A 115343-nucleotide genomic window follows, 5' to 3' on the forward strand; every position below is an offset into this window, starting at 1 on the left:
TGACCGCAACAGAGCAGTCTACCACGCCCGCCTCTCCATATAAAGCAACAAGAAAAAAGAAAAAACGGGGCCGTCATGCTATTGACAGTCCTCGTTCATATCAGTGAAGCTGAAATTCCCCGCCATTTTTTCCTAAGCTGGGTCGGGCTCCAGAGGCGCTTGGACTGGAAATGCGCTTCTTCTACGTAGCTTTTGTTTCCACTCTTGAGAGTGAACTCATAAAGTCTTCCTGAAATACTTACCAAACGTTGTAAATGCTCCTACTACACATAAGCTGTACGAAAGCACTGTCACATGTCTGGAAGGAGACCGCCCGAACGAAGAGAGGATACAGGAGACTGGAAGACATGTGGCAGGGCTTCCCCCGATCCCAACCGTTGGAGGACAGCAATATTTTTAGTTTTCCCCCAAAAAACACTTCATCCCTTGCTAACAATAATGAAAATCATTATCATTTTAATAAAGAAGAACTGCCTTATCCTTTTTTACATAAGAAAACGCTTGATAACGAGGAGGATGCGAGATGGAATTTAGAATTGAAAAGGACACGATTGGAGAAATCAAGGTTCCGGCGGATAAGCTGTGGGGCGCCCAAACACAACGCAGCTTCCAAAACTTTGAAATCGGCGAAGAAAAAATGCCACTTCCACTGATTCGCATGTTTGCCATCCTGAAAAAAAGCGCTGCGCTGGCAAATCAAAAGCTGGGCAAGCTCGACAATGAAAAGGCAGAAGCGATTGTGGCGGCAGCAGATGAAGTGATTCAAGGAAAATGGGATGAGCATTTCCCTCTCGTTGTCTGGCAAACTGGCAGCGGCACGCAATCCAACATGAACGTCAATGAGGTCATTGCTCATCGCGCGAACCAATTGCTCGAAGCGAAAGGCAGCTCGGCTCGCATCCATGCCAACGATGATGTGAATAAATCGCAAAGCTCTAATGATACATTCCCGACAGCGATGCACATGGCTGGACTGGTCGCTATCGAGGAGCAAGTACTGCCTGCACTCCAGCTGTTAAAGGCAACGTTGAAAGAAAAAAGCGAAGCCTATCTGGATATCATCAAAATCGGTCGCACGCATTTGCAGGACGCGACTCCACTGACACTGGGCCAAGAATTCAGCGGTTGGGTACGCATGCTGGAAAAATCCGAAAAAATGATCAAGGAGAGCAACGAGTACCTGCGTGAGCTGGCGATTGGCGGTACGGCGGTAGGAACAGGAATCAATGCGCATCCTCGTTTTGGTGAAATGGTCGCGGCAGAAATCAGCACGGAAACCAACCATCAATTCGTGACCGCAGAAAACAAGTTCCACGCGCTGACCAGCCATGACGAGCTCGTTCATGTACATGGTGCCCTCAAAGCACTGGCAGCGGATCTGATGAAAATCGCCAATGACGTAAGATGGCTGGCGAGCGGCCCGCGTTGCGGAATCGGTGAACTTATCATTCCGGCGAACGAACCAGGCAGCTCGATCATGCCAGGCAAGGTGAATCCGACCCAAAGCGAAGCGATGACGATGGTCGTATGCCAAGTGATGGGCAACGATGCTGCGATTGGCTTTGCTGCAAGTCAGGGGAACTTCGAGCTGAACGTGTTTAAGCCAGTCATCATCTACAATTTCCTGCAATCCGCAAGATTGTTGGCAGACGTGATGAAGTCCTTCAACGACAATTGCGCAGTAGGTATCGAGCCTGATCTGACAGTGATCAAAGAAAATCTGAACAACTCGCTGATGCTGGTGACAGCGCTGAACCCGCATATCGGCTATGAAAATGCAGCAGCCGTAGCGAAGCTGGCTCACAAAGAAGGCATTACACTCAAGGAAGCGGCGATCAAGAGCAATCTGCTGACCGAAGAGCAATTCGATCAAGTTGTGCGCCCTGAACAAATGATTCATCCAAAAGAATAAGGGGCTTCATAAACAAAACCGATGGTTCCGTGTAGTGGCCATCGGTTATTCTTTTGAAGACAATTAAAGATGCGATCCGCCACTTGCATCAATCAATTGCCCGGTTACCCAACGGCTGTCCGAGGAAGCCAGAAAAGCGGCAATATCCGCTACATCATCAGGCTCTCCCCATCTGTTGAAGGTAGAAAGTCCAGCGGCATACCTCTGCCCATCCGGATTATTTTGCAACGTACCAGCATTCATCTCGGTGTTAATAATGCCAGGTAGGATCGCGTTTACCGTAATCTGACGGCTCCCCAGTTGCTTTGCCAAGGCTAGCGTCAGTGTGTTTACAGCCCCTTTCGATATACTGTAAGTGAACACACTTGGGGAAGCTGCACGAGTCACAAAGGATGAGAGATTGATGATACGGCCTTCCTCTCTTAGGCGGGGCAAAGCTTGTTGGATCATAAAAAATGGTGCTTTGACATTGATGTTCATGACCTCGTCAAACGATTCTTCGGTAGCTTCTTCCAACGTTAAGATTTGTCCGATCCCAGCGTTATTGACGAGAATGTCAAAACGATGATCTCCTGTACGCTTCTGCAGTGCTTCGTCCAATGTCGCATAAAAATTACGAATGCCGTCAAGGGTACGCAAGTCTGTGCCGATTGCGAATGCCTGGCCTCCAGCGCGTTCAATCTCACGTACGACTGCTTCTGCTTCTTCTTGTCTTCTTCCATAGTGTACGACGACGAATGCTCCGTCCTGTGCCAGACGTAATGCGATGCCACGACCAATCCCGGAGCTTGCTCCGGTTACCAACGCAATTTTTCCTTTCAAATTACTCATGGTTTCATCTCCCTTGATTGAAATTCAAGTTAGTTATAACACAAGGGGAGGTTTGAAATATTGCTCTCTCATTCGGCGGTTAGTCTTACTTGCTTTACCTTTTCTTTAACAATTCTTGTTATAGTGATGCTATCTATATCTACTACGCATGAGTTCGGAGGTGTTTGTCCGTGAGAATTTTGATTGTAGATGACGACAAAGAGATTGTAGAACTGATGGCGATATATTTGAGCAATGAAGGGTATGAGATCGAAAAGGCTTTTGACGGTTTGGAAGCGATGGAGAAGCTGGAGCAGAAGCCCATCGATCTCGTCATTCTGGATGTCATGATGCCCAATCTGGATGGGCTGGAAGTTACCAAGCGCATACGAAAAAACTCGACTATCCCCATCCTGATGGCGAGTGCCAAAACGAATGATATGGACAAAATCCTGGGCTTGATGACGGGTGCAGACGATTACGTGGCGAAGCCTTTTAATCCGCTGGAAGTAATTGCGCGGGTCAAGTCTCTCCTGCGACGGTCGAACTACACGCAGGCAAGCAAACAGGATCATGTGATTGAGGCGGGGCCATTGATTATCGACAAGCAAAGCCACTTCGTTCAGACAAAAGAAGGCACCCCGATCAAGCTGACGGCATTGGAATTTTCTGTCCTGCATCTTCTGGCAAGTCATCCAAATCGGGTATTCAGCTCGGAAGAAATTTTTGACCGCTGCTGGAAAATGGAGAATTTCGTTTCCTACAAAACGGTAATGGTTCACATCAGCAACTTGCGGGAAAAACTGGAGAAGGCGACCAATGGCGAGAAGGTGATACAGACGGTCTGGGGGGTCGGCTATAAAATTGAAGCTTAGAGCCAAGGATTTTATTCGCATCCTTTTCGATTTGCTGCTCGGCCTCATGATCATCTACGCTGTTTTTCAAATGGCCGATTTCTTTGCCAACAACTATTTATACACCATCCCGGAAATCAGAGAGTTCATCTGGAAGATGCGAGTCAATTTCGATATCAACTCTTTTAAAATCCCCATTATTTTGTTGGCAACCGGTATGTTTGCAGCGTGGTCGGTCGTTCGTATCCGCAAGTACCTGGAACAAAAGCAGATGGAACAAATCATAAGCGAACTGCATTTCATTGCAAAAGGCAACTATCATCACCAGATTTCTATTCGTCCAAACGGCAGCTTGGGCCAAGTCGTCGATAGCATCCATGCTCTGGTCAAAAGCGCCTTGGATGCGATGGAGGAGGAGCGGCGGCTGGAACAATCGAAGGATGAGCTGATCACCAACGTTTCTCACGATTTGCGAACGCCGTTGACCTCCATCATTGGCTACCTTGGGCTGATTGAACAGAACAAACAAAAGGACGAGGAGAAGCTCAAGCACTACGCTCATATCGCCTACGAAAAGGCCAAACAGATGAACGTGCTCGTCAATGATTTGTTTGAGTACACGAAGGTCCGCAATCGCGGAGCGTATTTGAAGCGAACGCAGTTTGACTTGGTAGAGCTGGTTGAGCAAGTATCAGTCGGCTTTCGGCTCGTGGCGAATGAGGCGGGGCTTCGTTTAATCGTAGATACGCCCGATCAAAAAATTGAAATGGCGGGAGATACTGACAAGCTCGTTCGCGTTTTGGAAAACCTCATTTCAAACGCAGTGAAATACGGACACGATGGTACAGAAATTATCATTCGCGTTTTTCAGCAAGAAGAAGGTGTCGCGATTTCCGTTGCCAATAACGGAGCGCCGATCCCGGCTGAATATGTATCGAGCTTGTTTGAACGCTTTTTTCGAGTGGAGGGCTCACGTTCGAAAGAGACAGGGGGCTCGGGTCTTGGGCTTGCTATCGCCAAAAGCATCATCGATCTGCACCAAGGCACCATTTCCGTTGAAAGCACAAATGAATGGACGACCTTTACCGTTTGGCTACCACGTACAATCTCAAGCATTTGAGAAAGCTTTACTTTTTCTTTACCTTTCGTTTCCGTTAATTTTAAACGAAAAGTCTATCCTGACTGCATGAGGTTATGACAAGCGGCTCATTTCCGTCGTGACGGGCCAAAAGAAGATGTCAAACGTTTTACAGTGACAAAAAAACTGATGGAGAGAGGGTTTGACAATGGATAACGTGCAAAAAGTGGAGAGACCGACAGAACTGCTTGTAATTGCAGGTTATGCAGTGTTTGCCCTTTACTTGTTTCTCGTCGTGAAGGTACTGCTGTTTAAATTCGGCAGTTTGGACAGCAGCTTGCTAGTGGATCAGTGTAAAATCATTTGGAAAGATCCCTCTGTGATTGTGGAGCGCTTACGCTACCAGAGTAATTTGGTGCCCTTTCACGAAATCGAGAACTATATCAAATTGATACGAAATAACCAAAGCTGGCACAGTGCAGTGAACTTCGTAGGCAACGTGATCGCCTTCATGCCATTTGGCTTCCTTCTGCCACTCTTGTTCCCGAAAAAAGCCGGCTCCCTATTCAGAGTCATCCAGCTATCTCTGATGCTAAGCCTCGGTGTGGAACTGACACAACTCGTAATGAACGTCGGAACATTCGATGTCGATGACCTGCTATTGAATACAGCGGGCGGTATAATTGGGTATGTGATCTACTTGTTCATTTGGCTTCTACAGAAAAAACGATTCATCTTGTCAGTCTCTTCCTAGGCTACTTATTAGGCACCCCTGTGGTGCTTATTTCTTTATTATTAAAAAAGGTGGGATGAACAAAAAAGCTGGCGAGAAGAAAAAGCACAGGGCTCGCAGACCTTGACAACGCCTACCCAGTCGGAACTTCAAAAAGGGGACCACGCTTGTCGAACACTTCTTCCCTGAGAAACGTCCGCCCGTAGGGTGGCTTTGGCTCGACGGTCCCCTTTTTGAAGTGGAGACGACCAGTCAATCCCCCATGCTGGCGTGTCAGAGTCGAAGAGAACTGTGCTTTTTCTTCCCCTCCACCATGTTGACCAAACGCAGCAGTCCCCCCTTGTTTTGTCACAATCCCTATGTTTACACTAGTAGAAACCCATTGAAAATCCGTCGAAAGAGAAGGTGATTCTCTTTGTTAAATAAAGCGCAAGAGATTCTGCGAAAGTACTTTGGCTACGAATCATTCCGAGAAGGCCAGAAGAAAATCATCACGAGCCTGTTGGCCGGACATGACACAGTAGGCATCATGCCAACCGGCGGCGGGAAATCCATCTGCTATCAAGTCCCTGCGATGCTCCAAGAAGGAGTAACCATCGTGATCTCCCCACTCATCTCGCTGATGAAGGATCAGGTCGACGTACTGGTCAGCATGGGCATTCCCGCCACCCAAATTAACAGCTCACTGGATTATAGCGAGGTTCGCGATCGACTCCGTATGGCGGCGCGGGGAGAGTACAAGCTGCTGTATATCGCCCCAGAGCGTTTGGAATCCGAAACGTTCCAAAATCTGATTCAGGATGTTCCGATCTCGTTTGTGGCAGTAGACGAAGCGCATTGCGTCTCGCAGTGGGGCCATGATTTCCGTCCGAGCTATTTGGCAATTGCCCGTTTTCTTCAATCCTTGCCACAGCGTCCGCTCGTCGCAGCCTTGACGGCAACAGCGACACCGGAGGTAACCGAGGACATCAAGCGACAGCTAGAATTACAGGACGAGCGCCTTTTTATCACAGGGTTTGGCAGAGACAATCTCATCTTGTCTGTACGCAAAGGGGAGAACCGTCGAGAATTCATCCAGGCGTACTTGCGGGCGAATAAGCAGCAGGCCGGTATTATTTATGCGGCAACGAGAAAAGACGTGGACGCTTTGCATGCAGATTTGGACAAGCGTGGCTTTGCTGTGACCAAATACCATGCAGGACTGACGGAAGAGGAACGTGCGGCCAACCAGGAAGCATTCCTGTTCGATGATGTCCGAACGATGATCGCGACCAACGCTTTTGGCATGGGCATCGACAAGTCCAATGTGCGCTACGTCATTCATTACAACATGCCGAAAAACCTGGAGGCGTATTACCAGGAAGCGGGCCGTGCTGGACGCGATGGGGAACCAAGTGAGTGTATTCTGCTGTTTCAGCCGCAGGATATCCAGACCCAAACGTTTTTCATCGAGCAAAATCAACTGCTGGACGAACGCAAGGAGCTGGAGTACAAAAAGCTGTACGCGATGATCGACTATTGCCGGACGCCGCGCTGCTTGCAGCAAAACATCGTGCAATACTTCGGTGAAACTGATGCTGCCGCGTGCGGACGCTGCGGGAACTGCACCGATGAGACCGAGCTGTCCGATATCACGCTCGAAGCACAGAAGATTTTCTCCTGCGTCAAACGTATGAGAGAGCGCTTCGGTGCCGCACTCGTCGCGCAGGTACTGAAAGGCTCCAAGAATAAAAAGGTCACCCAGTTTTCCTTCGACCAGTTGCCTACGTACGGATTGATGAAGGAATACAAGGAAAAAGAAATCGCAGATTTGATCCAGCTCCTCATTGCTGAAGGCTATTTACAAGTCACGGAGAGCCAATATCCAATCGTAAAGCTAGGGGAGCGGGCATTGCCTGTTCTGCGGGGTGAAGAGCGCGTCGTGCAAAAAATCTCGATTCGCCCTGTGCAGCTGACAGAGGATGACGAGTTGTTCGAGCACCTGCGAGCATTGCGCAAGGAAATCTCGACGCGACAAAAAGTACCGCCGTACGTGATTTTCCCAGACAGTACCTTGAAAGAAATGAGCAGTGTTTGCCCGACTGACAAACAGGCCATGCTCCAGATCAAAGGAGTTGGCGAGGCGAAATTTGAGAAGTACGGAGAACTCTTTCTGGAGTGTTTGCAGAACTATTCAACGATCAAGTCGTGACATGTACGTCACGGCTTTTTTGGCTATTTTTCCTTTCATATGCCTGCTATAGTTAAATAGCAACCCAGAATTTTCATACAAAATAGAACAGGAGGACAATTAGAGCAACACCATCGAGGGCATTGACAGATTAAGAGAGACAGAGGGGAAAACATGAAAAAACTAGCGAAGGGCTTATTCAGTGTAGCACTTACATCCATGATGCTAGGCAGTGCGATGATGGGGATCGCCGCACCGGTAAAGGCCGCAGAAACACCTACCAAAATTACGTTGCTGGGTACATCTGACATTCACGGACGATTCATGCCGTGGGATTATGCGCTGGATGGCCCGAATCCAAATGGCAGCATGACGCAATTGTTCACGATGATTAAAGAGATTCGCAAAGAAAATCCAAACACCGTGTTGCTGGATGCAGGCGATTCGATCCAAGACAACTCGGCAGAGCTTTTCAACGACCAACCGCAATCTCCTGTCATGGTCGCGATGAACGAAATGAATTATGACGCATGGGCTTTCGGCAATCATGAATTTAATTTTGGACTCGATGTATTGGACAAGGTAAGCAGCCAATACAAAGGCTCTGTGTTGGCAGGGAACATTTACAAGGAAAATGGCGAGCGTTTCTTGCCTGCGTACACGATCATTGAGCGTGGCGGTGTGAAAATCGGCGTCATTGGGATGAACACACCGATGATTACCGATTTCGAAAAAGGAACCGATCATCTGGATGGCCTCGTAATCAAAAATCCGGTAGAAGAAACCAAGAAAGCCGTAAAAGAGCTGGAAGGCAAAGTAGACGTCATGATTGGCCTCATGCACATGGGCATCGAGAATGAAAACGGAATCCCAGGTACGGGCGTAGCAGATATCGCAAACGCCGTTCCAGAACTGACTGCGATTTTTGCGGGTCACATGCACAAGCTTGTGAAAAAGGAAGAGATCAACGGGGTCCTGATCACGGAGCCGGACAAATACGGTACGCATCTCTCTCGCATTGACCTTACCTTCGAAAAGAAAGACGGCAAGCTTGTGCTGACTGACAAGGAAGCCACTGCGGTCCCTGTAAAAGGCGCAGATGGCACACCAGCAGTATCCGATGCAGCGCTGGAGACCAAGCTCAAGCCTTTCCATGAGTTCGCGCGTGCTGATGCCAACATCGTCGTAGCAGAGCTCAAAGGCATGAACCTTGTAGCGAAAAACGAGATCGAGGGCATCCCGACGGTCCAAATTCAGGAGACGCCACTATCCGACTTTTTCCATGAAGTGATGCTCTACTACAGCAAAGCAGACGTGGTTGCTCACCAGATCGACAACGACAAAGCCAAGCTGGATATCGGTCCGATCAAGAAAAAGGATATCGCCTACAACTACCAATACGCAGGTGGCGAAATTACCGTATACAAAGTAACCGGAAAAGACTTGAAGGACTATATGGAATGGGCTGTGGGCTACTTCAATTCCACGCGTCCGGGTGACGTGACCGTAAGCTTTGATCCAAAACGCCGCGCTTCCAAATACAGCACCAACGATTTCTTCGGTGGCGTGAAATACGAGATCGACCTGACCAAGCCATACGGCAGCCGCATCACGAACCTGCGCAAGCTCGATGAGACACCGATCAAGGCTACAGATACCTTGAAGCTCGGGATGAACTCATACCGGATGGAAGCTTTGCAGGCAAAAGGTGGCGCGTTGGAAGGACGCAAGTTCGAACAACTGTGGTCTTCCAAAGACAATACTGCGTTCGGTGAAACAGGTGGTACGATCCGCAACCGTGCTATTGCGTACCTAAAAGAAGTGAAAAAAGGCGTTTACGAGCCAAAAGTACAAAACAACTGGAAGATTACAGGCGTGGACACCGCTGCACCTGAACGCAAGGACGTAGTAGAGCTGATCAATGCAGGCATTCTGAGCGTTCCGAAAACGGCAGATGGCAAATACACCAATATCGCTTCCATCAACATCAAGGACGCGATAACCAAAGAAGAAATCACCGAGCTGACTGCAAAAGCAAAAATCAATGCAGCGAAGTTCGCGACAGTCAAAACAAAAGGTGAATTTTATCATCAACTGAACGAAGCGAGAAAGGCTGCGGAGAAATCGGGTACACCGACAACCAATACGCAGCAAAAGAAATAGCATAGATAGACGCAAAAAAGCCGTGACGCTAGTAGTCACGGCTTTTTCTTTTTCAACGATGCCAATCTGTCAACGCAAGATACGTCGGCGGTACTTCACCAGGTACAACAGGAACCCAAGCAACAGCAGCCCTTGACCAACAATCGCACCGGAGATGGAGATGCCGATATAGGTGATCAGGTAGTAAATGCCGGAGCCTACTGCCATCAGCAGATTCTCGATGAAATTCTGAATCGCAATCGTTTTTCCGGAACCGACCATCCGTTTGCCTTCATCCTGCAAAACGGTATTCATCGGGATAATGAACACGCCGCCCATAAACCCGACGAGAAGCAATAGACTGATGGCAACAAAGGTGATATTCGTCCAGGGAAATAGCACGATGATGAGAAACATTCCGAATCCGTATGTCAGCGATCGGGTGAAATGAGTCAAAGGAATGAGCTTGGGAGCGAGAAAAGCTCCCGCGATAATTCCGATGGATGTCGTTGCGAGAATCAGTGACACAGAGAAGCTCTCCGGGTTAATCCCAAGCGCGAGGGGAATCCAGGCCAGAACGGCCACGCGCAGGACAGCAGAGGACATCCAGAATGCTCCGGTTCCAATCAGGGCAAAGCTCGTTTCCGGACGATTCATCAGGTGCTGGAAGTCGATGAAAAAGCGTCGTGCTTCTGCTCCATAGCGAATGGATGCATTCCCTCTCAAGCGCGGAACGAAGAAAGTCATACCGAGCGACAGCAGATAGATCAGCAGACAAATTCCAGACGAGATAAGCGGTGCCGTCATGTTCGCGATGGCTCCACCACCACCGATTCCTGTCAAAATCGCAAAGATCGTATAGGCTTCGATACGTGCATTCGCATGAAACAGTTCATCTTCATTTCGAGTCAGCTCCGGCAAAATTCCGTACTTGGCTGGAGAATACACGACCGCTCCGACTCCTACTGTGAAGTAACACAACATCAGCATGATGATACTCGACTGGTCAATGAAAAACAGCAAGACGACACCAAACGCTTTAATCAGGTTGCCGATCACCAGCACGATAGACTTGGCGTGCTTGTCGGCAAAAGGCCCAACCAGTGGAGCGAGAAAAACGTAAGGGAGAAAGAATGAAATCGATACGAGTGCAAGCATCGCGGGAGAAAAACCGTTCTCCCGCAGCAGATTCGCGATGACAAACAAAATCATGTTGTCGGCAAAGGCCGATAGAAATTGAGTGAAGTAAAGGGCTTGTAGTGGCTTTAATCGTATGTTCACATCATTTTCCTCCCGTTTCGGCCAGTTGTTTCAGGCTGACGTAATCCGTTTTTCCACTACCGAGAAGTGGTAGAGCCTTGATGACTTGCATCGTACCTGGAATGAGCAGTGGCGAGTATTGTTTTTCCGTCAAATACGCGCGCAATTGGCTCAGTTGAACCGTTTCATCTGTGGTAAATAGCAGGACACGCTCACCTTTTCTCGCATCATTCACTGTGATCGCAGCAAAACCGGAGTGTCCAAAGCATTGCATAGCCAGTTCCTCAACCAGATTGAGCGAAACCATCTCGCCGCCGATTTTGGCGAAGCGCTTCAAGCGGGATTGAATACTGAGAAAGCCGTCCTTGTCAGCAGTAACCAAATCACCTGTGTGATACCATTCCTCAGCGGGAACAAAGCCTTTTCCGTGAATCATATAACCTTTCATGACGTTCGGACCCGTCACCAAAAGCTCTCCGCCAGCATCGATTCCTTCTACTGGTTCCAGCTTGGCGGACATCCCTGGCATCAAGCGCCCGACGGTTCCCGGTTTGTTAGCCAGCGGGGTGTTGAGCGCCAGGATCGGAGCTGTTTCCGTTGCCCCATAGCCTTCAAAAATCCGCACACCGAACTTTTCCATCCACAGCTTGCGCACATCATCCTTTAGCTTTTCCGCTCCTGCAAATACGTAGCGCAAGGTGTAGAAGTTGTAAGGATGGGCCATACGTCCGTAACCAGCCATAAAGGTCGAGGTTCCAAAGAGAATCGTTGCGTTTTGGTCGTAGACTAATTCGGAAATCGCTTTGTAATGCAACGGACTTGGATACAGATAGACCGGGATGCCTTTCACTACCGGTAAGAGTGTTCCCGCAGTAAGGCCGAAGCTGTGGAACATAGGCAGGGCATTGAAAAACTTGTCGCGACTCGTAATATCAATCACACTGGTCACTTGTTGAATATTCGCGTACAGATTCGTATGCGTCAGGATGACACCTTTTGGCTTGCTCTCGCTGCCGGAGGTAAAGAGGATCAGCTCGTTGCTAGCCGCAGAAGCCTTTTTCTTCCGCAAATAAGAGAAGAGTGCAGACACTTTATCAAAAGCAGTCGCGGATGCTTTCAAATCCTCGAGATAAATAATTTTCATGCTCGGTGAAAGACCTGCGATGATGTGCTCCAGCTTTCCTTTTTCAATGAATACACGCGATGTCAGGATCGTATCGATATGAGCAGTCTCGCAGCAATCCAGCAGGGAACGAATCCCGAGTGAAAAGTTCAGGATGGCTGGAGTGGCGCCGATGCGGAACAACGAGAGTAACGTTACGAGATGACCCACTGAATTGGGAAGGAAAACACCGACAACCGGTTTTCCAAAGAGCATCGGCTGCAATTTGTTGCCGAGTAAGTAGCTGCCGATTAACAAGGTCTTGTAGTTGATCGCGGACGTCAGGTCCTTGGCGATTTCCATTTTTGCACCATTCAGGCGAGCTGCTTCGAGAACTTCATCAAACAGATTCACGTTTTGCTTCATTCGGCTTTCGAACAAGCCTTCTTGGAGAGTACGCAGGATGCGATCATTGGCCGTGGCTTTTTGTTGGCGCATCGACAGGTTTGGATCGCGCTCGATGGTGAATGGAGTGCCTACTGTCATGGTCACATCTGGGAACCAGGAGAGCTTCAGCTTTCCTTTCAAATACGAGAAGATCGAACGTTCCAGGCCATTAATAATGATTGGGTAAACCGTTACACCAGTACGTAGCGCGAGATAGCCGACACCGCTGTAGATTTTCATGATGCCGCCCGTCGTCGTAATCCGACCTTCTGGAAAAATCACCAGCGTCTGCCCGTTTCGAAGGACGCGGAGCATGTGGCGGATGGAGTACGGGTTGAGCGGATCGATTGCGATATGCTTGCGGAAGCGGAGGAAAAACGCAAACCGCTTGGCGATCTCCGTGTTGACGACAAAGGTCGCTTCTTTTGGCAAGCAAAAGGATAGGAGTACCGCATCTAGCAAGGAGACGTGATTGGGAGTGATAAGAGATGGCTTCGACAAATCGATTTTGGAGAGTCCAAGCACACGAGGACGAAACCACAGCATCAAGATTGCTTTTAAAAAAGAATAAATAAGGGCCATGTGGACCACACCTTTACAAGGGATAATTGAGAGTTGCTCTATAGCTTTCATTGTAAAGAGTGGAGCATGTAAAAAAAGTACCAACATTCATTGGTACCTGGTAATAAGACCTAGAATAGCTTTTTTTGGCTGGCTTTTGCGGCCGCTTCCTTGCTTGTTTTGACGCCCATTTTTTTAAGGATTCGGTTGATGTGATTTTTGATCGTACGCTTCGTGATGTGGAGAGATTGTTCGATCTGCGTCTGCGTATGACCTTGGTGGATGAGTTGTAGGATGTCTCTTTCTGCGGGAGATAACAGCTTTTGGTTTTCATCGTTTTTCAAACGCAAAAATTCGTTGCGCAGTGCCGCAGCCGCCGTAGGGTGAATGGCAGATTGGCTGTTGTGAGCAGCACGGATGGCGTCGGGAATTTCCTTGAAGCTCGATTTGCTGATGTAGTTGACGGCACCTGCGGAAAATGATTCCACGATCACTGCCTCGTCTGTCAGAGAGGTGAGCATGATGATTTTGCTGTCAGCTTGAAGTGCCATGAATTCGATTGCCGTCTCGATCCCGTCCAAATTGTTCTCGGTCAAGTTAATGTCCATTAAGACGACATCCGCTTTGGCAGGCAAAAAGCGCTCGATTGCTTCTGCTTTGAACCCTGCTTCCCCTATTACAGTGAGATCCGGTTCTTTGTTCAGGAAGTCAATGAGACCTTTGCGCCAGACGGGATCGTCTTCTACTAAAAATACCCTGATTGGATTCATGTGTGTTTGCGTCCTTTCGCTATTCAGAGTAGGTTGTGATGACGCGCTTTTTCGGGAAGAACAGGAAAACGGTGGTTCCTTTGCCTTGCTCACTGTAGATTTCCAGTTGGCCCTGATGCTTTTGCATGACATTGTAGCAGTAGGAGAGCCCAAGACCAAAGTTTTGCCCTGTCCTTTTTGTAGAGAAAAAAGGATCGAGCACGTGAGGCAGGTTCTCTTTTGTGATGCCTGTGCCTGTGTCTGCGACAGTGATGATGAGATGCTTGTGGGACAAAAATAGCTGAAGATGAAGCTTGCCGCCCGACTTCATAGCTTCCAGCGCATTCATGCACAAGTTGGTAATGACTTCGCGCAGTTGTACGCCATCGCCATGCAAGCGAAGTGTTTCGTCCAATTCACTAACGACTTCTACCTGTTGTTTCAGGATATAGGGCGTCAGATTTTGTGTGACTTGCCCAATGATTTGGCTGGGGTCACATGGTTCTTCTCGCAACTCGACGTCCCTCAGTTGGTTTTGAATCCGATTCATCATGTCCAGCATATGCTGCGAGGATTGCATCAGGACAAGCGCATCTTCTTTTAGCGATGGCTGGTTGGTTTCATCCGCATATGTCTCGATACGGTCGGCATACAGCGAGATTTTGCCTGCTTCATTTTTGATCGTATGGTTAATGATTTGCGCACCGGAAGTCAAGGCACGCAAGGTACTGTCCAGACGTCTTTTCTCCACGCGGAGACGGACGCCAAGGAAGCCGTATTTCAAACTGATGGCAACGATCAGGATAAACTGGATCGTGACTACGAGCATGTTGTAGCGCCAAGCCTCGTAATCGTTCTGGATCCGCATGATGTAGATGAAAATAAAGACGAAAAACAACGGAACGATGATGAGTACGTTCGTGAAAAAGCTGTTCTTTTTCACGAGTGGATCTTTTTCTCGCATGTACTGCACGACAAGCAGCGTACAGGAGAACAGAAAAAACGGAATCACCCATGCCACCATAATCCAGTAGTTAAAAAGCAGCTCGGGATAAACGGGTGTTATCCAAAGCATTCCAAGCGGCAAGAGAAGAGCAGCGTATTGTATCGTCAGCTTTATTCTGCGCGGCAAAAATTCAGCTGAGTGTACGGCAAACATGAGAAACGTATAGGGCAAACCTACCTGGCAAATAAAGGATGAGACGCGACTCGCCAATATCAGGGTGTTCGTGGTCCCGGGGTTTGCGGCCAGGTAATCTGCAAAATAGGGCATGATCGTCTCGTCAATCACGCCTGAGATAAAGCCCCCAGCCCCAACAAAGGCAGTCGCACAAGCCCAGCGGATCGACGTTCGTTTCGGGTCTGTGAACAGCACGAACAGACCTAATGCCCATATGGTAAACAAGATGAAAACCATCATGGATTTGCTATCTCCTGTCAATCATGATTTATCTATTATATCGTACACCAGGGAAAGGAAACGGAAAAATAAATCATCGGGACAAAAACGGGAGAAGGGGGAAAAAGCAGCAAGCAGGTTTTTCCAAATATTCGTGGAATTGAGAAGGACTGGTTGTGTATTTCGTGACTTTCTATCTATTCAACGGCGGGTGATAGAGTGAAACGATTAGATTTAATATTCCAGACGTTAATAGACGCTGGTCCTGATAAAAAAGTAAGCGCTTCAGATTTGGCTGAGCGGCTTGGTTTGAGTCGAGCGAATGTGAGCAGCGATTTGAACCGTTTGTGGAAGGAAGGTCGAATCGGGAAGGAAGAAGGGCGTCCGACGCTGTTTTTTGCCAAGCAAGGAAACGATTCGCTCTATTTGGCGGAGACGTCGCTGGACAGGCTGGCGAAGACCAACAAGAGCCTGATCACGCGTATTGAGCAGGCAAAGGCGGCCGTTTTGTATCCGCCGCGAGGGATGCATTGCTTGATTTTGGGGGAAACAGGTGTAGGAAAATCGTGGTTTGCTGGGATGATTCACGAGTTTGCCGTTGATATTGGACGCCTGGATAAGCATGCTCCTTTCGTGATTTTTAACTGTGCCGATTATGCCAACAACCCGCAGCTCTTAATCAGTCAATTGTTCGGAGTCAAAAAAGGGGCGTACACCGGAGCGGAGATGGACCGCAAAGGACTCGTGGAAAAGGCAGACGGCGGCATTCTCTTTCTCGATGAAGTGCATCGGCTGCCGGCGGAAGGACAGGAAATCTTTTTTACCTTTATGGATAAGGGTATATACCGCCGTGTAGGGGAAACAGAGATGGAGCGGACGGCTCACGTCCAGATTGTCATGGCCACGACAGAAAATCCGGAGTCGAGTCTCTTAAAAACGTTCATGAGGCGCATTCCCATGGTCATCAAGCTGCCATCTTTGGTTGAGCGTGGCTTGGAAGAGCGCTTCAGTATTACGATGGAAATTTTTCAAGAAGAGGCTTTTCGGTTGGGGAGAGAGATTCAGATATCGGCCAATGCTGTGCAGGCATTCTTGTGCTATCACTGCCCGAATAACATTGGACAGTTAAAAACGGATATTCAGCTCACCTGCGCCAGCGCCTATGCTGAATTCATTTCGTTAAAAAAGAATCAGTTGCACGTATCGGTTCAGGATTTGCCGCATCATGTCAAGCAAGGGCTGCTTTTGGTGAAGGATTACAAGCAGGAGCTCGATGAAATCATTGGGACGGAGCACAATTGCTTTGTCGTGCAGCCATCAAAAGAGGGCATCTGGATCGGACGAGAAACAGAGGATACAACGGACAGTGTCTATGAAAAAATCGAGCAAAAAATATATGAGCTGCAAAACCTCGGTGTGAGTGAAGAAGAATTGGAGTTTGACATTGAGAATTATTTTACGACTTTTATCAAAGGCGTCCATCAACGCGTAAATAAGGGCGACATGGCCCGAATTATCGACCCGTTCATCATTCACCTCGTGGAAGAGATCGTTCGCTTCGCAGAGGCCAAGCTGGAGAAGATTTTGAGCCAGAAGGTAATCTTTGGTCTCGCGCTGCATATTCAGACATCGAAGGAGCGGCTCGCGCAAGGCAAGCAAATCGTGAATCCGCAAATCAACCATGTGCGAATCAAATACAAGAAAGAGTTTGCAGTGGCGCTAGAGTGCGTTCGCATGATAGAAGAAGCGATACTCATGGATCTGCCGATTGGTGAGGCTGGATATTTGACCATGTTTTTCGTGCTCGACGATGTCAGCATGGAGGAAGAACGGGAAACAATCGGAGTGCTTGTGATTACGCACGGAAGCGGCGGTGCGACAGCGATGGTCGATGTGACGAACCGATTGCTAGTCACACAATATGCGAGAGCCATTGACCTGCCGCTTGAAGAAGATTCCATGAGTGTTTTGGAAAAAGCAATGAAAGTAGCCAGAGAGATCGGGAGCAAGGCTGGACTGCTGTTGCTCGTGGATATGGGATCGCTGCTCGGCTTTGGCGAAATTATCGAGCGGGAGATCGGCATTCCGGTCAAGGTCATTCCGATGGTCAGTACGCCGCATGTGATTGAAGCCACTCGAAAGGCCATGCTCGGTCATTCGCTGGAGGATGTTTACCGAGATGTCGTGGGCATGTCGCTCTACCAACGGGAGGAGCAGCCGAAAGAACAGGTGCAAAAGCATGTTCCAGCGCTAACGATTGTCGCTGCCTGCCTGTCTGGGGAAGGCAGTGCCTTGTTTTTGAAAAAGCTGCTGGAATCGAGGCTCAGGTACGATGATAGCCTTCTGGAATTTGTGCCGCTGCAACTGATCGATAAGGCACAGGCACGCAGTCAGCTTCGAAAAATCAAGGAAGAGAGAAAAATTCTGTTCGTGGTGAGCAATTACATTCTCGACCGCGAATTGCGCCACCATAGCATGGACGATGTTTTGAACGGAGAAGCGATGTCTGATATCCAGCAAGTGATCGATCTGGAAGAGGCCTACCTGAAGATGCAAGAGTCGCTGGGGGAGCATCTGCAAATAGTAGACGGTCAAGATATTCTCGCAGACGTGAGGATGTCTGTCGGCCGTATGGAGGAGCGATTGAACAATTATTTGGTTTTTGACACGCGAATTGGGGCCTACTTGCATATCTGCTGCTTGGTAGATCGTCTGAAAGCAGGTGCGCAATCCGTGGCGTATATTCAAAAAGAAAGTTTTTTGCAGGAGAATCGCAAGCTGTACAGCTTAATCCGCCATGAATTATTGCCGCTGGAAGACAAATATGAGGTAGTGATCAGCGAAGACGACGTTTGTTTTATCATGAATTTCTTCATACACAATAAAACACTGGCCTAACCAGTGTTTTATTTTTTGACTATTCCTTATTCAAAATCAAACACTACAGCGCTTACATAAAAACACTAATGGGGATGGCAGGCGATGAGGTCGCGAAATATGACTAACCATGCGGTTTTCTCAGTAAGCGCATACATTTTTTGGTGTTTTGGCACGCAACTTGCTCTTACAGTAAGGCATCACTCGTTGAGAGGAGGGGGTACAATGAATATTTTATTGTGTTGCGCAGCGGGTATGTCGACAAGCTTGCTGGTTCAAAAAATGGAGGAGGCTGCCAGAGAAAAAGGGTTGGACGCTAAAATATGGGCAGTTTCCGCAGATGAAGTGAAAAATCATATCGATCAAGCAGCAGTACTCTTGTTGGGGCCACAAGTTCGTTACAAGCTGACAGAGATGAAAAAAGAAGGGGCATCCAGAGGAATTCCTGTAGACGTAATCAGCACGGTCGATTACGGAACGTTGAACGGGAAAAACGTGCTTGAGTTTGCACTTCGTCTAAAACAGTAGGAGGGGGATGCGTGTGGGCGGATTTGTTTCATTTATGGAAAACCGCATGATGCCGATAGCAGGAAAAATGGCGGAACAAAAGCATCTGCAGGCCATTCGTGACGGAATTATCCTTACTTTGCCTTTGTTGATCATTGGTTCACTGTTCCTCATCATTGGCTTCATACCGATACCTGGTTATGACGAATTCATGGGCGGTATTTTCGGCGAAAAATGGCGGACGAAGCTACTGTACCCGGTAGGCGCTACTTTTGACATCATGGGGTTAATTGTGAGTTTTGGCGTCGCCTACCGACTAGCAGAGAAATACAAGGTCGATCCGCTGTCGGCTGGAGCGATCTCTGTTGCTTCCTTCTTGCTCGCTACTCCGTATAAAGTAATGTTCACCCCTGAGGGAGTGAGTGCAGCCCAAGAGGTAGGCGGAGTCATTCCCGTTACGCTGATGGGCAGTCAGGGATTGTTTGTAGCCATGATATTGGCGATTTTAGGAACCGAGATCTATCGCAAAATCATCCAAATGAAAATCGTCATCTCCATGCCACCCGGCGTTCCCCCTGCTGTTTCCCGCTCTTTTGTGGCATTGATCCCTGCGGGTGCTGTGCTTATCGTTGTCTGGCTGATTCGGATTCTGCTAGAAAACACCTCTTTCGAGAGTATTCATAATATTGTAAAAGATCTTCTTGTCGGACCATTGAGTGTGGTCGGCAGCAGCTTGATTGGCGCCATCATCTGTGTGTTGCTCATTCATATTCTCTGGGCTGTTGGTTTGCATGGTGCGGCGATAGTCGGTGGTATTATGAGTCCCATCTGGCTAACACTGATGGACCAGAACAGAGCGGCGTTTCAGGCAAATCCGAATGGTGAATTGCCGAACGTGGTCACCACGCAATTTTTTGACATGTGGATCTATGCAGGGGGATCAGGTGCCACTTTGGCTCTCGTTGTCCTGATGGTATTTATGGCGCGAAGCAAGCAGATGAAAAACATCGGCAGACTCTCGATTGGGCCTGGTTTGTTTAACATCAATGAACCGGTCATCTTCGGGATGCCGATTGTCATGAACCCGCTCTTGATTATTCCATTTGTGATTACCCCTGTCATATTGGTCATTATCAGCTATTTTGCGATGTCGCTGGGATGGGTAGCAAAGCCAAGCGGGGTATCTGTTCCGTGGACGACACCATTATTTGTCAGCGGATATTTGGCTACAGGCGGAAAAGTATCGGGGATGGTTCTTCAAGCGGTGAACTTCCTCATCTCGCTCGCGATCTACTATCCGTTCTTCCGTTTGTGGGATAAACAAAAGGTAGTTGAAGAAAAAGCTGGTACTGCTTCCGATACAGCTGTGACTATGTAATCGCTAGAGGAGAGGCTATCTATGAAATTGATTGTGAATGCAGACGATTTTGGGTATTCCAAAGGCGTCAATCTGGGCATCGTCGAAGCGCATCGGGAAGGAGTCGTTACTTCTGCGACCCTGATGGTCAATATGGAGGGGTTCGAGCACGCTGTAGGACTGGCCAAAGAATATCCAACGCTCGGAGTAGGCATTCATCTGGTGCTCACATGCGGATCGCCAGTCAGTCAGGATGTACCATCGCTAACGGATGGAGAGGGGTGTTTTCGACGCGGGCAAGATCATTTGATTTCTGCTGCACCGGATGAGATCGAGCGGGAGCTGCGGACTCAATTGGAGAGGTTCATGGCGTCGGGGCTCAAGCTGACCCATATCGACAGCCACCACCATGTACATGCACATCCAGCCGTTTTGCCGATTGTTCTGAAGCTGGCAGAGGAATATCGAGTGCCAGTTCGCTATCCGTGGATGTCCGGGTCACAGGAGCAGCGAGACCAGTCGGGTGTTTTGACGACAGAAGGCTTTTCTCATCATTTTTATGGAGACGACCTAACCGTACAATCCTTCGTCAAGATCGTAGAGGATATGTCAGATTATCCTGTAGTGGAGATCATGACGCACCCTGCTTATTTGGACGAAGCGGTACTGACAGGCAGTTCATATGCAAAGCAACGAACCACAGAATTAAAAATCTTAACAGCAGCAGAGTTAAAGCAATACATTCGTGATCAAAAAATACAGCTCGTGACTTTTAGCGAACTTGGATAGGTGGAGATAGGATGGACCATACAGACGTTATTTTTCAACTAATACTTCACGGAGGAAATGCGCGGAGTCTGGCAATGGAAGCGATCGCTCTGGCTAAAAATAGAGACTTGTCAGGTGCCGAGGACGCATTGAAGCGTGCAGGAGAAGAGCTCGGGCGTGCACACCAAAATCAAACGGCACTTATCCAGAAGGAGATAGCGGGCGAAAAGACTGAGATCAGCATGCTCTTGATTCACGCCCAGGATCATTTGATGAACGCAATTACAGTCAAAGATTTGGCGACGGAGTTTGTCGAGCTGTACAGCCAAATCCATGCAGGCAAGGAGGCAGGAGTATGAGCGGAATCAAAATTGTGACGATCGGTGGAGGGTCTAGCTATACACCCGAGCTGGTGGAAGGCTTCATCAAGCGCTACGATGAGTTGCCTGTCCGAGAGCTGTGGCTGGTGGATATTCCAGAGGGCGAGAAAAAGCTGCAAACAGTAGGCGCCCTGGCAAAAAGGATGGTAGAGAAGGCAGGCGTGCCTATCGAGATCCATTTGACGATGGATCGGCGAAAAGCACTCGCGGGTGCAGATTTTGTTACGACGCAAATGCGCGTGGGTCTCTTGGATGCGCGAATCAAGGATGAGCGGATTCCTTTGAAATACGGGGTGATCGGTCAGGAAACGAATGGACCTGGCGGCTTGTTCAAAGGCCTGCGTACCATTCCGGTCATTATGGACATTTGTCGTGACATGGAAGAGCTATGTCCAGATGCTTGGCTGATTAACTTCACGAATCCGGCTGGTATGGTCACAGAGGCAGTGCTGCGGTATACCAACCGCAAAAAGGTCATTGGACTGTGTAATGTTCCCATCGGGATGAAAATGGGTGTTGCCACTGTTTTAGGCGTCGAGCAATCACGGGTTCATATTGATTTTGCCGGTTTGAACCATATGATCTTCGGACTGGGTGTGTACCTGGATGGGGAAAACGTCATTTCCCAGGTAATCGATAAAATCACGGGCGACCAATCGGGTATTACGATGCAAAATATTTTGGACCTTGGTTGGGATAAGGATTTCATCAAAGCACTGGGGATTCTCCCGTGCCCGTATCATCGTTACTACTACCAGACGCGCACGATGCTTGAGCATGAGTTGGAAGAAGCGGAGCAGAAAGGGACGCGGGCTGAAGTGGTCAAGCAGGTGGAAGCGGAGCTATTTGCGCTCTACGAAGATCCGGACTTGGATATCAAGCCTCCGCAGTTGGAGAAACGCGGCGGGGCCTATTACAGCGAGGCAGCTTGCAATTTGATTTACTCCATTTACAACGACAAGCGCGATATCCAGACAGTAAATGTTCGCAACAATGGAGCCATTGCCAGCATTCCGGATGATTCGGCAGTCGAGGTGAACTGCGTCATTACAAGAGAAGGACCGATTCCTTTGGCGGTAGGTGATTTGCCTGTCTCCGTGCGTGGACTCGTACAGCAAATCAAATCGTTTGAGCGAGTGGCAGCTGAGGCAGCTGTAACGGGTGATTACCATAAGGCGCTATTGGCGATGAATATTAACCCGCTGGTGCCGTCAGATGTGATCGCCAAAAAAATACTCGATGAGATGCTGGAGGCGCACAAGGAGCATCTGCCCCAGTTTTTCAAGCCCGTCACATAAGGATGGGACTCGCGTGAAATACAAACTCCTCGCCCTGGATGTGGACGGAACGATTTTGATGTCGAACCACAGCTTATCCAAAGTAACAGAGCGGGCCATTAGCCAGTTAGTGAAGCAAGGCGTTCACGTCACACTGGCAACCGGCAGGGCATACCCATCGGCAAAATCGTTGGCGGAGCAGTTCCAGATCAGCGCACCACTTGTTTCCCATGATGGCGCATACGTCGCAGATCCCAAGACGGATCAGGTGCTGTATGTACAGCGTATTCCGTATGAGATGGCGGCGAGGATTACAGAAATACTCGTATCGCACGGCTTGGATGTCATGTTGCTGCACGAGGCTTATGCTGTCACGAATCGCACGTGGAAGTGGACGGACTTGTTTCCGCTGTTAAATGCCTGGACACTGCGCCAGCTGTGGAAAAATCAATACCCGCTCAAAATCCAGGCTTCGCGGTTGATAGCCGGATACGTTCGAAAACATGAAGTGTGTGCTCCGAAAATATTCGTCACGGGCGACGAGAAGCGTCTGTTGGCAGCAAGACAAGAGCTGGAGAAAGCCGAGCTTTCGGGGGTTCGCGTGACGGCATCGGGTACCAATAATTTAGAAATATTGCCTGTGGGAATCTCCAAAGCAAGTGGTCTTGCGGTAGTGAGTGAGAGGCTTGCGATTCAGCCTGACGAGATCGTTGCTGTAGGCGACAATTATAATGATGCAGAGATGCTCCAATTCGCCGGAATGGGTGTGGCGATGGGCAATGCTCCTGATGATTTGAAACAGCTGGCTCGGCATGTCACGGAAACGAACGATCAGGATGGGGTGGCAGAAGTCATCAGGAAGTTTTTTCTGTGACATTCAGACAGGAAGGGAGGCGTGAAATTGATCCGAATGAATCTGGAAGTAGCCGTGAGTGGAGGTCTCCATGCTCGCCCTGCTTCTGTCTTGGTGAACCTGCTCAATCAATACAGCTCGTCGGTCAAGATGATCTACAATGACAAGCAGGCAAATGGCAAAAGCATCCTCAGCGTAATGGCTCTGGGGGTAAAGACCGGAGATGAAATTATGTTTGAGGTGGAGGGGGCCGATGAGCAAGAAGTGGCTGCCAGTATTGAGTCCTTATTTGAAAGGAACTTTGCCATCTAACAGGGAGAAAACCACGTAATAAAGCCAGTGCCTGACGATCGGGCACTGGCTTTTCTATTGAATCTTTACGCGTGCTTGCGGAATACGACCGTGACTTTGAAGTAATCGCCATCAATATCGATAGACAGCCTGCCGCCTTGCAACTCTACGATGCTTTTTGCGATAGCCAAGCCGAGGCCAGAGCCTTCGGTATGACGGGATTGATCAGCGCGCTTGAACCGTTCAAACAGTTCCTGTGCGTCAAAGTCGATTTCGTAGGCGGAGACATTTTTGAACGTCAGGATAACCTCGTCCTGTGTCTCTGCCAAATGGATCAGGACGCGTGTATTCGGCATGGAATACTTCAGGGCGTTGCCAATCAGATTCTCGAATACACGCCATGTTTTCTTGCCATCCAGAGGAGCGATGATCTTCGGCTGTTCCGTTGTTACGCGGAAAGTGAGCGTCGATTGCTCGATTTTGTCACTGAATTCTGCGATGGATTGGTTGAGCAGGGAGGCTACATTCACTGGCTCGATATTCAGTTCCACCGCACCGCTGGACATTTTGGCTGCGTCAAACAGGTCATCGATGAGGACGCGCAGTCGATCTGCTTTGCGATCCAAGACATCGACGTAGCTCTTGCGTTCCTCAGGTGTCAAATCTTCCTGCTTGAGCAGGGTAACGTAGTTGATAATTGACGTCAGCGGTGTTTTTAAATCATGAGAAACATTGGTAATCAATTCGGATTTCATGCGCTCGCTCTTCATCTGCTCTTCCATCGCGTGCTTGAGTCCCTTTGTGATGTTGTTGAGAGAGTGCGCGAGATCAGATAACTTCCCTTTTTTTACCTTCTGGATCGTAGTGTTCAGATTGCCTCCAGCCATTTCGGAGGCACCTTGCATGATGCGGTTCATCAGTCCCAAGCGTCTAAGCGAGTATGGGAAAACCACGATCATGTAAAACATGCCATACAAAAAGCTGAAAAACAGTAAGCCACCAGACCTTTCGATTAGGGCGACGAATCCGAAACCGATACTCATTCCAAACATTACAGTCAGGATGAACAACGTGGATACTTTGAAGAACATGCCACGATTGGCGTAGCTTTCTTTCAGAAGGACACGTTGTCTGGCGAAGATACTCTTTTGCCACTGTTGCAAGAATCTCTCAGGTTCTTTGTACATAAGCCGCGCCTCCAGCAATTGTAAAAGCAGGTAAGCGGTGAACAAGGAAACGAACGCAAGGGTAAAGATATGCTCACCATCAATCGGCAAGAAGAAAAAGCGTAGGTTCGCCAACATAATGAAGTACGCAATTCCAAGTACGAACAACATACCCATCCGAATATCCAGCGGGATAAGGCGGATCAGAGCCATGCTTTTTGTGACAATAGGTACTTCCGCCGGTTTTCCTGTTCGCAAGTATAAAAAGCTAAAAGCAATGATAAGGAGAGTAACCGTAAGCAAGACAAACTCGCCAATAAGCCGCTCCCGAATGGAATCGTAGTAAAGGGCATCTGCGTGGACCTGACTATATCCGTCTGGTTCTTTTGGGACATAAAAGATACCGCTTAGTTGACTCAATTGATAAGTGCGATTGATGCTTTCCAAATCCCCGTTCGTATTAGGGAGGTTGATTGTATAGCGCGCATACCGGGCCAGTTCCCATTCTGTAGGTTCTTGCGCGAGATTGGTGTAAACTTTGTTGTTCTTTTTATCGGTGACGTAGTATTTGAAGGAGCCGCTTCGCAAGGTGAGGCTGTTTTTTTGTTCCTCGTACTCGGTATCTCTTTCGGCGATTCTGTTGTTCACCTGCTCCTGATAATACGACGTTGCTTTTGCGATGTCTTCTTGCAAGCGTTGTGAATATTCTTCGGTTAATTGGGCGACTCTCTCGTTGTCACCCTCACTTTTTGCCTGTTTTATCGAATCTAAGAGATGGTTATCTTCCTTAATCGACCGGAGGGTTTCCTCATGCTCTTTTTTGAGCTGATTCGCTGTCTTCTCGTCCAGCTTTCCTGGCGTGTAGTCTGCATAATCTACATGAACCTTTTTCACCAGCTCGGCAAATGTCTCTAATTCACGATTGAAGCCTGAGCTTTGAAAGTAATTATCCTCTTGGAGATTCTCGCGTTTATGATACAGGTCGGCCATCGTCAGGAGCGCGAGCGAAATACTCACGATCAAAACAAGTAGCACGGGTACCGCAAAGCGTTTATTTTTCGATTTTGTATCCAATTCCCCATACCACCTTCAAATATTTAGGTTCCTTCGGGTTGATCTCTATTTTTTCCCGAATGCGTCTCACGTGGACAGCCACTGTGTTTTCCGCGTTCATATAAGGCTCTCTCCAGACCCGTTCATAAATTTCTTCGATTGAAAACACCCGGCCTTTGTTTTCCATTAACAGCTCCAAGATTTTGTACTCAGTAGCAGTCAGCCGGACCTCGTTGCCATCAATGGCTACATTTTTTGTGCTTTTGTTCAAGGTCAAGCCGCGTACCTGAATCTCATCCTCTGTCATTTGAGCGCTTCCCAGATTGGTAAAACGTCTTAACTGAGATTTGACCCTGGCGATGAGCTCCAAGGGATTAAAAGGCTTCGTCACATAGTCATCGGCACCGATGTTGAGCCCGAGAATTTTATCGGTATCCTCTGACTTGGCAGACAGCATGATGATCGGGATGTTTTTTTTCTGGCGAATTTGAAAGGTGGCGGTCATTCCGTCCATTTTTGGCATCATGATGTCCATCAGGATGAGTTGGATTTCTTCATTCTCCAGTATTTCCAACGCTTCCAGTCCATTGCTAGCCTTGAATACGGTCATGGATTCATTTTTGAGATAGATTTCGATTGCGTCGCGGATTTCAGCCTCGTCGTCGACTACGAGGACTTGATATTTGGTCATGATTCGTCCCACCTTATGAATGCATTCATGGTATTATCTTAACGCCCAGCTCTAACAAAACAGTAATGAAATGTCTTACAAATTTCTTAATAAACAGCGTTCAGGAAATGCTAGCTAATAGGATCAAGCCGATAAATAAGGTAAGATGTGAGGAAGAATACGAGAAAATTGGTGATTGCTTTGCTGGAATGGACAGGGGAGAGAATCATCCCCAAGCTGTTAAAACCTACGAATGGCATGCTGCTGGAGCATATAGCCAGATATTATTTTGCCGCGCCTTATGTTAAAGGTCGAGTGCTGGATATCGCTTGCGGTACCGGCTACGGATGTCATATGATCGCAAAGGATCGAAAACGAGAGCTGACAGAACTGATCGCTGTCGACAATGATGAGGCGACGATATTTTATGCCAATCGGGAATACAACCATCAAAAGATTACGTATCAGCAGGGTGACGCTCTTGATCCGGCGCTTCCCGAGCAATTGGGGTTGTTTGATACGATTTTGAGCTTTGAGACCATTGAGCATGTCGTAGACGATTTGCTGTTTATGGATAACTTGTATCGGATGCTGAAACCAGGTGGTACGCTCGTGCTGTCCAGTCCATTTGGCAGAGGGCGGGGCAAAGAGACGAGTGAGCCCTTTCATGTTCATCAGTTGACGCCGGAAGAGTTCGCGGAGCTGTTTGTACGCTATTCTGACGTGGATATGTACTATCAGAGAGGCGTTACGTTTGAAAAAACACCCCGCGATGGCGTACGGTACTTTATCGGCATGGCAGTATGTACGAAATAATAACGGATTGATTTATGAATGGAGATGGCGAAACTGGCTGATTTTTGGAGATTAGGAATACATAAGGAACTGATAAATGCTCTGCAAGCAAACGGGATTACTGAGCCTACACCGATTCAGGAAAAAGCAATTCCTGTTGTGCTGGAAGGAAAAGATGTAATCGCGCAAGCACAGACGGGAACGGGAAAGACGCTTGCCTTTATTTTGCCGATCTTGGAAAAGGTTGATCCGGAAGCAACGCATGTACAGGCATTGATTTTGACGCCTACGCGGGAGCTTGCTCTGCAAATCACGGCAGAGGTGAAGAAGCTCGTAGCGATGCTGGATGATATCCATGTGCTTGCTGTGTATGGTGGACAAGATGTCAATCAACAGCTGAGAAAGCTGGCAGGAAAAATACAAGTGGTCATCGCTACGCCAGGGCGTTTACTGGATCATCTGCGGAGAGGGACAATCGATTTATCACAGGTGTCGATGTTTGTCCTGGATGAGGCGGATCAAATGCTCCACATGGGCTTTTTGCCAGAGGTAGAAGATATTATGGCGAAGACGCCTTTCGATAAGCAGACGATGCTGTTTTCAGCCACGATGTCGGAACAGGTGCAATCTCTTGCGAAGCGCTTGATGAAAAAGCCGGAAAATATCCAGGTGCAGGGCAAGCGTATTACGTTGGAGGATATTCGTCAAATTGCAGTAGAAACGACAGATCGTGCGAAGCAAGATACTCTGTGCAGACTGTTAGATGAACAACGACCGTTTCTGGCGGTGATCTTTTGTCGAACGAAGCGTAGAGCGAGTAAGTTGAATGCTGCGCTGCAAGGTCTCGATTATATGTCTGATGAGTTGCACGGCGACTTGTCACAGGCGAAGCGCGAAGATGTCATGAAGCGATTCCGCGAGGCCAGGATTCAGTACTTGGTTGCAACGGATGTGGCAGCGCGAGGGCTGGATGTAGAGGGAGTCACACATGTTTTCAATTACGACATTCCAGAGGATGTTGACAGCTATATCCACCGGATTGGCAGAACGGGGCGAGCCAAGGAAAAGGGGACCGCTTTTACCTTGGTAGCGGCGAAGGATTGGGGGCAGCTCAGGGAGATTGAAGAAGGGATCAATCTGTCTCTGGAGCGGCGTGAAATGGATCGCGGGGAATCGGGTGATCAAAAGAAACAGACACGACAGCAAAGGCCTGAGTCTGATCGATCCGGGAAGGAAGAGCGTCGCGGGGACAAGCAAGGTAGAGGCAAAGACAAAGGGAAGCCAGCTGAGCGAAGACAGCAAGGCTCTGGGGAACGCCGAAGAGATGGGGAAGGGCGTCAACAAAAGAGCGGCGGCTTTGATCGTAAGCCGAAGGAACGTGACCGTGCGGCAGGCGGCTTTGAGCGTAAGCCAAAGGAACGTGACCGTGCGGCAGGCGGCTTTGATCGTAAGCCGAAGGAACGTGACCGTGCAGCAGGAGGATTCGAGCGTAAACCTAAGGACGGTAACCGAGCAGCAGGTGGTACTGGACGTAAACCGAAGGAAGGAAACCGTGCAACAAGTGGATTTGATCGCAAGTCTAGCGGCTCTGGCAAGAAGCCAGTATCTGCACAACGCAGTTCCGCCCGTCCAAATGCAAAACCAGGCAAAAGGACAAGCGCTGCTCCTGCAAATCGTACTTCTCGCAAAAAATCCAGATAGCAATCCAAGCAAAAAAAAGACCGTTCCCGCCGTATAAAGGCAGGAGCGGTCTCCTTTTATTCCGGTTCCGTGTCTGGAAATACCCGTGATCGAGTGAGGAAGCGTACTCCCTCCGGCCCTTCCAGCGAAAACATTCCGCCACGCCCATTCACGACGTCAATGATGAGCTGCGTGTGCTTCCAATACTCATACTGCGCTTTGCCCATGTAGAACGGGCAACCACCGATCTCGCCTAACAGGATGTCCTGCTCACCCACGAGAAATTCTCCGAGCGGGTAACACATGGGAGAGCTGCCATCGCAGCAGCCCCCTGACTGGTGAAACATCAGGTCGCCGTGTTTGGCGCGAAGCCGTTCAATCAATGCCAGTGCAGCATCTGTCGCGAGCACTTTTTCTGGCTGGCTCATTGATCAAAAGAAGCCCAGAGCTTGATCGCTGTAGCTGACAAGCAGGTTTTTCGTTTGTTGGTAGTGAGACAGCATCATTTTGTGTGTCTCGCGGCCGATACCGGACATTTTGTAGCCGCCAAACGCTGCGTGAGCCGGGTAAGCGTGGTAGCAGTTGGTCCAAACGCGACCAGCCTGAATTTCGCGGCCCATGCGGTAGGCTGTGTTCGTGTCGCGTGTCCATACACCAGCACCCAAGCCATACAGCGTATCATTTGCCATGGCGAGCGCTTCTTCTGTATCCTTGAAGGTCGTTACGGAGACGACCGGACCGAAGATTTCTTCCTGGAAGATACGCATCTTGTTGTGGCCTTTAAAGACAGTTGGCTGGATGTAGTAGCCGCCCTCGAGTTCACCTGCAAGCTGTGCACGAGATCCTCCAATCAGGCATTCGGCTCCTTCTTGTTTGCCGATATCCAGGTAGGAGAGGATTTTTTCTACCTGCTCCAAAGAAGCTTGCGCGCCGATCATCGTATCTGTATCGAGCGGATTTCCTTGCTTGATATTGGCTACGCGTTGCAGGGCACGCTCCATAAATTGGTCGTAGATGCTTTCGTGGATGAGCGCGCGGGATGGGCATGTGCAAACCTCGCCTTGGTTGAGCGCAAACAGTACGAATCCTTCAATGGCTTTGTTAAAGAAGGCATCGTCTTTTGCAGCCACATCCGGGAAGAAGATGTTTGGCGATTTTCCGCCCAGCTCCAGCGTCACCGGAATAATATTTTGGGAAGCGTATTGCATGATCAAGCGACCTGTCGTCGTTTCACCCGTAAAGGCGATTTTCGCGATGCGATTGCTTGAAGCGAGAGGTTTACCCGCTTCCAGACCGAAGCCGTTCACGACGTTGACGACACCAGGAGGGAGCAGGTCGCCGACCAACTCCATCAGCACCAAGATGGAAGCAGGAGTTTGCTCCGCTGGCTTGAGGACGACGCAGTTGCCCGCTGCCAAGGCTGGAGCCAGCTTCCAAGTAGCCATGAGGAGCGGGAAGTTCCAAGGAATGATTTGACCAACGACACCGAGTGGCTCATGGAAATGGTAAGCGACCGTATCGTTATCGATTTCGGCGAGTGTACTTTCTTGAGCGCGGATTGCTCCGGCGAAGTAACGGAAATGGTCAATCGCCAGCGGGATGTCGGCCGCGAGTGTTTCACGAACGGGCTTGCCGTTTTCCCACGTCTCTGCGTTTGCCAGCATCTCCAGATTTGCTTCCATCCGATCCGCGATTTTTAACAAAATATTCGCGCGTTGTGCAACAGAGGTACGGCCCCACGCGTCTTTTGCTTCATGGGCAGCGTCCAGTGCCAGCTCAATATCTTCGGCTGTCGAGCGGGCTACCTCGCAAAAAACCTTGCCTGTTACAGGTGATACGTTTTCGAAATACTCACCTTTTACTGGCGGAACCCAATTACCCCCGATGTAGTTTTCATAACGATTTTTGAAAGTCACCTTGGAGCCGGCTTGGCCGGGCTGAGCATAGATCATTGCGAGCGCCTCCTCATTTATCACATATTTCTTTACAGTCCTTTCTAAAAGCAAGTCTCGTACCAACGTGAAAAAGCTCGAAATGACAGCGTTTTCTTGAGTGGATGAGGGTAGAAATTGTTCCATAATGGATCATGTTGTGTTCCGTATTGGGACAAAGGAGTGGATATCTGTCGGAAAATGACCGATGACGGCTAGGGGTGTAAAACATGTTTGACATGTCTCGTTGTCTTGCTCTATAGTTTGGGTGTAAAAGGTTTTTTACACCCACCTGTAAATGGAAGGTGAACAACTCCGTGAAAAATCGAATAAAGGAATTTCGAGAAAAAGGGAACATCTCGCAAGGCAGGCTGGCTGAGTTGTGCAAGGTTAGCAGACAGACGATCAATGCGATCGAGAACAACAAATACGACCCGAGCCTACAATTGGCTTTTGATTTGGCGAGCAATTTAGGGGTAACGATTGACGAGCTGTTTCAACCATACAGTGAGGAGTAGAGAAGCTATGAAAAAGTTCAACGTGATTGTTTCATCCATCCTATTGTTGGCGATTGCAGGGCACGGAGGCTATCGGTGGGTTCGTTATGAGATGCTGGATGTAAGCACAATCATTTTCGGTTGCATTGCACTGTCGTACTTGTTGAACTCGATCACCTGGGGAGACTACGAGGGCGGGAAATACAGTGAAAGTGACGAATTGGACAAGCATATCAAGACGCAAAGTGCGAGAATCGGATACTATGCGCTTATGGTGCTGTCTGCTGCGGTCCTGTTCCTGTCGGAAGGGGTTACTGCACTCAATGACATTCAAAATATTCCGTTGGCAGTTGTCGTCGGTTTGACGTTCATTGTGGCGCCAATTACGGAATTTTTCTATTCGCGGAAGTTCAGATAAATAGCGGCCAGTCGGACAAATGTGCTCGTGGTTCGACTGGTTTTTTCTATAGCAAAGACTCTCATGTTATACTGAGAGGGAATGATTTTTGGGGGAGGGAATCGTGTTGTCGACGATTGTTCAGCAATCTTGGAAGCGCTGTCAGGAATCGAACCTCAAGGCTACGGAGAAGGTCAATGATCAAATCATTTCTGCCCGACGAATCAAAGAAATCATTCAAGATAATCACCCTCTGATTCGTGAAAGTCTCCCGCTGTTTAACAAGCTTGCTCCCTTTTTGTTATCGACAGAGCACATCGCACTCCTGTCTGACCGGGAAGGAAATATTATTCAAACGATCGGGGACCCGGTCTTCGCCAATCAGGCACAAAAAGTACAGCTTCAAATCGGAGCGAACTGGACAGAAGACTACAAAGGAACCAATGCGATTGGGACAGCACTGATCGCACAACAACCGATTCAGATACAGGGAGAGCAGCATTACTTTTTGGAAAATCGCTTTCTTGCATGCTCGGCGGCGCCTATTTTTTCACCAGCGGGTGAGCTATTGGGCATCATTGACATTAGTACGCGTAAAGAATATTCCCACCCGTTTGCCCTAACTATTGCTTGCATGATCGCAGAGGCTCTGCAAAACCGCTTTTTGTTAGCAGATGCGGAGCGCGTGATTGCCTTGCCAACTTCAACACGCCCAGGAGATGGTCGAGGGAAGCTGGCACTCGTCGGCTTGGATCGGGACGAGCGTATCGTGGGCTTAAATGAGGCCGCGCAGCAGCAGCTCGGAAAGGAAGCCTTGGGAACTAGGGTAAGTGCCGAGCAAGAGCGTGCTGGCCGTCATGTAAAAGATCATCGCCCGCGTTTTTGGTCTGCGGCACCCAAAGTACAGCTGAAGCCGTTTCCGCGTCTAGCTGGTTCATGCCCACTCTTCTTGCAGGCAAAGATGCTCGGACAAAAGGCGGCTCAGGTAGACTTTCCTGTGATCATTTTGGGGGAGAGCGGTACGGGGAAAGAGCTGTTCGCTCAGATGATCCATGAGACAGGTCCGCGTGCGCATGAGCCTTTTATCGCAGTGAACTGCAGTTCAATTCCAGAAAATTTGGTCGAGAGTGAATTGTTTGGATATGAAAGCGGGTCATTCACAGGGGCACATCGAGAAGGAAGAATCGGAAAGTTTGAAGCGGCGAAAAAAGGCACGATCTTTTTGGATGAGATCGGGGATATGTCTTTGCGTGCGCAAGCGGCACTGCTGCGCGTTTTGCAGGAAAAGGTCGTCACTCCGGTGGGGAGCAATCAATCCCGCCCGATTTATGCGCGGATCATTGCCGCTACGCATCGAAACCTGTCAGAGGAGATCAAGGCGGGACGTTTTCGGGCGGATCTGTACTACCGGCTCAAAGGGGTCACCATTCATTTGCCGTCACTGAAAAAGCGCAGTGATATCATCCAGGTGGCGGAGCATCTATTGCAGCAGATCGACACAGAACAAGCGTACATACTGACCACGGAGGCAAAGGACAAGCTGTGTGCTTATTCGTGGCCGGGCAATATCCGGGAACTGCAAGGCGTGCTGATTCAAGCGGTGTTTTTGGCAGAGGGGAACACCATTGATTGCGACCACATCCAGCTGGAGGGATTGATGGAAGCCGATACGCCTGAGTCTTTGGATCATGCCATACCTTCGTTGCGAGAAACAGAGAGAAAAGCGATCAAAAAGGCGCTCGAGAAAAGTGGCGGTAATGTAAGCAAAGCGGCCAAAATGCTGCAAATCGGACGCAATACCTTGTATCGCAAAATAGAAGAATACCAGATTGGGGCACCGATTAATCAGGAATAGTCATTCCTGATTCTCCTTTTTGAAAGAAGGTGATATTTATGAAGAATAAATTAATCGTGTCTTTGGCTGCAACAGCAATAGTTATGGTGCTAGTATTTGGATTTTTATATGTGGGGACTGGAAATGATTACTATAGATACTCTGATGGACCATCTTCAGAGCAGATAGAAGCTTTAAAGAGTAATAAAATTGATTATATGATTAAAGAAGACGGATCTTTATGGATAAGAAGAAGTGATGAATTGAAAGTAGCACAATGTTGTACATAGTTATGTTGAGTAACCAAAATGAGAGATACAACAGCAACCGGATTTATGAATGGTTGCTGTTTCTTTTCCATCAAAGGAAAGCCGTAGCACATCTAGGGGTACAGCCGAGATACGAGTAATTTTGGGTCGCAAGCTTACAGCAATTGTCATTTTTCGAATACAGTTTGTGGCATGGCGGGAGAATTCGATAAAATCACCATTTGGAAATAAAAGTAAGACAATGTCGCTTGGCGTGAACAAATGTTGCAATGGGTGTTGCAACATTTTGTTGCGTTATCTTGCAATGTCACCATTCGAGTGATGCATGGAGTGGAACGGATGGAAGACTTTTATCCGGTCAGGGTGCATGATACGGAGCTTGGCATTAATCATGCAAGTGGATAGTGCGGTATAAAGTCAAAAAATTTAGATTTTTAGGAGGGAGACCGTTGCAATACTATTCCATTGCAGTAATTCCAGGGGACGGAATCGGCCCCGAGGTCATGGAAGAAGGCCTGAAGGTGTTAGGTGCCATAGAAGAGAGTCACGGCGGCATTCGGTTTGCCCGTGATGTCATGGATTGGAACTGTAGCTACTATCTCCAACACGGCAAAATGATGCCGGAGAATGGACTCCACATTTTAAAAGACTATGATTTGATTCTGCTTGGTGCAATCGGTGCGCCCGAGGTTCCTGATCATGTCTCTGTGTGGGAGTTGATTTTGCCTATACGCCGGGCATTCCAGCAGTATGTGAACCTTCGCCCGGTCAAGCTGCTCAAAGGTCTGGAAAGCCCCCTTCGCTATAAGGGGCATGCCGATCTCGATTTCGTCGTGGTGCGGGAGAACACAGAGGGTGAGTACTCCAATATGGGCGGGCGGATGCATCAGGGTACACCGTACGAAATGGCGGTGCAAAACAACGTATTTACCCGGTATGGCACAGAGCGCATCCTCAAGTACGCTTACGCACTGGCGGAGAAACGTTCGAAAAAGAGAGTAACCGCGGCTACGAAGTCCAATGGGATCAACCATTCCATGCCGTTTTGGGATGAGATCGTCAAGGAAGTCAGTCAGGAATACCCAGGCATCCAGACCAATCTGTATCATATCGACGCACTCGCTGCCTATTTCATCACGCGACCAGAAACGTTTGACGTCGTAGTCGCGAGCAACTTGTTTGGTGACATTTTGACTGATCTCGGGGCGGCAATCGTTGGAGGTTTGGGCTTGGCTCCTTCTGCGAACATCAATCCGGAGCGCAAGTACCCATCCATGTTTGAGCCCATTCACGGCTCTGCGCCAGATATCGCGGGGAGAGGAATCGCCAATCCGATCGCACAAGTATGGAGCCTCGCTATGATGATGGATCATCTCGATCTGCCAGAGCTCAGTGCTGTCATCATGAACGCTATCGAAAACGTGTTGCAAGATGGCAAGGTGCTCACCCCTGATCTTGGGGGGACGGCGACCACAAAAGAATTGGGAGACGAAATCGTTCGCCACATCTATCAAACAACGAGATAAATAAAAGGGAGGAAGAGGACATGGAAGCGAGATCGTATGATTTGTACATCGGTGGAGAATGGGTGAAAACCGAGAGCTACATTCCCGTCCTTCACAAATACACGGGCGAGTGCATCGCGCGTATTGCCAAGGCTTGTCAGCAGCATGTAACAGAAGCGGTGGAAGCGGCGTGGGAGACGTTTAAGACGGACAAATTGACTCCTTTTCAACGATACAAAATCTTGCTGAAAGCCTCGGAGCTCATGGAGGAACGCCGGGACGAGATGGAGCGATCCTTGATTTGTGAAGTGGGCAAAACACGCAAGGACGCGATGAATGAGCTGGATCGGACGATCAATACACTGCGCTTGTCAGCAGAGGAAGCCAAGAAGATTCACGGGGAAATGATTCCGCTGCAAGCAACGGAAGGCTCGGAAAACCGGCTGGGCTTTACCATTCGGGTGCCAAAGGGAGTAATCGGTGCTATTACGCCGTTTAACTATCCCTTGCTGCTCAGCACGCACAAGATCGCGCCAGCGCTAGCCGCAGGAAATACGCTGGTCGTTAAGCCAGCTACAGTCACGCCTATCGCAACCTTTTTGTTGGTGGAGATCCTGGAGGAAGCGGGCCTGCCAAAAGGCTATGTGAATATCGTGACAGGGGCAGGCAGTCAGGTAGGGGAATGGCTGCTGGATGAAGAGCGCATCGCCATGTACACCTTTACCGGGTCAGGAGAAGTCGGTCGCCGCATCAAGGAGCGAAGTGGCATGCGTCCCGTTGCGCTGGAGCTCGGCAACAACTCTCCCAATATCGTGCACCTCGATGCAGATTTGGAGCTGGCAGCCCGTCAAACAGCCGCCCGCAGCTTTCACAATGCTGGCCAGGCGTGCATTGCTGTTCAGCGCATTTACGTGCATGAATCGGTTATGCAGGCGTTCAGCGACTTGTATATCTCGCATGTTCATCAGTTGAAGGTAGGGAACCCGGAAGACCCTGAGACGGATGTCGGACCGATGATCAGTGAAAAAGAGGCGAGCCGTACAGAGGAATGGGTACAGGAAGCGATTAGCCAAGGGGCCAGATCGCTCTTGCCTGTCAAACGGGAGGGAGCTCTCTTCTATCCGGCTGTGTTGGTGGATACAAGGCCAGAGATGAAGGTGGTTTGCCGGGAAGTGTTCGCGCCCGTTGTCACGATCATTCCGTACAGTGATCTTGAAGATGCTTTTACACAAGCCAACGATTCGGAGTACGGCTTGCAGGCGGGGATTTTTACCCGTGATTTGAACGTCGCGATGAAAGCAGCACGCGTGCTGGAGTACGGTGGCGTGGTGATCAACGACGTATCGACCTACCGCAATGACGTCATGCCGTACGGCGGAGTCAAAAACAGCGGACTGGGCAAAGAAGGTCCGCGTTACGCAGTCGAAGAGATGACGGAAGAGCGGATGGTGGTGATCAACCTATGAGCGGTCACCTTTTGCAGGGAAAAACGGCGATTGTAACAGGGGCCGCGTCAGGAATGGGCAAGGCCATTGCGATGCTTTTTGCGGCCGAGGGAGCTAACGTCATCCTGGCTGATTTGAACAAAGAGGCGGCAATAGCAGTCGCTCAAGAGCTGCCACAAGGGAAAGGTCATGCGGTGCAAACGGATGTGGCAGACGATACGAGTGTCGTTGCTCTCGTGAAGGAAACGCTCGAAGTGTACGGCTCGATTGATGTCCTGGTCAACTGCGCGGGTGTCCCCCAAGCGTTTACCCCCATTGAGGAGCTGACCTTGGAACAGTGGGATCGCATCATGTCTGTGAACACCAAGTCGATCTTTTTGACGACAAGACATGCAGTTCCTCACATGAAGGAGAAGGGGAAAGGCAGCATCATCAACATCGCTTCGATTGCCGGAATTCGCGCCCGTCCGGGACTGAATGCGTACTGCGCGTCCAAGGGGGCCGCTATCATGTTGAGCAAGGCACTGGCGATTGAGCTTGCTCCTTTTCAAATCCGGGTCAATGTCATCAATCCAGGGCCGGCAGAGACGCCAATGCTGGGTAAGTTTATCAATGGAGATGAAGCGGAAGTAGAAGCCGGGAAAAAAGATATTTTCATCAGCAGTGTTCCGTTAGGCATGTTGATTCAGCCGGAGGATATCGCGCAGGCGGCTCTCTATTTGGCTTCTGATCTATCCAAAATTGTCACGGGCGAGGTCATGAATGTAGACGGTGGAAGAGGGATCTAAACAAAAGAATTAACAGGGGGTACTATCGAATGTTTCGGAAGAAGGGGAGCTTTGTGTTAGCGAGCATCATGTCAGTGTCTTTATTTCTGGCGGCGTGTGGAGGAGGCGGCGGTCAACAGACTGCTCCACCTGCGGGACAAGCCGGGGGGACAGAAGCACCGAAAAGTGACGGCCAAAGCTATGTATTCAAAGCAGGGCATTCACTTACGGAGGATCATCCATACCATTTGGCATTGAAAAAAATGGCCGAGGATGTCGACAAGCGCTCGAACGGAAAAGTGAAAATCGAGGTGTATCCGCTGAGCCAGCTAGGAGCGGAGCGTGAATTGACAGAGGCGCTGACCTTTGGAACGGCGGATATGTCGATTACTTCGACTGCGCCTGTGATGAACTTCCACCCAAAGCTGGGCGTACTGGATCTTCCATTCTTGTTTGAGAGCCGTGAGCAGGCGTACAAGGTACTCGACGGACAAGTCGGGCAGGACCTGCTCAAGGATTTGGAAAACGCCAATCTGGTCGGGCTGGCATGGGCTGAAAACGGCTTCCGCCATATTACAAACGGCTCGAAGGTGATCAAGAAGCCGGAGGACGTGGCAGGGTTGAAGATACGCACGCAGGAAAACCCGATTCATCTGGCTGCATTCGAAGCATTGGGAGCGAAGCCGACTCCGATGGCTTGGACAGAGGCGCTGACAGCGCTGCAACAAGGAGTCGTCGATGCCCAGGAAAATCCGGCGATTGTCGCGCAGACCTACAAGTTGTATGAATCCAAGCAAACGCAAATGGCCTTGACCGGGCATGTCTACTCAGCGGCAATGATCTTGTTCAGCAAGCCTGTATGGGATAAGCTCCCGGCAGATGTCCAGCAACTTCTTGCCGAGGAAGCCAAAAAAGCGGGACAGTACGAGCGTGAGTTGATGATCAAGATGGAAGAAGAGGCCATTTCCACTATTAAAGGAAAAGGTGTAGTCATTACCGAGGATGTGGATAAGCAAGCTTTCCGCGATGCAATGAAGCCTGTCTATGACAAGTTTTCCGGGCAGTTCGGCAAAGAGCTGGTGGATCAAATTGTAAATACAAAATAAACGGCAGAAGGGAGACGAGCCACTCTGGCTTTTCTCCCCTTTTTCCTGCGAAAGGAGATTGTGTGTGGGCAACCTTGTTTCCAAAATAAACAGCATCCTTCGTTTTTTCATCATTGCCCTGCTGGCTATTATGGTGATCGCTGTCTTTCTGCAGGTGCTTTTCCGTTTTTTGCTCGACCAGCCCTTGGCCTGGACGGAGGAATTGGCTCGGTATTTGCTGATTTGGATCACGTTTCTGGGATCAGCGTACGCGATGTCGATCAAAGCACACATCGGTACGGAATACATTCAAAAGTACTTGTCGCCTCGGATGAACAAGGTGGTGCTGGTTATTGCCGCTTTGTGTAGTCTGGTCTTCTTTCTCGTCATGGTTCAGCAAGGCTACTTGTTATCTGCGAGAAGCATGACACAAACCTCACCCACTCTGCTCGTTCCCATGGGCTATGTATACATGGTGATTCCGATCAGCGGTGCCTTACTCATCATGAACGTGATCCATGTGACGTGGAAAGACATTACCGGGAAGGAGTGACCAGATTGTGGGTACGATTTTGTTTGTAACACTGTTGGTGCTCCTGATCCTGAATGTACCGATTGGGGTGGCACTGGGGTTATCTGTCGTTGTGGTGTTTATGCTGGAGGGGAACATCCCTCTTCTGGTTGTCATACAAAAAATGTTTAACGGGACCGATTCCTTCCCATTGATGGCGATTCCGTTCTTTCTCTTGGCAGGAAAGCTGATGGAAACAGGCGGAATCTCGGCTAGGCTGATCCGTTTTGCAAATACGATTGTCGGGAACCTGCCTGGGGGATTGGCAATCGTGGCGGTGATGGGTTGTACTTTTTTTGCAGCGATATCGGGTTCTTCGGCCGCGACAACGGCAGCCGTAGGGGGAATTTTGATCCCGCACATGGTCAAAAAAGGGTATAATGTCCGGTTTTCTGCGGCCTTGCATGCAACAGGCGGAACGATCGGTGTCATGATTCCTCCGAGTGTGCCGATGGTTTTATACGGGGTAGCAGCGAGTGCCTCGATTAGCGACTTATTTATTGCAGGGATCGGGCCAGGTATTCTCGTAGCGATCTCACTAATTCTGTACTCGTATTGGATCAGTAAGAAAAATGGCTGGGGTGGCGGAGAGAAGCATACACCCAAAGAGATATGGGAGGCATTCAAGGACGCCATTTTGGCGATTCTCATGCCGATTATTATTCTTGGTGGTATATACGGAGCCATCTTTACTCCGACAGAAGCAGCAGTGGTAGCCGTGATATACGGTCTGGTTGTCGGGCTTTTCGTCTACCGGGAGATCAAGTGGAGGGACTTGGGGGAAATATTGGCGGGCTCTGCCAGCATGACAGCGGTCATCATGCTTATTATCGCGACCGCCAATGCATTTGGCTATCTGATGACGAGGGAAAACATCCCGCAAGAAATTGCGCAATTCATGCTGGGGATTACCGACAGCACGATCATTACGTTGCTCATTATTAACATCTTGCTGCTCATTTTGGGGACGTTTATGGAAACGGCGGTTACGATCATTCTCCTGACCCCGATCCTTTTGCCGATCACGAATTCTTTGGGCATTGATCCGGTGCTATTTGGGGTGATCATGGTCGTCAACTCCGCCATCGGTATGTTGACGCCGCCGGTTGGGATCAATTTGTTGGTAGCAGGAAATATTGCGAAACTCCAGAATACGGAGATTGAGCGAGCGGTGATCCCGTTTTTGGTCATCATGATCGTCGATTTGATGCTCATCACCTATATTCCTGAAATTAGCTTATTCCTTGTTAACTTGGGCAAGTAACGGAGGGGGAACCAACGTGGATTACAAGCAAGTGTTAGTGGGATTACTGGGGGAAGAACGAGTATCGACCAACCCCACTGTACTGGAGCACCACAGCCATGATGAATCGTATCATACCCCGCATCTTCCAGATGTAGTCGTGTTTCCGCAGACGGCCGAGGAAGTCAGTCAAATCATGAAGCTGGCCAATGAAAAGCGCATTGCGGTAACGCCGTTTGGCATGGGGAGCAGTCTGGAAGGCCACGCGATTCCATATGCGGGCGGAATCAGCATGGATTTTTCCTTGATGAACCAAGTGCGGGAGGTGCGACCGAAGGATTTTCTCGTGAGAGTCCAGCCCGGTGTCACGCGCACTCAGCTCAATAAAGAATTGAAAAAGCACGGATTGTTTTTCTCCGTCGATCCTGGCGCGGACGCGACTTTGGGTGGGATGGCTGCTACAAACGCCAGCGGAACAACCTCTGTTCGCTATGGTGTGATGCGTGATCAGGTGCGCGATCTGGAAGTGGTGACGGCAGACGGTCGTATCATCCGTACAGGGAGCATGACAGCCAAATCCTCCTCAGGCTACCATCTTACGGGGCTGTTTGTCGGGTCGGAAGGAACACTTGGTGTATTTACAGAGCTGACCTTGCGTGTTTACGGCATCCCTGAGGCGACAACGGCTGCGCGTGCCAGCTTCCCTTCTGTTCAGGATGCTGTCGATACCGTCGTAGATATTCTCGGCGCGGGTATTCAGGTGGCGAGAATCGAGCTGGTTGATGAACGTTCCATCCAACAAGTGAATCTGTACAAAGAAACGAGCTACCCGGAAGCACCGACGCTGTTTATCGAGTTCCATGGCAGTGAACAAGGGCTCGCGTATGATATCGACTTTGCGAAGAGCATCGCCAATGGACATGGCTGCACGCAGTTTCTTTTTGAAACCGATTCGAAGGCGCGGACGCAGCTCTGGGACGCTCGTCATAACCTGGCGTATGCCTTCCTGCACAAATCCCCCGGGAAAAAGCTGATGGTAACAGATGTTTGCTTGCCGATTTCCGAGCTGGCAGGAGCTGTTGTTGACGCCCGGCAAGCCATTGATCGCGCTGGGCTGGATGGAGCGATTGCAGGGCATGTCGGGGATGGGAACTATCACGCTATCCTGATGATCGACCTGAATGACCCCGAAGAAGTGGCGCGTGCCGAGGGAGTAAATGCCCATCTGGTGGAGTACGCATTGAGTCGGGGAGGAACCTGCACAGGCGAACATGGTGTGGGGGTGGGGAAAATCAAATACCAGCGCAAGGAACACGGAGAAGCACTGGACGTCATGCAAGCTATGAAGCAAGTGATGGACCCAAACGGTATTTTGAATCCGGGGAAAATTTTCGGTAAATAACAGAGGGCCTGCATTCTGAACGTTTGTCGGAATGTGGGCTTTTTCTTTTGCGTAATGTGTCGAAGAGGAGAGGAGAAAGGATGATTATGCAGAATGTAGAAGATTGGTAACTGGTGCATTACATTCTGGTGTGGCAGGGAGGCAAAAATGAAGTCTATTGTTGAAATTGCCAAGATTGCAGGTATCGAAGAACAGCATTTGGAGCTATACGGAAAATATAAAGCCAAACTATCAGATGAGCTATGGGAGCAAGTGAAGGATCGCCCTGATGGCAAACTGATTCTTGTTACAGCGATGAACCCTAACCCGGCGGGAGCAGGTAAGACACTCACGACGATTGGTTTGTCACAAGCATTAAATCATCTGGGGAAGAAAACAATGGCAGCGCTTCGCGAGCCGTCCTTGGGTCCTTGCATGGGGATCAAAGGAGGCGCAACTGGAAGCGGCCAAGCACAAATTCTCCCGGCTGACGAAATTAACCTGCATTTTACAGGGGACATTCATGCGATTACAGCTGCACATAACTTGTTGGCAGCGATGATCGACAATCATATTTTCCACGGTAATCCGCGTGGGCTCAATCCAAAGAAAATCGTCTGGAAACGAGCCATGGACATGAATGACCGTGCACTGCGTAACATCGTGGTTGGTCTGGGTGACGGCAACGGGATGACGCGTGAAGATGGCTTCATGATTACAACTGCTTCGGAAATCATGGCAATCTTATGCCTGAGTGAGAATCTGGCGGACTTGCGCGAGCGATTGAACCAGATCATTATTGGCTATGATTTCGATGATCAGCCTGTACGGGCAGAGGAAATCAACGCGGTCGATGCGATGTGCGTTCTCTTGAAGGAAGCCATCAAGCCCAATCTCGTACAGACAATCGAAGGAACTCCGGTCATCATTCACGGAGGACCTTTTGCCAATATCGCTCATGGGTGCAGCAGCGTGATCGGAACCAAGATGGCTTTGAAGCTGGCAGATTACGTTGTAACAGAGGCTGGCTTTGGTGCCGACCTGGGGGCTGAGAAGTTTTTTGACATCAAATGCAGAAAAGCAGGTCTGACTCCATCGGCTGCTGTCGTGGTCATTACAGTTCGCTCGTTGAAATACAACGGCGGGGTAAAAGTACCTGATCTGGCAGAGGAGAACTTGTCTGCTCTGGAAAAAGGCTTCGAAAACGTCAAGCGCCATCTGGAAAACCTGCAAAAGTTCGGTGTGCCAGCAGTGGTGGCGATCAATCATTTTGCGACAGATACCCAGGCAGAGGTGGATGCCGTCATTGCGCTGTGCCAAGCGGCCGGAGCCGAAGCGGCGCTGTCCAAAGTATGGGCAGAAGGCGGAGCAGGTGGTGTCGAGCTTGCTGAAAAAGTGGCTCGTGCAGCAGAGCGGCCTTCATCCTTCCGATTCTTGTATGAAGATAACCTCAGCATAAAAGACAAGATTGAGACAGTCGTAAAAGAAGTATACCGTGGATCAGGGGTTGTCTTTTCGCCGCTGGCATTAAAAACGATCCAAAAGGTAGAAGAAATGGGCATGTCCCATCTGCCTGTGTGCATGGCGAAAACCCCGTACTCCTTTACGGATCGCGCTGATCTGCTGGGAGCACCTGTTGACTTCACGATCCAAGTGAGTGAAGTGCGCATATCAGCAGGAGCTGGTTTTATTGTGGCACTGACTGGTAGCTTGGTTACCATGCCAGGCCTCCCGAAAAAGCCGGCTGCTGAATCGTTATATGTAGACGTGGATGGCCAAGTGATCGGATTAAGCTAGTCAAAAAGTTTGACAAAAAGCTGACAACTGTAAAAGGTTGTCAGCTTTTTTTGTATTTTTGAGGTTTATTATCGGAAAGTTATGGGAAAAGAAAGGTGAGATTGAAAAATGTGAACTTAATTGAAAAACAACAAGGAATGACAAAGGCAAACTTGCTGAAAGGCAGGGACGCAAAGCCACGGGTCTAAGGTCGAGAGTCAAGTGACTTTCGCAGCTAGGACAGCCGGGTTGCCATACCGTAGTCATGATGGGCTGTCGGTGGGCAGTCTTTTTTTTGTTGAAAAAAGAGAAGGGAGAAGGGATTCGGTATGAAAAATAGTTTGAAGAATAAGCTAATTATCGTTTTGTGCCTGCTGTTGTTGATAAGTTTGGGTACGGTTTGCGGTGCAAGCTATTGGAGTGCTTCCAATCTTTTGGCAGACAGTCTGGACAAAGAAGCTGAGTTGTCAGCTAACAATCTCTCGATTCGTATCGATGGTTTCTTTAAAGAAAAAATTGAAATTGTAAGAGCAGTGGGAGGGTTGATGTCGGCTGATCAAAATGCCGAGTATGACCTGAAACTCATTCAAGAGGCCCAAAAGAAAAACCCCGAGTTTGAGACGTTCTTCTTTTCGCATGATTTAAGCGGAAAGAATGTGATCAATTTCAAGGGTGAAGTGACTGATATCTCGGATCGTCCGCACATTAAGGAAGCCAGCAAAGGGGAAGGAAAGGTTGTTGTCTCAGAGCCAGTTGTTTCGAAGCGCACAGGGAATAACATCGTGACCCTTGTCGTTCCGTTGATGAAGGACAATCGTCAATACGGTTATATCGGTTCTACGATTCCTATCAATGAGATCCAAAAAAAGGTGTCCGAAGAGAAATTTGGTCAATCAGGCTACGCCTTTTTAGTAAGCAAAACAGGAACATTTATTTATCATCCGAACAGCGAGTTCATTCTGAAGGAATCGATTCTCAATATGGGTATTCTTGAACTTCAGACTGGCTTTGAAGACATCAAGCAAGGGAAGCATGGAATTGCCCAATATAATTACGAGAATACAGAGCGATTTGCTTCGTATGCTCCTACCAATTTGAACTGGGGTATATACATCACTGCACCCGTAGCAGAGCTGCATGCCCCTGTCGATCAACTGTCAGTCCGATTGATGGTTATTTCCCTCATCGTATTGGCAATTGGGGTTGTCCTCGTTTATTTCTTGGCTGTACGCATGGTGAAACCAATTGAGCGTCTGAATCACGCCGTAAATGTAGTGGCGCAGGGCAACTTGAAAGAGACCGTAACGGTTGACGGAAAAGACGAGATTGCGGTTCTGTCCCGTGACTTTAACCAGACGGTATCGCACTTGAAAAATTTGATTGAAGACGTATCACTGTCGTCTGATCAAGTACAGCGTTTTAGTCAGGAAGTATCTGAAGGTATTAAGCAGGCGACAGAAAACATCAACCAAATCGGCTTGTCTATTGCACAGATTTCTGAGGGAGCAGAGGCGCAGGCAGCCAGCTCGCAGGAAGTCGCATTGTCGATGACTGACATGGCAGCAGGCATCGTGAAAATCGCGGAGACGTCTGCACATGTTTCTGAGGCTGCCCAGATAGCAACAGAGCAGGCAGAACAAGGAACTGCTGTGGTAGAGCAGGCAGTTCTCCAGATGGGAAGCATTGGCGAGGGAACATCGAAGGCGACAGTAGCCATTGAACAGCTCAACAATCGCTCCAAAGAAATCGAAGGCATTCTCGATACGATCAGTCAATTGACCTCACAAATTAATTTGCTTGCCTTGAACGCTTCGATTGAGGCGGCACGTGCAGGCGAGCATGGACGTGGGTTTGCTGTAGTTGCGGGTGAAGTAAAAAAACTGGCGAACCAATCCGAGGAATCCGCATCCAAAATCGCGATGCTGATCGGGGAAATCCAACAGGATACTCGTCACGCAGTAGAGGTCATGACAGCGGGCAACCAAAACGCACAGCAAGGTATTCAACTGGTCGAAGAGGTTCGCGAAATCTTTGGGCATATTTTGGAATCTTCCCGGAACGTTGCTGCGCACATTTTGGAAGTATCCGCCGCGTCAGAACAAATGTCAGCAGGTTCCCAACAAGTGAGTGCTTCTGTAGATGAAATGCATAACATTGCAAAACATGCTTCACTCGACGCGCAAACAGTGGCAAAGGCAACCGAAGAGCAGCTTCAAGCCATCCAGGAAATTGGCCAGTCTGTCGAGCATTTGAATGCAGTGGCAGAAGAATTACAGCAAGGAATCGGTAGGTTTACTGTATAAGAAGCAGCTCTACAGGTTGTAAGTCCTCTTCTTTGAAAGGGGGGATGCCATTAGGGGATGATGGAGTTTGTTTCTACTAACTAAATTCATTACCGTTTAACAGGAGGAGAACCCAGATGAAAAAATTCACAAAAACAATCTTGGCGAGCACACTCGCTGCAACTATGCTCATGACATCAGGAACAGGTGCTTTTGCCGCAACAGCGGTTAAGCCTGTCCAAACCGTAGCTGCTGAAGCTGCTAAAAAACCGCAAGCGAAGAAGTTTGAGTCTCGCTTGGACGAAATCATTGCGAGAGGCTATATCCTCGTAGGTACTCCAGGTGACTACAAACCGTTTACATATTTGAATCCGAAAACAAACCAATTCGAAGGTTACGATATCGATGCGATGAAAGAATTCGCAAAAAGCCTGGGAGTAGAGGCGCGTTTTGTTCAAACATCCTGGCCGACACTGATGGACGATCTGTTGGCAAATAAATTCGATATTGCTGTCGGAGGCGTTACCCGCAACACAGACCGCCAGAAAAAAGCACACATGAGCGATCCTTATATTATGTTCGGTAAAGCTCCGCTCATCCGTGCAGAAGACAAGGACAAGTACAAAAGTGTAGCAGACATCAATAAACCAGAGGTGCGCATTGGTGTGAATCCAGGGGGCACCAACGAAAAATTCGTTCGTGAGCACCTGACAAAAGCAACTGTGACTGTTGAACAAAACAACCTCGACATTCCTGGTCTGGTAGCAAGCGGTAAGTACGATGTGATGATCACGGATACGCTGGAAGCGCTTGTATATTCCAAAGCAGACTCCCGCCTGTATGCCGCTCTGACTGACAATCCATTCACCAAGAGTGAAAAAGCGTACATGATTCACCGCGGAGACACAATCTTCGCTAACTACTTGGATCTTTGGATGGACGAAATGAAACTGCAAGGGAAGTTTGATGAGCTTTACAACAAATGGGTAAAATAATTCGATAACAGACAAGCAGCCTGATTCTGGGCTGCTTTGTTATTTTTACAAGATTCATTACCAAAAAATCAAAAAAATTGGGTCTATAAGCTGTTTGCTTTTTCAGTCATTGCATGGTACGATTACAGCTATGTTCTTTAGGGCGCTACGTACAATCGGGATAAAAGGGCATGTTCCGGATCGTAAGGAATAGTGCCCTTTTTTTTGAGAATTTTATAGATGAAGGTATTGATAAAGGAGACTGACATTCATTGGCGACTTTTAATGATTTTGGCTTACACCACTCCATTGTTAGAGCGTTGAGCAACATGGGCTTCGAAGAGGCTACAGCTATTCAGGATCAAACGGTTCCTGTAGCACTGCAAGGTCGTGACCTGATCGGTCAAGCACAAACTGGTACAGGTAAAACGGCTGCATTTGGTATTCCGCTGATTGAACGCATGGATGAAACAAGCGGAAATATTCAAGGGGTTGTATTGACCCCAACTCGTGAGCTGGCTGTTCAGGTTGCAGAAGAGATTAATAAAATTGCCCAATTTAAAAACATCTCTGCCCTGCCAATCTACGGTGGTCAAGACATCACGCGTCAAATCAAGGCGTTGAAAAAACGCCCGCAAATCATCGTAGCAACACCTGGTCGTTTCATGGACCACATGAGAAGAAGAACAATTCGTCTAGATGCCATCGAGGTAGTTGTTTTGGACGAAGCGGATGAAATGCTGAACATGGGTTTCATCGACGACATTAAGGAAATCTTGAAAGAGGTTCCAGAAAGTCGACAAACCCTGCTGTTCTCCGCAACGATGCCGAGAGCGATTCAGGAAATCGCCCAGCAGTTCATGAACGAACCAACCATCATTCAAGTGAAAGCAAAAGAAGTAACCGTACCAAACATCGAACAGCAATATATGGAAATGGCAGAAAGACAAAAGTTCGATGTTCTGTGCCGTTTGCTGGATATTCATTCGCCTGAGCTGGCTATCGTATTCGGTAGAACCAAGCGCAGAGTAGATGAGCTGTCCGAAGCTCTGACCAAACGCGGTTATGGAGCAGAAGGTATCCACGGAGACCTGAACCAAGCAAAACGCGACAGCGTACTGCGCAAGTTCAAGGAAGGTACAATCGAGGTATTGGTGGCGACCGACGTAGCAGCCCGCGGTCTGGATATCAGCGGTGTTACACACGTCTTCAACTTTGACATTCCACAAGACTCCGAAAGCTACGTTCACCGTATCGGTAGAACGGGACGTGCTGGTAAAACGGGTCTCGCGATCACATTTGTTACTTCCCGTGAAATTGACCATCTGCGTCTGATTGAGCGTACAACCAAGCGTCGTATGGAGCGTCGTGCTGTTCCTTCGATGGCAGAAGCTCTGGAAGGTCAACAAAAAATGACAGTAGACAAAATCCTGGAAGCGTCTGGAAGAGATGATCTGTCCGCTTACAAAACATTGGCAGAACAATTGCTGGAGGATGTTGATTCTGTAACGCTGGTATCTGCAGCACTCAAGCTGTTGACCAAAGAGCCGGATACGACACCTGTTCGCCTGACAGAAGAAGCTCCTCTTCGCGTAGGGAAGAAAAAGCTGCCTCCAAAAGGAAAAGGTGGCTTCGGTTCGGGTTCCGGTTTTGGTGGAAAGCGTCCATCTCGCCCACGCAATGGCGAATATCGTCCTCGCGGCGGCGAATCTCGTCCACGCAGTGGCGACTCCCGTCCACGCAGCGGTGACTCCCGTCCACGTGGCGAATCTCGTCCACCACGCAGCTAGGAATCGAACGGTATTGCAAGCAAAGACTGGTGTGCACATACATGTGCGCATCGGTCTTTTTTTCGTGTTGACTGCCCGCGAATATTTAGGAGAATCCGTGACAAACTAGGGGTGTTTTGCCACGAATTTTCGCGCAGGGATTGGGAGGCGGATATGGGTACATGCAGGTGTAAGGAAAAGGCTTCTGCAGCAGGGCAGAGGTCTTTTTCCTGTGGGCAATTAAGTTTTGGCAACAATGAGTCAGACAAATTCGCGCTTTGATTTTGTTGTTAGCCCTTATGAAAACGCTTTATATTTGAGGTGTACACATTACCTTTTTAATCATGTCAACATCTCATAAATAGGGGTAAAGGAGGGTGCAGTATGGAGAGTGTGGAAACCAAAAACTCTTCGGGTGGAATCCGAGTCTCGGTACAAAAGTTTGGACGATTTTTGAGTGCGATGGTTATGCCAAATATCGGTGCTTTCATCGCTTGGGGATTGATTACCGCTTTATTTATCCCGACAGGTTGGTTGCCTAACGAAAATTTGGCCAAACTGGTTGGGCCGATGATTACGTATTTACTGCCACTGCTGATCGGTTATACCGGCGGGAAGATGGTCCATGATGTTCGAGGCGGGGTCGTAGGTGCCGTCGCTACGATGGGGGTTGTCGTAGGTGCAGACATCCCGATGTTCCTGGGAGCTATGATCATGGGTCCTTTGGGCGGCTGGGTCATGAAAAAAGTGGACCAGTTGTTCGAAGGAAAAATTCGTTCCGGCTTTGAAATGCTAGTAAACAACTTTTCCGCTGGTATTGTTGGCGGGTTACTGACACTTTTGGCATTCCAGGCAATTGGGCCTGTCGTTGTGGGCTTGAGCAAGGCGCTTGCAGCGGGTGTGGAAGTCATTGTAGGCGCAGGATTGCTGCCGCTTGCCAGCATTTTCATCGAGCCAGCGAAGATCCTGTTCCTGAATAATGCGATTAACCACGGTATTTTGAGCCCGATCGGTCTGGATGAAGCCGCGAAGCTGGGTCAATCGGTTTTCTTCCTGCTTGAATCCAATCCGGGGCCTGGTTTGGGAATTTTGTTGGCATACTGGCTTGCTGGCAGAGGCAGTGCAAAGCAATCGGCTCCGGGTGCTGTCATCATTCACTTCTTTGGGGGTATCCACGAAATTTACTTCCCGTATGTGCTGATGAATCCGCGGTTGATTCTGGCGGCCATTGGCGGCGGGATGGCTGGTGTGTTTACCTTCACGCTGCTTGGCGCAGGATTGGTGGCGCCACCATCTCCGGGTAGTATTTTCTCCTTGATTGCAATGGCACCGCGTGGAGGGTTGCTACCGGTACTGGCTGGTGTGTTGGCTGCGACTGTCGTGTCCTTCCTCATCGCGTCTGCTCTCTTGAAAATGAGCGCGAAGACAGACGAAGATGAACTGGAAAAAGCGACAGAAAAAATGCAAGAGATGAAAGGCAAAAAAGCACAGGAGCAAGAAGCGGTTAAAGCTCCAGTGAAGCATGAGGTAGCTGCTGCTGACGTGAAAAAAGTTGTCTTCTCTTGCGATGCGGGTATGGGCTCCAGTGCGATGGGCGCGGCGTCCTTGCGCAAAAAGTTCAAGGATGCGGGCCTGACCGAGATTACGGTCATCAATACAGCGATCAACGACATTCCAAGTGACGCTGATATCGTCATTACACACAAGTCTTTAACAGAGAGAGCGCAAGTCAAAGCGCCTTCTGCGGAGCATATCTCCATTGACAATTTCTTGAATAGTCCCGAGTATGACAAGTTGGTCAAACGCCTGGGGTAAAGGGAATCAACGCTAGTGAGAGCTAGCGTCTTCCCTCTTTGGCGTTAAGGAGGGAACGAAGACATGCTTGTATCCTCTCGACAGCGATCCATTATCGAGATTTTATTGAAGGAACAAAAAGGAGTTACCGTTGGTTGGATTGCCGAACAGATCGGTGTAAGCGGACGTACCGTTCACAGGGAATTGGATGCGCTGGATTCCTTGTTCGATGAATTTGAATTGGAGTTAGTCAGAAAAACTGGATCAGGGCTTGAAGTGGTGGGGGCCGACGACCAAAAGCTTGCACTCAGAATGTCTGTCCTGCATCACATGACGAAGGAATACACCGCGCAGGAACGTAAGGCCATCATCCTGTGCGCGCTCCTGGAGGCATCGGAGCCAGTCAAGCTGATTTCGCTAGCGATCGATTTGAAAGTGACGACAGCGACCATCAGTCATGATTTGGATGATTTAGAGACCGTGCTTGCTCGTTACGATCTGTCACTCTTGCGAAAAAGAGGGTACGGCGTAGAGCTGCAAGGTACAGAGTCTTCCAAGCGGCGGGCTATAAGCAGACTGATTGCCGAGCATCTGGACGATCACGAGCTAATTGGGATTATCAAAGAAAATATTCAAAACAAGGCACTCCGAGACATCGACTCGATATCGGAACGGCTGCTTGGTTTGATTGACCGGGAAAAGCTGATCAAGGTCGAGAATGCACTGAGCCATCTGGACGAGGAGCTTCCCTATCCTTTGGCAGACAGCGCTTATCTCGGATTAGTCACACATCTGGCATTGGCCATGGAACGGATTGAAAAAGGGGAAGGCATTCATTTTGACGAGAAAACCCTCAGTGAATTGCTTGGAACACCCGAGTACGAAATAGCCAGCAACATCATGGAGCGCCTGAAGCAAATCTTCCAAATGGAAATCCCAGCGGATGAGATCGGCTATATTACGATGCATTTGCGGGGTGCCAAGCTGCGGCATTCTCCGGATGACCAGGTATGGACGGAAAATACGGAGCTCATGGTCATTACGAAACGCTTCATTCAAGCCTGCGAAGAACGCCTGAACATTCCGCTTGGCAATGACGCCTCGCTGTTCCATGGTCTGCTGACGCATTTGGAGCCAGCCTTATACCGATTGCAGCGGAAGATGGAGATTCGCAATCCGATTCTCGAGCAGATCAAGCAAAACTATCCAGAGCTGTTTACCGTAACAAGTGAAGCGGTTCATACAGTTTTACCAGAGCTACAGGTTCCAGATGAAGAGATCGGGTACCTGGTGATGCATCTTGGTGCGGCATTGGAGAGAACGCGCCAGGAGCAGCAGTGGTACCGGGCATTGGTAGTATGCTCCAGCGGGATCGGCTCCTCCAAAATTTTGGCTACGCGCATCAAAAAAGAAATACCGGAGATCGTCAGCTTGAAAAATCTGTCCATGTTTGATCTGGAAGAGGTTCCGGCAACGGATTATGACTTGATTATTTCCACCCTTCCATTGCCGCTTGATCCAGCGGAATATGTCGTGGTCAGCCCGTTGCTTCCGCCAGACGACATCCAAAAAATTAAATATCAATTGCATACGACGAGTCAGAAACAATCCCATCAGGAGAAAAGTCAGCTGGTTCCCGCAGGACAGCAATCCATCGAACAACTAAGGGCCATGCAATACTACGCAGCGTATGCCAATGAGCTATACGATGGGCTATGGGGAATGAGATGGGATAACCGTGATCAGGACATCTCCCAGCTTTTGAGCCAAATCAGCAAGGGGCTGAAAGAGCGTGGAACGATTGAAGAGGTCGAACCGGTCGTCAAGCAGTTGATCGAGCGGGAAAAGCTCGGCGGTTTGGGGATTCCGGGAACCTCCCTGGCCCTTTTTCACGGAAGAAACGAAGCGGTGAACAAGGCGTCTTTTACGTTTCACCAATTACAAGAGCCTCTGCTTCTTCGTTCGATGGATGAAGAAGTCATCTCCATTGACATGCTTCTGCTACTTTTGGGGCCGAAAGAAGTACCGAAGGAAGGGCTGGAAGTACTCAGCGAGATCAGCTCCCTTTTGATTGACGAAGAAATGCAAGCGGTTTTGAAAACAGGAGAAACACAGCAAATTGCTGATTATATAGCGGGCAAAATGTATGCGTTTTGCCTCAAAAAGATAGGATTGGAGAGAACGGAATGAAAAACATACTGACAGCAGAAAAAATCATGTTGAATGCAAAGGTAGCCAATAAAGAAGAAGCGATCAGACTGGCAGGACAATTGCTTGTGCGTGCAGGCCACGTAACGGAGGCGTATGTAGAGAAAATGCAAGAGCGCGAGCGGTTGGCGACAACATACATCGGAAGCGGCGTAGCCATCCCGCATGGAACGAACGAATCCAAGGCAGAGATTCAATCCACCGGGATCTCCATCATTCAGGTTCCTGAGGGCGTCGATTTTGGAGAAGGCAATACAGCTTATTTGCTGGTGGGCATTGCTGCTGTTGGAGATGAGCATTTGGAGGTGCTCTCGAACATCGCCATTCTTTGCTCCGAGGAGGAAAACGTCAAGCGGATTGTAAACGCGGCTTCGGCGGAAGAGATTATCACGATGTTCTCCGAGGAGGTGTAATCCGCTATGCTAGCTGTACATTTTGGAGCGGGAAATATTGGGCGAGGCTTTATCGGACAACTGTTGCAAAAGGCTGGCTATGAAATTGTGTTTGTGGATGTCAATGCCGCTTTGGTCGATGAGCTGAATGAGCGGAAAATGTATCGCGTGCAACTAGCAACAACAGGAAAACCAGAGTCGGTCGTGGAAGGAGTTCGGGCGATAAATGGTCAGGATGTAGCGGCGGTAGCTGAAGCGATCGCCACTGCTGATTTGGTTACGACGGCAGTTGGTCCAAACATTCTTCCGCACATTGCGGGGGCCATCGCAGCCGGCATTACCCGGAGACTTTCTGTTCATGCCAAGCCACTCAATGTGATTGCATGTGAAAACATGATTGGTGGCAGCGAGAAGCTGAAGGAGCATGTGTATGAGCATCTGACGGAATCGGTTCAAGCCGGGGCAGCACAATGGATCGGATTCCCCAATGCAGCCGTAGATCGGATTGTTCCTTTGCAGCAGCATGATGACAAGCTCCTGGTTATGGTTGAACCGTTTTTCGAATGGGTGGTAGATTCGTCCCAGATGGTTGGAGAAGTCCCGTCCATTGAGGGCGTTACCTATGTGGAGGATCTGGCGCCATACATCGAAAGAAAGCTGTTTACCGTCAACACAGGTCATGCGGTCATTGCGTACCTGGGGTATCAGTTGGGGATGAAAACGATTGATGAAGCAATGCGAGACGACCGGATTGTTCAGGCGACACGCGGGACTCTTCAGGAGACAGGTGCACTGCTTGCTGCCAAGTACGGATTTGACCTGCAGGTTCATGGGCAGTACATGGAAAAAATCCTCGGCAGATACACCAATCCACTGCTGTCTGACGATATTGTCAGGGTGGCGCGTTCGCCGATCCGCAAGCTGTCGCAGCATGATCGTTTGGTCGGCCCGGCGCTGCAATGCATGGAAAAAGGAATGAATCCAGAGCATTTGGGTCTGGCAATTGCAGCGGCACTGGCATTCGACTATCCCGAGGATGCAGAGTCCGCACGGATACAAGCAAGCCTGAAAGAGTTTGGATGGGAAAATACATTACACAATTGTACCGGCATTCCGGCAGGTCATCCGCTTGAGGAGATCGTGCGCGAACAGGCACGCAGATTGAAGGAATGGTCAGGTAGCCATTGAGAAAGGCTGATGTTACGATGTCCCAAAAGATCACAGGTGTAAAAGCTTCAGCAGGTATCGCCATTGGCAAAGCGTTTTTACTGACAACGCCCGATTTACAGATCAATACCGTAGCGATTGAAGATCCGGCGAGTGAAATCCACCGCTTTCAAGAGGCGTTGGCTCGAGCAAAAAATGATTTGGAGGGCATCGTTCTGCGCGTGGAGCAGGAGATGGGGACGGATCATGCAGATATTTTCAAAGCTCACCTGCTCGTCTTGGAAGACCCGGAACTGGTCGATACCGTCAAAGATAAAATCTCAAACGAAAAGACAAACGCCGAAACCGCCTTGAATGATGTCGCACAAGCATTCATTGGACTTTTCGAGCAAATGGACAACGAATACATGCGGGAGAGAGCAGCAGATATTCGTGACGTGACCAAACGTGTCCTTTCTTACTTGCTGGGGGTACCGTTTGCAGGACTTGGTGAGCTGACAGAAGAAGTGATTATTGTAGCAGATGATTTGACGCCTTCCGATACAGCCCAATTAGACCGGCGCTATGTCAAAGGCTTCGTTACGGACATTGGTGGACGAACCTCGCATTCTGCGATTATGGCACGTTCTCTGGAGATCCCTGCTGTTGTCGGAACACAAGGGATTACTCGTGCGGTTCAGCTCGCGACGCTCATCATTCTCGATGGGCATGAAGGAATCGCGATTATCGACCCGAGTGAAGAAGAGATCGCTGTCTACAAACGCAAGCAGGCTGATTACGAAGCGCAAAAAGCCGAACTGGCGAAGCTTGTGAACAATAAAACGGTCACGGTGGACAATCATCATGTCGAGCTTGCCGCCAATATCGGAAGCCCCGAAGATGTCATTGGGGCAATCGCCAATGGAGCGGAAGGTGTCGGGCTGTTCCGCACGGAGTTTCTGTACATGGGACGCAATGATTTCCCGACGGAAGAGGAGCAATACCTCGCGTACAAGCACGTGCTGGAGCATATGGGCGACCGCCCGGTAGTTATTCGCACATTGGACATTGGCGGGGACAAGCATCTCTCTTACTTGGCTTTGCCGGAAGAAATGAACCCGTTTCTTGGGCATCGCGCCATCCGGCTGTGTCTCGACAACCAAGAATTGTTTCGTACGCAACTGCGTGCTCTTTTGCGCGCAAGTGTACACGGCAATCTGAAAATCATGTTTCCGATGATTGCGACACTGGAGGAGTTTCGCCAGGCGAAAGCGATTTTGGAGGAAGAGAAAAAATCCTTGGTCGATCGCGGAATTGTAGTATCCGATCAGTACGAAGTGGGTATCATGATTGAGATCCCTGCTGCGGCACTGATGGCCGATCAATTTGCACGTGAGGTTGACTTTTTCAGCATTGGAACCAATGATTTAATTCAATACACAATGGCAGCCGACCGTATGAACGAGAAGGTCGCTTATCTCTACCAGCCATATCACCCTGCTGTTTTGCGCTTGCTGCACAATGTCATTGAAGCAGGGCATGCGCAGAACAAATGGGTCGGTATGTGCGGGGAGATGGCGGGCGATCCAATCGCGATCCCGATTCTGTTGGGAATGGGTCTGGATGAATTTAGTATGAGTGCAGGGAGCATTTTGCCTGCGCGCCAACAGCTGAGTCGTTTGAGCGTAGAGGACGCAGCGAAACAGATGGATACGATTTTACAGATGAGCACTTCTGCGCAAGTAGAGGCGTTCGTGAAGGAATGGCTTGAAAGAGTATAAGGAAGGAGGCAGATCAGAATGGTAGAGAAAAAAATAGTGGTTCAATTGGCGCACGGCCTGCATGCACGTCCTGCGGCGAACTTTGTGAAGGTAGCCACGTCTTTTTCCAGCGAAATTAAAATCATCAAAAATGAGAAAAATGTAAATGGCAAGAGCATCATGGGTATTATGGCAGCAGCGATTGGAAAAGGGGAAGAAATTACCCTGATCACCGATGGTGTCGATGAACAAGAAGCGATGGCAGCATTGGAAAAAGCATTGACCGAACAGGAATAGGGATGAGAAAAGGAAAGACGAAAAGCCCCTCGAATTTGAGGGGTTTTTTCTGTTGTTCCGGGAAAGTTCACGTAGACAATAGTTGTGCGAAAGGGGGTGAGAAGGGTGTCAGTCGCTTTTGGGCTCGTTGTTCTTCTAAAAGCAGCTCCATTTTCAGGCGGACGCGCTCTGAGTGTGTGGTTTTGTAGAGGGGGATTACCAAATTCCGTGTTTCCAAAGGGTCGGCCGTGAGATTATACAATTCGTATTCAGTCATCGTGGGGTTGAATACATCCCCGGTAAAGTAGCGGGAGTATTTCCATAAAGCGCTGTGCCCGGCAGAATTCATGCAGGCGATGACCGTTTCTATCTGATTTGGAGGAATGACAGAGTCATAGGGTTGGTGTTGCACGTTCACTTGATGCTGTCCTTTTGTCACATCATCGTCCGTCATGAAGTAGATCGGCTCGCTGGAGATAGAGTCCATATCGTGGGACAAGATGATGGGAGTAAGATCACGACCGACAAGAGGGCGCACCTCGCTATGTGTATAGGTCAGCTCCTCACCAAGCCTGTCTCTGTCTGCTCCGGCCATCCCGAGTAGAGTCGGAAGAACATCCACATGATTGGTTAACAGCTCTGTGGAGGTTGCGTATGGAAAAAGAAGTGGGTTGTGGATAATGAGGGGAACATGAATCGCTTCTTCGTAGGCACAGTACCATTTTTGATACAGTTTGCCGTGAGCCCCCAATAATTCGCCGTGGTCGGATGTGAACACGACCAGTGTCTCGAGATAAAACGAGCTGGCGACGAGTGCTTCAAGAACACGCATCACTTCCCGATCGGCGTTTTTTTGGAGCTGATAGTACAGTCTTCGATAATGGGCTTGGTCCGAAATGGGCTGGAACGCCTGTGGATATACCTCCCGATAACTCGCTTGGCAGCGCGGTTTTGTCGCAAGTGATTCATGCTGAGTAGGGGGCGGGGCAACTGTGGGAACTGACTTATCCACATGGAAGCGAAAAAACGGTGAGCTCGCAGCGATATCCCCATAGATGGCGATATCATGTGGATTGACGAAAGACGCCACGATCAGCCAAGGATGGTAGCTTTCAACGGAGCTTTTCTCCTGATCCAGGGCATGGAGCAGCTCGATAACTTCGCTGCTGTACACTACATCACGACCATTTACTCCGATGGCTGCGGACGAACCGGAGTTATGCGGCGCTATTCCATGCGGTTCAGGCCCTATCCAACTGGAGAAGCCGTAGCCGTCCAGCCGATCAGCAAGCAAGTATAAGCTTTCCTTATCGGGATCGGGGACCCCTGTTCCAAGGGTATAGCTGGGGATAGGAAAATGGGTACCCGGTACCCAGATGTCGGCATCGGAAATATGCCACTTGCCTTTATAGAAACACCGATAGCCCGCTTGACGAAAATAATTTCCCATCGTCGGAACAGTGTTGCGATCCAGCCAGAACATGTCGCTGTCAGCAGATCGTTTAGCTGCGCCGCTGGTCTGGCTGACGCCGTGCAAAGAGGGGTACTGACCGGTGAACAAGGTAGCTCTGCTGGGGCAACAGGCAGTGGAGCCAACGTAATGACGCTTGAATTCCAACCCATGCTCTCGCAAAAAAGTATGAGCGTGGAGTGTATCCTCCTTCCATTCACGTATTGCAGGCTCTTCATAAACAGGGGGAAATCGTTCCTGATCCACAATGATGAATAAGATATTCGGTCGTCTCTTCAACCATTTTCTCGACATATAGATCCCCCTCGGCAAAGATGTACACATCTTTATCAACATATGGGGATAATCTTTGTCCTTATCCACAAAAAAAACTCGCCGATCATCAAGAAATCGGCGAATTCGAATTCGGGTGTTTGGTTATCCACAGTTTTTTATACCAATGCAAAGGAGAGCACCGACAAAAGAATCGAGGTAATACTCATGGCAATCAGTGGGCGCGCCGCTTTTGTCCGCAGTGCACGCAGATTGACATTGAGGCCAAGCCCGACCATCGCCATAGTGAGAACGAAGGTTGTGACATTGGCGATTCCGTTATGGAATGCTTCTGTGACAGGAATGGATGTGCCGAGAACGTAGCTTCCAAAAACACTCATAGCGAGGAAGCCGATCAGGAACCATGGGAATTCAATCTTGGTGCCACTTTGTAATTTCCCGGAGCGTTTCATCCAAATCATCAGGATAAAACAGAGCGGAACCAACAGGAGCACACGCCCCAATTTTGCCAGCAGGGCAATCGCTAGCCCATCTTGACCCGCTGGTGCAGCAGCCAATGCGACATGAGCAATCTCGTGCAGACTAATTCCAGACCACATGCCGTATTCGACCGCGGACAGGGGGAGGAATGGACGCAGGATCGTGTAGGCAATAGCAAATAAGGTTCCGACGAGGGCAATCATTCCTACCCCAATGGCGGTATCTTCATCCTTGGCAGCAACGATAGGGGAGACGGCTGCAATAGCCGCTGCTCCACAGACGCCTGTACCGACTCCGAGCATGAGGGAGAGGGAAGAGTCTGCTTTCAACCACTTGGCTATCAGCATCGTAACCGCGATAGCAAAAATAATGACACCAGCGTCATAGACGAGAAGCCCGAGGCCTTGATTCAAGACGACATCGATATTGAGCTTGAGCCCGTACAAAATAATAGCCAGACGCAGTAAACGCTTGGCGGAAAATTGAATCCCTGATCGCAATTCTTCCGGATATCCACGAAAATGCCGGTAAGCGACCGCGATCAGGATCGAACAGGCGAGGGGGCCAACCTGTTGAAACCCAGGTATTTTTGCTAGGCCGTAGCCTGTCAGGGCGATAAAAAAAGTAAAAGCGATTCCAGCTATCCACAGCGAGAAGGATGCAGGTTTGCTTTCGTTGTTTTTTGCGGGCTGTACGCTGGCATTGCTTTCATTCAATGGCACGCTGCTTTTGATGGGAGTTGCCATTGCCATCACTCCTCGAAAAGTTTTACAAACTCAGCATACGGCAACTGTTATAATAAGAAAAATAAATCATTGCGATAGTGATCATAAGTGAAATGAATGGTTAGGGTGGAAAGGAGAGTGAAGGCAGTTGGATCAGCATTTGCTTGTGTTTGTGACCGTTGCAGACAGACAGAACTTTTCCCGAGCTGCAGAAGAGCTCCACATGACGCAGCCTGCTGTTAGTCAGTATATTCATGCGCTCGAGCGCACGATAGGGACAAAGCTCCTGGAGCGAAGCAACAAATATGTTCGCTTAAATAAAGCGGGGGAGATTGTCTATCATCACGCTCGGGAGATCCTGGGCTTGTACACGCGGATGCAGAGTCTCGTGGATGATTTGATGAACACACCGAGCGGGCATTTGACGATTGGCGCCAGCTACACATATGGAGAGTATGTACTGCCTCACGTCATTGCGCGTCTTCGTCAGTATTACCCAATGATTACCCCTACGATTACGATCCACAATTCCACAGTCATTGCTGAGCTGGTAGCGAAGCGACAACTCGATGTCGGGATTGTGGAGGGGGAGTATGTGGACGAAAAAATGTGCGTGGAGCCGTTTGCTGATGATCGTATGTATTTGATTGCTTCTCCGGAGCATCGATTGGCGGGGCAGTCTGAGGTCAGCATTGACGAACTGATGAAGGAAACGTGGATAGTACGGGAAGAAGGATCGGGCACGAGGGAAGCGGCTGAAAAAATGTTTCGCCAACTGCAATTCACACCGCACAAGCGAATGGAGTTCGGCAGTACACAGGTGATCAAGGAGTCAGTGGAGGCTGGCTTGGGAATCAGCCTGCTGTCTTATTGGGCCATCCGTAAAGAACGAAAGCTCGGCACGCTCTGTACATTGAAGGTGACGGGGACACCTGTTACCCGTGATTTTTGGCTCGTCACGAAATCCGACGAGTTTCATACCAAAGCATTGGACATCTTCATGGATCTTATTCGCACCCATGTGCCAGAGGGGGCCCATACGTAAAAGAGGAAGCGGCACGATTCATCGGTGCTGCTTCCTCTGTTCATTTTCATGCGGATGTATCTGGATGGGCCAGTGTCAGACGAAAGGTTGTTCCTTCTGGAGAAGTCCGAATCAATTCGACATTTCCCCCGTGTGCTTTTGCCAATAGTCGCGAGATCGTCAGGCCCAGCCCCAATCCATGTTTCTTTTTGCGTTTGCTGTCGCCGCGATAGTACCGCTCGAAAATGAATGGAACCTCTGACTCAGAAATCCCTTTTCCATTGTCAGTCACGTCGATGGAGAGAAAATCGCTTTGATTATGGACGCTGATCTCGATTTTCGTTGCATTTGCGGCAGCGCTGTTCCCCAATAAATTGAGCAAAATTTGTTTAACATGTGATTCATCGCCGACCCAAACGATTTCTGATCCAGTCGGGTTTACTGTCACAGTTACGTCTGCAAATGACGGTAAGGCTTGCACCTGTGCGACTATCTGATCCAATGTGCTGTTGATATGAATGGATTGCTTCTCGACGAATACTTCGCCTGCTTCCATCGACGAAAAATCGAGCAGGTCATTGACCATTGTCTGGAGTCGCTTGGCTTCGTCCATGCTGATTTGCATGAATTCATCAGCATCTGTACCTTTTACAACGCCGTCTTTGACCGCTTGAATCATCCCGCGGATCGAGGTGACAGGGGTACGCAGTTCATGGGAGACACCAGCCAAAAGGTCGGTGCGCATCCGCTCCAGTTGTCCGAGCCGTTTCGCCATTTCGTCAAAAGAATGAACCAGCTGACTGATTTCCGCTTCTTTGATTTTGGAGGAATTGGGCAAGGGAGGCGTATAATTCCCGCTGGATATTTGCTCTGCCGCTATTGCCAACTGCCGCAAGGGTTGTGTTAACGAGCGAGACAGCACATAGACGATGGCCCAACCGCACAAGGTGATGATCCCGATGGAAACCATGATCGTGATATAGGTGTGGACCAAGTCATTGTTAAGCGGGGTACTGACGTAATAAGTGCCTGCGACTGCATTGTGTTCATAGTAAGGGACACCTACACGCAGCCAGGTAGTACCCTTTGTGGCAACGACCTCCCGTATTTCCTTTGTTTTGTCCACAGGCTGGGCAGGAGTAGGCAACTGCGCAATGGTAGCGGTCGTCGTCTGATTCAGCATATCCTTCTTGAACGTCTTGCCCGCATCATCGTAAATCTGTACCACGTGATCGATTGGGACAGTCGGCATGACTCGAAATGCGATCGTGGCAGTATTGGCTGCAGGTGTTGCGGTGCCAGGAATAGCCGGAGACCCAGGGCCAGTCACAGCAGTGACAGCCTGATTGGAGATACCAACGGTTGTTTGTGCCAAATCCTCTATCTTTACAGAAGAAGTCGAGGTGTCCTTGGCAAGCAACACCTTGGTATACGAATCAGCGAGCAACTCTGTTCTTGCTTCCAATACTTGAAACTGTTGTTCTGTAGCTGCTTTGTTAATCCAATAGATGCCAAAAAAGCCAATGCCAAAAAGAATGACCGATAAAATCAGGGCATAGCGCCACGTCCAGTAACGCAAGAGCGGTACAGCAGTTCGGGTAGAAGTAGATCGATTAGTAAACACGCAGGCTATACCCCATTCCTCTGATTGTGCTGATTTCCCCTTCAGAAGTCGGCCACGCCAGTAAGCTTTTGCGCAAGCGCTTCACTGCGGTATCCACAGAGCGATCGCCCCCTTCAAAATCCATTCCCCACACCTGATCCAGCAACTGATCTCGGCTGAAGCATTGGTTCGGATGTCGCGCCAGGAAAACAAGTAGTTGCCAATCCCTTGGCATTAAGGAAAGGGGGGCTTTCCCGATTAAGGCATTTTGGGCCGTAACATCTATGGAAAGTGTCCCGAGTCTGATCGTATCTGCTTCGGCGATATAAGAGGAACGGCGGAGCACAGCTTGTACACGGGCGAGCACTTCTTCTGGATCAAATGGCTTGGCGATGTAATCATCTGCCCCTTGTGCCAGGCCTTTGAGCTTGTCTGGCACGGTACCGCGCGCCGTGATGATAATGACAGGGCAGCTGCCGTATTGGCGAATCTGATCGAGTATATTCAAGCCGTCATGATCGGGCAGCATCAGGTCAAGCAGGACAAGATCTGGTTTCCAGGAGAGAAAAGTCGGAATTGCCTCGTGATCACCCTCATTCCATTTTACCTCATAGCCCGCCCGTTCCAGGTAGACCTGGACAAGTCGGGCAATCGGCATTTCATCCTCGATGAGTAGAATTCGTTTCACGAAGAAACACCTCCTATCTATCTCAAGTCAATTTGTACTTATCATAGCAATGATAGAAATCATTTTGACTGACATCATTTGTGAAAAAATGTTCTCGTTTCCGTTGTTTAGCATAATGGAGTTATGTGTCCGTTGAATGGCGAAGGGCATAATTAAACCTCTGGCAGTTTCCTGCTAGAGGTTTTTGTGTGTGCTTGAAAGGCTACGCTTATTTTTTGATGGCAGGTACTGAGACTGTTGTACTTTTTGTGATCTTGCCTTCTTTTTCGAGCTGTTTGATCAACTCTTCCACGGAGATGCCCATTTCTTTTGCCTTTTGCTCCAAGCTGATTGAAGGGTGAATAAAGGAAGCTGCTTCACCAGTGGCGATCTGGCCTTCTTTTTCAAGCTGCTTGACCAACTCTTCTACGGAGATGCCTTTTTCTTTCGCCATTTCATCCAGGTCGATTGTCTTACTGTTATCGCTGATGGCATCGAATTTCATGAAGGAGAAGCTAGTTGTCAGATCGCCGTCTTTCGTGTTAATAGCTACTCCTTTCGTCAGTTTTCCTTCTTTTTCAAGCTGCTTGATCAACTCTTCCACAGTGATCCCTTTTTCTTTCGCCAATTCCTCCAGGCTAATAATCGGTTTGAAAAGAGCATTTGTACCATCTGTGTTCACCATTTTCAGTGGAGCAGAAGAACCAGACGTTTTCGCGGGTTCACTTGCCGCAAACGCGGAACCTGCCATTGCGGATACTGCCAAAGCCATAACTGTCATTGCCATTTTCTTTTTCATTGTGAAAATCCTCCTTGGGGGGTCTTTAGACTGTAGTGAGCCTTGTTTGCGGGCTTGCCCGTCTCGGCTACAACACAAATTTAACTGGGGCGTGTGTCCGTAATATGACCGGAATATGGAAAAGTGACGGAATGCCGAAAACGCTTGCATTTTTCCCTGCCTTGTTCTACATTAGAGACAGGTAAAAGAGCACGTAAATCGCGTGTTATCTTCTACCCACAAGTGAATAATCAAAAGGCAAAGGTGCCCTTGAACACGGATCTTATTTTTTCGTGTTTAGGCACCTTTTTTTGCTTTTGATCAGGGATGTTGTCTTGAAAGGAGTGACACGCATGGAAAAACCAATTCGAGCGACGCCGCTTGCGATCCGACTGATTCCCAATGTCGATCCTCAATTTGCGGAGAAGCTGAACCTGCCTTCTCATATCCGAAGTCTGGGGCTTTTGACCTCCACGATTGACGATGTGGGGTATACGGCCATTGATGAAGCGACCAAAAAGGCAGCGGTAGAAGTTGTGTATGCCAAGTCGTTTTATGCAGGCTCAGGCCATGCGTCTGGACCGTTGTCCGGCGAGTTCATCGGGATGATCGGAGGCGCGACGCCATCGGAGGTGCAGAGCGGACTGGATGCAGCCGTTGCATTTATGGAAAGCGGAGCATGCTTTTACTCTTTGAATGCTGAAGGGACGCATGCGTATTACGCCCATGTTGTGTCGCGGACGGGCAGCTATTTGTCCCAACTGGCGGGAATCAGAGAAGGTGAACCGCTTGCCTACTTGATCGCACCACCGCTGGAGGCCATGTATGGTATTGATGCCGCCCTCAAGGCTGCAGATGTAGAAATGGTTCAATTTTTTGGTCCACCAACAGAAACGAACTTTGGGGGAGCGCTACTCACTGGCAGCCAGTCGGCATGTACGGCAGCCGCCGATGCTTTTGCCAATGCCGTAAGAAGTGTCGCCCAACAGCCTGTCAAACGATAATAGGGATTTTCCCTCTTGAAGGGGAGGTAATGTAAATGCGCGCTACGACATATTCACTCGGCATGATCGAGACATTGGGCTTGCCTGCTCTCATCGCTGCCGCAGACGCTGCTGCCAAAGCGGCTGACGTCAAAGTCGTCTCTTATGAGGGCGCGGACGCAGGGATCGTTACCGTGTATGTAATCGGAGATGTCTCCTCCGTACAGTCAGCAGTAGATGCTGGTGCTGAAGCTGCGAGACGTGTCGGAACATTGCTGCACTCACACGTTATTCCACGTCCTGACGAAAATGTACCCAAAATGCTTAAAAACCTGCTGAAACCGGAAGCAAAAGAAGAGGTTAAGGCAGAGCCGGCCCAAGTGCCAGCGACCAAATTGCAAGATCAGTCTATCAATGATCTGCGCAAAATGGCGCGTTCGTATGCGGATTTCCCGCTGACAACGAACGAAATCAACATGGCGAAAAAAGAAGATCTCATTCGTCTGTTGGAAGAGAAACAAGGCGGAGGTGACAAAGCCTAATGACACTCGACGCTGATCTGTATTCCATACAGGAAGTGCGTACCTACCTCGCACAAGCGAAGGAAGCACAGGCCAAGTTCGCTACTTACAGCCAAGAACAAGTCGACAGAATCATCGAAGCCATGTCCAAAGCGGGCGTGGAGCATGCAGATCGACTCGCAGCTATGGCTGTAGAAGAAACAGGCTTTGGTAACATCCCGGACAAACGGATGAAAAACCTGTTTGCTGCTCAAGATGTGTACGCATCTGTGAAAGATGTAAAAACGGTTGGCATCATCCGTAAGGACGAAGAGAACAAGGTATGGGAAGTGGCGCAGCCATTCGGTATCGTAGCTGGTATCGTGCCTTCCACCAATCCGACGTCCACGGTTATCTATAAATCGATGGTCTCCCTCAAGGCGAGAAATGCGATTGTCTTCAGCCCGCATCCGTCTGCAGCCAAGTGCACGCTGGAAGCAGCGCGACTGATGGCACAGGCGGCAGTAGCGGCTGGAGCACCAGAAGGCTTGATCCATTGCGTTACCAAGCCTACGCTTCCAGCGACAAACGAATTGATGAAGCACAAGCTGACCAATTTGATTCTCGCGACTGGCGGAACGCCGATGGTACGCGCGGCATACAGCTCCGGCAAGCCTGCTTACGGTGTGGGACCTGGTAACGTTCCGGTCTACATCCACCACAGTGCTGACTTTGCTGCTGCTGCCAAGCGCATCGTGCAGAGCAAAACGTTTGACTATGGTACAATCTGCGCTTCTGAGCAAGCATTGGTAGTGGAGGAATCCACCAAACACCAATTGATTGCTGCCCTGAAGCGTGAAGGCGCCTACTTCCTGAACGAGCAAGAAAAGGAAAAGGTAGCTGCTATCGTTACGATTAACGGTTCGCTGAACGCCAAGATCGTTGGCCGCTCTCCGCATGTGATCGCCCAAATGGCAGGTATTACCATCCCTGCTGATACGCGTGTCCTGGTTGCGGAGGAGAACAATGTAGGTAAAGCATATCCGATGTCCGTTGAAAAGCTGGCTCCGGTCCTTGCCCTCTACACTGTTCAAGGCGACAGCGAAGCGTTTGCCCGTTGCCGCGAATTGCTGGAGCATGGTGGTCTTGGACATACAGCGGGTATTCACGCCCAGGATGACAATGTCATCGCAGCGTATGGTCAAGCAATGCCAGCATCCAGAATTCCGGTAAATACCGGTACGACTTTCGGGGGAATTGGTGCAACGACTGGCGTACAACCAGCGTTTACACTTGGATGCGGTTCTTTAGGGGGCAACATCACTTCCGATAACATCGGTGCGAAGCACATGTTCAACATCAAGCGTGTTGCATTTGGCATCAAAGAAATGCCACAATCAACGCCAGCACCACAAGCTCCTGCGACACAAGCGGAAGAAGCTGTTCTACAGGCTGTCTCTTCCATGAACGTTGGCTTGAGCCGTGATGAGATCAAGAACATTATCAAATCCGTGTTAACAGAAATGACGTCTTAATGTCGTAAAACACTAAAATCTTGGAGATATAATTAAGGAGGATACAAAAATGGCTGGAGAAATGTCCGCATTGGGAATGGTAGAAACAAAAGGTTTGATCGGAGCAGTTGAAGCTGCTGACGCAATGGTAAAAGCAGCAAACGTAAAACTGATTGGTAAAGTACACGTAGGTGGCGGTCTCGTAACTGTTATGGTACGTGGTGACGTAGGTGCAGTAAAAGCTTCCACAGACGCAGGTGCCGCTGCTGCTGAAAAAGTAGGAGAGCTCGTATCTGTACACGTAATCCCACGCCCTCATGGAGACATTGAACTGATCCTGCCTAAACTCGAAGGGTAATAAATCCCTATGGCAGTCATTACAGAAGCATCCTTGAGAGCAATGCATAAGTCAGGTATCCCAAACCCCTTTCTCGTTGAGAAAGGGGATAAAATAACACCAGCAGCGGCAGATTTCTTGAAAGGAAGAGGGATTCAAGTGAAACAAGTTGATCAGAACCAGCAGCCTTCCACCAATCAAGCTGCCGAGGCAGTGCGTGAAATTCCTTTGGGCGTATCGAATCGTCACGTTCACTTGTCGCAAGAAGATGTGGAAAAGCTTTTCGGAGCAGGCCATCAATTGACGCCAATGCGTGATTTGTCGCAGCCAGGCCAGTTTGCTTGCCAGGAAACAGTCACCATCGTAGGACCAAAAGGCAGCATTCACGGGGTTCGCATCTTGGGACCAGCTCGTGGAGCGACACAAGTGGAAATTTCCAGAACAGATGGCTTCGCAGTGGGTGTTCATGCCCCTGTGCGTATGTCTGGAGATATTGAAGGTACACCAGGTATGGTGCTTGTAACGGCAAAAGGGACTGTTGTGATGGACAAAGGCGTAATCGTAGCGAAGAGCCATGTTCATATGTCTCCAGCAGATGCCGAGCAATATCAAGTGAAGGATGGCGATACGCTGATTCTGGCGACGCAAAGTGATCGTCCTATCATCTATCCAGATGTAGTCGTTCGTGTACATCCGCAGTTTGCGCTTGATTTCCACGTTGATACGGATGAAGGAAATGCCGCTAATTTGAAAACGGGCGACCGGGTAAAAGTGATCGGCAAGAACGGGCAATTTTACTCCGGCTAACGGAGGTTGAGCTTGATGGACATCAGAGAAATGGTGGCGTCGATTACGAAAGAAATTTTGCAATCGATGAATACAGAAAAACAAAGCAGCACAGCGCCTCGTGTCCTGTACGTTTTTTGCGACAGCCAGGCTCATGAGGCGTTTCAAGATCATTTTATCCAACTGAAAAACCACGGGATCTGCCATGACATTCTCTTCCTGGACGGAGAAACCTCTTCCTGGTTGGGAATGCATAAGATTGAATGTGGGGGAGCAGGTAAAATCCTTACAGCAGATGAGTACGCTCCTGCTCCGTTGGAAGTGCCGAAAGATTATGTCGGTATCGTGATTCCAGAAATCGATTTGGATAATGCAGCGAGAATTGCTTCCGGTCTAAAAGGAACAATTAAAGCGGAAATCGTCTTTTCCGCGTTGGTGACGGGCAAATTCGTCATCGCTGGTTCCGATGTGCCAGGGATCAAGCGCGCAGACCGTCGTACCCTGCAAACATTGACACTGACACCTGCTTATGAAAAGCTGTTCAACCGTCACGTTGAGAGCATGAAAGAGCTGGGTGTAGAGTTTGCAGAGCAACGCCGTCTGGCTGATCGCGTGGTTTCCAAGCTGAAGTCTCAACTGCAAAAAGTGGAGACTACTAGCAAGACAGAGCAACCGACATTGACTCCTTTGGATGAGCAAGAAGCTGTCTTTTCCGGGAAGCTGTTGACAGCGGATTGGATCAGATCTCAGCCTGAGCTTCGCGATACGACTTTGATCGTGAAAAAAGGTGCAATTGTTTCTCCGCTTGCTTATGACAGCATGAGAGAACGCGGCATTACGGTCAGCTATTTAGGAAAAGGGTGATCGCATGTTTTTGGGAAAAGTGATCGGCAGCGTCTGGGCCACGCAAAAAGAAGCAGGTATGGAAAATCTCAAGCTCATGGTGGTTCAGCCGATTGATTGGCGTGGCGAAGAAGGCGGACAAACCGTAATCGCAGCGGACAGGATCGGTGCGGGAATCGGGGAGCAGGTTATCGTCTCTCGTGGGACGCCTGCCCGAATCCTTTTCTCCGGCACCAGTGTGCCGATCGATGCGATCATCGTAGGCATCGTGGATTCGTTTGAGGTGCCGGGTGCCGCAGGAAGAGAGGAATAGGAATGGAACAGGAACGTTCACGAGTCATCCAGGAATTCGTACCAGGGAAACAGGTCACGTTGGCTCATGTAATCGCAAACCCTGACCCAATGCTCTATACCAAGCTAGGTATCAATGAGGCCGGTGCGATCGGCATCTTGACTTTGACGCCTACCGAAACAGCCATTATTGCCGCGGATATTGCGACAAAGGCTGCTGGCGTCGAGCTTGGGTTTCTCGATCGTTTTACAGGTTCACTGATTGTCGTAGGAGATGTATCCGCTGTTGAGATGGCAGTCGAAGCGGTCAATCAGGTGCTGAGCGAAAAACTGCGGTTTACACCGGCGTTGGTGACGAAATCATGACCGGCCGTGTAATGATTATCGGTGCAATTGAAGCAGGAAAGTCTTCTCTGGTGCGGGCGCTGTTCAATGACGAACAGCCTGCCAGGAAGACCCAAGCGCTCGAATATCGGGACTGGGCAATTGACACTCCGGGTGAGTACAGCGAAAACCCGATGTTTTACCGCACGCTTATGGCTACCTCTCTTGAGGCGAAGGTCATTGTGATGGTGCAGGATGCTACGCGGGAGCGCAATTATTTCCCTCCTGGCTTTTCGCAAGGGTTTCCGCAATCATGCATCGGGGTCATTACCAAAATGGATCATCCTGATGCCAACGTGGAGAGGGCAGAACAATTCCTGCGTCAATCGCTCGGCAATGCGAAAATTTTCCGGACCTCCTCGCTCACGAGTGAGGGAGTGCCAGAATTGCGAGCGTATTTGCAAGAAATTGTAAACGAGTAGCGTGATTAACCAGTATTACACCCCTTTCCGCCGTAGCGTGTCTGTGAGAAAATGAGGTCATATCAACTCCTAGCAGGTGAAAAGAGGTTCACATGCAATCAATACGAGAAGTGTGCAAAGCGTCCACGACGTTGAGTGATGACGACATTCGGATTGTGGAGGATCTGGCTTCCAAGCTTCAGATTTTTGCTGATCTGTCTCAAGCGGACATGTTTATCGATTGTCCGACGGTAGATCGGAGCGCGGCGATGGTAGTCGCACAAGCTGCACCGAGTACGGCACGCTCCATGTACAGTGGATCGGTCGTAGGGCATTTGGCGACGGCGATTAATGAGCCGGCCGTTATGTATTGCCTGACTACAGGCAAGCCCGTCATCGGTTCACGTGGGGTTTCACAGGAGCAGGTCGTGATGCGGCAAAGTGTCGTACCCATTACGAATGCGGCTGGAAAAACAATCGGGACCTTGATAACTGAACAAGATATATCCAAACAGGTAGAACAGGAAAAGAACGTCGAAATGCTCAAGGAAACAACGGAGCAGTTAAGTGAGACGCTCATCCAGTTCGCTGTGCCTGATCTGCCCATTTCGTCGCTGTTGCACGAGGGCATGATTTTGTTTGATCAGAGTGGGATTATCACGTATGCCAATGGCCGTGCCCACAAGCTGCTCTCCTTGATTGGCTTTGAGAGGCCGGAAAAGGGAGAGAGCATCGAACGTATTTTTTCCTGGAGAGTTACCCCGGAGAATTTTGTACGCAACGGGGGTTATATTCAGGAGGAGCTGTCAAAAGGCAAACATTTTATCATGATGAAAGCGGTTTCGTCCGTACGCAAGCAAGACATCATCGGGGGATTCATTCTCCTGCGAGACATATCGGACATTCGGGAAAAAGAAAAGCAATTAATGATCAAATCCGCGGTGATCAAAGAGATTCACCATCGGGTCAAAAACAATTTGCAAACCATCTCTAGCCTGTTGCGCCTGCAAATGCGGCGTTCACAGTCCAACGAGATTGAAAAAGTATACCGGGAAAGCATCAATCGCATCAACAGCATCGCCATTATTCACGAGTACTTGGCACAGGATGGTCTGGAGCAGATTGACTTCAAAGAGATTTTAACCAAAATATCGAAAATAATCGTCTCTTCGATGAGACGTTCTGAGCAAGCTATACACGTCGTGGTGACGGGCGAATCGGTGTATCTGCCGTCCAACAAAGCAACATCGTTTGCCTTGATCGTCACCGAGCTGATTCAAAATTGCATGATTCATGGTTTTCACGAGCAGCAAGAAGGGAAAATCTCTATTGCACTGGTTGCCAAGGAAGACTTCGTTAGTTTGTCTGTGACAGATGACGGAGTAGGCATCGAGGACATGGAGCAAATCCACAAAAAGGGCCATCTCGGCCTGAAAATTGTCGATACACTGGTCAGGGAAGACCTCGAAGGCACGATGCATTTCCGCAACACTGGGAACGGAACAGAGGTTACCATACTCTATCCGATCCAAAAGGAGGATGAAGATGACACAGCCGAAGATTATGGTGGTTGATGACGAGCCGATTATTCGCATGGATTTGCGCGAGATGCTCGAAAATGAAGGGTATTTAGTGGTTGCCGAAGCGAAAAACGGAGAAGAGGCAGTCGAACAGGCCCATCGTCACAAGCCCGATCTGATCATCATGGATGTGAAAATGCCTGTCTTGAATGGTATCAAGGCAAGCAGTATCATTCGTTCCTTTTCAGACAGTTCCATTCTCCTTTTGACGGCTTATAGCCAAAAGGAACTCGTCCAGGATGCCAGAAAAGCGGGTGTGACGGCTTACTTGGTGAAGCCGGTGTCGGAGGATGACTTGATTCCCGCAGTAGAAATCGCGCTTAGTCAAAAGGAAAAAGTCGTTTCCCTGAAGAAGGATATAAATGATCTGAAGCAAAAGATCGAGGATCGCAAGGCAGTGGAAAAGGCAAAAGGAAAGCTGATGAGTGCCCTATCCTTGGAAGAGGATGCGGCTTACAAATGGATGCAGCAAGTAAGCATGCAACGGCGCATGCCGCTTGTGAAGCTGGCAGAGGAAATCTTGTCGGGCGAGCAGGCCATTTTTTCGCAAAGCTAGAACTGACGTTATCATAAAAAGCAGTGACAAGTAGATACGAAGAGAGCAAAGGCGCTTGAATCAGACCGGGAGCAAGGAACCGGCTGTTCAAGCGTTTTTTCGTAGGGCCCGTCTGACACGCCAATGGTTCAAGGAGGTTCATATGGACGAACAATGGATCCAAAGCGTCGGGATCGATGTGGGAACAAGCACGACCAAAATGATCGTAAGCCGATTGCGATTGGGTCGCATGTCCAGCACGTTTTCGCTGCCGCGTTATCAGATCGTGGAGCGACAATTGCTGTATGCGAGTGAAGTGCATTCCACACCGCTCATCGGATTTGATGAAATCGATGCTGACGGAATCGGAGCGATTCTTGCAGCCGAGTACGACAAGGCACAAATCAGCTTGTCTCAAATCAAGTCCGGGGCGGTCATCATTACCGGAGAAACAGCCAGCAAAAAGAACGCACAGCATATCGTTCATCTGCTGGCAGAACGCTCCGGGGATTTCGTGGTAGCGACAGCAGGTGCTGACCTCGAAGGCGTGCTGGCGGGCAAGGGCGCTGGCGCAGAAAAACGCTCGCAAGCCATGCAAGGTGTGATCGTCAATGTCGATATTGGCGGAGGAACAGCGAATGCAGCCTACTTCCAACGTGGCCGGGCGATTGCGACGGTAACGTTCCACGTCGGAGGAAGACTGATCCGTCTCAGTCCGCAAGGTGTCGTTCAATACGTGTCGCCGAACATTCAACAATGGCTGACGGCAAAAGGACTGCGTATTCAAGTCGGACAGGAAATCGGATTCGCGCAGCTCACAGAGGTTGCCGAACAGCTGGGACGCAGTATGCTCGATTATTTGACGGGGAAAGAGCGCCAAGTGTCAGGCTTGCTTGTAGTGGGACCGCATTTGCGCGATTCCATCCCTGTTGACGAATTGACTGTCTCAGGCGGTGTGGGTCTGCTTATGAGCGGACCTCCCGTCCAAAATATTTCGGATGCGAGCCGATACGGCGATTTCGGCCCACTGCTCGGTTATGTCCTCCAGCAGGAGCGCGAAAAAGGAACGTATCCGGTACAGTGGCTAGACCCGGATCAAACGGTACGGGCAACGGTAATTGGCGCGGGGATGCAGAGTACGGAGATTAGTGGTTCAACCGTGCATATCAAGCCGGATCTGCTACCGATTAAAAATATTCCGATTCTCAAGCTGGAGCTTACCGAGGAACAATTGGCAGATGCCACACGACTGCGACAGGAAGTGGCTGCGATCTACCAATTGGGTGAGCGTCTGTTTGAAAAAACGACAGGGATTCCTTTCGCACTCGCGATCTCCGGCATCGGGTACTGCTCGTACGCTCTGCTGCAGACGCTGTCCCAGGAGCTGTCGGAGCAATACCGGGCGACTTTCCCCGAGAGTCAAACCATGGTTGTGATCTGTGAAACAGATATGGCGAAAGCGCTCGGGCAGGCCTTGGCGCTGCGTTGCAAAGGGGCACCGGAAATCATTTGCATCGATCAGGTGCGTGTGGAATACGGCGATTACATCGATCTCGGTGAGCCGATCTCGGGAACGATCATTCCCGTCGTCGTCAAAACACTTGCATTTGATGAGAGGCCGTAACGTAAGAAGGGGTGGACGTGATGAACACGAAAACGACTGTGCTTGGACAGACCTATCAATTTCGCGATTTGAAAGAAGTTTTCGCGAAAGCTAATGAAGATAAATCAGGCGACCAGCTGGCTGGTATCGCCGCTGCTGATTCCCGGGAACGTGTAGCTGCCAAGCAAGTTTTGGCTGACCTGACATTGGCGGATATCCGCAACAATCCGATGGTTCCGGCAGAAGAAGACGAAGTATCACGTGTGATCGAAGAAGGCATCAACGAAAAGATTTACAATGAAATCAAAAACTGGAGTGTAGCTGAGCTGCGCGAGTACATTTTGAGCCATCAAGCAGGCGACAATGAACTCAAGCGAATCAGCCGCGGCTTGTCCAGTGAGATGATCGCAGCGACTGCCAAGCTCATGAGCAATCTCGACTTGATTACGGCTGCGTCCAAGATCAAAGTTGTGACGCATGCCAACACAGCAATCGGTCAGAAGGGCGTACTGGCTTCTCGTGTACAGCCGAACCATCCATCTGATAACGTACAAGGCATCAAAGCGTCTCTGTACGAAGGACTGAGCTACGGAATCGGCGATGCGGTTATCGGGATCAACCCGGTTATCGATACAGCGGACAGCGTCAAGGATATTTTGAACATGACCAAAGACGTGATGGCCAAGTTTGATATCCCGACGCAAAACTGCGTATTGGCTCACGTATCCACACAAATGCGTGCCATCCGTAATGGGGCACCAGCAGACTTGATCTTCCAAAGTTTGGCGGGCAGTGAAAAAGGAAACAAGGCATTTGGTATTGATGTAGCACTGTTGGATGAAGCAGATGAGCTGATGCGCAAAGAAGGCACCTCCTACGGGCCGAACTTCTGGTATTTCGAGACAGGCCAAGGCTCAGAGCTGTCTGCCGAGGCGCATCACGGCATGGACCAGGTAACAATGGAAGCGCGTTGCTACGGACTTGCTCGCAAGTACAATCCGTTTATCGTGAACACAGTAGTTGGCTTCATTGGACCTGAGTATTTGTACGACAGCCGTCAAGTGATCCGTGCTGGACTGGAAGACCACTATATGGGCAAAATGCACGGTTTGCCGATGGGCTGTGACGTATGCTACACGAACCACATGAAGGTCGATCAAAACGACATGGACAATCTCGGCATTTTGCTCTCGTCGGCAGGGGTTAACTTCGTAATCGGCGTAGCGATGGCAGACGATGTCATGCTCAACTATCAATCGACGAGCTTCCATGATATTGCGGCATTCCGTGAAGTGATGGGACTTCGACCTGCTCCTGATTTTGAAAAATGGCTGGAGAAAATGGGCATCATGGAAAACGGTAGGCTGACTGCAAAAGCAGGCGATCCGACAATCTTCATGTAAGATCAGGAGGTGAAAGACGGATGGAACAACAATTAGATTTCTTGGTAGATAAAGTAGTAGCCGAGCTGCAAAAGAAGCTGGGTGAGGCAACAGAACAAGCTCCGTCACCAAAAGCAGAGACAGGCTTGATCCAACTGAGATCGGAGCCAAAGGCAGAGCCAGTAGCAAATGCGACAGCCGCACCGACACCGGCTTCTGTAGTGAATGAGCAGCCTGCTCCATCGACAGAACCAGAGAGAACCACACATGTACCGAATCCGAAGTACAAGGAAGGCTTGGATGAATTGCTGTCCAGCACGCCAGCGCGCATCGGGGTTTGGCGTACAGGTGTGAGACCTTTGACCAAAACCATGCTCGAATTGCGTCGCGACCATGCTGCGGCTGTAGATGCTGTATACGGTGAAGTCAGTCAAGCGGTGCTCGACCAGTTCTCCCTGTTCACAGTGGAAACACAGTATGACAACACCGAAAACTATTTGAAGCGTCCGGATATGGGGCGTGTCCTCACCGAGGAAGGCGTACGCTTGCTGCAAGAGCGCGGACAAAAGAAGCCACAGGTACAAATCGTCGTTTCAGACGGCTTGAGTGCCGCTGCGGTGGATGCGAACCTGAAAGACGTGCTTCCATCTCTGATGGACTCTCTGAAAAGCTACGGACTGACCTGCGGCACTCCGTTTTTTATCAAGGGCGGACGCGTAGCCAGTATGGATCACGTCGGCGAGATTTTGGAGCCAGAAGTATTGGTGCTCTTGATCGGAGAACGTCCAGGATTGGTTACGGCACATTCCATGAGTGCGTACATGTGCTACCGTCCACGCAAAGGTATGGTAGAATCAGAGCGTACAGTGATCTCGAATATTCATCGTCAAGGTACATCTCCGGTTGAGGCGGGGGCCCACATCGGGACAATCCTCTCCAAAATGCTGGAGCAAAAAGCAAGTGGTGTAAAACTAGTCTTGTAACATGACGAGGAGGATCCAGCATGACATTCCGCAGAAAAAAAGTAGCCGTAATCGGTAGTGGTTTTACGGGAGCGACAACTGCGTTCATCATGGCGCAAAAAGAGCTGGCTGACATCGTATTGGTCGATATCCCTCAATTGGAAAACCCAACGAAGGGGAAAGCACTCGACATGATGGAAGCTTCTCCAGTTCTCGGCTTCGATGCTAGCATTACAGGTACTTCTGACTACAAAGACATCGAAGGCTCCGATATCGTAATCATCACAGCAGGGATTGCACGCAAGCCAGGTATGTCCCGCGACGACTTGGTAGCAACGAATGCAGCCATCATGCGCTCGGTTGCTGAGCAAGTGAAAACATATGCACCAAACTCCATCGTACTCATCCTGTCCAACCCGGTAGATGCGATGACCTATACATTCTACAAAACGTCCGGCTTCCCGAAACACCGCGTAATCGGTCAATCCGGCGTACTGGATACAGCTCGCTTCCGTACGTTCGTAGCGATGGAACTGAATGTATCGGTGAATGACGTAACAGGCTTCGTATTGGGCGGTCACGGTGACGACATGGTACCACTCCTGCGTTACTCCTACGCTGGCGGCATCCCACTCGAAAAATTAATCCCACAAGATCGTCTGGACGCTATCGTCGAGCGTACACGCAAAGGCGGCGGCGAAATCGTAGCTCTCTTGGGCAACGGTTCCGCTTACTATGCACCTGCGGCCGCTCTGGTAGAAATGGCAGAAGCGATCTTGAAAGACCAGAAGCGCATCCTGCCATCCATCGCTTTGCTCCAAGGCGAGTATGGCTACAACGATATATACCTGGGCGTACCAACCCTCTTGGGTGGAAACGGTATCGAGCAAGTCATCGAGCTGGATCTGACTGCTGCTGAGAAAGCAGCCTTGGATAAATCCGCAGATTCCGTTCGTGCGGTTATGAAAGTAGCTATGCAATAAGCACAGTATGAAAATGAAAGCTTCGCCAGATATCTTGGCGGAGCTTTTTTTACAATGTGGCTATAGTAGCTGTAGTGGTGAGGAAGAAGCGGATTTCCAGTCTACGCTTCGGCCTACGCCCTGCTGAGGGCGGGTACTGTTCGCTCCGAGGGAGCGCGGACTGGAAATCCGCTTCTTCCTACGAGGCTGTATTCGCATGAAAGCTGATTCAACTGATTCAATTGAGTGTAATTGTCACGAAGTGCAAACACCTGTAAGACATTGGAGGAATTGTGCGAAGAGTGACGAACTAGATTACAGAAATGTTAAGGATTGTAAAGAAAAATCTATCAAAAAAATATATTTTGTTGTAAAATTAAGGAAAAAAGTAGGGGTTGATTCTTTATGGGGGGGCTGCAAGGGACGATGCACTGGTCGCTGCGGTCAGAAATTGAAAGACACCGTAGAGAGTGCGGCTATACCTTGAGTAAATTAGGTGAATTAACGGGAATCAACCATGGGAGTTTAAGCGAAATCTTGAACGGAAATCCACCGCGGGCTATGACCATTGGTCAATTAGATGCGCTAGCGGCGGTGTTTGGTCGCGAGCCAGGTTGGTTGTACGAATTGTATACGGAAGAATGCATAACAGAGGGGCGAATATCGCGTCCTCGGTTGATACCTTATTTAGTTCGATGCGCGGAGGTTGGGCGGAAAGATTGCATCGAAGAGGTTGTTCCTAAATTGTTGGACAACCCTAAAAATATTTCGACTCTCTTTTTAGTGGCGGAACAGCTATATGAAAGTGGGAAACAAAAAGAGTCCGTACCTTTTTATCAGGCTGTCGTTGATAGCGAGAAGGATGGACATTCTGACCAATTCGTAATGAGTCAATATCGATTGTTTCGGGCTGCACTCGGGACCAATTCTGAAGAAAATGGGGAGGCAGTTATTCGGTTTGCTCCCTATCGGAATAGGCTTCCTGAGAACTATCAGTTGGATGCTTTATTTCAATTAGCGCGGGTTTGTTTCGCTTTACAGAAATGGAAGAAATCAGAGCAGTATGCAGATGAGTTGCGGTTTCTTGCAGAAACGATTTACATACATGAGTTGGATAGGTTGAAAAGAAACAAAAAGAGTGAGTTACCTGAGACAGACAGGCACTTGGTCTTTTATTATGCAATAGGACACCTATTCAAGGGCGCGGCATTGGAAATGCAAGGCCTGTATGCACAGGCAAAAACATATGTACAAGGTTACGCTGATTTGGGATGGTTTGAATTACTGGATGAAGTCGGGCACCAAGAGGTAGAAAAGTTCCGTGTTTGGGCAAAGGCAAACTTATACACATTAGAGGTACTAGCTGGCAATACAAGCATTATTGAGGAGTATGCAGACTATCTTGAAAGTCTTCCTACGAATGAAATACTTGCTGGTTTAATTTCTATTATGAAATCAGCTAATACGTACCAATTTTGTGTGGATGAGATATTAGAACGTTTTTCTTCGCATATTGCTAGTTTCGGTCAATTTAAAGAGGCTATTGGATTGGACAGACATCTCCAGTTTCGATATCAGACATCCATTTATGAGTTTGATAAAGGACGGATAGAAAGAGGAATCGAAGAAACTTTACGTTGCCTTTCCCTAGCAGATTTGATGAATCGATATGACGATACTCTTAAATGCGTAGCATTATTTGAAGAATATCGGCAGTATGCATCCACAACACAAGTGGAACAGTATCGAACAATTGTAACGGGTAAAAGAGCGATCTGATTATCCAAAGCTACATAGGGGTACCTAGTATTACATTCTCAAAGATGCACTGCAACAGTTATAGTTATGTTAGAGAATAGCGCTGATGCTTAGGATTTAGCATTACCCAGATTGTTGCATGTAAAATGTTATAAAGTAGAAAGAGGGGGATTAAAAAGATGAAGGGACTTATTCTCGCATTTTTTATTACGTTTGGACTTCTCGCAGGTATCCCGATTGATTTTGATTCAAGCCATTCCAACATGTATACAGCCAAGGCAAATCAGCATGGAACTGATGCTTAGGAATTTTACTGGGATTCTGGTTGTTAAATAGAGTGTTCTCCCCCCAAAACATCCCTCCGATGGGATGTTTTTTCTATTCAATTTTTCTTAATCGGTGAATTTCTGCACATCCCTGTATAGTAAATATATGTAATAAAATGTAAAAGAGAGGGGGCGTTGGACATTACTGCTATCGCAAATATTTTAGATAGGGATGTTTCTTTTCACAGTGGAAACTCCCCCAAAAGAGGAGCAGCATCAGCCCCTAAAAGTAAGTGTACGATCCGGGGCATGGTAAAGGAAATCGGTTGCCACTTAGAGTTGGATAATAGAATTGAACAGCTACGACAGGAAATGATGGAATTGGCAGGAAGGTATGGTCTTTCACATGATAAAGTTTTGGCTGTAAGCCAACAATTGGATAAATATATTGTCATTGCACAAAACAGATTGAAAACGGAAAAGTAAGGATAAGGTTACTTCTTCTCACACCTCAAGGCCCCAAAAACCCTTCCGTTACCCCATTGTCCGGGTATCTGCTGACTCCTAGGTCAAAATGTTATGAACTAGATGACGAAATGCTAGGAAGGTAAAGTAGTGTATTTCGAAAAAATGTAAAATAAAGTAAAAACGAAGGGATGAACCTTTATGGTAGGGCTGCAAGGGACATTGTATCAGTCACTGCGGTCAGAAATTGAACAATGTCGGAGAAAGCACGGTTATACATTAAGCAAACTGGGTGAATTAACGGGCATTAACCCCGGTATCTTGAGTGAGATATTAAATGGAAATCCCCCGAGGGCTATGACCATAGGGCAATTAGATGCGTTCGCTGAGGTATTTGGACGTGAGCAGGGTTGGTTATATGAATTGTATACAGAAGAATGTTTATCGGAGCAGAGAATATCGCGCCCACGATTAATTCCTTATTTGACTCGATGCGTGGAGGTTGGGAGAAAGGATTGCATAGAGGCTGCCGTTCCCATATTGCTGGAGAATCCGAAAAATATCTCAATTTTGTTTGCACTTGCAGAACAGCTATATGAGAAAGGGCAACGGAAAGAATCGGTGTCCTTTTATGAATATGTCATTGAGAATGAGAAAGATAGCTTTTCTGACCACTTTGTGATGAGTCAGTACAGGCTCTTTCGAATAGTCGTACAAGGAACGAATTTTGAAGAAAATTTGAAAGCAGTTATTCGATTTGATCCGTATCGAAGGCGCTTACCGGAAAATATCCAGTTGGATGCTCTTCTGCAATTGGCCAATGTTTGTTATACGTTGCATAAGTGGAGGCAAATGGAGCATTATGCAGATGAATTAAGAGAATTGTCTACAATTGTCTATGAGGATGAGTTGCGGAGGCGAAAAAACAACATACCGAGTGAAATGTTACCAACAGAACGTCATCTGGTTGTGTACTATGGACAATCATTTCTCATTAAAAGTATAGCATTAGAAAAACAGGAGTTGTATGTAGAAGCGAAGCGATATGTTGAAGGATATGCTGATTTAAGCTGGTTTGAACTCTTGGATGAAGTTGGACAAATCGAGGTGCAGAAATTTCGAACATGGGCAACAGCCAATTTGTACACATTGAATATCCTGATGGGGGATGGTGACGTCATCCCTGAGTATATTCAATTCCTGGATGATCATCCAAAAGAAATACTTTCCGGTTTAGTAACAATTGTGAAAGCGGCCAATGAACATGGTTTTTCCATCGATTCAATATTTGATAAGTTTGCAGAAAATATAGATAGTTTCATAGGACGCATAGACGCTATCGGCATGAGTGAACATATCCAGTTTCGGAATGAAATGGCGAAATACTTACTAGAAAAAGAGAAGTATGCAGAGGGGCTTAATGAAACGTTTCAGTGTCTCTCTTTATCGGATATTACTAAAAACTATAACAATTATAGCAGTTTGTTCAAATTATGGGTGTGGGTATCAAAGTCGTTAGTGGATAAGCAACAAAGTAGGCAGGGTGATATATGTTAGGCTAAAAATATCCGAATTAGAGGATATTTTTCTATTTGGATATTAGAAACTGCTAGTTCCTTTAAAATTCATAAAATAAAAAACAAGGGAATTATGCTATATGGGGGGCGCAAGGGACATTGTATCGGTCGCTGCGGTCAGAAATCGAACAAAATCGGAAAAAGCATGGCTACACATTAAGCAAGCTGGGTGAATTAACTGGCATTAACCCCGGAAGCTTGAGCGAGATTCTAAATGGAAATCCTCCACGTGCCATCACCATTAGTCAGTTAGACACGCTAGCCAAGGTGTTTGGTCACGATCCGGGTTGGTTGTATGAATTATACCCGGAAGAATGTATATCAGAGGGGAGAATATCGCGCCCCCGATTAATACCATACTTGATTCGATGCGTGGAGGTTGGGAGAAAGGATTGCATAGAAGCTACTGTCCCCCAAATGATGGAGAATCCAAAAAACATCTTGATTCTATTTGCCCTTGCAGAGCAGCTATATGAGAAAGGGCAACTGAAAGAATCGGTACCCTTTTATGAGTATGTAATTGAGAATGAGAAAGATAGCTTTTCTGACCACTTTGTGATGAGTCAGTATCGGTTATTTCGTGCTGTACTTGGGACAAATTCAGAAGAAAATTGGGAGAGTGTGATTCGGTTTTCTCCATATCGCAATCGGCTTCCTGAAAACTACCAACTCGATGCTTTATTCCAATTAGCGCGGGTTTGCTATGCTTTGCAAAAGTGGAACAAATCAGGGGAGTACGGTGACGAGTTACGGCTTCTTGCGGAAACTGTTCACATGCATGAATTGGACAGGTTGAAGAGAAACAAAAAAGGGGAAACCCTGAAACCAGAGCGCCCACTTGTCTATTATTACGGAATGGGACATTTATATAAAGGTGCAACACTGGAAATGCAAGGACTGTATGAAGAGGCTAAGCAGTATGTGCAGGTTTACGCTGATTTAGGATGGTTTGAATTACTAGATGAAGCCGGACGTAAAGAGGTAGAAAGATTCAAAGTATGGGCAAAGGCGAACTCCTACACTTTGGAGGTTTTGTCTGGCAATACTAGCATCATTGAAGAGTATGCAGACTATCTCGATAGTCTTCCCACCAATGAAGTTCTTGCTGGTTTAAATGCCATTATGAAATCCGCTAACACCTACCATTTTTGCGTGGATGAGATTTTAGAGCGCTTTGCCTCCCGAATTACTAGTTTCGATCAATTTACAGAAGCAATTGGATTGGATCGACATCTTCGGTTTCGATATCAGATGGCTATTTATGAGTTCGGTAAAGGGCGGATAGAGAGAGGAATTGAAGAAACGATATATTGTCTTTCTCTAGCGGATTTGTTAAATCGACATGACGAGGCTCTTACATACATAACCCTGTTTGGATGGTTAGGAAATTTGAATAAGCGAATAGGGAACCAAAACGAGTTAGGTGGCTAGCATCCTGTTAAGTCATTGTGAATAAATCGTAGATTGATGAAACATCCTCTGCCAGGATGTTTTTTTTATTCCATTTTTTGCAGTTGGTAAAAACCTGCATATCAATTTATGGTTAATTATGTAATAACTATCAAAATAAGGGGAGGAGAATGCTCTATGAAGCAATAGCAATCTAAGAACATCTTTAAAAGAGGAGCCACAGGTGCTACTAAAACCAAGTGTATAATCCGGTAGTAAAGGAAGTAGGGTGAGACTTATAGCAGCAATTGCATTTAAAAAGGGCGTTCCACCCCTTCGACAGGTAAAAGGAACGCCCGCAGGAGGAGAAGTTAAAACTCCTATAAGTAAATGTATCACGCTTCCTCTAGATCGAGAAGGAGTAACCTATCACGATATTGATCATTTGAAAAACATTGTGGAACAATTGCGAGAACAACTGGTGCAATTGTATTTAGAGAAGAATGATTTCTTGGATGATGAAGTCGTGGAATTAAGTCAGCAATTGGATCGGTACATTCAGGTAATTCAATCAAAAATGATGCAAAAAAATAGGATATAAAGTGTTTTTGTTACAGGAGGAATTCCACACGTTTCGAAGGGAGAATACTCAAATTTTGAGGGGGTAAACCGAAAGGAGGAGCTTTCACAACGGGTAATGCCCATTATTAAATACTCCGCTGTATATCTGTCACTTTGTCAAGATACACTGTATTCCAAACGCTAATTGCGTTAATCAGAATGTTTAATGCACTCGCGCGCGCTCGTAGAGGCTCTATGTCAAGTGTCATACAAACAGTAGTAATTTCCAGAAAACTGTTCACTCTTAACCAGCAGAAAGTGTCCATTTTTACTTGACGGTTACATCTGAAAGGCGACTGTACTTGGCAACAAAACAATCAGGTGGAACGTGGTAAGTTCAGACTTTTACGCTCCACACGATGGATTAATCAGAAAATATACTAATTTCAAAAAAGGTAGAAAATAATTTGACTTAACGTTTTTTGAAAGGTAATATACGGTATGTATTAACAGTAATTGGAAGGAGATGTTTCGAAGTGAGTTTAAAATTGGGCAAAGTACAAGCTCTCTTGACAACAAGCGCACTAGTTTGTGTCCTAGCGATGCCTCAGACAATTATGGCAGAAGGTACAGGAGATAATCCAAACTTTACTGAGGATATCAAGACAGAAGAAGATTTGAAGTGGATGGAAGAAAAAGAGAAACTGGTTAGCGAGTACATTGACGAGAAATATAAAAAAAATAAAGGTATTCGCGTTCTTGGTGTCGGAGGAACTCGAAACACAATAAGTGTTCCAGAGTTCGAGCAAGAAACTTACTATTACTGTGGGCCAGCAACAGTCAAGCAAGTGCTAGATCACATTAACGGTAATTCTAATAGTCAAGATGATTATGCATCTGAACTTAAGACTCATGACGATAATGGTACAGATTTTTCTATGGTTGATAATGTGTTAAACGATAATCAGAACGACAATAATTATGTTTATAAAACATTCAATTCAGATGAAAAAGATAAATGGCTGAGCAAAATTGAATGGGGAATTGACAATAATTATCCAACTATTTTGGATTTGAAAATTACTTCTAAGTACATGCCAAAATATAGAGAATCAGTTGAGGGTCACATTCTGAATACATCTGGTTATGACTGGGAGGATCATGAGATTCGATTGACAGATCCTTTTGACCAAGGGAATCGTGGTATTACATTAGGTAATACATGGCATCCAGCCGATGGTGTTTGGAAAGCAAATCAAGCCCATTTCCGTGAAGCGATCATTTATTAATGAAGGTATGATATTAGAGTCCTTAGAGTATGAGTGTTACTGCTTTAAGGACTCTGTCTTAGTATTCAATAGCTTCGGAGGGATTAATATGAGAGTGTATCTGCCAGTATTAGCGACTATCCTAGCATTTACAATTAGCTCAGGATGCGAGCCTTCTTCCACAGAAATTTCATCAACTAATAAAACAAATATTCCTCAATTAAATCAAAACACTACTCCTTTAATTCAAGAAAAAGCCGCTCCATCATTGCAAGCTAAAGATACATACATAGATACCTCTGAACTCCCCACAGTAAACAAAGTCTCGGAAAGCGACGCGAATAGCTCTTTTAAAGTCCCTTTTTTTATTCAGGAATATCAATTAGAGCATCCAGATTTTCGTCATGATCTAATTGCACCTCAGTTCGTAAATGAAGATTATATAATATTTGATATGAATCCAAGTGGAAGTAATCAAGCGTCTATCGGATTATTTGATCGAACAACAAAAAAATATAAGAAAATCTATCTTTCCCCTAAAAATACTATAATTAATACCTTAGTTGGAATAAATGATACTTTATTTTGGGTTGAATATGAAAAACAAACCAAAAGAGACAGACCATGGAAGATAATGTCCTATGATCTTAAAAATAAAAAAACGTATCTTGTTAAAAAAGGCATTAGCGATGATGGTACATCAGTTCCTATATTGACGAATACAGACAAGTATTTAACGTGGATAGAGTATGAATTAAAGAATCAAATCATGTGGAGCAGGGCTATGTTATATGACCCTGTTATAAAAGAAACTAAAATTATAGCAGAGGCAAAATTGGATGAAACGAAGGGACGGTATGGACATTTTTTTGCTATTCAACGTCCGAGTGACAACGGAATGCTAATTCACGAGTCGGTTTACACGAAAACGTCAGCTAACGAATCTAAAAAAACATACCAGATTAAATTCTATCCGTATGATATGTCATCGTCAATTTATTTACTTGACGGTAAGGAAATTATTGACTATGTAATAAACAAAAACTGGTTTGTATGGACAGAAGAAGGCAAAGTCACAGTCGCAAGCATGCATGACGGAAAGATAAAATACCAATATTTTGCTGAAAGTGAAAAATTAACGAATGACACGCCTTACATTGTAGATCATTATTTGTTCTATCGTTATGGGATTAATCAGATTTATATTGTTGATTTGAATACGGGCAAACGCCAGAAATTTAGTAAAGACTTTGCTAGCACATCAAAGATTTTTAATTCAGAGAATTACTTATTTTTTGGTCAGTGGGAGCCAAGTGAAAGTACAGGTCGTGCCAAATTTCATGTAATTGATTTATCAAAGTGAATAAAACAGTTGTATTTTGGTATGATCCTTCACTAGCGTTGCATTAAACCTCTCTAATCATTCAAAATACCCATAATTTTTATTTTTAATGTGTTCACGATATAAATAAATTCTTTGAATACATGTAAACAATGTCACAACCATTTATTTAACAGTGATTGTCACATTGTAGTTAAGATAAGTGCAGAATGATGTCTCTACCCCTTTTCACATTGAAATGATGTCTCACCCATAATTGTAATAACAAACAACTAGGTTATTATATTGAATTTTATACAATTTAAGGTAAATCAAGCTTTATAAGGAGTGTGGTTGATCTGCCTAAAATATGTCGTAATGCTTTGCTTGTTGTAGTTCTTAGCTCAATGACTTTACTTGGCTGCTCCAATATATCTGAAAAAACTGAAGATATTCCTGTTAATTCTGCTCAATCGGATACTTTGGAGAAAGTAAAAAATGGGCAATTAGAAGGTGTCTTAATTGGCATTGGAGCAACAAAGAAAGAGGTTCTGGATAAAATCGGAACTCCCGTCAAAAGCGGAAATTCTGAGTATGGATTCACAATATACTATGAGGGTTTTAATTTACAATTCGAAGACTATGCTAATTCAATTGATGAAGTAAAGGATACGAGTAAAGTCGTCCTAATGAATGCCGAACCAAAGACTGTTGGAATGACTGGAAAACCTGAGGAAATCAAAAAAACCTTAGGAGAACCCTCTAGAGAGTTTATGGATGACTCAGGTGATCATACGTTTATATTGGAATACGAAAACAATGGAAACCTACTAAGATTTACGTTTGATTCAAAAGAAAGTCCAGTAAAGTATGTTACCCTTCGAGTCCAATAAGGTAGACTACCTGGCTTATTGTGGCCTGAATTCTGAAAAATTACTGCATAAAAAAAGAGGCGGTTCTCCCGCCTCTTCTCTTTTACTTGTGTACCCCAGTTAACTCGGTTTTTCTACCATTCCGTTTCTGTTCTGTGTTCAATCATTTGCAATACTTTTGGTTCAGCTGCTTTCATCATTTCTTTCAGTGATTGCTCGGTGATTGGTACTCCATCCCCTTGAAGTTGTCCTCTAGCCTGTGTTTCTGCAATCACATCAAGCACTTGTTGTTTCGTGACATTTTTAGATGCTGCAATCTCCACAACAGTTTTACCTTTTGCTAATTCTTGTTTTAATTCTGTCGGGCTGATTTTTAGTAAAGCAAACAGTTTTTCATCATTTAAAAAGTTATCAGCAAAATAATCAGGCTTACCATTTCTAGAGAATAGGCCTTCTACTTTCATGTTTGAAGGTGTATCAGAAGGTGTATCAGCTGTAGGAATACCTACGATCTTAGTAAGACTAATGGTATTGTCCTGAACAAAAACCTGGTAGACCGGTTCTTCGAACATCTCATTGGTGTAATTCAACATCCATGTTTTTTGGTTTGGATTCTCCATTTGCTCTATAGCAACCTTGTATTGTTCGACGTTGCCATACATTTTATTAATAAGATCAGATACCTTCGCCTTGATTTCCTGATCGGTTAACGTAATGAGTGACTTCTCCTTAGGCTCCCAATTCTCTTGAATCACGTGTTCAATCTCACCCGTACTACCGTTTGTATGGAGGGTAATCTTTTTGCCGGTTCCTCCTTTTTCTTGTAGTACGATGCTTGTTTGTTTCATGTTGGTTACATTTTTTCCTTTGGATACATCACCTTGAGCGTTGCTTGCATCGATAATCTCAAACGATTTTGTTTCAGGATATGCGCGATACAGCTTCTCAAGTGTTGATTTGCCAACCTCATCCACCTTGACTTGTTCAGCAGTCATCGGTGTTCTTGTAGGCATGTCAATCACGCCAGAAGCCGCAAATGCTGCAACTGGAATCAAAATCGCAGTAGCAACCACTCCACCAATTAATCGTTTTTTCATAATTACTTCGCTCCTTTTTTGTTGTAAATAATGTGAATCGGATTGTTCTATTTGTTTTCTGAATAAGCAGCTTACACACTATATTGCCTCTTTAGCAGAAAAAGGTTCGGCTCATATTTTATTTTTTTGCATCGTGAGCAGACCCCATATCCATCAAGCCAAGGAAATTACTTTTCACGAAAGAAGAAATCGGAATCCCTCACCCCTATCAGTGGAAGACGGATAAGCGGTGTAAACGGCTTTCGGTGTCAGTGGTTCTTTAGTACCATTTATCAAACTGGTAAAACATGTAAATATATAGAAGGACACATTGGTTGATTGGGAGGTAAGAGAATGAAAAAGTTTACTAAAGTTGCTGCAATCCTACTGCTTGGGGCTATTGTGGTAACTGGCGGTATTTGGACTTCCAACACTTACGCTTCGGTTAATGAGGAAAATGAAGTAAAAGAAACGGTTCAAATCTATTTGGAAGCTCTTGAGAACGGTGACGCTCCAACTATGGTTGAATACACAATTGATGAGCGCTTTGATAATGATAAAGAAAAACAGAAAGTGTACGAAAGTTTTGGTACTCAAAAGATGGATATAGATATGGATACCGTATCGGTAGAAAAGATTGCAGATGAAAAAATGAGTGTTACGTTTCATTATTCGAACGAACATGTTTCGGAAGATATAACTCTTCCAGTTGTTAAAGAAAATGATCAATGGAAAGTAGTAATTGAAAATACAAGATAGTACAATAGCAATCTCTGAACGAGTTTCCGAAGCCGGTTGGCCTGAATAAAAAGACGTAGGAGGTAACAGTATGAAAAAAAGAAATGTAATTCTTTCTGGTCTTCTTTTAGTCAGCGTTGTCTTCGTAGGTAGTAGTCTATACGCGAGTGAAGACATAGAGTCGTATATAAAAGGTAATCACATGAAGGCAATTCATGCTATGGGAATCGAAGTGAAAGCTCAAAATCTGGAAAATATGGCTACTATAACTGATGAGAACGGCAAGAAATGGATTTTCAACGAATTTACTAACAGAACAGCACTTATAGAAACAATGAGAAAAAAGTATGAAGAGGATGTAGCTGGTCCGTTTATCAGCATACATGACGAAATTATGCAACAGTACGCTAAGCCCGGCGATTCCATTCCGACTATTCTGTTGGATGAGACATTAAAAGAAGGCTATTTCGCGTTCATTAGAGAAGATGGGGAAACCTTGTCTTTCAAAATCAAGTATGACAATGGGTCATGGGAATACAAGTTGGAAAAATAATATCGAAATTGCTTCTAGTTAGCTATGTAGCTTTACTACCGATTTATCATTTGGTTGAAAGGGGAGCACTAACGATTAGCATTAAAAATTTTAAATCCACAAAAAAAATAGCACTGGCTACTATTGGTTTTATAACAATTGCAGGACTTGCTGTTTACTATATAGGTGACTTGAAAAAACAAAATTTTCTTTATTCCAGTGATACAGATTATAGAATAGTTTCTGGTGAAGCAATGTTTACTGAGACATTCACTGACGTGAAGGGTCTGGCTGAAAATGCAGATATCATTGCCGAAGCTGAAGTTATTTCTCAAAAAAATAACCCTAATTATGAAAGACTAGATGCGTATCAGTCTCTGAATTAAGATGAACGAAAGTCTATAAAGGTGATGTAGAGATAGATGATACAGTATCTGTGACTGGAAACTGGAGGGGAATTCGATGAAAGAGAGGTGACCAAATATTTCTCAGGAAAGCCAGGATTTGAATTGAATGATTATCTTGGTGATCCTGGAATCATAACGGTAGGGATTGCAGGAAGTATTCCTATGTAAGAAGGAAATACCTATTTTGTTTTCTTAACAGAAGATGACGATGACGTCTATAACATAGTAGGGTCCGTTCAAGGAAAGATTAAAATTAATAGCGAGAACACTCTGGTTTCACAAGTTTCTCCAGAGACAATAGATCAGCATGGTAATCTTTATTTCCTCCAGGAAAATTATTCAGGGCAGAATATGTCTGAACTTAGAAACGAAGTTGAACATCTCATTCTATCCTCTCCCAATTAGCTCCCCAAAGTCTCTCAACCGCAATATCATTACGAAGGAGATAGAAAAAGGAGATCACGGATAATTACAAAGGAACCGGGAGCCTGGTGCTCCCTATTTTTGTTGTAATGGCATAGCGGAGCATATTTTCTGTTCAGGGGAAGGGTTTTTCCATGTTTCATATTTTTTCGCCAATGTAACGTGAACCAAACGCCGCGTTCTCGTGAATATACAGTAGAGAAAAAACGAGGGGAGGGAACGCTGTGGATGAGTGGGAGTTGATTGCCAAATGCCAAGAGGGCGAGCCTGAAGCCTTTGAACAATTGGTCAAGCCCTATCTGGCGATGGCATACCGGACAGCGTACTTGATCATTCATGACAAGCATCTGGCACAGGACGCGGTTCAGGAAGGGCTCATCGAAGCGTATCAGCACATAGACCGACTCGATAAAAAACGGGGAATGGCCTTTCGCAATTGGCTATACCGGATCATTACGTTTCGGGCTCTGAATCTGGTACGCAAGCAGAAGCCTGTGGTGGAATACGAAGAGATGATCCCGGAAGAAGCGTTAACGCCGCTGGACAACGTGATCCAGCGAGAGGAGCAGCATCAAATATGGCAGGCGATTCGCAGCATGAAGGCGGAGCATCGCGCGGTTATTATTCTTTACTATTACGAGGGCTTCAGCGTGTCGGAGATCGCCAAAATTACGGGTTCCTTTGAGGGTACAGTCAAATCACGTATGCACAAGGCCAGGAAGCTGATTGCGCAGCAATTGGACAAGGAATGCATTCCATCTGATTTTTTGCGGGAAGGGGCAATGACGCATGACTAACGAGGAGCGGCAAATTCAAGAGACGCTTAGGAAAGTAGCGGGAGCTGTCGAGACGCCGAGTTTTCAAATGCCAAGCCAGAATAACGCGTTGCAGGTGAGAAGGCGTCCGTTTTACCGAAGCAAAAGATGGGCTTCCATCGGCATCGCTTCCGCTGTCGTACTCGGGCTGCTCGGAACCATGCAAGTGTCCCCAACGTTTGCGGCCTATGTCAAATCGATCTTTGCACAAGGTGTGTTCAACGACGAAGGACTGCAACAGGCGGCGAGACAAGGCTTCTCCGAAACATCGAATCTTTTTGTTACCGATCAAGGGATCACCTTGGAGGTAAAGGAAATCATTGCTGATCCGGCGCAGGTAATAGTAGCTTTAATGATAAAACAGTCGGATGGCCATCAGCTCGGCCCTGAATGGAAGACAGCAAGTAACTCTCAATTCAATGGAGTTGAATTGTTGGATGCCAAAGGGACGGTCATTTCTGACAAGTGGGGAACAGCCTTTGAAGATAATGTCGGATTCATCCGGTTTATCCTTGGGGAAAAAGGACAAGAGCCCCTTCCGAAAACGTTGTCGATGCACTTTGATGAAATTGGAGATATAAAAGGAAACTGGAAGCTGCAAGTTCCGATTACGATGGCAAAAACAACGGCCGCAACGACTGTGCTGCCTGTCAATCAAACGCAAGTGACGAAGCATGGATTGAGGATGACCTTACATCAGATCGTCAACACGCCAACGACCACCCGAATTGAGTTGGAAACACAATGGACAGAGGCGGCCAAAAAACAATTGGAACAAGAAGCGAAAAAGCTAACCGGAAAGACGACGAACCCTGATTATGCTCCATTTCTTCCGTATCAGCAATATATGCTGGGATATTACTACGAGGAGGCAGATGGCAGCAAGGGGAAGGAAAGGCGCAAAGAAAGATCTCATCCCATTGATCGCTATGGACATTTCCACTGGATTATGGACGACGATCCGTTGCCAAAAGGCAAATCAAAGACGCTTGTCATAAATAGCTTCCACAAGGCAATACCGTATGATATGAGTGTCACCTTCAAGCCAGATGAGTTGAACAAGAAGCCCGTAATCAAACAAGTGGGAGAAGATATCTTCACGGTGAAAGGCGTCCAGCTGGCAAAAGATGAGTTTTCGGAAAAGCAGCAAATGGTAATGGAGGTTGAGGTACTATCCAAAGATATTTCAGATATTTATTTGCCTTGGTGGGTAGCCCAAGATGGGCAGGGAACCACTTACCGTGCTAGAAGGAGTACTCAATCAACAGGACCTGCTGACCAGTCAGGACGCGAGCGAGTAACGTACAAAATTCGGCTGGAGGACAGCAGTCATCGGGAAGGAGGAGAAATAACCAAGCTCCCGGAGAAGCTTACACTACGACTAGATGCCGTACAGAAAAAATATCCACTCGAGTGGCGAATTCCGGTTACCCATCCATAAAGAGAAAACCGCCCCGTACAAAGGGCGGTTTTTCCTGTTTATTTCGCGACCAACTGCGGCTCTGTCTGCCCAAGTCGGATCGTGGCTTCGCTCGGAATCCACATGCCTGTGTTCTCGTCACGTCCTTGCAGGACTACCGTCGGGTTTGCTTTGCCCATCTGCTCAGCACCTTTGGTAATTTGCTGCCCAATTTTGCCGCCTTTGACGCGGTTTACGACGAGCGAGAGCTGCACGCTGTCCAGCTCTGTCATCATCTCGAAATCACCGTTGCTATCGCCCGCGATGAAGATAGGGCCATGACCATATTTTTTCACCAATACATTCTGGATCACTTCCGTCTTGCCGTGCGCTACCGTGATCGGGTAGTCAGGCTGGTACACGTTCGTAATCCGTCCGTTTTCTGTTTTCAGACGCATGCCGATGATGTTCTCCGCTGGGAGATTGTAGCCATATTTCGGGAGAGTGGCAAAAACACGAACGACATCCTCCAGGGAGGCACTCACGACATATACGTCGATGCCATTGGCACGCAACGTGTTCATCAGGTTTGCTACTTCGGGAGTGAGGCGCAGTCCTGTTGTATGGGAGGCTTTTACCACACCTGCTTTGCCTGCCAACGATTTCGGGCTCGTCCAGCTTACTTTTTCAATCGCCATGCCCAGGCTATGATCATTGGATGCTTCCGCCAATTGTTGCACTTCTTCCACTGTCATGTTCGTGAAGAGGTAGAGGATCCATGGATAGCCAATCGAGGTGCTGTGCGTATCGTTGATCGCTTCATACAAGAAAAACAGTTTGGCTTTGAAATCTGCGAATTGCTCTGTTGCTGTCACTTCCTCCAGCGACTTCGTTCCTTTAAGACCTTGATAATTTTGATATAAGTACTTGTAGTCTGCTACGAGATCAGTCGCGATGGCATCGAGTGTGACAGGCTTGCCGTCGACATTTTTATACGAATCGGAAAACGGTCCCTCTGGTACATTCGTACGGATGACCTTCCCGAATTCTTCTGGAGTGAGCTTGTAAGCCAAATGGTTGATCTGGTAAACAAACAGCGCTTCCTCAGTGTCATGCATGATGCTCGTATTGTCCCAGTCAAAAACGGCATACGGCTTCTTTTTGGCATTGTAGGAGGCACTCTTGATGCCGTTTTTCTCAATCAATTCGTGGACGGCTTGATAAGTCGCAGGTGCCCATTTCCCCTTGTCGAGCATCTGCACGTTGGTGTCCTTGGCCAAAGCTGGCAACTGCATCGCGAGCAGAGCGACGATCATCAGCATGGTCAGCCACCACGTTTTGGGTTGTGCTTTTCTGTGTGACATGGTTGTCATCCCCTTCTTCTTTTTCTCGATCCCCCAAATGAAAACGCTATCATTTTTTCAAAAGAAAAAGGCCTTCCCCACGCCTATTGATAAAGCGCGGGTAGAAGACCTCATTGTCTTAAGCGTTTTCATTTGTATTCTAATCATACTAAATTTAACAGCAAAAGCAAGAAGATTCCGATAAACAGGATAAGGGCAGGACTAACGATCTAATCTAGCGAAGACAGAAGAGTTTGCAAGAAAAAAGTGGATATAATCTAACCATAAGATAGATGAAAAGGAATGATTCTGACATGACGTTGATAGAATCCAGCAAAGCCATTTTGATGAATTGCCTTGCATTACAAGCAAATGAGACCTTTTTAGTGGTGGCCGACGAGCGGAAGCGGGACATCGGTGAAGCGATCTGGGAAGCTGGTAAACAGCTAGGGGCAGAAGCGATGCTGATGGTCATGAAGGAGCGGGAAAAGTCCGGTCAAGAGCCTCCTGCGGCTGTTGCAGCGGCGATGAAGAGCGCAGATGTGGTGGTATGTGTGACCCAGCACTCTTTGACGCATACAAAAGCACGCAAAGAAGCAGCAGCAAATGGTACGAGACTGGCTACCATGCCAGCTATTACGGAAGACATGTTCCTTGCAGGAGCGATTTCCGCTGACTATACACAAGTAAAGGCACTCACCGAGCGAGTGACCGAAATGCTTACGCGAGCAAGTACCGTGCGAATCGAAAAAGCGGGCAAGTCACTGACGTTTTCCATCGCAGACCGCAATGGGGTGCCGAGTACTGGCATGTACGTCAATCCTGGAGAATCGGGCAATTTGCCTTCCGGCGAAGCGTATATCGCCCCATTGGAAGGGACAGCGGAGGGACAAATCCTCGTCGATGGCTCCATCGCGGGTATCGGAAAAATTGATTCGCCACTGTTGCTGACGGTCCAAAATGGTCGGATCACAGAAGCAGAAGGAACATCGGCTGAACGCCTCCTGCAAATGCTTGGAGACCAAGACGGGCGGATGCTGGGTGAATTCGGAATCGGAACGAATGACAAGGCGCGTATTACGGGAGTTGTGCTGGAGGACGAGAAGGTGTACGGAACGATTCACGTAGCCTTTGGTAGCAACAACACGTTTGGCGGGACGATTGTCGCAGGGGTACATATTGATCTGGTTGTCAAAGAGCCGGATGTGTATTTGGACGACAAATGTATCATGAAGAACGGAAAACTATTGGCAACATAGGATAAACTAGATGGATAGGAAGGATGAATCCCGATAGTAAATGTTGTAATATGGGAGGAATCCTAGAGCTGGATGTGGTGTGATGGCGTTGTCTGAAAAGATAATTGCGATAGTAACAATAGGTAACCTGATTTTGGGTGCCGTTCTTATTTTCATGGAGAGGCGTAACATTGCGGCAACCTGGGCCTGGTTGATGGTTTTGCTGTTTTTGCCGGGCATCGGTTTTATTATTTACCTGATTTTTGGACATAAGCTGAGCAAGAAAAAGCTGTATCGGCTCAAGGAAGGGGAGTTTTCCCATTTTCGAGCTGCGGTCGATAGGCAAAAGCAGTTGCTTGCCCAAGGTGAACTGCAGGTCAACGACCCTGAGATGGAGAGACACCGCGACATGATTTTCATGAACGTGGTAAGTGATGGAGCGTATTATACGCAGGATAATACCATCCAGGTTTTTAAGGAAGGCCATAGTCTGTTCCATCTCATGTTCAAACAGATGGAGGAAGCACGCGAGCATATACATTTGCTCTACTATATTTTGAATGACGATGATTTAGGGAAACAGCTCATTCAACTGTTGACGAAGAAGGCTAAGGAGGGCGTCGAGGTTCGACTGCTCTATGATGCGGTAGGTTCTTCTGGTGTCTCATCCCGGTTTCTGCGTCCGTTGGTAGAAGCAGGGGGAGAAGTCGCCTCCTTTTTCCCGGCGAAGATTCCGTTCCTGAATTTTCGGGTCAACTTTAGGAATCATCGCAAGCTGACGATTATTGATGGCAAGATTGGCTATATCGGAGGCTTCAACATCGGGGATGAATACCTGGGCAAGGATAAGAAGCTGGGGTATTGGCGTGACACCCATTTGCTGATAGAGGGAAGAGCGGTGTACATGCTGCAAGCACGCTTTTTCCTGGACTGGAATTTGTCTGCACCGAAAAGAATGCATGAGTCACTCGCGTATTTTCCGGAGATTCAAGAGGCTGTGGGAACGATTGGGGTTCAGATCGTATCGAGCGGACCAAACTCGGAAAAAGAGCAAATCAAGCATGCTTTTTTGAAGATGATTTACAAGGCACGAAAGAAGATTTACTTGCAGACGCCTTATTTCGTTCCAGATGAAAGTATGCTGACCGCACTAAAAATGGCGGCAATGTCTGGGGTGGATGTGCGGGTGATGGTCCCGGGAAGACCAGATCATTTGTTGGTATTCTGGGCCACCCACTCTTATCTCGGCGATTTGTTAAAGAGCGGTGTGCGCTGCTTCCTCTACGAAAAAGGCTTCATGCACGCCAAAGCCATTGTGGTCGATACCCAGTTGTCGTCTGTAGGAACGGCCAACGTCGATATTCGCAGCTTCAAGCTGAATTTCGAGACGAATGCGTTTATGTACGATTCGCAGATGGCAAAGGAGCTGGAGGAACTGTTCGTCTCCGATCTGGCTGATTGCCGGGAAATGACATTGGGAGAGTATGTGAACCGACCACTGCGTTTGCGCTTGCTGGAATCGTTGACGCGGCTGTTGTCTCCGCTTTTATAATAGCTGGACTGGAAAGCAAGAGAGGACCTGTTAGCCTATGTGAACAAACACGGGCTGGCAGGTCCTTTCTGTTTACCTTTTATGCGGTTCCGAATGTAACAATTTTAAAGGTATCGACGAACCAATAAAGCTGGTGAGAAGAAAAAGCACAGAGCTCGTAGACCTTGACAACGCCTACCCAGTTGGAAGTGGAGACGGACAGTCAATTCCCCTTGCGGGCGTGTCAGAGTTGAAGAGAACTGTGCTTTTTCTTCTCCTCCACAATGTTGACTCAAATGCCTTTGTCTTATTATTTCTTCGTTCCAGTCAAATCCTGCACAGCTTCATCCAGCTGCTTTTCAATCAGAATGGGATCGTAGCCAAGCCATCTATCCACATTGACTACATAAACCTGATTCTTTTTGACAGCGGGCAAGTCCTTCCACAGACTGCTTTGCTCGATTTCTTTCAAATACTGAGCGGCGTCCTCTCCAGGGAACAGCATTAGGAAAATATGGTCGGCTGCATATTCCGGTAGAAGCTCCATGGACACGTCTTTTGACCAAAACAGCGGGTCTTTTTCGATCTCGCTCTTTATGAGTGACGGTGGAGTCAACTGAAGATCGTTATACAAAACATGGCCCATATTGCGAGCACCGTACATTTTAATCGTTTTCGCACGGACGTTTAGTGCTGCAACAGTCTCGTCTTTCCCGACCTTAGCATGGACCAGCTTACGTGCTTCTTCCACCTTTGCTTTGTACTTCTGCTCCCAAGCCTTTCCTTCTTCCTCGCGACCTAGAACTTCCGCTACCTTTTGTACATGCCCGTAGACATCATACTGATCGAAGGCGATCGCCACGACAGGCGCAATTTTTGTCAGCTTTTCATATACCTGTTGCTCGACTTCGGTACCGGTGAGGATCAAGTCAGGCTGCAACTCGAGGATTTTCTCCAGATTATAGGCATCATAATCTCCCACGACTTCGATTCCACTAACCAGTGGCTCCATGTCTGGACCTTCCATATGTCCCTTCAACGCACCGATTGGCTTCACCCCAAGGGCAAGCATGGGGCCCAAATATTGCAGAACTACGACGCGCTGAGGCTTCACAGGAATGGTAGATTCGCCCTTTGCGTGTTTCAGGACACGAGTATCGCTGCTTTTACTTTCTTGCGCAGGTGCCGTGGGATTGGGGCTGGCTGTCTGGCCGCATGCCGTGAGCAAGAACAAGGAAAGAATCATCAATCCTGACAGCCAAGCTTGTATGCATGATCGTTTCATCGTTATATCCTCCGTGAGTGAAAATGATTCTCATTAATAGAGTTCATCTTACCCTGAATGCCCTCTTTTCATCCATGGAAAATGTTCCGTTTTTCTTTGGACAATGTGGTGGTGTTTGCATGGGTCAAAATTTGGACAGCCTCTTCCAGCTGAATGTCGAGGGAGAGGGGATCATACGAAAACCATATCGGGTTGAGAATGACCACTTGTCCTTTTTGTACCGCAGGAATTCGTTGCCAGACATCCTGTTTCATCAACTCTAGGAAGTGTGCCCGTGAGAGATCATCATCAAAAATATGAACGAAGAGCCAATCTGCTGCATACTGGCTTAATTGATGCTCGTTGATTGTGGTCGCCCAGAAATTGGGGTTGCGTGTCAACTCTTCTTGAATCATTTTGGGTGGTGTCAGCTTCAAGGATTTGTAGAGCACATGCCCTATATTTCTGGCGCCGTATGCCAATAGGCTCTGTGGACGCACATTGAGAATCAAGAATGTATCTTCCTTTTGAATATGCGCGTCGATGCATCGCTTCGCCTTCAAAACCTTCTGTTCATGCTGCTTGAGCCACCTGTGTGCCTGGTCATTCATGCCAAGGACATCGGCCAATATTTTCAGATGACCAAATACATCACGATCCAGCCACGGAAGGGCAAGAGTAGGTGCAATCTTGGAGAAAGCAGCGCTATCCCCTGTCGATTCGGTCAAAATAAATGTGGGTTGCAATGGTTTGATTAAGTCTGGTGTGTTCTCGGGCAGGCTGACAATCTCATCTGCCTCTTTCATCCGTAATTGCTCGCGTAAATAAGTGACCTGCTCTTCCGGAGCGCCAATCGGTCTGATTCCGAGTGCCAATAAATACTCCGCATAGTGAAAGGTGACGGGTGCCATTTGCTTCTGATTCATGCGGACAAAGACAGTCGGGGACACGCCGACCTGCTGCTTAAAGCGTCTGCTGAAGTAAAACTCATCGGCATACCCGACCAGACGTGCTACCTCACGCAATCGTTTATTCGATTCGCGCAGAAGCGTCTTGGCATGCTCCATCCGGCAGCTCGTCAAATATTCGATCGGGCTTTTTCCGACCTTTTTCTTGAAGACTTCGGTGTAATACCGCGGGGTAAGGCCAGCTCGATTTGCCAAATCATCTAAGGTGATTGGCTCCGCATAATTCGTATGCATGTAAGAAACCGTCTGATCGACAACGCTTGACGTTTCTACGGTAGCCTGCCGTTCTGCATGGCTCCAAATCAGGTGGAGCAATTGTTGAAAGCGAATTTGATTTTGAAAAGCTTCCAACGGATCATTGGCTTGTCGATGGGCATACAGCGTGAGGGCAGGCTCCGTACTGTTATCTACCTGGTGAAATGCACATGAGCTGCGGTCGAGATGCCAGGAAGGACTCGGACTGTAGGCGTTGGTGTCCTGATCTTGCTGTTGTAGGGCGTCAAAATAAAATACGAGGAAACGAAGTAGATCATCCGTATCAGCGCTTATTTGCCTCGCAGATTCTCGCGAAAGAACCAGCACACTTCCATCTAGTAGAGCCTGTTGATCCGACTCGTTCAGCATCTGGCCCGTTCCTTTTGTCACGATGAGCACAGCATGGGTTGATTCGCCGGAAAACGCCCATTCTTCAGTCGGTGACAAGGTGACCTGCTGTATGTCTTGAAGCAAAAACAAAGGACTGGGCGTTAGCACTGTATTTCCTGTCATGATACCAATTCGAAGGACTCGGTTACGACGATGCTTCCCTTGACAGATTGGACCATCGGGCAGTTTTTGCTTGCGGCTTCAATGGCCTTTTGCACTTTTTCTTCTTTCATATTTTCACCCGTAATGATGAAGTGGAGGTGAATTTTTTCAACCCGATTTGCCTCTGCCTCATTCCGCTGAACATCTGCGGTTACCTTCATGTCCGTGCACGGCATTCTCATCTTGTCCAATACTTTTCGCAAAACACCGCCACTGCAAACAGCGATGGAAGATACCAAGAGCTGGTAGGGGCGAAAGCCATACTGTTCATCACCCGATACGTGCAGCTTACCGTAGGACAGTTGAGTGACAAAGCCATTTTCTTTCGCTTGAAATTCCATGCGTAACCCTCCCTTGAAATGGTTTTTCTTCATTATAAGAAAAAAAGGCTCCCGTGCGACAGTAATCTATCGGTACCGGAACCTTTTCCCTTTTTCTATTCCTTCAAAGCTTTTCCATTTTGCAAGAGAGACTGGATGCAACGAGGAAGCATGTCTTTTAACGTATCAAATGCATAGTCGATGTCCAGGCGTTCTGTCCACTGATGGGCGTCACGTCCGACTGGACCGAGGTTCATGACAGGTACATCAAAAGCCTCGAGCTCCTGAAGCGGAATGGAGTAGCCGTTGTCCCACAAAGGCATGTTCGCTACTAATGGCTTCATGGATGCCGCCGGATATTGGAGTCCGACGTAGCTTAAGTCAGAAATTCCGCCAAAGTAGTTTTGTTTGACCAAATTGACCTGGTGCTGATCTCTCGCATATGCTTTCATCTCTTCCGTCGTTTGTTGGATCAGAGGATGATTGCGCGAGCTGACTGCCGGGTAAAACGGTGGAGCGAAGAACAAGATCATCATCGGCGACAATTCTTTGCACAGAATCGCTAACTGATCCACCAGCTCGATCGTGGCGTCACGGTCGTCCTTGGCGCCGCGGTTGGCGATCACGTCTGCTTCCAACTGGCGCAGTTTTTCTTCCCCGTACGTTTTCTTCGCATAGGCATACAGTTCTTCGTAAGTCATGACGGAAATGGACAGATCACGCGGGCTAAACGGCGCGAAGTTGGCAAACTGGCTCGCGTGCTTGAGATAATTTTGCTTCATGCGCTCTGCAACATTTCTTGCCGATTCCAGCAGCGGCTCTACGACATCTTCCATTTGTTTTTCCAGCAGGAACAGGTTGAATAGCGTCACGGCACGGTGCGGAATTTGCACAGAGTACTCTTTTTTCAAATCCTTTTGAATCAGGTTCGTCGGTGGAGGAGATGCTTCCCCCTCAACGACCTCGCAAAAGGATGTGTTCAGCTCGAGTTCACATGTCAATTGCGAGGCCATGTAATTGCCGTTCAACCCGGCAAAAGGCTCGCCGACATGTGTTTCTTTGCCGTAGCAGAGGAAGCCTGGGAGCACTTTTCCGATGGAGCCTGTGTACAAGTACGTATTCGTATCCCCTGGATAGCGGGTAAACATCGGCTCCGAGTTGAGCACTGTGGTATAGCTCAGGTCGAACTCTTCGGCGATTTTCAAAAGCTCTGGGACTGCTGCCCGCATCCCGACAGAATTCACCTCTTCGTCAGGGACGGTCAGAAGCAAAATGTTGCCGTCGAACTCTCCAGCAATCGCTTGCTCAATCATCGACATGTGCAGTGTCAGTCCGCATTTCATATCCATGGTGCCACGGCCAAACAGCCAGTTGCCGGTTCGAATATCCTGTTGAACGTCTGCTGGCATATCCTCTTGGTTTTGTTGGAAGAGAGGAGTGAGGGTCTTCGGATCAAAAGCATGCTTCATCCAGGCGCCGTAATCCTCGACGTCGACGACATCAAAATGGCTGACGAGAATGACGGTGTCCCGTACGCCTTCTTTTTTGACCAAAGCAGTGACAAAATGGCGCCCATCTTCAGTCGGATTCGCACGCACATGATCGGGATTGGCTTGATAATAAGGCAGGGTACGAAGCTGATCGACGACGTAGCCAGGCAAGTCCTTCTCGGCAGATGATCCTGTAATGCTTGGGATGCTTACCAAATTGCACAAGAGATCGATGAGCTGCTCTTTTGTTTGCCATTTTTGCATAAAAAACGCCTCCGTTTTCCGTATAGTGAAAACTGTTTCCGGTTAGTGGGCAAAAAAATTAAGGTAAGGCACCGATCTTGTGGGAAATTTCTTTGGCACTTTGTTGGGCTTGTTCAATGAGTGAGGACAAGAGCTGCTCGTTGATCCGATAGCTCGGAACGCCGATACTCAAAGCACCTACGACCTTTTGGTTAACGCCGAAGATAGGAGCGGCAATGGATGCGGTACCCTCGGTTTTCTCACCGTAGCTGACTGCATAGCCGTTTTGTCTGATTTCTGGCAGTCGTTCTAACAGCTCGCGACGTTTTTCTGCATCCGGGATTAAATCGGTCACGATTTGCTCTGCTTCGGTCGGATTCATGCTGGCGAGAATCGTTTTGTTTGCCGCTCCGATATGCAGCGGAATACGCTCGCCCAGATTATCCATGCTTCTGACAGACATGGGCCCCTCCACTCGTTCAAGTACGATGGCATGTGAGCCCTGTGGAATGTTCAGATAGACAGTTTCTCGTACGTCTGCTGCCAGTTGCTCCATGACAGTTCGGGCGACAGCGCGCATATCCATCTTGTCCAGGATGCGCAGCCCGATTTCCATCCACGTATAGCCGACCTTGTACTGCTTGCTCTCAGGAACCTGGAGGATGAGTCCATGCTTGATGAGGCTGCTAATTAAACGATGTACCGTACTCAGCGGCAGGTCCGTTTGTTCAGCAATTTCCGAGATGGACCAATGCTGCTTGTTAGGATCTGATACCAGGACGGAGATGATGCTCATCGCCCGGTCAATCGATTGTACCAACGTGGGTTACCTCCTGGCTTTGTTGCATAGTGACTGCTCATTGCATGTCACGCCAGCTTAATATGACCTCAATCTATCAGAATTTTTCAGCCGAATCAATATAATTTAGACGAGATAAAAATTTATTGACAAAAAATTTGAAACTATTTTACATTAAGAGTGTAATTTTGTATTGCAGAAGCGATTCCACAATGCGGAATATTTCTGGGTGATTGCTTAGAGAAAATGAATGCAATATGGTGGCGATGAACAAGCAAAAAGCAGCAGATGAGGAAGCGTTTACATGCTCGTTTCTCCGTCGCCCACTGTTAGACAAAAGCAAGATTCGAAAACAGAAGGGAGATCTATCATCATGAAATTTTCACGTGCGATTGTAAGAAAACCGGGAAAGAGTTATGTAAATGGTTTGACGACTTCTGATTTGGGTACACCTGATTTTGAACTTGCTCTTAAACAGCATGCCGCTTATGTAGAAGCGCTGAAACAGACAGGTCTGGATGTAACTGTTCTGGAAGCGGACGAGCGTTTCCCGGATTCTACGTTTGTGGAAGACACAGCTGTCCTCACGGAAAAGTGCGCCGTCATCACCAATCCCGGTGCAGAAAGCCGCAATGGTGAAATTGAGGATATGAAATTGGTGCTTCCTCGTTTTTATGACACGATTGAATATATTCAGGCCCCTGGCTTCCTCGATGGTGGAGATGTCATGCAGGTAGACAACCATTTCTATGTCGGTCTGTCGACACGCACCAATGAAGAAGGAGCCATCCAGTTCCGCGAGATTCTCTCTAAATACGGATATGAAGTCACCATTGTCCCGTTGAAAGAGTTTTTCCACCTGAAAACAGGTATCGCCTACCTTGGCAATGACTTGCTGGTTCTGGCTGGCGAGTTCATCGATTCTGAAGTGTTTAGCCAGTACAAGCATCTGGTCGTGGAAAAAGAAGTCGAGTACTCAGCGAACTGCATCCATATCAACGACTACGTGATTATTCCAAAGGGCTTTGAGAGCACGAAAAAGCAAATCACTGACGCTGGTTACAATGTGATTGAGCTGGAAATGTCTGAATTCCAAAAACAAGACGGAGGATTGAGCTGCCTGTCCCTGCGTTTCTAGCGCAGGCAGTTCTCTCTTCTTTTATAGCCCCCTGATAGACCTCTTAAAAAGCAGGTGAAAGAGAGGAATCTTATGAACACTGGGAATGAAAGAGACACACAGCTACAACGCTCCATGAAAAGTCGCCACTTGTTTATGCTGTCGTTAGGCGGTGTCATCGGGACAGGGCTCTTCCTCAACGCTGGTTTCACGATCAATCAGGCTGGACCTGGCGGAGCACTTGTCGCCTATATCATCGGCGGGATTTTGTTGTACTTGGTCATGACATGCCTGGGTGAGCTTTCTGTAAAAATGCCAGTAACAGGCTCTTTCCAAGCCTACGCCAGCCAGTATATTGGTCCGGCGAGCGGGTTTACACTGGGATGGATGTATTGGCTAGGGTCTGCTACAACGGCCGGGGTAGAGTTTACTGCCGCGGGCATGGTCATGCAACGGTGGTTCCCGGATACGCCGATTTGGATTTGGTGCGCGCTCTTTATCGTTTTGCTCTTTGCCTTTAATGCGTTGACGACAAAAGGGTTTGCCGAAACGGAGTACTGGTTTGCCGGAATTAAAGTGTTGGCTGTCCTTATGTTTATTATTGTCGGACTAGGTGCTATATTCGGTATTGTCAGTATGGAAGGACGACCCGCTCCGTTTCTCTCCAACTTTTCAGCAGATGGGGGACTATTCCCGTTTGGCATTGCGATTGTCTTTGTGACGATGATGAACGTCGTATTCTCTTATCAAGGCTCTGAGTTGATCGGAATCGCAGCCGGGGAAGCAGAAGACCCGCAAAAGACCATTCCGCGGGCGATTCGCAACGTTGTGTTTCGTATTCTCGTGTTCTATGTGGCGTCGGTCACGATCTTGTCCGCCCTCTTTCCATCAAGTGAGCTGGGGCTCTTGGAAAGCCCGTTTGTGACGGTATTTGATGCAGTGGGGATTCCTTTTGCAGCAGATATCATGAACTTCGTCATCTTGACGGCTTTGTTGTCTGTCGGGAACTCATGCTTGTACGCAGCCACTCGCTTGTTGTGGTCCCTTTCCCATAGCAATATGGCGCATCCCGTTTTTGGCAAATTGACCAAGCGTAAAGTGCCCTTGAACGCACTCTTGGCAACGCTGGCGTTCTCGCTTCTGTCCTTGTTAACCAGCGTGGTTGCAGCGGATACGGTATACGTGCTGCTCATGTCTGTATCCGGTATTGCGGTCACCTTCACGTGGATGGGGATTGCTCTCTCTCAATTCAACTTCCGCCGTCAATACTTGCGTGAGGGTGGAAAAATAGAAGATTTACAGTTTGTAGCACCGTTTTACCCAGTGATGCCGCTCCTGTGTCTGGCTATTTGCACATTCATTCTTATCTTCCCGGCGTTTGACCCGACACAGCGAATTGGCCTCTTCTACGGAATTGGTGCGCTCGTGCTGTTCTATACCTTCTATTATGTGCGCTATGGACGCAAAAAGGCGCATAAACCGAATCTCCCAACGCAAGGTTAAGACGTGCTGCACCATAGAAAAATGCCCCTGCCATGATGATATGGTCGGGGCATTTTTGTAGTGGGAGGTTTGTTTTCAAGAAATGCCGAATAACTCGGCTAAATACGGGTTCACGAACAAGCCGTCAGGGTCGAGCTCAGAGCGAATGGCGAGGAAATCGGGCAAGCGGGGGTAGACTTGATGAAGCCTCTCGGCGGTCATGCTGTGCATTTTCCCCCAGTGTGGACGTCCGCCATATCGGGCGAAAATTTTCTCCATCCGGGCAAAATACGCTTCGTACGGCATTCCCTTGTACATGTGGACGGCAATGAAGGCACTATCACGCTCATAGGCGGGACTGAGCCAGATGTCGTCCTTTTTCACGTACCGGCATTCAAGCGGAAAATGAACGGCAAAGCGCTCTTGCTCAATCGCCTGACGGAGCTCCCGTATGGCATCACCCATATGCTCGGCAGGAAAGCAGTATTCCATTTCGTAAAAACGCACAAGGCGAGGGGTGGCGAAAAGCTGATGGCTGTAGCCGCTTTCATGGACAGAGGGAACGCTTTGGGCGGACAGCCTGCTGACGCTTTTGGTGAGAGAAGGACGCAATCGGCAGCTCTCGGACAAGAGCCAAAACAGCCCATTTTCCACCACCATTTTTTTCAAATAGCTCCATCGCTGATTGCCGCTAGGGGGATCGCTGGTCTCGTTCATAAATTTCACCTGAACGGTGTCCGAATACGGGAAGATAAAAAATTCGAAATGCCGATGCTCGGTTTTGAACGTCTCCAGAGAGGACAGGCACTCCTCGAGAGGCATGCGACGGCTTTGGTAGCGCAGGCGATAGGCTGGGAGGACACGAAGCTTGACGCGCACGATGATGCCCAAGAGACCAAGAGAGACTTGCATGGCTTTGAACAGCTGGGGCCGGGCCTGCTCGGATACTTCCAAAACCTCCCCGGATGCGGTCACGACTGTCAGCCCGACGACTTGCGTGGAGATGCTGCCAAAATGAATGCCTGTGCCATGTGTTCCGGTGCTGACAGCCCCTGCAATGGACTGGGCGTTAATGTCTCCGAGGTTTTCTTGTGAGTAGCCCGCTTGATGCAGGAGTTGTCCGAGTGTCTTGAGCTTGGTGCCTGCCCAGACTTCAACGGTATCAGAGGCAGGGTCTACACTGACGATTCCTTGGAGATGATCCAGGGATAGCAAGCAGTCTTCTGTCTGGACGAGACGAGTGAAGGAATGACCGGAGCCGACGACTCGAATCCGTGTACCTGCCTTCTTGCAAGCAAGGACAAGCTGCACGACCTCATCTACGGACTCTGGCATTGCGACTTGCTTCGGCTGGCTTTGTACATTTCCAGTCCAATTGCTCCAGTGATTCGCGTGCTTCTTTACAGTGAGCATAATCCATCCCCCCGATAGGTGGTCACTTCCTCGATGATTTTCCCGCCAGAGATGCAATACAGCCGGGTAAAACGTTCGCAGAGCTCGCCAGCTTTGGCATGGCGAAAAAAGATCGGGTCTCCCAGCTCCAGCGTTTCCATGCCTTGATAGTGGATGGGTGTCTGTACTTCCCCTGCTCCTTCGTTGAGAAACAGCTTTGCTCCCGCTGGCAAGTAAGGCTTGGGGAGTCTGTCACGCCCAGCTGAACCAGAAGCGATGTAGCCCCCGCCGGAACATGTGTAGATATGCGCTGCGGGCTTGCGGATAATCTCGAGGGCAAATCCGGCAGCAGGATGAAATCGAAAATCTTGAAAGTAGTCAAAAAGCCCGGGCGAAAAAAATCCGGAGCCTGCTGTAACCTCTGTAACGGCGTCTTCTTTCCCGGTCAAGTGCAAGCTGCCCGTTCCTCCACCGTTTACGAAGCGGAGAGAAATGCCTAGCTCGTGAATGGCATGCACCAGTGTGGCACGTCGAGCAGCTATTTCTTTTACGGAATATTGCTTGAGGAGACGAATAATGCTGTTTTTCAGGAATTGACGAGGGTATCGATCGCCTACGCCAGCAATTTGAGCCTCGTACCCCATGACACCATCCAGGTAGAGATGATCGGAGGAAGCAACGCGCTGGGCAAGGGAGAGGGACGCCTCGAGAGAGCGAAGTGGCGAGCGCCAGACGCCAAAATGCAGCCCCAACACATCAGACGACATGTCGATATCGAGACAGACCGGCAGTCTGGTTCCCGTTTCCCGGGCGATTTGTTCGAGCTGTTCGACATGAGGGAGAGAGTCGATCATCAATGTAATGGAGCGTCCGTTCTTAATTTCAGAGGCGATTGACAAAAGCCAGCTTTTTTCCCAGAGCGGATAGCCAAGCAGCAGGTCATCGAAGCCTGCCTCGCACAGGTGAAGCACCTCAGGAGCGGAATAGCACATGAGACCACGAAAGCCATCGTCCAACTGCAATACATGTTTGAGAATGGCAACGCTTCGGATCGATTTGCTCGCGATTCGAACGGGTTTTCCATTGCTTTGCAGACTGATTTGCTCCGCATTTTCCTCCAGCAGATCTAGGTCGACGAAAGCAAACGGCTTGGGAACACCGGCAAAGGCAGACTGATAATAGCGATAATCCCGCATGTACAGGCCCCATCCTTTTTTGGACTGGATTTGAATGAAAAGAAGAACTGTAGATATTTCTTAAAATTCTATCTATTCTATCCATTTCTGTTTGATTCCTTCCTGACAAAGAGGGTCATGAACGGAAATAACGAATGTTCGCTTTTTAATATTCGTGTTTTGATGTGTTTACAGATTGTAAAGGCATGTTTACGATAAAAATAACTTTAAAAGACGAATAAATGGGCTGTCTTCGGTTGACTTGATTCACCTTATAAGCTACTATACATATTGTTGTGAAGAACAACACAGGCTTGACGAATGAAATAGTGATTTATATTCGTATATCCTCAGAAATATGGTTTGAGGGTCTCTACAGGGAACCGTAAATTCCCGGCTACGAATAGGGCAGTTTTGGTATACCCTATTCGTCGGCCGGGAATTTTTTGCATTTTTTCGGGGAGGGAACGACATGAATAAATATGATGTAATCGTTGTAGGAGCAGGACCAGCAGGGATTTTTACATGCTACGAGGTAATGCGCAAAGCACCGAATGCCAAGGTGCTGTTGATTGATAAAGGGCATGACATCTATAGCAGACGCTGTCCGATCTTGGAAGAAAAGATCAAGCTCTGCCCGCCACCAGCAGGAAAAAAAGATTTCGCAGGCTGTTTGCCGGCCTGTTCGATTACCAGTGGTTTTGGTGGAGCAGGCGCCTATAGCGATGGGAAATTTAACATCACCACCGAATTTGGCGGTTGGATGACAGACTATCTCAGCCCTTCCACTGTACTTGGGCTGATTAAATACGTAGATGAAATCAATTTGGAGCATGGGGCAACCCAATCGATTACGGACCCGACCACAGAGACGATCAAGAGCATCGAGCAGCGCGGTTATGCAGCAGGACTCAAGCTGTTGCGAGCGCAGGTGCGTCACTTGGGAACGGAGCAAAACCTGGAGATTCTCCAGTCGATCTTCGAGCATTTGAAAAAGCATATCGACATGATGTTCAAGACAGAGGTCGCGGACATCATTACGGTGAAAGAAGCAGACGAACATCAGGTAAGAGGTGTCGTCTTGAAAAACGGACAAGAGTATGAAGCTGATTACGTGGTAATCGGACCAGGCCGGGACGGCTCCGCATGGTTGACGGATATTCTGAAAAAGCGCCGCCTGAAAATGTACAACAATCAAGTCGACGTAGGCGTACGTGTGGAGACGTCCGATGTCGTCATGCGCGAAATCAATGAGCACCTGTACGAAGGAAAATTCATTTTCAATACATCTGTCGGAACGCGTGTACGGACGTTTTGCAGTAATCCATCAGGCCACGTGGTCGTGGAAAACCACAGTGGAGTGATGGCGGCAAACGGGCACTCTTACAAAGACCCGGCGCTGGGCTCGATGAATACGAACTTTGCGCTCTTGGTATCACATACGTTTACAGAGCCGTTTGACAAGCCGAATGAGTACGCAAGAGAAATTTGCAAGCGAGCGAATGATCTGTCAAGCGGTGGGGTCATCGTGCAGAAGTACGGCGATATTTTGCGTGGTCGCCGTTCTACTGAGTCGCGTATTAAGGAAGGCTTCCTGGAGCCTACTTTGAAGGAAGCGGTACCGGGTGACCTGGGACTCGTGTTGCCTTACAACACGATGAAAAGTTTGATCGAGATGGTGGAAGCACTGGACAAGGTAACGCCGGGAATTGCTTCCGAACACACATTGTTCTATGGAGTGGAAGCGAAATTCTACTCAGCTCGTCCAAAACTGACTGAGGAATTCGAAACAGAAATCAAGGGATTGTTCTGTGGCGGGGATGGTGCAGGAATTACGCGTGGTCTGGCTCAGGCCGGAGCTGCTGGGGTCTGGATGGCTCGCAATATCGCGAAGCGCATGCAATAACGAATAGATCTTATCAAATAGGCTTCTTGCCGGGCACGCTTGTGCTTGGTGGGAGCCTTTTTTCATGAGGGAGCAGTATCGGGAAAGTAATGATCTCGACATGTCACGAGGAATTAGGCAGAAGCGTATTGTATAGAAGGGCCAATAATCAAACCACGACCTTTTGTTGGCAGGGAGGTATCTATGTTTTTTTGTGATGATGACGATACCGCTGTAATTGCACTTTGGATTATTTCCATTGGTTTTGTCATACTCGCCATTGATAAAACAACCAGATTAAGTCAAAAGCCTGCCTGCGACAATGAAAAGTTGATACAGCCCCTCATTCAATTAAACAAGCAAGTCAATGGGAAGAACAAGAATGGCAATGACGACGATGAAGATAAGCAATTCAAACGAATTGAAGAGCAAATTGCCCAATTACGCGACAGTGTTCAAGATATAAAGAAGAATTTACAGGAGAAGCCATGCAAAAACGGAGGGAAGAAGGATGATCGACAAAAATCTGGCGAATGAGCTGGTAGCGGTAGGCGGGTGGATCGCAGTTCTGGGTGCCTTCCTCGCTGCTATAGGCTCGACTGGACAGGTAGAACCGGACCAGGATACTTCTTCTACAGGGAAAGAGGCAAATGACAAAGAATCAAATGATTTGAAAAAACAAATGCTGCAACAGAAAAAACAATTGCAAAAGCAACAGATACAGCTTGAACTGATTCAATTGGAGCAAGAGCTCAACACCATCATCGATAGCACAAGGAAAAATGGCTAACAAAAAATGACTTCACCAAACTGCTTTTGGGCGAAGTCATTTTTTACTTGTTACGACGGCTGCAAATTATCGTTCATTTTTTTCAATACGCGGTTAAAAATAGCAAGTTCTGCTTCATCAAGGCCGCGGAGTGCCTGTTCCTCTTGCTCTTTGGCAGCCTCCAGCCATTCCGGGAACCGTTCGATTGCTTGTGGAGACAAGGACACATAGCGCTCACGCTTGTCATCACCCTCTGAGCGAATGATCCAGCCCATCTCTTCCAATCGAGTGAGAGTCCGGGTAATCGTCGGCGCTTCCACATTCAGGTAATTGCTCAATTGAACCTGGGTGAGCGATTCACGATAATGCAAGCAAAGGATAATACCCCATTGCGAGCTGTATAATCCCATGGGAGCCATAGACCCATTAAGTGATTTACTGAATATTCTTGCGGTTTGGCTAATTCGATGACCATAATAATGCATGAGTATATACCTCCAGGAAAGCTGGTCCGATATATCGTAAGCTTTATTGCTTAAGTAAATATGTACAATAACATACTAGCAGTTTCGGACATATAAGTAAACGTTTATTCGATGGCGAAATAATGGATTTTCTGACACAAATAGAATCAGGCGAGTGTCATGGAAGAAGACGCTCGCCTGGGTGGAAAATACGGCGGTACAGTGCATTAATCTGCGGACAAGATACTCAGTGGCCCTTTTTCATTGATGATCGGCTCCAGTTCATAGACCGAAATGGGGAACATGGGGAAACCGACGTAGTAAGGAGTAATTTCGTACAACTGGAAGTAAATGACCAGTGCTTTATCGGCGAGATAATAATCTTGATCGGGCTTAATCGAAGTAAAGCCATTAAGAGTGGGGATGTTTCTTTCTTTGATTTGACGTTTGATGTTTTCGGAAATTACCTTGACGTAATCGCTTCCTGGCTTGAATAATTCACGCAGCGTATACAGCTTGCCTGTTTGGATATCTGCGGTGATCGACCCGAGGAAGGTCATGCCGTGAGCCATTTGCGGTGTGTAGGCGTAGTTGCTCAACACGACGCTGAAAATACCGCGTTCGTTTGTCTTGATTTCGTAGCTTCCTTGCATTTCTGTATTTCCCGGTACCTGGACCCGTTGTTGCTCATGAATTAAGCCTTGAACCGTTTGATAAATCGCCCGGTTGATATCTTTTTCCGCTTGCTGGTTGGCTAGGCCTGCCAATTGGGGATAGTAAATCGTGGTGTTCGGACGGCTGATCGTACGTGTCAGCACAGTAGCTGGCAATTGATTGAGTTCCACTTTTTTCCGTTTGCCTCCTGTACGTGTGAGTTGTGTAATAGCCTATTCGAAATTGTTTTTGGCTGTTCTCACTTTTTTCACAAATTTGGCAAAGGTTTGGCTATATAATGGGGAAAGAATCCGATACATAAGTAATAAGGAAAAGGGGGGCAATTATGATTCAATTGATTCGCAATACCTTGACTGACAAAGAAGGCTTTATGATTTTCATCCTATGGAATCATTTGTGGATGGCGGGACTCATTGCCTACCAAGTGGATGTGAACTTCTGGAAAGTGACGTCCTTGGGATTGCTGGTCACTTTAATTGTTTCGCCGTATTATTTCATTCGCAAAGATAGTCTTGTGATTCGTTATCTGGTAGCAATTGGACTCATGTTCTATGCGATTTCATTCGATCACTTTACCGATTACCAGGAGATCACCTTCCTCGCTTTTATCGTCATGGGCTTTTTGGCAGCCTATTTGGATTGGAAGCTGGTCGTAACAGCGGGAATTACCCAAATCATTGTCACGGTTATCGGGTTCTACACAGGAACCTACCAGATCTTCGATGGTGATTTTTCGGAGCTCAATTTGCTTATGCGTATTGTCACGCTTCTCATGATGATGGGAGCCGTCACGTATCTGTGTCTCGCTGGACAAGCCTCCCTGCAAAAAGCGCACGACGCAAGGCAGGAAGCGGAAGAGAAGGAGCGCCGTTTGGGAGAAATGCTTTTGAACATCCAGCAAATGACCGAGCAGCTGGATCGTACCAGCGATCATGTGCATGAGCATGCGGAAGGTACGAAGCGCAATACCGATGAAATGATGGTAGCCTTCAAGGAAGTCGCCGTCGGTATGGAATCGCAGGCGAATTCTACGGTGAAGATCGAAGAAGAGGTTCAATCCATCGATCAGGAAATCGAGGCAGTCACAACACAGACCAACGCAATGAAAACAGAATCGCAACAAAATAACCGTCGTCTGACAGAAAGTGTTCAGATGATGAACGAGCTGTCCTCGCAGATGGAGCAAATTGTACAGGCAGTCAATGTGGCAGCCTCTACGATTCACCAGCTCAATCGACAGGCGAATCGCGTAGAGGAAATTGTCGGCGCTATTAATCAGATCGCGACACAAACGAATCTCTTGGCACTGAATGCGGCGATTGAATCGGCGCGTGCAGGCGAGCATGGTCGGGGATTTGCTGTTGTAGCGGATGAGGTACGCAAGCTGGCAGAACAAAGCGCGACAGCTACGCAGGAAATTACCGACATTCTCAAGTCACTCCACCAGGAAAGTGAGAATGCGGTGCAGCATATGAGCAATGGGGAAGTGTCTGTTGCAAAAGGCCAAGAGCTGGCCGTAAAAACAGTGGCCTCCATCGAAGCCGTGCGTGCCGGGATGATGGCCTTCCTGGAAGCTGCTGATCAAGTAAGCTCCAGCATGGACCGGGTAAAAGTGCGTTCTGGAGAAGTTGCCATCGAGATGTCGACCATTACAGCGGTAACCGAGGAATCGGTAGCCAACCTAGAAGAGCTGTTTGCGACAGCAGAAAACCAGCATCAAAAAGTGCGTGAGATTACGGAAGAGCTGGGCGAGTTGAATACGTTGTCGCATCGCCTCCAGCAAACCTTTCACGTAAATTAGAGGCTGTGCTTCTCGCCAATTTAATCGGTGCTGAAAAGACGAGTTTTTAAACTTTTATTCACTTTTAGAAGTGTTTGGAATTAGGAAAAAAGAATTGCATTTTTGAACCGTTCTGCTAGAATGAATTCCATTGTAACTGAATATATTCACCTACCTTATCAAGAGCGGCGGAGGGACTGGCCCGATGATGCCCGGCAACCACTGATCATGTCTATGCATGAACAGAAAGGTGCCAATTCCTGCAAAACCTGTACCATGGTTTTGACAGATGAGGAAGAGAACGGCTACGTACGCAAACTCTTCCTCCGGGAAGAGTTTTTTTGTGTATTTGTAAATGGGGAGGGGGAATAAACGAACGATAAATTAATTTTATAAGATAATATTCGTAAATAGTATTGAAAAAATAGGTAAAAAGCCGTACATTACCTAATAGGATAAAGAAAAACGTAAAGTTCGGATAGGGAGAGATACATCATGAAGAAGTTATTGCTGGCATTAACGACATTCGCAGTATTGGCAACAGGGTGCTCGACTGGAACCAGCACACCTGCAGATCAGCCAGGAGGACAAGTAGCAGGACAAGAGGGCGCGGCCAAAAAGCGAATTGCCTTGATTTTGCCCGAGAAAATCGGTGTAAATCCGTTCTTCCAACAAATGGATGAAGGGGCGAAGAAAGCCGCACAAGAGCTGGGCGCAGAAGTGAAAACAATCGAATCTACGGACCATGGAGCGATTGAAGAAAATCTGCGTGTAGCTGTTGCAGAAAATTATGATTTGATCATCACTTCTTCCTTTACATCAGAGGATGCATTGAAAAAAGTAGCTACCGAAAATCCTGACCGTAATTTTGCGATTATTGATACCGTAGTAGATTTGCCAAACGTACGCAGTGTTACTTTCCGCGAGCAGGAAGCGGCTTACCTGGTGGGAGCAGCAGCAGGCTTGGCAACGAAAACGAACAAAGTAGGTATGGTTGTCGCTCTTGATATTCCGCAGTTGAAAAAATGGACAGTTGGCTTCGGAGAGGGCTTGAAAGCGACGAATCCAAAAGCAGAGCTGATGGTCAATTATGTAGGAAGCTTCACTGACCCGGCAAAAGCGAAGGAGTTGGCTTTGCTCCAAGCTTCCAAAGGCGCTGACTTCATTAACGGTGCAGCAGCAGTAGGCGATCTCGGCGTTTTCGAAGCAGCGAAGGAAAAAGGCTTCTTCACAGCAGGTCAGGACGTTGACCGTACCACGATTGACCCAGAGCATATTGTTCTGTCCCAATTGAAAGGGACTGACGCGGCAGCTTATGAAACCGTGAAGACCTTTGTAGAAGGAACGTTCAAACCAGGTGTTGTGGCGTACGGCTTGAAGGAAAAAGGTGTTGGCGTAACCTATGTCACGCACGAAAGCAAAACGCCGCTGAACGCTTTTATTGGACAAGAAGTCGTGGATAAAGTGAAAGCGATCAGCGATGAGATCGTAGCGGGAACTCGCCAAGTACCAGATAAATTCTAAACACGCACGTCAAAATGCTTGTGCACAGTGATGGATGTGACCGACTACGGCTGTGTAGTCGGTCTTCCATTTTCATAAAAGGACGTACAGAAATGAGGGAGTGGGAATGACCGAACGCTTGGAAATGAGGGCCATGACCAAGAAGTACGGAGATTTTACCGCCAACGACAAGGTGTCGTTCTCACTGGCAGCAGGAGAAGTCCACGCGATTGTCGGGGAAAATGGGGCGGGCAAAACGACACTGATGCGGATGCTGTACGGGATGGAGCAGCCGACGTCGGGAGAGATCGTGTTAAACGGCAAGCCAGTTGTTTTTCGCGGACCAGAGGACGCGATTCGAAATGGAATCGGGATGGTTCACCAGCACTTTATGCTCTTCGGAGAATTCAGTGTGGCTGAAAATATCGTGATCGGATATGAGCCGAGGCAAGCGGGTTTTTTCAAAAGAAAGGACGCGGAGGACAAGGTGCGGGCGCTGAGTGAGCAGTATCGCATTCCGATTCAACCGCAGACCAAGGTAGCGAATTGCTCGATTGGGGAACAGCAACGGGTCGAAATTCTGAAGGTCCTGTATCAGGGAGCGGATATTATCGTGTTGGACGAGCCGACCGCTGTCCTTACCCCGCTGGAGGTACGCGACCTGCTGCAAACGATTCGAAACCTGGCAGAGAGCGGCAAGAGCGTCATTTTGATTACACATAAGTTGCAGGAAGTCATGGAGGTAGCCGATCGTATTACGGTATTGCGCGGGGGCAAAGTGACGGGAACGGTTTCGCGGAATGAGACAAATGCGGACGATTTAGCCAGATTGATGGTTGGACGTGAATTGCAGGAGCTAGCTGAGCGAGTTCCTCTGGATAAAGGTCCCTTGTTGCAGGTGGAGAATCTCACCGTTCGAGAAAAGCAGACACTGCTCGATCAAGTCAGCTTTACCGTACATCACGGAGAAATCGTAGGAATCGCTGGTGTTTCCGGGAATGGCCAATCCGAGCTGCTGCAAGCGATCAGTGGCTTGCGAGCGGCACAGGAGGGCATGGTGCGATTAGGTGGCAAGGACGTGACGAACAAATCAGTAGCCACCATACGGGATGTCGGCTTGGCGCATATTCCGGAGGATCGCTACCTGTGGGGAGCGGCCAAACTCTCAAGCGTCGAGGAAAATGCGTTGATGGGCTATCAGCGAAAGCCTGCATACAACCGCCGCGGTGTCGTTTTGCGGGAGAAATTCCGCCAAGTCGTAAAAGGCTGGGTTGAGAAGTTTTCCATCAAGACGGGCTCCCGACAATTGCAGGAGCTGGCAGGAAATCTGTCAGGTGGAAACTTGCAAAAGCTGATCGTAGCAAGGGAGTTGGGACATGAAACCCCGTTTTTGATTGCGGCTGAGCCTACACGAGGGGTGGATATCGGTGCCATGGAGTACATCCATCAGGCGCTGATCGAAAAACGCAATCAGGGGGACGCGATCTTGCTCGTCTCCTCCGAGTTGTCCGAAATTCTCGCCTTGTCTGACAGGATTTTGGTCATGTATAAAGGGCGAATCGCTGGAGAGCTTTCACGCCTGGAGGCAACTGAAGAAAAAATCAGCGTGATCATGGCGGGAGGAAGCATTCATGGCAGCAATCAAAGAGCTATCTAAGTCATTGGTGCAGCCGATCTTGGCTGTCGTTATCGGTTTGTTGACCGGTGCGCTGGTCATTGCTGCGGTTGGCGAATCGATCTTGGGCACCTACCAGGAAATGTGGAAAGGGGCCTTTGGCAGTTTTTATTTCTTTACGTCTACATTAGCGAGAGCCACGCCTATCATGCTGATTGCCTTGGGTCTTTCCTTTGCATTTCGGGCAGGGGTATTCAACCTGGGGGCGGAAGGGCAAATGGTGCTGGGTGCCGTCAGTGCTGCGCTAGTCGCGATCTATTTGCCAGCACCGGGAATGGT

The 115343-nt window shown here is 48.0% G+C and carries 103 protein-coding genes and 3 riboswitches (1 of these 106 running past the window's edge); of the genes, 78 read left to right on the forward strand and 25 right to left on the reverse strand.

From position 1 onward, the window contains the following. Positions 1–523 precede the first annotated feature (523 nt). Complete coding sequence (fumC, locus tag M3630_RS14135; RefSeq protein WP_251252510.1) at positions 524–1912, forward strand: class II fumarate hydratase; 1389 nt, start codon at positions 524–526, stop codon at positions 1910–1912. A 63-nt stretch (positions 1913–1975) separates the two neighbouring features. Here the strand turns inward: fumC and M3630_RS14140 are convergent, their stop codons facing one another. Further along, a complete protein-coding gene (locus M3630_RS14140; RefSeq protein WP_251252511.1) occupies positions 1976–2743 on the reverse strand; it encodes an SDR family oxidoreductase in 768 nt (255 codons plus the stop codon). 164 nt (positions 2744–2907) lie between these two features. Here M3630_RS14140 and M3630_RS14145 point away from each other — a divergent pair, with 164 nt between their 5' ends. From M3630_RS14145 to M3630_RS14165, 5 genes are all read left to right on the forward strand, one after another. Beyond that, the gene (locus M3630_RS14145) at positions 2908–3597 is read left to right on the forward strand and encodes a response regulator transcription factor (protein WP_016739586.1); all 690 of its coding nucleotides are present in this window, start codon (positions 2908–2910) and stop codon (positions 3595–3597) included. Then, positions 3587–4696: a sensor histidine kinase gene (locus M3630_RS14150; protein WP_173610294.1), complete on the forward strand. Its 1110-nt coding sequence runs from the start codon at positions 3587–3589 to the stop codon at positions 4694–4696. Before M3630_RS14145 ends, M3630_RS14150 begins: the two co-directional genes overlap by 11 nt. 166 nt (positions 4697–4862) lie before the next feature. After that, the gene (locus tag M3630_RS14155) at positions 4863–5408 is read left to right on the forward strand and encodes a VanZ family protein (RefSeq protein ID WP_251252512.1); all 546 of its coding nucleotides are present in this window, start codon (positions 4863–4865) and stop codon (positions 5406–5408) included. 394 nt (positions 5409–5802) lie between these two features. Further along, positions 5803–7578, forward strand: a complete 1776-nt coding sequence (recQ, locus tag M3630_RS14160) for a DNA helicase RecQ (protein ID WP_251252513.1) — start codon at positions 5803–5805, stop codon at positions 7576–7578. 198 nt (positions 7579–7776) lie between these two features. After that, positions 7777–9720 (forward strand): bifunctional metallophosphatase/5'-nucleotidase, encoded by a 1944-nt coding sequence (locus M3630_RS14165; protein ID WP_483298469.1) that lies wholly within the window; start codon positions 7777–7779, stop codon positions 9718–9720. Positions 9721–9789: 69 nt separating this feature from the next. Here the strand turns inward: M3630_RS14165 and lplT are convergent, their stop codons facing one another. From lplT to M3630_RS14185, 4 genes are all read right to left on the reverse strand, one after another. Beyond that, positions 9790–10980 carry a lysophospholipid transporter LplT gene (gene lplT / locus M3630_RS14170; RefSeq protein ID WP_251252515.1) on the reverse strand — a complete coding sequence of 397 codons (1191 nt, stop codon included), beginning with the start codon at positions 10978–10980 and terminating at the stop codon, positions 9790–9792. A 1-nt stretch (position 10981) separates the two neighbouring features. Next, positions 10982–13090, reverse strand: a complete 2109-nt coding sequence (locus M3630_RS14175) for an AMP-binding protein (protein ID WP_251252516.1) — start codon at positions 13088–13090, stop codon at positions 10982–10984. 110 nt (positions 13091–13200) lie between these two features. Beyond that, positions 13201–13839, reverse strand: coding sequence for a response regulator (locus M3630_RS14180; protein WP_016739593.1), 639 nt, complete (start codon positions 13837–13839; stop codon positions 13201–13203). A 19-nt stretch (positions 13840–13858) separates the two neighbouring features. Then, positions 13859–15238: a HAMP domain-containing sensor histidine kinase gene (locus tag M3630_RS14185; RefSeq protein ID WP_251252517.1), complete on the reverse strand. Its 1380-nt coding sequence runs from the start codon at positions 15236–15238 to the stop codon at positions 13859–13861. A 198-nt stretch (positions 15239–15436) separates the two neighbouring features. On the opposite strand from M3630_RS14185, the gene M3630_RS14190 reads away from it, so the two are divergent. The 8 genes from M3630_RS14190 (at position 15437) to M3630_RS14225 (ending at position 23548) form a co-directional block, all read left to right on the forward strand. Further along, positions 15437–18115, forward strand: coding sequence for a sigma-54-dependent transcriptional regulator (locus M3630_RS14190; protein WP_251252518.1), 2679 nt, complete (start codon positions 15437–15439; stop codon positions 18113–18115). A 204-nt stretch (positions 18116–18319) separates the two neighbouring features. Then, positions 18320–18622, forward strand: coding sequence for a PTS sugar transporter subunit IIB (locus M3630_RS14195; RefSeq protein WP_015893830.1), 303 nt, complete (start codon positions 18320–18322; stop codon positions 18620–18622). Between the two features lie 7 nt (positions 18623–18629). After that, positions 18630–19979 (forward strand): PTS cellobiose transporter subunit IIC, encoded by a 1350-nt coding sequence (celB, locus tag M3630_RS14200; RefSeq protein ID WP_173610303.1) that lies wholly within the window; start codon positions 18630–18632, stop codon positions 19977–19979. Positions 19980–20000: 21 nt separating this feature from the next. After that, positions 20001–20747, forward strand: a complete 747-nt coding sequence (gene chbG, locus M3630_RS14205) for a chitin disaccharide deacetylase (protein ID WP_251252519.1) — start codon at positions 20001–20003, stop codon at positions 20745–20747. Between the two features lie 11 nt (positions 20748–20758). Beyond that, positions 20759–21085 carry a PTS sugar transporter subunit IIA gene (locus tag M3630_RS14210; protein WP_088909910.1) on the forward strand — a complete coding sequence of 109 codons (327 nt, stop codon included), beginning with the start codon at positions 20759–20761 and terminating at the stop codon, positions 21083–21085. Next, on the forward strand, positions 21082–22404 hold the full coding sequence (locus M3630_RS14215; RefSeq protein ID WP_251252520.1) for a 6-phospho-beta-glucosidase: 1323 nt from the start codon (positions 21082–21084) through the stop codon (positions 22402–22404). Before M3630_RS14210 ends, M3630_RS14215 begins: the two co-directional genes overlap by 4 nt. A gap of 13 nt (positions 22405–22417) precedes the next feature. Next, positions 22418–23257, forward strand: a complete 840-nt coding sequence (locus M3630_RS14220) for a Cof-type HAD-IIB family hydrolase (protein WP_251252521.1) — start codon at positions 22418–22420, stop codon at positions 23255–23257. A gap of 27 nt (positions 23258–23284) precedes the next feature. After that, a complete protein-coding gene (locus M3630_RS14225) occupies positions 23285–23548 on the forward strand; it encodes an HPr family phosphocarrier protein (protein WP_048035997.1) in 264 nt (87 codons plus the stop codon). Positions 23549–23613: 65 nt separating this feature from the next. Here M3630_RS14225 and M3630_RS14230 read toward each other — a convergent pair whose 3' ends face one another. Together M3630_RS14230 and M3630_RS14235 are read right to left on the reverse strand one after the other, a co-directional pair. Then, positions 23614–25767, reverse strand: coding sequence for a sensor histidine kinase (locus M3630_RS14230; RefSeq protein WP_251252522.1), 2154 nt, complete (start codon positions 25765–25767; stop codon positions 23614–23616). Next, a complete protein-coding gene (locus tag M3630_RS14235) occupies positions 25745–26437 on the reverse strand; it encodes a response regulator transcription factor (protein WP_173610306.1) in 693 nt (230 codons plus the stop codon). The genes M3630_RS14230 and M3630_RS14235 overlap by 23 nt, the downstream gene beginning before the upstream one ends. Before the next feature lie 168 nt (positions 26438–26605). On the opposite strand from M3630_RS14235, the gene M3630_RS14240 reads away from it, so the two are divergent. Together M3630_RS14240 and M3630_RS14245 are read left to right on the forward strand one after the other, a co-directional pair. After that, entirely contained in the window at positions 26606–27232 is a 627-nt protein-coding gene (locus M3630_RS14240; protein ID WP_251252523.1) for a class I SAM-dependent methyltransferase, read from the forward strand. Between the two features lie 18 nt (positions 27233–27250). Then, positions 27251–28912, forward strand: coding sequence for a DEAD/DEAH box helicase (locus M3630_RS14245; protein WP_251252524.1), 1662 nt, complete (start codon positions 27251–27253; stop codon positions 28910–28912). Positions 28913–28968: 56 nt separating this feature from the next. Here M3630_RS14245 and M3630_RS14250 read toward each other — a convergent pair whose 3' ends face one another. Together M3630_RS14250 and adh are read right to left on the reverse strand one after the other, a co-directional pair. Next, on the reverse strand, positions 28969–29319 hold the full coding sequence (locus tag M3630_RS14250; RefSeq protein ID WP_221867291.1) for a DUF779 domain-containing protein: 351 nt from the start codon (positions 29317–29319) through the stop codon (positions 28969–28971). A gap of 3 nt (positions 29320–29322) precedes the next feature. Next, a complete protein-coding gene (gene adh, locus M3630_RS14255; RefSeq protein ID WP_106779198.1) occupies positions 29323–30843 on the reverse strand; it encodes an aldehyde dehydrogenase in 1521 nt (506 codons plus the stop codon). A 296-nt stretch (positions 30844–31139) separates the two neighbouring features. Between adh and M3630_RS14260 the strand changes: the two genes are divergently transcribed. From M3630_RS14260 to M3630_RS14360, 21 genes are all read left to right on the forward strand, one after another. Then, positions 31140–31340: a helix-turn-helix transcriptional regulator gene (locus M3630_RS14260; RefSeq protein ID WP_047070021.1), complete on the forward strand. Its 201-nt coding sequence runs from the start codon at positions 31140–31142 to the stop codon at positions 31338–31340. A 7-nt stretch (positions 31341–31347) separates the two neighbouring features. Continuing rightward, the gene (locus M3630_RS14265; RefSeq protein WP_106779201.1) at positions 31348–31737 is read left to right on the forward strand and encodes a hypothetical protein; all 390 of its coding nucleotides are present in this window, start codon (positions 31348–31350) and stop codon (positions 31735–31737) included. Positions 31738–31843: 106 nt separating this feature from the next. Next, a complete protein-coding gene (locus M3630_RS14270) occupies positions 31844–33571 on the forward strand; it encodes a sigma-54-dependent Fis family transcriptional regulator (protein WP_251252525.1) in 1728 nt (575 codons plus the stop codon). Between the two features lie 38 nt (positions 33572–33609). After that, a complete protein-coding gene (locus M3630_RS14275) occupies positions 33610–33840 on the forward strand; it encodes a hypothetical protein (RefSeq protein ID WP_106779205.1) in 231 nt (76 codons plus the stop codon). Positions 33841–34268: 428 nt separating this feature from the next. Then, a complete protein-coding gene (locus tag M3630_RS14280; protein WP_285860587.1) occupies positions 34269–35345 on the forward strand; it encodes a tartrate dehydrogenase in 1077 nt (358 codons plus the stop codon). A gap of 20 nt (positions 35346–35365) precedes the next feature. Next, complete coding sequence (locus M3630_RS14285; protein WP_251252526.1) at positions 35366–36790, forward strand: aldehyde dehydrogenase family protein; 1425 nt, start codon at positions 35366–35368, stop codon at positions 36788–36790. Further along, positions 36787–37557: an SDR family oxidoreductase gene (locus M3630_RS14290; protein WP_173610312.1), complete on the forward strand. Its 771-nt coding sequence runs from the start codon at positions 36787–36789 to the stop codon at positions 37555–37557. The genes M3630_RS14285 and M3630_RS14290 overlap by 4 nt, the downstream gene beginning before the upstream one ends. Positions 37558–37586: 29 nt before the next feature. After that, the gene (locus M3630_RS14295; protein ID WP_173610313.1) at positions 37587–38642 is read left to right on the forward strand and encodes a TRAP transporter substrate-binding protein; all 1056 of its coding nucleotides are present in this window, start codon (positions 37587–37589) and stop codon (positions 38640–38642) included. 64 nt (positions 38643–38706) lie between these two features. Beyond that, the gene (locus tag M3630_RS14300; protein ID WP_048035245.1) at positions 38707–39174 is read left to right on the forward strand and encodes a TRAP transporter small permease; all 468 of its coding nucleotides are present in this window, start codon (positions 38707–38709) and stop codon (positions 39172–39174) included. Between the two features lie 7 nt (positions 39175–39181). Next, on the forward strand, positions 39182–40456 hold the full coding sequence (locus M3630_RS14305; RefSeq protein WP_251252527.1) for a TRAP transporter large permease: 1275 nt from the start codon (positions 39182–39184) through the stop codon (positions 40454–40456). A 16-nt stretch (positions 40457–40472) separates the two neighbouring features. Next, positions 40473–41837 (forward strand): FAD-binding oxidoreductase, encoded by a 1365-nt coding sequence (locus M3630_RS14310; RefSeq protein WP_251252528.1) that lies wholly within the window; start codon positions 40473–40475, stop codon positions 41835–41837. 147 nt (positions 41838–41984) lie between these two features. Then, positions 41985–43613, forward strand: coding sequence for a formate--tetrahydrofolate ligase (locus M3630_RS14315; protein ID WP_251252529.1), 1629 nt, complete (start codon positions 41985–41987; stop codon positions 43611–43613). A 135-nt stretch (positions 43614–43748) separates the two neighbouring features. Continuing rightward, positions 43749–43849: riboswitch (cyclic di-GMP riboswitch) on the forward strand. Between the two features lie 72 nt (positions 43850–43921). Continuing rightward, on the forward strand, positions 43922–45895 hold the full coding sequence (locus tag M3630_RS14320) for a methyl-accepting chemotaxis protein (protein WP_173610318.1): 1974 nt from the start codon (positions 43922–43924) through the stop codon (positions 45893–45895). Positions 45896–46011: 116 nt separating this feature from the next. Continuing rightward, the gene (locus tag M3630_RS14325; protein ID WP_173610319.1) at positions 46012–46869 is read left to right on the forward strand and encodes a transporter substrate-binding domain-containing protein; all 858 of its coding nucleotides are present in this window, start codon (positions 46012–46014) and stop codon (positions 46867–46869) included. A 251-nt stretch (positions 46870–47120) separates the two neighbouring features. After that, complete coding sequence (gene cshA / locus M3630_RS14330; RefSeq protein ID WP_173610320.1) at positions 47121–48638, forward strand: degradosome RNA helicase CshA; 1518 nt, start codon at positions 47121–47123, stop codon at positions 48636–48638. A 363-nt stretch (positions 48639–49001) separates the two neighbouring features. Then, positions 49002–50432 carry a PTS mannitol transporter subunit IIBC gene (locus M3630_RS14335; RefSeq protein ID WP_251252530.1) on the forward strand — a complete coding sequence of 477 codons (1431 nt, stop codon included), beginning with the start codon at positions 49002–49004 and terminating at the stop codon, positions 50430–50432. A gap of 63 nt (positions 50433–50495) precedes the next feature. Beyond that, the gene (locus M3630_RS14340) at positions 50496–52601 is read left to right on the forward strand and encodes a BglG family transcription antiterminator (RefSeq protein WP_251252531.1); all 2106 of its coding nucleotides are present in this window, start codon (positions 50496–50498) and stop codon (positions 52599–52601) included. Beyond that, positions 52598–53032, forward strand: a complete 435-nt coding sequence (locus tag M3630_RS14345) for a PTS mannitol transporter subunit IIA (RefSeq protein ID WP_232774280.1) — start codon at positions 52598–52600, stop codon at positions 53030–53032. Before M3630_RS14340 ends, M3630_RS14345 begins: the two co-directional genes overlap by 4 nt. Before the next feature lie 6 nt (positions 53033–53038). Beyond that, entirely contained in the window at positions 53039–54199 is a 1161-nt protein-coding gene (locus tag M3630_RS14350) for a mannitol-1-phosphate 5-dehydrogenase (protein ID WP_251252532.1), read from the forward strand. Positions 54200–54216: 17 nt separating this feature from the next. Further along, positions 54217–55938: a phosphoenolpyruvate--protein phosphotransferase gene (gene ptsP, locus M3630_RS14355; protein WP_251252533.1), complete on the forward strand. Its 1722-nt coding sequence runs from the start codon at positions 54217–54219 to the stop codon at positions 55936–55938. A gap of 18 nt (positions 55939–55956) precedes the next feature. Continuing rightward, positions 55957–56214, forward strand: coding sequence for an HPr family phosphocarrier protein (locus M3630_RS14360; protein WP_015893797.1), 258 nt, complete (start codon positions 55957–55959; stop codon positions 56212–56214). Between the two features lie 67 nt (positions 56215–56281). On the opposite strand, the gene M3630_RS14365 is transcribed toward M3630_RS14360, so the two are convergent. Together M3630_RS14365 and M3630_RS14370 are read right to left on the reverse strand one after the other, a co-directional pair. Next, positions 56282–57958: a sulfatase family protein gene (locus M3630_RS14365; protein ID WP_251252534.1), complete on the reverse strand. Its 1677-nt coding sequence runs from the start codon at positions 57956–57958 to the stop codon at positions 56282–56284. Positions 57959–58095: 137 nt separating this feature from the next. After that, entirely contained in the window at positions 58096–59163 is a 1068-nt protein-coding gene (locus M3630_RS14370) for a YeiH family protein (protein ID WP_251252535.1), read from the reverse strand. Positions 59164–59290: 127 nt separating this feature from the next. Here M3630_RS14370 and M3630_RS14375 point away from each other — a divergent pair, with 127 nt between their 5' ends. After that, positions 59291–60187 carry a LysR family transcriptional regulator gene (locus M3630_RS14375; protein ID WP_251252536.1) on the forward strand — a complete coding sequence of 299 codons (897 nt, stop codon included), beginning with the start codon at positions 59291–59293 and terminating at the stop codon, positions 60185–60187. A gap of 46 nt (positions 60188–60233) precedes the next feature. Here the strand turns inward: M3630_RS14375 and M3630_RS14380 are convergent, their stop codons facing one another. The 3 genes from M3630_RS14380 to M3630_RS14390 form a co-directional block, all read right to left on the reverse strand. Beyond that, positions 60234–61790 carry a sensor histidine kinase gene (locus M3630_RS14380; protein WP_251252537.1) on the reverse strand — a complete coding sequence of 519 codons (1557 nt, stop codon included), beginning with the start codon at positions 61788–61790 and terminating at the stop codon, positions 60234–60236. After that, positions 61780–62457 carry a response regulator transcription factor gene (locus tag M3630_RS14385; protein WP_251252538.1) on the reverse strand — a complete coding sequence of 226 codons (678 nt, stop codon included), beginning with the start codon at positions 62455–62457 and terminating at the stop codon, positions 61780–61782. The genes M3630_RS14380 and M3630_RS14385 overlap by 11 nt, the downstream gene beginning before the upstream one ends. A 208-nt stretch (positions 62458–62665) precedes the next feature. Then, entirely contained in the window at positions 62666–63235 is a 570-nt protein-coding gene (locus M3630_RS14390; RefSeq protein WP_251252539.1) for a type 1 periplasmic-binding domain-containing protein, read from the reverse strand. 332 nt (positions 63236–63567) lie between these two features. On the opposite strand from M3630_RS14390, the gene eutL reads away from it, so the two are divergent. The 24 genes from eutL (at position 63568) to M3630_RS14505 (ending at position 85775) form a co-directional block, all read left to right on the forward strand. Beyond that, entirely contained in the window at positions 63568–64218 is a 651-nt protein-coding gene (eutL, locus tag M3630_RS14395) for an ethanolamine utilization microcompartment protein EutL (RefSeq protein WP_251252540.1), read from the forward strand. Between the two features lie 35 nt (positions 64219–64253). Continuing rightward, positions 64254–64739, forward strand: coding sequence for a BMC domain-containing protein (locus M3630_RS14400; RefSeq protein ID WP_173610332.1), 486 nt, complete (start codon positions 64254–64256; stop codon positions 64737–64739). After that, positions 64739–66232: an acetaldehyde dehydrogenase (acetylating) gene (locus M3630_RS14405; RefSeq protein WP_048035225.1), complete on the forward strand. Its 1494-nt coding sequence runs from the start codon at positions 64739–64741 to the stop codon at positions 66230–66232. Before M3630_RS14400 ends, M3630_RS14405 begins: the two co-directional genes overlap by 1 nt. A gap of 49 nt (positions 66233–66281) precedes the next feature. Next, positions 66282–66569, forward strand: coding sequence for an ethanolamine utilization microcompartment protein EutM (gene eutM, locus M3630_RS14410; protein WP_047069988.1), 288 nt, complete (start codon positions 66282–66284; stop codon positions 66567–66569). 9 nt (positions 66570–66578) lie between these two features. Continuing rightward, entirely contained in the window at positions 66579–67355 is a 777-nt protein-coding gene (gene pduL, locus M3630_RS14415; RefSeq protein WP_173610333.1) for a phosphate propanoyltransferase, read from the forward strand. 15 nt (positions 67356–67370) lie between these two features. After that, positions 67371–68198: a hypothetical protein gene (locus tag M3630_RS14420; protein WP_047069986.1), complete on the forward strand. Its 828-nt coding sequence runs from the start codon at positions 67371–67373 to the stop codon at positions 68196–68198. Between the two features lie 4 nt (positions 68199–68202). After that, positions 68203–68490 carry a EutN/CcmL family microcompartment protein gene (locus M3630_RS14425; protein ID WP_007720099.1) on the forward strand — a complete coding sequence of 96 codons (288 nt, stop codon included), beginning with the start codon at positions 68203–68205 and terminating at the stop codon, positions 68488–68490. Between the two features lie 2 nt (positions 68491–68492). Then, a complete protein-coding gene (eutS, locus tag M3630_RS14430; protein ID WP_007720097.1) occupies positions 68493–68834 on the forward strand; it encodes an ethanolamine utilization microcompartment protein EutS in 342 nt (113 codons plus the stop codon). Beyond that, on the forward strand, positions 68831–69274 hold the full coding sequence (locus M3630_RS14435; protein ID WP_088909881.1) for a EutP/PduV family microcompartment system protein: 444 nt from the start codon (positions 68831–68833) through the stop codon (positions 69272–69274). The genes eutS and M3630_RS14435 overlap by 4 nt, the downstream gene beginning before the upstream one ends. A gap of 92 nt (positions 69275–69366) precedes the next feature. Beyond that, the gene (locus M3630_RS14440; RefSeq protein WP_221867301.1) at positions 69367–70827 is read left to right on the forward strand and encodes a sensor histidine kinase; all 1461 of its coding nucleotides are present in this window, start codon (positions 69367–69369) and stop codon (positions 70825–70827) included. Further along, on the forward strand, positions 70793–71389 hold the full coding sequence (locus M3630_RS14445) for an ANTAR domain-containing response regulator (protein WP_441299782.1): 597 nt from the start codon (positions 70793–70795) through the stop codon (positions 71387–71389). The genes M3630_RS14440 and M3630_RS14445 overlap by 35 nt, the downstream gene beginning before the upstream one ends. Positions 71390–71531: 142 nt before the next feature. Beyond that, complete coding sequence (locus tag M3630_RS14450; RefSeq protein WP_251252541.1) at positions 71532–72992, forward strand: ethanolamine ammonia-lyase reactivating factor EutA; 1461 nt, start codon at positions 71532–71534, stop codon at positions 72990–72992. A gap of 20 nt (positions 72993–73012) precedes the next feature. Continuing rightward, positions 73013–74374 carry an ethanolamine ammonia-lyase subunit EutB gene (locus M3630_RS14455; RefSeq protein ID WP_173610338.1) on the forward strand — a complete coding sequence of 454 codons (1362 nt, stop codon included), beginning with the start codon at positions 73013–73015 and terminating at the stop codon, positions 74372–74374. A 20-nt stretch (positions 74375–74394) separates the two neighbouring features. Next, entirely contained in the window at positions 74395–75336 is a 942-nt protein-coding gene (gene eutC, locus M3630_RS14460) for an ethanolamine ammonia-lyase subunit EutC (protein WP_251252542.1), read from the forward strand. A gap of 20 nt (positions 75337–75356) precedes the next feature. Then, positions 75357–76298, forward strand: coding sequence for a malate dehydrogenase (gene mdh / locus M3630_RS14465; RefSeq protein WP_251252543.1), 942 nt, complete (start codon positions 75357–75359; stop codon positions 76296–76298). Between the two features lie 384 nt (positions 76299–76682). Then, positions 76683–78056, forward strand: a complete 1374-nt coding sequence (locus tag M3630_RS14470) for a helix-turn-helix domain-containing protein (RefSeq protein WP_142497484.1) — start codon at positions 76683–76685, stop codon at positions 78054–78056. A 158-nt stretch (positions 78057–78214) separates the two neighbouring features. Then, complete coding sequence (locus M3630_RS30940) at positions 78215–78340, forward strand: hypothetical protein (protein ID WP_255675221.1); 126 nt, start codon at positions 78215–78217, stop codon at positions 78338–78340. A 156-nt stretch (positions 78341–78496) separates the two neighbouring features. Next, on the forward strand, positions 78497–78787 hold the full coding sequence (locus M3630_RS14475; protein ID WP_173610340.1) for an aspartyl-phosphate phosphatase Spo0E family protein: 291 nt from the start codon (positions 78497–78499) through the stop codon (positions 78785–78787). A gap of 180 nt (positions 78788–78967) precedes the next feature. Further along, positions 78968–80323 (forward strand): helix-turn-helix domain-containing protein, encoded by a 1356-nt coding sequence (locus M3630_RS14480; RefSeq protein WP_251252544.1) that lies wholly within the window; start codon positions 78968–78970, stop codon positions 80321–80323. Positions 80324–80421: 98 nt separating this feature from the next. After that, positions 80422–81774 carry a helix-turn-helix domain-containing protein gene (locus M3630_RS14485; RefSeq protein WP_251252701.1) on the forward strand — a complete coding sequence of 451 codons (1353 nt, stop codon included), beginning with the start codon at positions 80422–80424 and terminating at the stop codon, positions 81772–81774. A 247-nt stretch (positions 81775–82021) separates the two neighbouring features. Further along, positions 82022–82333, forward strand: a complete 312-nt coding sequence (locus M3630_RS31175; RefSeq protein WP_251252545.1) for a Spo0E family sporulation regulatory protein-aspartic acid phosphatase — start codon at positions 82022–82024, stop codon at positions 82331–82333. Positions 82334–82829: 496 nt separating this feature from the next. Next, on the forward strand, positions 82830–83582 hold the full coding sequence (locus M3630_RS14495; RefSeq protein ID WP_251252546.1) for a C39 family peptidase: 753 nt from the start codon (positions 82830–82832) through the stop codon (positions 83580–83582). Between the two features lie 88 nt (positions 83583–83670). Further along, positions 83671–84924, forward strand: coding sequence for a hypothetical protein (locus tag M3630_RS14500; protein WP_251252547.1), 1254 nt, complete (start codon positions 83671–83673; stop codon positions 84922–84924). A 308-nt stretch (positions 84925–85232) separates the two neighbouring features. Then, positions 85233–85775, forward strand: a complete 543-nt coding sequence (locus M3630_RS14505; protein ID WP_251252548.1) for a YjgB family protein — start codon at positions 85233–85235, stop codon at positions 85773–85775. Positions 85776–85888: 113 nt separating this feature from the next. On the opposite strand, the gene M3630_RS14510 is transcribed toward M3630_RS14505, so the two are convergent. Further along, positions 85889–86851, reverse strand: coding sequence for a hypothetical protein (locus tag M3630_RS14510; protein ID WP_251252549.1), 963 nt, complete (start codon positions 86849–86851; stop codon positions 85889–85891). Between the two features lie 333 nt (positions 86852–87184). Here M3630_RS14510 and M3630_RS14515 point away from each other — a divergent pair, with 333 nt between their 5' ends. The 5 genes from M3630_RS14515 (at position 87185) to M3630_RS14535 (ending at position 91186) form a co-directional block, all read left to right on the forward strand. Next, positions 87185–87589 (forward strand): Rv0361 family membrane protein, encoded by a 405-nt coding sequence (locus M3630_RS14515; RefSeq protein ID WP_251252550.1) that lies wholly within the window; start codon positions 87185–87187, stop codon positions 87587–87589. 70 nt (positions 87590–87659) lie between these two features. Further along, positions 87660–88121, forward strand: coding sequence for a hypothetical protein (locus M3630_RS14520; RefSeq protein WP_251252551.1), 462 nt, complete (start codon positions 87660–87662; stop codon positions 88119–88121). Then, positions 88097–88486 carry a hypothetical protein gene (locus tag M3630_RS14525; protein WP_251252552.1) on the forward strand — a complete coding sequence of 130 codons (390 nt, stop codon included), beginning with the start codon at positions 88097–88099 and terminating at the stop codon, positions 88484–88486. The genes M3630_RS14520 and M3630_RS14525 overlap by 25 nt, the downstream gene beginning before the upstream one ends. Positions 88487–89154: 668 nt before the next feature. Continuing rightward, entirely contained in the window at positions 89155–89727 is a 573-nt protein-coding gene (locus M3630_RS14530) for an RNA polymerase sigma factor (RefSeq protein ID WP_251252553.1), read from the forward strand. Beyond that, entirely contained in the window at positions 89720–91186 is a 1467-nt protein-coding gene (locus tag M3630_RS14535; protein WP_251252554.1) for a DUF4179 domain-containing protein, read from the forward strand. The genes M3630_RS14530 and M3630_RS14535 overlap by 8 nt, the downstream gene beginning before the upstream one ends. Positions 91187–91224: 38 nt before the next feature. Here the strand turns inward: M3630_RS14535 and M3630_RS14540 are convergent, their stop codons facing one another. Next, on the reverse strand, positions 91225–92508 hold the full coding sequence (locus M3630_RS14540; protein ID WP_251252555.1) for an HAD family hydrolase: 1284 nt from the start codon (positions 92506–92508) through the stop codon (positions 91225–91227). Between the two features lie 293 nt (positions 92509–92801). Here M3630_RS14540 and M3630_RS14545 point away from each other — a divergent pair, with 293 nt between their 5' ends. After that, the gene (locus M3630_RS14545) at positions 92802–93746 is read left to right on the forward strand and encodes an aminopeptidase (protein ID WP_064200296.1); all 945 of its coding nucleotides are present in this window, start codon (positions 92802–92804) and stop codon (positions 93744–93746) included. An 82-nt stretch (positions 93747–93828) separates the two neighbouring features. Then, complete coding sequence (gene cls, locus M3630_RS14550; protein ID WP_251252556.1) at positions 93829–95277, forward strand: cardiolipin synthase; 1449 nt, start codon at positions 93829–93831, stop codon at positions 95275–95277. A gap of 289 nt (positions 95278–95566) precedes the next feature. Here the strand turns inward: cls and M3630_RS14555 are convergent, their stop codons facing one another. From M3630_RS14555 to M3630_RS14575, 5 genes are all read right to left on the reverse strand, one after another. Beyond that, positions 95567–96541 carry an ABC transporter substrate-binding protein gene (locus M3630_RS14555; protein ID WP_251252557.1) on the reverse strand — a complete coding sequence of 325 codons (975 nt, stop codon included), beginning with the start codon at positions 96539–96541 and terminating at the stop codon, positions 95567–95569. A 68-nt stretch (positions 96542–96609) separates the two neighbouring features. Then, positions 96610–98190, reverse strand: a complete 1581-nt coding sequence (locus M3630_RS14560) for a helix-turn-helix domain-containing protein (protein ID WP_251252558.1) — start codon at positions 98188–98190, stop codon at positions 96610–96612. A gap of 62 nt (positions 98191–98252) precedes the next feature. After that, positions 98253–98636 carry an OsmC family protein gene (locus M3630_RS14565; RefSeq protein ID WP_251252559.1) on the reverse strand — a complete coding sequence of 128 codons (384 nt, stop codon included), beginning with the start codon at positions 98634–98636 and terminating at the stop codon, positions 98253–98255. A gap of 95 nt (positions 98637–98731) precedes the next feature. Beyond that, on the reverse strand, positions 98732–100369 hold the full coding sequence (locus M3630_RS14570; protein WP_251252560.1) for a M20/M25/M40 family metallo-hydrolase: 1638 nt from the start codon (positions 100367–100369) through the stop codon (positions 98732–98734). A 58-nt stretch (positions 100370–100427) separates the two neighbouring features. After that, the gene (locus M3630_RS14575; RefSeq protein ID WP_251252561.1) at positions 100428–101168 is read right to left on the reverse strand and encodes an IclR family transcriptional regulator; all 741 of its coding nucleotides are present in this window, start codon (positions 101166–101168) and stop codon (positions 100428–100430) included. A gap of 352 nt (positions 101169–101520) precedes the next feature. Here M3630_RS14575 and M3630_RS14580 point away from each other — a divergent pair, with 352 nt between their 5' ends. Continuing rightward, entirely contained in the window at positions 101521–102285 is a 765-nt protein-coding gene (locus M3630_RS14580) for a dimethylarginine dimethylaminohydrolase family protein (RefSeq protein ID WP_173610361.1), read from the forward strand. Between the two features lie 72 nt (positions 102286–102357). Then, positions 102358–103767: an amino acid permease gene (locus M3630_RS14585; protein WP_173610362.1), complete on the forward strand. Its 1410-nt coding sequence runs from the start codon at positions 102358–102360 to the stop codon at positions 103765–103767. A 75-nt stretch (positions 103768–103842) separates the two neighbouring features. Here M3630_RS14585 and M3630_RS14590 read toward each other — a convergent pair whose 3' ends face one another. Beyond that, positions 103843–105159, reverse strand: coding sequence for a D-arabinono-1,4-lactone oxidase (locus M3630_RS14590; RefSeq protein WP_251252562.1), 1317 nt, complete (start codon positions 105157–105159; stop codon positions 103843–103845). Continuing rightward, complete coding sequence (locus tag M3630_RS14595; protein ID WP_251252563.1) at positions 105147–106334, reverse strand: amino acid deaminase/aldolase; 1188 nt, start codon at positions 106332–106334, stop codon at positions 105147–105149. The genes M3630_RS14590 and M3630_RS14595 overlap by 13 nt, the downstream gene beginning before the upstream one ends. Positions 106335–106633: 299 nt before the next feature. Continuing rightward, positions 106634–106733, forward strand: a riboswitch (purine riboswitch). A 52-nt stretch (positions 106734–106785) separates the two neighbouring features. Between M3630_RS14595 and M3630_RS14600 the strand changes: the two genes are divergently transcribed. The 3 genes from M3630_RS14600 to M3630_RS14610 all read left to right on the forward strand — a co-directional run bounded on the left by M3630_RS14600 (position 106786) and on the right by M3630_RS14610 (position 108988). Next, positions 106786–108219: an NAD(P)/FAD-dependent oxidoreductase gene (locus tag M3630_RS14600; RefSeq protein WP_251252564.1), complete on the forward strand. Its 1434-nt coding sequence runs from the start codon at positions 106786–106788 to the stop codon at positions 108217–108219. A 183-nt stretch (positions 108220–108402) separates the two neighbouring features. Continuing rightward, entirely contained in the window at positions 108403–108735 is a 333-nt protein-coding gene (locus M3630_RS14605; RefSeq protein ID WP_173610366.1) for a hypothetical protein, read from the forward strand. After that, positions 108710–108988, forward strand: a complete 279-nt coding sequence (locus M3630_RS14610; protein WP_173610367.1) for a hypothetical protein — start codon at positions 108710–108712, stop codon at positions 108986–108988. Before M3630_RS14605 ends, M3630_RS14610 begins: the two co-directional genes overlap by 26 nt. A gap of 50 nt (positions 108989–109038) precedes the next feature. On the opposite strand, the gene M3630_RS14615 is transcribed toward M3630_RS14610, so the two are convergent. Together M3630_RS14615 and M3630_RS14620 are read right to left on the reverse strand one after the other, a co-directional pair. Next, the gene (locus tag M3630_RS14615; protein ID WP_232773884.1) at positions 109039–109452 is read right to left on the reverse strand and encodes a MarR family winged helix-turn-helix transcriptional regulator; all 414 of its coding nucleotides are present in this window, start codon (positions 109450–109452) and stop codon (positions 109039–109041) included. A 206-nt stretch (positions 109453–109658) separates the two neighbouring features. Beyond that, positions 109659–110276 carry a DUF3298 and DUF4163 domain-containing protein gene (locus M3630_RS14620; protein ID WP_173610369.1) on the reverse strand — a complete coding sequence of 206 codons (618 nt, stop codon included), beginning with the start codon at positions 110274–110276 and terminating at the stop codon, positions 109659–109661. A gap of 155 nt (positions 110277–110431) precedes the next feature. On the opposite strand from M3630_RS14620, the gene M3630_RS14625 reads away from it, so the two are divergent. The 4 genes from M3630_RS14625 to M3630_RS14640 all read left to right on the forward strand — a co-directional run. After that, complete coding sequence (locus M3630_RS14625) at positions 110432–111907, forward strand: methyl-accepting chemotaxis protein (protein WP_173610370.1); 1476 nt, start codon at positions 110432–110434, stop codon at positions 111905–111907. A 152-nt stretch (positions 111908–112059) separates the two neighbouring features. Next, a riboswitch (SAM riboswitch) is annotated at positions 112060–112182 on the forward strand. A 199-nt stretch (positions 112183–112381) separates the two neighbouring features. Continuing rightward, on the forward strand, positions 112382–113410 hold the full coding sequence (locus M3630_RS14630; protein ID WP_251252565.1) for a BMP family lipoprotein: 1029 nt from the start codon (positions 112382–112384) through the stop codon (positions 113408–113410). 106 nt (positions 113411–113516) lie between these two features. Beyond that, on the forward strand, positions 113517–115046 hold the full coding sequence (locus M3630_RS14635; RefSeq protein WP_251252566.1) for an ABC transporter ATP-binding protein: 1530 nt from the start codon (positions 113517–113519) through the stop codon (positions 115044–115046). Continuing rightward, on the forward strand, positions 115021–115343 hold the beginning of the coding sequence (locus M3630_RS14640; RefSeq protein WP_251252567.1) for an ABC transporter permease. The gene runs 748 nt beyond the window's last position; the window shows 323 of its 1071 coding nt (coding positions 1–323); its start codon is at positions 115021–115023; its stop codon lies off the right edge, out of view. The genes M3630_RS14635 and M3630_RS14640 overlap by 26 nt, the downstream gene beginning before the upstream one ends.

It is taken from the genome of Brevibacillus sp. MER 51 (assembly GCF_023714195.1).
Lineage (GTDB): Bacteria > Bacillota > Bacilli > Brevibacillales > Brevibacillaceae > Brevibacillus.

Bases quoted from the DNA above. Each gene is read 5' to 3' on its own strand.
- fumC (WP_251252510.1), top strand. From the start codon at position 524: ATGGAATTTAGAATTGAAAAGGACACGATTGGAGAAATCAAGGTTCCG.
- M3630_RS14140 (WP_251252511.1), bottom strand. From the start codon at position 2,743: ATGAGTAATTTGAAAGGAAAAATTGCGTTGGTAACCGGAGCAAGCTCC.
- M3630_RS14155 (WP_251252512.1), top strand. From the start codon at position 4,863: ATGGATAACGTGCAAAAAGTGGAGAGACCGACAGAACTGCTTGTAATT.
- M3630_RS14165 (WP_483298469.1), top strand. From the start codon at position 7,777: ATGATGCTAGGCAGTGCGATGATGGGGATCGCCGCACCGGTAAAGGCC.
- M3630_RS14175 (WP_251252516.1), bottom strand. From the start codon at position 13,090: ATGGCCCTTATTTATTCTTTTTTAAAAGCAATCTTGATGCTGTGGTTT.
- M3630_RS14180 (WP_016739593.1), bottom strand. From the start codon at position 13,839: ATGAATCCAATCAGGGTATTTTTAGTAGAAGACGATCCCGTCTGGCGC.
- M3630_RS14185 (WP_251252517.1), bottom strand. From the start codon at position 15,238: ATGATGGTTTTCATCTTGTTTACCATATGGGCATTAGGTCTGTTCGTG.
- M3630_RS14195 (WP_015893830.1), top strand. From the start codon at position 18,320: ATGAATATTTTATTGTGTTGCGCAGCGGGTATGTCGACAAGCTTGCTG.
- celB (WP_173610303.1), top strand. From the start codon at position 18,630: ATGCGTGTGGGCGGATTTGTTTCATTTATGGAAAACCGCATGATGCCG.
- chbG (WP_251252519.1), top strand. From the start codon at position 20,001: ATGAAATTGATTGTGAATGCAGACGATTTTGGGTATTCCAAAGGCGTC.
- M3630_RS14210 (WP_088909910.1), top strand. From the start codon at position 20,759: ATGGACCATACAGACGTTATTTTTCAACTAATACTTCACGGAGGAAAT.
- M3630_RS14215 (WP_251252520.1), top strand. From the start codon at position 21,082: ATGAGCGGAATCAAAATTGTGACGATCGGTGGAGGGTCTAGCTATACA.
- M3630_RS14235 (WP_173610306.1), bottom strand. From the start codon at position 26,437: ATGACCAAATATCAAGTCCTCGTAGTCGACGACGAGGCTGAAATCCGC.
- M3630_RS14245 (WP_251252524.1), top strand. From the start codon at position 27,251: ATGGAGATGGCGAAACTGGCTGATTTTTGGAGATTAGGAATACATAAG.
- M3630_RS14250 (WP_221867291.1), bottom strand. From the start codon at position 29,319: ATGAGCCAGCCAGAAAAAGTGCTCGCGACAGATGCTGCACTGGCATTG.
- adh (WP_106779198.1), bottom strand. From the start codon at position 30,843: ATGATCTATGCTCAGCCCGGCCAAGCCGGCTCCAAGGTGACTTTCAAA.
- M3630_RS14265 (WP_106779201.1), top strand. From the start codon at position 31,348: ATGAAAAAGTTCAACGTGATTGTTTCATCCATCCTATTGTTGGCGATT.
- M3630_RS14275 (WP_106779205.1), top strand. From the start codon at position 33,610: ATGAAGAATAAATTAATCGTGTCTTTGGCTGCAACAGCAATAGTTATG.
- M3630_RS14285 (WP_251252526.1), top strand. From the start codon at position 35,366: ATGGAAGCGAGATCGTATGATTTGTACATCGGTGGAGAATGGGTGAAA.
- M3630_RS14290 (WP_173610312.1), top strand. From the start codon at position 36,787: ATGAGCGGTCACCTTTTGCAGGGAAAAACGGCGATTGTAACAGGGGCC.
- M3630_RS14295 (WP_173610313.1), top strand. From the start codon at position 37,587: ATGTTTCGGAAGAAGGGGAGCTTTGTGTTAGCGAGCATCATGTCAGTG.
- M3630_RS14315 (WP_251252529.1), top strand. From the start codon at position 41,985: ATGAAGTCTATTGTTGAAATTGCCAAGATTGCAGGTATCGAAGAACAG.
- M3630_RS14320 (WP_173610318.1), top strand. From the start codon at position 43,922: ATGAAAAATAGTTTGAAGAATAAGCTAATTATCGTTTTGTGCCTGCTG.
- M3630_RS14325 (WP_173610319.1), top strand. From the start codon at position 46,012: ATGAAAAAATTCACAAAAACAATCTTGGCGAGCACACTCGCTGCAACT.
- M3630_RS14335 (WP_251252530.1), top strand. From the start codon at position 49,002: ATGGAGAGTGTGGAAACCAAAAACTCTTCGGGTGGAATCCGAGTCTCG.
- M3630_RS14340 (WP_251252531.1), top strand. From the start codon at position 50,496: ATGCTTGTATCCTCTCGACAGCGATCCATTATCGAGATTTTATTGAAG.
- M3630_RS14345 (WP_232774280.1), top strand. From the start codon at position 52,598: ATGAAAAACATACTGACAGCAGAAAAAATCATGTTGAATGCAAAGGTA.
- M3630_RS14350 (WP_251252532.1), top strand. From the start codon at position 53,039: ATGCTAGCTGTACATTTTGGAGCGGGAAATATTGGGCGAGGCTTTATC.
- ptsP (WP_251252533.1), top strand. From the start codon at position 54,217: ATGTCCCAAAAGATCACAGGTGTAAAAGCTTCAGCAGGTATCGCCATT.
- M3630_RS14360 (WP_015893797.1), top strand. From the start codon at position 55,957: ATGGTAGAGAAAAAAATAGTGGTTCAATTGGCGCACGGCCTGCATGCA.
- M3630_RS14365 (WP_251252534.1), bottom strand. From the start codon at position 57,958: ATGTCGAGAAAATGGTTGAAGAGACGACCGAATATCTTATTCATCATT.
- M3630_RS14370 (WP_251252535.1), bottom strand. From the start codon at position 59,163: ATGGCAACTCCCATCAAAAGCAGCGTGCCATTGAATGAAAGCAATGCC.
- M3630_RS14390 (WP_251252539.1), bottom strand. From the start codon at position 63,235: ATGAAAAAGAAAATGGCAATGACAGTTATGGCTTTGGCAGTATCCGCA.
- eutL (WP_251252540.1), top strand. From the start codon at position 63,568: ATGGAAAAACCAATTCGAGCGACGCCGCTTGCGATCCGACTGATTCCC.
- M3630_RS14400 (WP_173610332.1), top strand. From the start codon at position 64,254: ATGCGCGCTACGACATATTCACTCGGCATGATCGAGACATTGGGCTTG.
- M3630_RS14405 (WP_048035225.1), top strand. From the start codon at position 64,739: ATGACACTCGACGCTGATCTGTATTCCATACAGGAAGTGCGTACCTAC.
- eutM (WP_047069988.1), top strand. From the start codon at position 66,282: ATGGCTGGAGAAATGTCCGCATTGGGAATGGTAGAAACAAAAGGTTTG.
- pduL (WP_173610333.1), top strand. From the start codon at position 66,579: ATGGCAGTCATTACAGAAGCATCCTTGAGAGCAATGCATAAGTCAGGT.
- M3630_RS14420 (WP_047069986.1), top strand. From the start codon at position 67,371: ATGGACATCAGAGAAATGGTGGCGTCGATTACGAAAGAAATTTTGCAA.
- M3630_RS14425 (WP_007720099.1), top strand. From the start codon at position 68,203: ATGTTTTTGGGAAAAGTGATCGGCAGCGTCTGGGCCACGCAAAAAGAA.
- eutS (WP_007720097.1), top strand. From the start codon at position 68,493: ATGGAACAGGAACGTTCACGAGTCATCCAGGAATTCGTACCAGGGAAA.
- M3630_RS14435 (WP_088909881.1), top strand. From the start codon at position 68,831: ATGACCGGCCGTGTAATGATTATCGGTGCAATTGAAGCAGGAAAGTCT.
- M3630_RS14440 (WP_221867301.1), top strand. From the start codon at position 69,367: ATGCAATCAATACGAGAAGTGTGCAAAGCGTCCACGACGTTGAGTGAT.
- M3630_RS14445 (WP_441299782.1), top strand. From the start codon at position 70,793: ATGAAGATGACACAGCCGAAGATTATGGTGGTTGATGACGAGCCGATT.
- M3630_RS14450 (WP_251252541.1), top strand. From the start codon at position 71,532: ATGGACGAACAATGGATCCAAAGCGTCGGGATCGATGTGGGAACAAGC.
- M3630_RS14455 (WP_173610338.1), top strand. From the start codon at position 73,013: ATGAACACGAAAACGACTGTGCTTGGACAGACCTATCAATTTCGCGAT.
- eutC (WP_251252542.1), top strand. From the start codon at position 74,395: ATGGAACAACAATTAGATTTCTTGGTAGATAAAGTAGTAGCCGAGCTG.
- mdh (WP_251252543.1), top strand. From the start codon at position 75,357: ATGACATTCCGCAGAAAAAAAGTAGCCGTAATCGGTAGTGGTTTTACG.
- M3630_RS14470 (WP_142497484.1), top strand. From the start codon at position 76,683: ATGGGGGGGCTGCAAGGGACGATGCACTGGTCGCTGCGGTCAGAAATT.
- M3630_RS30940 (WP_255675221.1), top strand. From the start codon at position 78,215: ATGAAGGGACTTATTCTCGCATTTTTTATTACGTTTGGACTTCTCGCA.
- M3630_RS14480 (WP_251252544.1), top strand. From the start codon at position 78,968: ATGGTAGGGCTGCAAGGGACATTGTATCAGTCACTGCGGTCAGAAATT.
- M3630_RS14500 (WP_251252547.1), top strand. From the start codon at position 83,671: ATGAGAGTGTATCTGCCAGTATTAGCGACTATCCTAGCATTTACAATT.
- M3630_RS14510 (WP_251252549.1), bottom strand. From the start codon at position 86,851: ATGAAAAAACGATTAATTGGTGGAGTGGTTGCTACTGCGATTTTGATT.
- M3630_RS14515 (WP_251252550.1), top strand. From the start codon at position 87,185: ATGAAAAAGTTTACTAAAGTTGCTGCAATCCTACTGCTTGGGGCTATT.
- M3630_RS14520 (WP_251252551.1), top strand. From the start codon at position 87,660: ATGAAAAAAAGAAATGTAATTCTTTCTGGTCTTCTTTTAGTCAGCGTT.
- M3630_RS14525 (WP_251252552.1), top strand. From the start codon at position 88,097: ATGGGAATACAAGTTGGAAAAATAATATCGAAATTGCTTCTAGTTAGC.
- M3630_RS14535 (WP_251252554.1), top strand. From the start codon at position 89,720: ATGACTAACGAGGAGCGGCAAATTCAAGAGACGCTTAGGAAAGTAGCG.
- M3630_RS14540 (WP_251252555.1), bottom strand. From the start codon at position 92,508: ATGTCACACAGAAAAGCACAACCCAAAACGTGGTGGCTGACCATGCTG.
- M3630_RS14545 (WP_064200296.1), top strand. From the start codon at position 92,802: ATGACGTTGATAGAATCCAGCAAAGCCATTTTGATGAATTGCCTTGCA.
- cls (WP_251252556.1), top strand. From the start codon at position 93,829: ATGGCGTTGTCTGAAAAGATAATTGCGATAGTAACAATAGGTAACCTG.
- M3630_RS14555 (WP_251252557.1), bottom strand. From the start codon at position 96,541: ATGAAACGATCATGCATACAAGCTTGGCTGTCAGGATTGATGATTCTT.
- M3630_RS14565 (WP_251252559.1), bottom strand. From the start codon at position 98,636: ATGGAATTTCAAGCGAAAGAAAATGGCTTTGTCACTCAACTGTCCTAC.
- M3630_RS14570 (WP_251252560.1), bottom strand. From the start codon at position 100,369: ATGCAAAAATGGCAAACAAAAGAGCAGCTCATCGATCTCTTGTGCAAT.
- M3630_RS14580 (WP_173610361.1), top strand. From the start codon at position 101,521: ATGAAATTTTCACGTGCGATTGTAAGAAAACCGGGAAAGAGTTATGTA.
- M3630_RS14585 (WP_173610362.1), top strand. From the start codon at position 102,358: ATGAACACTGGGAATGAAAGAGACACACAGCTACAACGCTCCATGAAA.
- M3630_RS14590 (WP_251252562.1), bottom strand. From the start codon at position 105,159: ATGCTCACTGTAAAGAAGCACGCGAATCACTGGAGCAATTGGACTGGA.
- M3630_RS14595 (WP_251252563.1), bottom strand. From the start codon at position 106,334: ATGCGGGATTATCGCTATTATCAGTCTGCCTTTGCCGGTGTTCCCAAG.
- M3630_RS14600 (WP_251252564.1), top strand. From the start codon at position 106,786: ATGAATAAATATGATGTAATCGTTGTAGGAGCAGGACCAGCAGGGATT.
- M3630_RS14605 (WP_173610366.1), top strand. From the start codon at position 108,403: ATGTTTTTTTGTGATGATGACGATACCGCTGTAATTGCACTTTGGATT.
- M3630_RS14610 (WP_173610367.1), top strand. From the start codon at position 108,710: ATGATCGACAAAAATCTGGCGAATGAGCTGGTAGCGGTAGGCGGGTGG.
- M3630_RS14615 (WP_232773884.1), bottom strand. From the start codon at position 109,452: ATGCATTATTATGGTCATCGAATTAGCCAAACCGCAAGAATATTCAGT.
- M3630_RS14625 (WP_173610370.1), top strand. From the start codon at position 110,432: ATGATTCAATTGATTCGCAATACCTTGACTGACAAAGAAGGCTTTATG.
- M3630_RS14630 (WP_251252565.1), top strand. From the start codon at position 112,382: ATGAAGAAGTTATTGCTGGCATTAACGACATTCGCAGTATTGGCAACA.
- M3630_RS14635 (WP_251252566.1), top strand. From the start codon at position 113,517: ATGACCGAACGCTTGGAAATGAGGGCCATGACCAAGAAGTACGGAGAT.